Origin of the sequence: Paenalcaligenes sp. Me131 (assembly GCF_050487225.1) — a bacterium.
In the GTDB taxonomy this organism is placed as follows: domain Bacteria; phylum Pseudomonadota; class Gammaproteobacteria; order Burkholderiales; family Burkholderiaceae_B; genus Paenalcaligenes.
This window is the reverse complement of sequence record NZ_JBKQGY010000002.1, coordinates 288,358-403,700: the sequence shown is the minus strand read 5'-3', so window position 1 is coordinate 403,700 and position 115,343 is coordinate 288,358. Positions and strand designations below refer to the sequence as shown.

At 50.3% G+C, this 115,343-nt stretch carries 98 protein-coding genes, 2 tRNA genes and 1 pseudogene (2 of these 101 only partly in view); 57 read left to right on the top strand and 44 right to left on the bottom strand.

Annotation, left to right across the window (positions count from 1 at the left end; translation table 11 throughout):
- The 5 genes in view from ACLPHM_RS10000 to ACLPHM_RS09980 are tightly spaced (at most 21 nt apart) and all read left to right on the top strand, a layout consistent with a single transcriptional unit that may run on beyond the window.
- On the top strand, window positions 1-76 hold the end of the coding sequence (locus tag ACLPHM_RS10000) for an ABC transporter permease (protein ID WP_430221088.1). It extends 899 nt beyond the left edge of the window; 76 of the gene's 975 nt are visible here — the last part of the coding sequence; the start codon falls outside the window, past its left edge; its stop codon occupies window positions 74-76.
- Window positions 76-915, top strand: a complete 840-nt coding sequence (locus tag ACLPHM_RS09995) for an ABC transporter permease (RefSeq protein WP_135862568.1) — start codon at window positions 76-78, stop codon at window positions 913-915. The genes ACLPHM_RS10000 and ACLPHM_RS09995 overlap by 1 nt, the downstream gene beginning before the upstream one ends.
- Window positions 912-2,519, top strand: a complete 1,608-nt coding sequence (locus ACLPHM_RS09990) for an ABC transporter ATP-binding protein (protein ID WP_430221087.1) — start codon at window positions 912-914, stop codon at window positions 2,517-2,519. Before ACLPHM_RS09995 ends, ACLPHM_RS09990 begins: the two co-directional genes overlap by 4 nt.
- A 21-nt stretch (window positions 2,520-2,540) precedes the next feature.
- On the top strand, window positions 2,541-3,578 hold the full coding sequence (locus tag ACLPHM_RS09985; protein WP_430221086.1) for a histone deacetylase family protein: 1,038 nt from the start codon (window positions 2,541-2,543) through the stop codon (window positions 3,576-3,578).
- Entirely contained in the window at window positions 3,575-4,279 is a 705-nt protein-coding gene (locus ACLPHM_RS09980) for an SDR family NAD(P)-dependent oxidoreductase (protein WP_430221084.1), read from the top strand. The genes ACLPHM_RS09985 and ACLPHM_RS09980 overlap by 4 nt, the downstream gene beginning before the upstream one ends.
- On the opposite strand, the gene ACLPHM_RS09975 is transcribed toward ACLPHM_RS09980, so the two are convergent.
- Window positions 4,276-4,917, bottom strand: coding sequence for a TetR/AcrR family transcriptional regulator C-terminal domain-containing protein (locus ACLPHM_RS09975; RefSeq protein ID WP_135862575.1), 642 nt, complete (start codon window positions 4,915-4,917; stop codon window positions 4,276-4,278). The two genes, ACLPHM_RS09980 and ACLPHM_RS09975, sit on opposite strands and share 4 nt — an antisense overlap.
- 82 nt (window positions 4,918-4,999) lie before the next feature.
- Here ACLPHM_RS09975 and ACLPHM_RS09970 point away from each other — a divergent pair, with 82 nt between their 5' ends.
- From ACLPHM_RS09970 to ACLPHM_RS09960, 3 genes are read left to right on the top strand one after another with little or no spacing between them, the layout of a single operon-like run.
- The gene (locus ACLPHM_RS09970; protein WP_430221083.1) at window positions 5,000-6,436 is read left to right on the top strand and encodes an efflux transporter outer membrane subunit; all 1,437 of its coding nucleotides are present in this window, start codon (window positions 5,000-5,002) and stop codon (window positions 6,434-6,436) included.
- Window positions 6,437-6,438: 2 nt separating this feature from the next.
- Window positions 6,439-7,560: an HlyD family secretion protein gene (locus tag ACLPHM_RS09965; protein WP_430221082.1), complete on the top strand. Its 1,122-nt coding sequence runs from the start codon at window positions 6,439-6,441 to the stop codon at window positions 7,558-7,560.
- Between the two features lie 2 nt (window positions 7,561-7,562).
- Window positions 7,563-9,095 (top strand): MFS transporter, encoded by a 1,533-nt coding sequence (locus ACLPHM_RS09960; RefSeq protein WP_430221081.1) that lies wholly within the window; start codon window positions 7,563-7,565, stop codon window positions 9,093-9,095.
- A 60-nt stretch (window positions 9,096-9,155) separates the two neighbouring features.
- Here ACLPHM_RS09960 and ACLPHM_RS09955 read toward each other — a convergent pair whose 3' ends face one another.
- The 3 genes from ACLPHM_RS09955 to dkgB form a co-directional block, all read right to left on the bottom strand.
- Window positions 9,156-9,941 carry an SDR family oxidoreductase gene (locus ACLPHM_RS09955; RefSeq protein ID WP_430221080.1) on the bottom strand — a complete coding sequence of 262 codons (786 nt, stop codon included), beginning with the start codon at window positions 9,939-9,941 and terminating at the stop codon, window positions 9,156-9,158.
- Window positions 9,942-10,020: 79 nt separating this feature from the next.
- On the bottom strand, window positions 10,021-11,142 hold the full coding sequence (locus ACLPHM_RS09950; protein WP_430221079.1) for an alkene reductase: 1,122 nt from the start codon (window positions 11,140-11,142) through the stop codon (window positions 10,021-10,023).
- A 34-nt stretch (window positions 11,143-11,176) separates the two neighbouring features.
- Window positions 11,177-11,980, bottom strand: a complete 804-nt coding sequence (gene dkgB / locus ACLPHM_RS09945) for a 2,5-didehydrogluconate reductase DkgB (protein WP_430221078.1) — start codon at window positions 11,978-11,980, stop codon at window positions 11,177-11,179.
- 141 nt (window positions 11,981-12,121) lie between these two features.
- Between dkgB and ACLPHM_RS09940 the strand changes: the two genes are divergently transcribed.
- The 3 genes from ACLPHM_RS09940 (at window position 12,122) to ACLPHM_RS09930 (ending at window position 17,573) form a co-directional block, all read left to right on the top strand.
- Window positions 12,122-13,024: a LysR substrate-binding domain-containing protein gene (locus ACLPHM_RS09940; RefSeq protein WP_430221077.1), complete on the top strand. Its 903-nt coding sequence runs from the start codon at window positions 12,122-12,124 to the stop codon at window positions 13,022-13,024.
- Between the two features lie 435 nt (window positions 13,025-13,459).
- The gene (locus ACLPHM_RS09935) at window positions 13,460-14,014 is read left to right on the top strand and encodes a hypothetical protein (protein ID WP_430221076.1); all 555 of its coding nucleotides are present in this window, start codon (window positions 13,460-13,462) and stop codon (window positions 14,012-14,014) included.
- Window positions 14,015-14,249: 235 nt separating this feature from the next.
- Window positions 14,250-17,573 carry an autotransporter family protein gene (locus ACLPHM_RS09930; protein WP_430221075.1) on the top strand — a complete coding sequence of 1,108 codons (3,324 nt, stop codon included), beginning with the start codon at window positions 14,250-14,252 and terminating at the stop codon, window positions 17,571-17,573.
- Between the two features lie 49 nt (window positions 17,574-17,622).
- On the opposite strand, the gene ACLPHM_RS09925 is transcribed toward ACLPHM_RS09930, so the two are convergent.
- Both ACLPHM_RS09925 and ACLPHM_RS09920 read right to left on the bottom strand, forming a co-directional pair.
- Window positions 17,623-18,504: a PaaX family transcriptional regulator gene (locus ACLPHM_RS09925; protein ID WP_430221074.1), complete on the bottom strand. Its 882-nt coding sequence runs from the start codon at window positions 18,502-18,504 to the stop codon at window positions 17,623-17,625.
- Between the two features lie 169 nt (window positions 18,505-18,673).
- On the bottom strand, window positions 18,674-19,579 hold the full coding sequence (locus ACLPHM_RS09920) for an ABC transporter substrate-binding protein (protein ID WP_430221073.1): 906 nt from the start codon (window positions 19,577-19,579) through the stop codon (window positions 18,674-18,676).
- Between the two features lie 322 nt (window positions 19,580-19,901).
- Between ACLPHM_RS09920 and ACLPHM_RS09915 the strand changes: the two genes are divergently transcribed.
- From ACLPHM_RS09915 to ACLPHM_RS09885, 7 genes are all read left to right on the top strand, one after another.
- The gene (locus ACLPHM_RS09915; protein WP_430221072.1) at window positions 19,902-21,302 is read left to right on the top strand and encodes a GntP family permease; all 1,401 of its coding nucleotides are present in this window, start codon (window positions 19,902-19,904) and stop codon (window positions 21,300-21,302) included.
- A 187-nt stretch (window positions 21,303-21,489) separates the two neighbouring features.
- Window positions 21,490-21,990 (top strand): RNA polymerase sigma factor, encoded by a 501-nt coding sequence (locus tag ACLPHM_RS09910; RefSeq protein WP_430221071.1) that lies wholly within the window; start codon window positions 21,490-21,492, stop codon window positions 21,988-21,990.
- Window positions 21,991-22,075: 85 nt separating this feature from the next.
- Window positions 22,076-23,065 carry a FecR family protein gene (locus ACLPHM_RS09905; RefSeq protein WP_430221070.1) on the top strand — a complete coding sequence of 330 codons (990 nt, stop codon included), beginning with the start codon at window positions 22,076-22,078 and terminating at the stop codon, window positions 23,063-23,065.
- 261 nt (window positions 23,066-23,326) lie between these two features.
- On the top strand, window positions 23,327-25,720 hold the full coding sequence (locus ACLPHM_RS09900; RefSeq protein WP_430221069.1) for a TonB-dependent siderophore receptor: 2,394 nt from the start codon (window positions 23,327-23,329) through the stop codon (window positions 25,718-25,720).
- A 37-nt stretch (window positions 25,721-25,757) separates the two neighbouring features.
- Entirely contained in the window at window positions 25,758-27,506 is a 1,749-nt protein-coding gene (locus tag ACLPHM_RS09895; protein ID WP_430221068.1) for a PepSY-associated TM helix domain-containing protein, read from the top strand.
- Window positions 27,503-27,805, top strand: coding sequence for a DUF3649 domain-containing protein (locus ACLPHM_RS09890; RefSeq protein WP_430221067.1), 303 nt, complete (start codon window positions 27,503-27,505; stop codon window positions 27,803-27,805). The genes ACLPHM_RS09895 and ACLPHM_RS09890 overlap by 4 nt, the downstream gene beginning before the upstream one ends.
- Window positions 27,802-28,335, top strand: coding sequence for a DUF3325 domain-containing protein (locus ACLPHM_RS09885; protein WP_430221066.1), 534 nt, complete (start codon window positions 27,802-27,804; stop codon window positions 28,333-28,335). The genes ACLPHM_RS09890 and ACLPHM_RS09885 overlap by 4 nt, the downstream gene beginning before the upstream one ends.
- 550 nt (window positions 28,336-28,885) lie before the next feature.
- Here the strand turns inward: ACLPHM_RS09885 and ACLPHM_RS09880 are convergent.
- Window positions 28,886-29,836, bottom strand: a complete 951-nt coding sequence (locus ACLPHM_RS09880; RefSeq protein ID WP_026484850.1) for a hypothetical protein — start codon at window positions 29,834-29,836, stop codon at window positions 28,886-28,888.
- Between the two features lie 301 nt (window positions 29,837-30,137).
- On the opposite strand from ACLPHM_RS09880, the gene ACLPHM_RS09875 reads away from it, so the two are divergent.
- Both ACLPHM_RS09875 and ACLPHM_RS09870 read left to right on the top strand, forming a co-directional pair.
- Complete coding sequence (locus ACLPHM_RS09875; protein ID WP_430221065.1) at window positions 30,138-30,386, top strand: helix-turn-helix transcriptional regulator; 249 nt, start codon at window positions 30,138-30,140, stop codon at window positions 30,384-30,386.
- A 344-nt stretch (window positions 30,387-30,730) separates the two neighbouring features.
- Complete coding sequence (locus ACLPHM_RS09870; protein ID WP_430221064.1) at window positions 30,731-31,360, top strand: YagK/YfjJ domain-containing protein; 630 nt, start codon at window positions 30,731-30,733, stop codon at window positions 31,358-31,360.
- Window positions 31,361-31,580: 220 nt separating this feature from the next.
- Here ACLPHM_RS09870 and radC read toward each other — a convergent pair whose 3' ends face one another.
- The 7 genes from radC to ACLPHM_RS09835 form a co-directional block, all read right to left on the bottom strand.
- Window positions 31,581-32,081, bottom strand: a complete 501-nt coding sequence (gene radC, locus ACLPHM_RS09865; protein WP_430221063.1) for a RadC family protein — start codon at window positions 32,079-32,081, stop codon at window positions 31,581-31,583.
- A gap of 108 nt (window positions 32,082-32,189) precedes the next feature.
- Window positions 32,190-32,624 (bottom strand): JAB domain-containing protein, encoded by a 435-nt coding sequence (locus tag ACLPHM_RS09860; RefSeq protein WP_430221389.1) that lies wholly within the window; start codon window positions 32,622-32,624, stop codon window positions 32,190-32,192.
- A gap of 1,314 nt (window positions 32,625-33,938) precedes the next feature.
- A complete protein-coding gene (locus tag ACLPHM_RS09855) occupies window positions 33,939-34,874 on the bottom strand; it encodes an SMP-30/gluconolactonase/LRE family protein (protein ID WP_430221062.1) in 936 nt (311 codons plus the stop codon).
- A complete protein-coding gene (locus ACLPHM_RS09850) occupies window positions 34,871-35,710 on the bottom strand; it encodes a citryl-CoA lyase (protein ID WP_430221061.1) in 840 nt (279 codons plus the stop codon). Before ACLPHM_RS09850 ends, ACLPHM_RS09855 begins: the two co-directional genes overlap by 4 nt.
- Window positions 35,707-36,909 (bottom strand): CaiB/BaiF CoA transferase family protein, encoded by a 1,203-nt coding sequence (locus ACLPHM_RS09845; RefSeq protein WP_430221060.1) that lies wholly within the window; start codon window positions 36,907-36,909, stop codon window positions 35,707-35,709. The genes ACLPHM_RS09850 and ACLPHM_RS09845 overlap by 4 nt, the downstream gene beginning before the upstream one ends.
- A complete protein-coding gene (locus ACLPHM_RS09840; RefSeq protein WP_430221059.1) occupies window positions 36,902-38,767 on the bottom strand; it encodes a TRAP transporter permease in 1,866 nt (621 codons plus the stop codon). The genes ACLPHM_RS09845 and ACLPHM_RS09840 overlap by 8 nt, the downstream gene beginning before the upstream one ends.
- A gap of 66 nt (window positions 38,768-38,833) precedes the next feature.
- Window positions 38,834-39,814: a TAXI family TRAP transporter solute-binding subunit gene (locus ACLPHM_RS09835; RefSeq protein WP_430221058.1), complete on the bottom strand. Its 981-nt coding sequence runs from the start codon at window positions 39,812-39,814 to the stop codon at window positions 38,834-38,836.
- A gap of 165 nt (window positions 39,815-39,979) precedes the next feature.
- Here ACLPHM_RS09835 and ACLPHM_RS09830 point away from each other — a divergent pair, with 165 nt between their 5' ends.
- Entirely contained in the window at window positions 39,980-40,660 is a 681-nt protein-coding gene (locus ACLPHM_RS09830) for an IclR family transcriptional regulator (RefSeq protein ID WP_430221057.1), read from the top strand.
- A 75-nt stretch (window positions 40,661-40,735) separates the two neighbouring features.
- Here the strand turns inward: ACLPHM_RS09830 and ACLPHM_RS09825 are convergent, their stop codons facing one another.
- The 5 genes and pseudogenes from ACLPHM_RS09825 to ACLPHM_RS09805 form a co-directional block, all read right to left on the bottom strand.
- A complete protein-coding gene (locus ACLPHM_RS09825) occupies window positions 40,736-40,855 on the bottom strand; it encodes a JAB domain-containing protein (RefSeq protein WP_430221056.1) in 120 nt (39 codons plus the stop codon).
- Window positions 40,856-41,158: 303 nt separating this feature from the next.
- Window positions 41,159-42,131 (bottom strand): annotated as a pseudogene (locus tag ACLPHM_RS09820) (YqaJ viral recombinase family nuclease).
- A gap of 556 nt (window positions 42,132-42,687) precedes the next feature.
- The gene (locus ACLPHM_RS09815) at window positions 42,688-43,101 is read right to left on the bottom strand and encodes a hypothetical protein (protein WP_430221055.1); all 414 of its coding nucleotides are present in this window, start codon (window positions 43,099-43,101) and stop codon (window positions 42,688-42,690) included.
- 60 nt (window positions 43,102-43,161) lie between these two features.
- The gene (locus ACLPHM_RS09810) at window positions 43,162-43,518 is read right to left on the bottom strand and encodes a hypothetical protein (RefSeq protein ID WP_430221054.1); all 357 of its coding nucleotides are present in this window, start codon (window positions 43,516-43,518) and stop codon (window positions 43,162-43,164) included.
- Between the two features lie 12 nt (window positions 43,519-43,530).
- Window positions 43,531-43,890: a hypothetical protein gene (locus tag ACLPHM_RS09805; RefSeq protein ID WP_430221053.1), complete on the bottom strand. Its 360-nt coding sequence runs from the start codon at window positions 43,888-43,890 to the stop codon at window positions 43,531-43,533.
- A 158-nt stretch (window positions 43,891-44,048) separates the two neighbouring features.
- On the opposite strand from ACLPHM_RS09805, the gene ACLPHM_RS09800 reads away from it, so the two are divergent.
- Window positions 44,049-44,330, top strand: a complete 282-nt coding sequence (locus tag ACLPHM_RS09800) for a helix-turn-helix domain-containing protein (RefSeq protein WP_430221052.1) — start codon at window positions 44,049-44,051, stop codon at window positions 44,328-44,330.
- A 135-nt stretch (window positions 44,331-44,465) separates the two neighbouring features.
- Here the strand turns inward: ACLPHM_RS09800 and ACLPHM_RS09795 are convergent, their stop codons facing one another.
- On the bottom strand, window positions 44,466-45,425 hold the full coding sequence (locus ACLPHM_RS09795) for a DUF932 domain-containing protein (RefSeq protein ID WP_430221051.1): 960 nt from the start codon (window positions 45,423-45,425) through the stop codon (window positions 44,466-44,468).
- A gap of 19 nt (window positions 45,426-45,444) precedes the next feature.
- A complete protein-coding gene (locus ACLPHM_RS09790) occupies window positions 45,445-45,819 on the bottom strand; it encodes a hypothetical protein (protein WP_430221050.1) in 375 nt (124 codons plus the stop codon).
- Between the two features lie 286 nt (window positions 45,820-46,105).
- Between ACLPHM_RS09790 and ACLPHM_RS09785 the strand changes: the two genes are divergently transcribed.
- The 7 genes from ACLPHM_RS09785 to ACLPHM_RS09755 all read left to right on the top strand — a co-directional run bounded on the left by ACLPHM_RS09785 (window position 46,106) and on the right by ACLPHM_RS09755 (window position 58,251).
- On the top strand, window positions 46,106-46,711 hold the full coding sequence (locus tag ACLPHM_RS09785) for a recombinase family protein (RefSeq protein ID WP_430221049.1): 606 nt from the start codon (window positions 46,106-46,108) through the stop codon (window positions 46,709-46,711).
- Window positions 46,712-46,719: 8 nt separating this feature from the next.
- On the top strand, window positions 46,720-49,494 hold the full coding sequence (locus tag ACLPHM_RS09780; protein ID WP_430221048.1) for a class I SAM-dependent DNA methyltransferase: 2,775 nt from the start codon (window positions 46,720-46,722) through the stop codon (window positions 49,492-49,494).
- The gene (locus tag ACLPHM_RS09775) at window positions 49,491-50,840 is read left to right on the top strand and encodes a hypothetical protein (RefSeq protein ID WP_430221047.1); all 1,350 of its coding nucleotides are present in this window, start codon (window positions 49,491-49,493) and stop codon (window positions 50,838-50,840) included. Before ACLPHM_RS09780 ends, ACLPHM_RS09775 begins: the two co-directional genes overlap by 4 nt.
- Window positions 50,837-51,847, top strand: a complete 1,011-nt coding sequence (locus tag ACLPHM_RS09770; RefSeq protein WP_430221046.1) for a virulence RhuM family protein — start codon at window positions 50,837-50,839, stop codon at window positions 51,845-51,847. The genes ACLPHM_RS09775 and ACLPHM_RS09770 overlap by 4 nt, the downstream gene beginning before the upstream one ends.
- 13 nt (window positions 51,848-51,860) lie before the next feature.
- Window positions 51,861-53,924 carry a DEAD/DEAH box helicase gene (locus ACLPHM_RS09765; RefSeq protein WP_430221045.1) on the top strand — a complete coding sequence of 688 codons (2,064 nt, stop codon included), beginning with the start codon at window positions 51,861-51,863 and terminating at the stop codon, window positions 53,922-53,924.
- Entirely contained in the window at window positions 53,917-55,086 is a 1,170-nt protein-coding gene (locus tag ACLPHM_RS09760; protein ID WP_430221044.1) for a GIY-YIG nuclease family protein, read from the top strand. Before ACLPHM_RS09765 ends, ACLPHM_RS09760 begins: the two co-directional genes overlap by 8 nt.
- A 180-nt stretch (window positions 55,087-55,266) precedes the next feature.
- Entirely contained in the window at window positions 55,267-58,251 is a 2,985-nt protein-coding gene (locus tag ACLPHM_RS09755) for an RNA-directed DNA polymerase (protein WP_430221043.1), read from the top strand.
- A gap of 250 nt (window positions 58,252-58,501) precedes the next feature.
- Here ACLPHM_RS09755 and ACLPHM_RS09750 read toward each other — a convergent pair whose 3' ends face one another.
- Both ACLPHM_RS09750 and ACLPHM_RS09745 read right to left on the bottom strand, forming a co-directional pair.
- Complete coding sequence (locus ACLPHM_RS09750; RefSeq protein WP_430221042.1) at window positions 58,502-59,938, bottom strand: tyrosine-type recombinase/integrase; 1,437 nt, start codon at window positions 59,936-59,938, stop codon at window positions 58,502-58,504.
- 37 nt (window positions 59,939-59,975) lie between these two features.
- A tRNA-Leu gene (locus ACLPHM_RS09745) sits at window positions 59,976-60,060 on the bottom strand.
- 295 nt (window positions 60,061-60,355) lie between these two features.
- On the opposite strand from ACLPHM_RS09745, the gene ACLPHM_RS09740 reads away from it, so the two are divergent.
- Together ACLPHM_RS09740 and htpG are read left to right on the top strand one after the other, a co-directional pair.
- Complete coding sequence (locus ACLPHM_RS09740; RefSeq protein ID WP_430221041.1) at window positions 60,356-60,823, top strand: NUDIX hydrolase; 468 nt, start codon at window positions 60,356-60,358, stop codon at window positions 60,821-60,823.
- 106 nt (window positions 60,824-60,929) lie between these two features.
- Window positions 60,930-62,837, top strand: a complete 1,908-nt coding sequence (gene htpG, locus ACLPHM_RS09735) for a molecular chaperone HtpG (protein ID WP_430221040.1) — start codon at window positions 60,930-60,932, stop codon at window positions 62,835-62,837.
- Window positions 62,838-62,964: 127 nt separating this feature from the next.
- On the opposite strand, the gene ACLPHM_RS09730 is transcribed toward htpG, so the two are convergent.
- Complete coding sequence (locus ACLPHM_RS09730) at window positions 62,965-63,693, bottom strand: aspartate/glutamate racemase family protein (RefSeq protein WP_430221039.1); 729 nt, start codon at window positions 63,691-63,693, stop codon at window positions 62,965-62,967.
- Between the two features lie 143 nt (window positions 63,694-63,836).
- On the opposite strand from ACLPHM_RS09730, the gene ACLPHM_RS09725 reads away from it, so the two are divergent.
- A complete protein-coding gene (locus ACLPHM_RS09725; protein ID WP_430221038.1) occupies window positions 63,837-64,505 on the top strand; it encodes a helix-turn-helix domain-containing protein in 669 nt (222 codons plus the stop codon).
- A gap of 7 nt (window positions 64,506-64,512) precedes the next feature.
- Here ACLPHM_RS09725 and ampD read toward each other — a convergent pair whose 3' ends face one another.
- From ampD to ACLPHM_RS09710, 3 genes are read right to left on the bottom strand one after another with little or no spacing between them, the layout of a single operon-like run.
- Window positions 64,513-65,121, bottom strand: a complete 609-nt coding sequence (ampD, locus tag ACLPHM_RS09720) for a 1,6-anhydro-N-acetylmuramyl-L-alanine amidase AmpD (protein ID WP_430221037.1) — start codon at window positions 65,119-65,121, stop codon at window positions 64,513-64,515.
- A complete protein-coding gene (locus ACLPHM_RS09715) occupies window positions 65,105-65,362 on the bottom strand; it encodes a PP0621 family protein (RefSeq protein ID WP_430221036.1) in 258 nt (85 codons plus the stop codon). Before ACLPHM_RS09715 ends, ampD begins: the two co-directional genes overlap by 17 nt.
- On the bottom strand, window positions 65,355-66,206 hold the full coding sequence (locus ACLPHM_RS09710; RefSeq protein WP_430221035.1) for a cytochrome C assembly family protein: 852 nt from the start codon (window positions 66,204-66,206) through the stop codon (window positions 65,355-65,357). The genes ACLPHM_RS09715 and ACLPHM_RS09710 overlap by 8 nt, the downstream gene beginning before the upstream one ends.
- 94 nt (window positions 66,207-66,300) lie before the next feature.
- Here ACLPHM_RS09710 and ffh point away from each other — a divergent pair, with 94 nt between their 5' ends.
- A complete protein-coding gene (gene ffh / locus ACLPHM_RS09705; protein ID WP_430221034.1) occupies window positions 66,301-67,755 on the top strand; it encodes a signal recognition particle protein in 1,455 nt (484 codons plus the stop codon).
- A gap of 72 nt (window positions 67,756-67,827) precedes the next feature.
- On the opposite strand, the gene ACLPHM_RS09700 is transcribed toward ffh, so the two are convergent.
- A complete protein-coding gene (locus ACLPHM_RS09700) occupies window positions 67,828-69,438 on the bottom strand; it encodes an amidohydrolase family protein (RefSeq protein WP_430221033.1) in 1,611 nt (536 codons plus the stop codon).
- Between the two features lie 335 nt (window positions 69,439-69,773).
- Between ACLPHM_RS09700 and ACLPHM_RS09695 the strand changes: the two genes are divergently transcribed.
- Genes ACLPHM_RS09695 through ACLPHM_RS09680 form a run of 4 tightly spaced genes read left to right on the top strand, consistent with a single transcriptional unit; the run spans window position 69,774 to window position 73,504 of the window.
- A complete protein-coding gene (locus ACLPHM_RS09695; RefSeq protein ID WP_430221032.1) occupies window positions 69,774-70,772 on the top strand; it encodes a TRAP transporter substrate-binding protein in 999 nt (332 codons plus the stop codon).
- 42 nt (window positions 70,773-70,814) lie between these two features.
- Window positions 70,815-71,312, top strand: a complete 498-nt coding sequence (locus ACLPHM_RS09690) for a TRAP transporter small permease (RefSeq protein WP_430221031.1) — start codon at window positions 70,815-70,817, stop codon at window positions 71,310-71,312.
- The gene (locus ACLPHM_RS09685; RefSeq protein WP_430221030.1) at window positions 71,309-72,589 is read left to right on the top strand and encodes a TRAP transporter large permease; all 1,281 of its coding nucleotides are present in this window, start codon (window positions 71,309-71,311) and stop codon (window positions 72,587-72,589) included. Before ACLPHM_RS09690 ends, ACLPHM_RS09685 begins: the two co-directional genes overlap by 4 nt.
- A gap of 6 nt (window positions 72,590-72,595) precedes the next feature.
- Window positions 72,596-73,504, top strand: coding sequence for an amidohydrolase family protein (locus ACLPHM_RS09680; protein WP_430221029.1), 909 nt, complete (start codon window positions 72,596-72,598; stop codon window positions 73,502-73,504).
- A gap of 2 nt (window positions 73,505-73,506) precedes the next feature.
- On the opposite strand, the gene ACLPHM_RS09675 is transcribed toward ACLPHM_RS09680, so the two are convergent.
- The gene (locus ACLPHM_RS09675; protein ID WP_430221028.1) at window positions 73,507-74,412 is read right to left on the bottom strand and encodes a LysR substrate-binding domain-containing protein; all 906 of its coding nucleotides are present in this window, start codon (window positions 74,410-74,412) and stop codon (window positions 73,507-73,509) included.
- 127 nt (window positions 74,413-74,539) lie between these two features.
- On the opposite strand from ACLPHM_RS09675, the gene ydiJ reads away from it, so the two are divergent.
- Window positions 74,540-77,587 carry a D-2-hydroxyglutarate dehydrogenase YdiJ gene (ydiJ, locus tag ACLPHM_RS09670; protein WP_430221027.1) on the top strand — a complete coding sequence of 1,016 codons (3,048 nt, stop codon included), beginning with the start codon at window positions 74,540-74,542 and terminating at the stop codon, window positions 77,585-77,587.
- 148 nt (window positions 77,588-77,735) lie between these two features.
- On the opposite strand, the gene lysM is transcribed toward ydiJ, so the two are convergent.
- From lysM to trmB, 3 genes are all read right to left on the bottom strand, one after another.
- The gene (gene lysM, locus ACLPHM_RS09665; protein WP_430221026.1) at window positions 77,736-78,179 is read right to left on the bottom strand and encodes a peptidoglycan-binding protein LysM; all 444 of its coding nucleotides are present in this window, start codon (window positions 78,177-78,179) and stop codon (window positions 77,736-77,738) included.
- Window positions 78,180-78,277: 98 nt separating this feature from the next.
- A complete protein-coding gene (thiS, locus tag ACLPHM_RS09660) occupies window positions 78,278-78,478 on the bottom strand; it encodes a sulfur carrier protein ThiS (protein WP_430221025.1) in 201 nt (66 codons plus the stop codon).
- Between the two features lie 29 nt (window positions 78,479-78,507).
- Entirely contained in the window at window positions 78,508-79,212 is a 705-nt protein-coding gene (trmB, locus tag ACLPHM_RS09655; protein ID WP_135864189.1) for a tRNA (guanosine(46)-N7)-methyltransferase TrmB, read from the bottom strand.
- A gap of 121 nt (window positions 79,213-79,333) precedes the next feature.
- Between trmB and ACLPHM_RS09650 the strand changes: the two genes are divergently transcribed.
- Window positions 79,334-79,407 (top strand) — tRNA-Gly (locus tag ACLPHM_RS09650).
- A 216-nt stretch (window positions 79,408-79,623) separates the two neighbouring features.
- Here ACLPHM_RS09650 and ACLPHM_RS09645 read toward each other — a convergent pair.
- Entirely contained in the window at window positions 79,624-80,049 is a 426-nt protein-coding gene (locus ACLPHM_RS09645; RefSeq protein ID WP_430221024.1) for a hypothetical protein, read from the bottom strand.
- Window positions 80,050-80,554: 505 nt separating this feature from the next.
- Between ACLPHM_RS09645 and ACLPHM_RS09640 the strand changes: the two genes are divergently transcribed.
- A complete protein-coding gene (locus ACLPHM_RS09640) occupies window positions 80,555-81,610 on the top strand; it encodes a DUF72 domain-containing protein (RefSeq protein ID WP_430221023.1) in 1,056 nt (351 codons plus the stop codon).
- A 67-nt stretch (window positions 81,611-81,677) separates the two neighbouring features.
- Here ACLPHM_RS09640 and ACLPHM_RS09635 read toward each other — a convergent pair whose 3' ends face one another.
- The 5 genes from ACLPHM_RS09635 to ACLPHM_RS09615 form a co-directional block, all read right to left on the bottom strand.
- The gene (locus ACLPHM_RS09635) at window positions 81,678-82,106 is read right to left on the bottom strand and encodes a hypothetical protein (protein ID WP_430221022.1); all 429 of its coding nucleotides are present in this window, start codon (window positions 82,104-82,106) and stop codon (window positions 81,678-81,680) included.
- 40 nt (window positions 82,107-82,146) lie between these two features.
- Complete coding sequence (locus tag ACLPHM_RS09630; protein ID WP_430221020.1) at window positions 82,147-82,599, bottom strand: energy transducer TonB; 453 nt, start codon at window positions 82,597-82,599, stop codon at window positions 82,147-82,149.
- Window positions 82,600-82,768: 169 nt separating this feature from the next.
- The gene (locus ACLPHM_RS09625) at window positions 82,769-86,131 is read right to left on the bottom strand and encodes an autotransporter family protein (RefSeq protein ID WP_430221019.1); all 3,363 of its coding nucleotides are present in this window, start codon (window positions 86,129-86,131) and stop codon (window positions 82,769-82,771) included.
- Window positions 86,132-86,543: 412 nt separating this feature from the next.
- Complete coding sequence (locus tag ACLPHM_RS09620) at window positions 86,544-87,188, bottom strand: hypothetical protein (protein WP_430221018.1); 645 nt, start codon at window positions 87,186-87,188, stop codon at window positions 86,544-86,546.
- A 153-nt stretch (window positions 87,189-87,341) separates the two neighbouring features.
- Window positions 87,342-87,857, bottom strand: coding sequence for a MarR family winged helix-turn-helix transcriptional regulator (locus ACLPHM_RS09615; RefSeq protein WP_430221017.1), 516 nt, complete (start codon window positions 87,855-87,857; stop codon window positions 87,342-87,344).
- Window positions 87,858-88,019: 162 nt separating this feature from the next.
- On the opposite strand from ACLPHM_RS09615, the gene ACLPHM_RS09610 reads away from it, so the two are divergent.
- The 3 genes from ACLPHM_RS09610 to ACLPHM_RS09600 all read left to right on the top strand — a co-directional run bounded on the left by ACLPHM_RS09610 (window position 88,020) and on the right by ACLPHM_RS09600 (window position 92,309).
- A complete protein-coding gene (locus ACLPHM_RS09610; protein ID WP_430221016.1) occupies window positions 88,020-88,526 on the top strand; it encodes a sigma-70 family RNA polymerase sigma factor in 507 nt (168 codons plus the stop codon).
- Between the two features lie 84 nt (window positions 88,527-88,610).
- Window positions 88,611-89,603, top strand: a complete 993-nt coding sequence (locus ACLPHM_RS09605) for a FecR family protein (protein ID WP_430221015.1) — start codon at window positions 88,611-88,613, stop codon at window positions 89,601-89,603.
- Between the two features lie 270 nt (window positions 89,604-89,873).
- On the top strand, window positions 89,874-92,309 hold the full coding sequence (locus ACLPHM_RS09600; protein ID WP_430221014.1) for a TonB-dependent siderophore receptor: 2,436 nt from the start codon (window positions 89,874-89,876) through the stop codon (window positions 92,307-92,309).
- Between the two features lie 3 nt (window positions 92,310-92,312).
- Here the strand turns inward: ACLPHM_RS09600 and ACLPHM_RS09595 are convergent, their stop codons facing one another.
- A complete protein-coding gene (locus ACLPHM_RS09595; protein WP_430221013.1) occupies window positions 92,313-92,966 on the bottom strand; it encodes a hypothetical protein in 654 nt (217 codons plus the stop codon).
- Window positions 92,967-93,350: 384 nt separating this feature from the next.
- Here ACLPHM_RS09595 and ACLPHM_RS09590 point away from each other — a divergent pair, with 384 nt between their 5' ends.
- Window positions 93,351-94,595 (top strand): MFS transporter, encoded by a 1,245-nt coding sequence (locus ACLPHM_RS09590; protein WP_430221012.1) that lies wholly within the window; start codon window positions 93,351-93,353, stop codon window positions 94,593-94,595.
- A 75-nt stretch (window positions 94,596-94,670) separates the two neighbouring features.
- Here the strand turns inward: ACLPHM_RS09590 and ACLPHM_RS09585 are convergent, their stop codons facing one another.
- A complete protein-coding gene (locus ACLPHM_RS09585) occupies window positions 94,671-96,503 on the bottom strand; it encodes an ABC transporter ATP-binding protein (protein ID WP_430221011.1) in 1,833 nt (610 codons plus the stop codon).
- Window positions 96,504-96,833: 330 nt separating this feature from the next.
- Here ACLPHM_RS09585 and ACLPHM_RS09580 point away from each other — a divergent pair, with 330 nt between their 5' ends.
- The 4 genes from ACLPHM_RS09580 (at window position 96,834) to ACLPHM_RS09565 (ending at window position 102,006) form a co-directional block, all read left to right on the top strand.
- Window positions 96,834-98,003 (top strand): benzoate/H(+) symporter BenE family transporter, encoded by a 1,170-nt coding sequence (locus ACLPHM_RS09580; RefSeq protein ID WP_430221010.1) that lies wholly within the window; start codon window positions 96,834-96,836, stop codon window positions 98,001-98,003.
- Between the two features lie 164 nt (window positions 98,004-98,167).
- Window positions 98,168-98,965, top strand: coding sequence for an EamA family transporter (locus ACLPHM_RS09575; RefSeq protein WP_430221388.1), 798 nt, complete (start codon window positions 98,168-98,170; stop codon window positions 98,963-98,965).
- Window positions 98,966-99,440: 475 nt separating this feature from the next.
- Window positions 99,441-100,940 carry a nucleobase:cation symporter-2 family protein gene (locus ACLPHM_RS09570; RefSeq protein WP_430221009.1) on the top strand — a complete coding sequence of 500 codons (1,500 nt, stop codon included), beginning with the start codon at window positions 99,441-99,443 and terminating at the stop codon, window positions 100,938-100,940.
- A 190-nt stretch (window positions 100,941-101,130) separates the two neighbouring features.
- Complete coding sequence (locus tag ACLPHM_RS09565; protein ID WP_430221008.1) at window positions 101,131-102,006, top strand: hypothetical protein; 876 nt, start codon at window positions 101,131-101,133, stop codon at window positions 102,004-102,006.
- A 102-nt stretch (window positions 102,007-102,108) separates the two neighbouring features.
- Here the strand turns inward: ACLPHM_RS09565 and ACLPHM_RS09560 are convergent, their stop codons facing one another.
- Window positions 102,109-103,047, bottom strand: coding sequence for a LysR family transcriptional regulator (locus ACLPHM_RS09560; RefSeq protein ID WP_430221007.1), 939 nt, complete (start codon window positions 103,045-103,047; stop codon window positions 102,109-102,111).
- 329 nt (window positions 103,048-103,376) lie between these two features.
- Between ACLPHM_RS09560 and ACLPHM_RS09555 the strand changes: the two genes are divergently transcribed.
- The 6 genes from ACLPHM_RS09555 (at window position 103,377) to argE (ending at window position 108,801) form a co-directional block, all read left to right on the top strand.
- Window positions 103,377-103,583 carry a DUF3311 domain-containing protein gene (locus ACLPHM_RS09555; protein ID WP_430221006.1) on the top strand — a complete coding sequence of 69 codons (207 nt, stop codon included), beginning with the start codon at window positions 103,377-103,379 and terminating at the stop codon, window positions 103,581-103,583.
- A 22-nt stretch (window positions 103,584-103,605) separates the two neighbouring features.
- Window positions 103,606-105,012 (top strand): sodium:solute symporter family protein, encoded by a 1,407-nt coding sequence (locus tag ACLPHM_RS09550; RefSeq protein ID WP_430221005.1) that lies wholly within the window; start codon window positions 103,606-103,608, stop codon window positions 105,010-105,012.
- 183 nt (window positions 105,013-105,195) lie between these two features.
- Window positions 105,196-106,479: a flavin-containing monooxygenase gene (locus ACLPHM_RS09545; protein ID WP_430221004.1), complete on the top strand. Its 1,284-nt coding sequence runs from the start codon at window positions 105,196-105,198 to the stop codon at window positions 106,477-106,479.
- 38 nt (window positions 106,480-106,517) lie between these two features.
- Entirely contained in the window at window positions 106,518-106,949 is a 432-nt protein-coding gene (locus ACLPHM_RS09540) for a RidA family protein (protein WP_166407454.1), read from the top strand.
- Window positions 106,950-106,964: 15 nt separating this feature from the next.
- Entirely contained in the window at window positions 106,965-107,642 is a 678-nt protein-coding gene (locus tag ACLPHM_RS09535) for a DUF1028 domain-containing protein (protein WP_430221003.1), read from the top strand.
- Window positions 107,635-108,801 carry an acetylornithine deacetylase gene (gene argE, locus ACLPHM_RS09530; protein WP_430221002.1) on the top strand — a complete coding sequence of 389 codons (1,167 nt, stop codon included), beginning with the start codon at window positions 107,635-107,637 and terminating at the stop codon, window positions 108,799-108,801. Before ACLPHM_RS09535 ends, argE begins: the two co-directional genes overlap by 8 nt.
- 61 nt (window positions 108,802-108,862) lie before the next feature.
- Here argE and ACLPHM_RS09525 read toward each other — a convergent pair whose 3' ends face one another.
- The 3 genes from ACLPHM_RS09525 to ACLPHM_RS09515 all read right to left on the bottom strand — a co-directional run bounded on the left by ACLPHM_RS09525 (window position 108,863) and on the right by ACLPHM_RS09515 (window position 111,954).
- Window positions 108,863-109,786, bottom strand: coding sequence for a MurR/RpiR family transcriptional regulator (locus ACLPHM_RS09525; protein ID WP_430221001.1), 924 nt, complete (start codon window positions 109,784-109,786; stop codon window positions 108,863-108,865).
- Window positions 109,783-110,829, bottom strand: a complete 1,047-nt coding sequence (locus ACLPHM_RS09520) for a C45 family autoproteolytic acyltransferase/hydolase (RefSeq protein ID WP_430221000.1) — start codon at window positions 110,827-110,829, stop codon at window positions 109,783-109,785. The genes ACLPHM_RS09525 and ACLPHM_RS09520 overlap by 4 nt, the downstream gene beginning before the upstream one ends.
- Window positions 110,830-111,060: 231 nt before the next feature.
- Window positions 111,061-111,954 carry a MurR/RpiR family transcriptional regulator gene (locus ACLPHM_RS09515; protein ID WP_430220999.1) on the bottom strand — a complete coding sequence of 298 codons (894 nt, stop codon included), beginning with the start codon at window positions 111,952-111,954 and terminating at the stop codon, window positions 111,061-111,063.
- 164 nt (window positions 111,955-112,118) lie between these two features.
- On the opposite strand from ACLPHM_RS09515, the gene ACLPHM_RS09510 reads away from it, so the two are divergent.
- From ACLPHM_RS09510 to ACLPHM_RS09500, 3 genes are all read left to right on the top strand, one after another.
- Window positions 112,119-113,450 carry an aspartate aminotransferase family protein gene (locus tag ACLPHM_RS09510; RefSeq protein WP_430220998.1) on the top strand — a complete coding sequence of 444 codons (1,332 nt, stop codon included), beginning with the start codon at window positions 112,119-112,121 and terminating at the stop codon, window positions 113,448-113,450.
- A gap of 18 nt (window positions 113,451-113,468) precedes the next feature.
- The gene (locus tag ACLPHM_RS09505) at window positions 113,469-113,993 is read left to right on the top strand and encodes a carboxymuconolactone decarboxylase family protein (RefSeq protein ID WP_430220997.1); all 525 of its coding nucleotides are present in this window, start codon (window positions 113,469-113,471) and stop codon (window positions 113,991-113,993) included.
- 226 nt (window positions 113,994-114,219) lie between these two features.
- Window positions 114,220-115,343: the 5' portion of a porin gene (locus ACLPHM_RS09500; RefSeq protein WP_430220996.1), read on the top strand. 610 nt of this gene lie beyond the right edge of the window; only the first 1,124 of its 1,734 coding nucleotides appear in the window; it begins with the start codon at window positions 114,220-114,222; its stop codon lies off the right edge, out of view.

The window sequence follows — 115,343 nt, the reverse complement described above, 5'->3', positions numbered from 1 at the left end:
TGTCGTGGTGGTAGTGCTGAATTTGCTGACAGATTTGCTGTATGTCGTGGTTGATCCACGTATGCGAGGTGCCTGATGCGTGGATTATGTAAGCGTTTTACAAAAAACAGCGGGGCGGTAGCAGGGTTAGTTGTCTTGGCACTGGTGATTCTAGTGGCGCTGTTTGCACCATGGTTATTCCCTGGTAATCCGTGGGATGCGGATGCTGCTCCTTTTCTAAAACCGTTTGAAGAGCCGGGCCATTGGTTGGGTACGGACTCTATGGGGCGCGATATTGCCTCTGGTATTGCCCACGGTGCTCGTGCCTCATTGTTGGTGGGGTGTGCAGCAACGTTAGTGGCCGTATCCATAGGGTTGTTGGTAGGTGTGCCAGCAGGTTTTTTTGGTGGGCGTATGGATGAAGCGTTGATGCGCCTGACGGAGATTTTTCAAACCATACCTAGTTTCTTTCTAGCGATCTTGTTCGTCGCTATCTTCCAGCCATCGCTGTGGTCGGTGGTCGCTGCCGTGGGGTTAGTGAGTTGGCCACCTATTGCACGATTAGTGCGCGCTGAATTCATGCGATTGAAGTCTAGTGAATTCGTAGAAGCAGCATTGGTGCAAGGGCTCACCAAACTACGCATTGTGTTGGTGGAAATTTTGCCTAATTGCTTGTCACCGTTGATTGTGATGGCGTCGCTCATGGTGGCTAATGCCATCTTGCTAGAAAGTGCATTGAGCTTTCTAGGCTTGGGTGATCCTAACCTGATGAGCTGGGGTTACATGGTGGGGGCATCCCGTTCCTTGCTGCGCTTAGCGTGGTGGATGTGTTTATTCCCCGGTTTGGCAATTTTCATGACAGTGCTGGCGGTGAACCTAGTAGGTGAAGGGCTGAATGACGCCTTGAACCCCAAACTGCATCGTAAGGAAGGATGATGAGCGCAGAACTGATTATTGAAAACATCCGTATTGCCTTACCTAAAGGGGGCGATAGAGCCTTCGCAGTGGAAGATGTATCGCTACGCGTGCGTCCAGGTGAAGTGGTGTGTGTAGTGGGAGAATCAGGCTCAGGAAAATCCACGCTAGCACATGCGGTGTTGGGGTTATTACCGCGCGGGCTGTCAGTCACGCAAGGCGACATACAGCTGGGTGATCAACCTTTGCTAGGGCAGTCGCTGGCCGTGCTTCGGAAAATACGGGGTTGCCGTATTTCGATGATTTTCCAAGAACCACTGAGTGCGTTGAATCCGTTGATGCGCTGTGGTGAGCAGGTGCTAGAAACACTGCGTGAGCATACGCACATGTCGTCCGAGCAAATGCAGGCTAGGGTGGCCGAGCTATTACAGTCGGTAGGGCTAACTGATCATGCCCGTGTGGCGGGTTCGTACCCATTCCAGCTCTCTGGTGGGCAACGCCAGCGTGTGATGATTGCGATGGCCTTGGCGCTAGAGCCAGAAATTCTCATTGCGGATGAGCCTACTACCGCGTTGGATGTGACCACTCAAGCGCAGATTCTACGCGTGCTGATAGAAATACAGCAGCGTAAAGGATTGGGCGTACTGTTCATCACGCACGACTTTGGTGTAGTGTCGGAAATAGCTGATCGTGTTGTGGTGATGAAAGGCGGGCGCATTGTGGAGCAAGGCGATGCTGCTCAGGTATTGAGTCACCCACAAGAGGCTTATACACAGGCATTGTTAGATGCGGTGCCTTCTTCGGTTCCCCCGGAACTGCCTGACACGGCTTTGGCAGCAGACACCTTGTTGAAAGTAGAAGGTCTGCGAAAAACCTATATCAAACGAGGTAGTTTATTTAAACCAGAACAGCACTTTCAAGCGGTGAAAGGCGTGAGCTTCACCATACGTAAGGGAGAAACGGTAGGGCTGGTAGGCGAGTCAGGGTCGGGAAAATCTACCATTGGCCGTATTTTGGCAGGGTTGATCCCTGCTGATGCGGGCCATGCCGACATGCAAGGGGTAGATTTACTTAAGGCGCAGGCGTTTGAAGATAAGAGTTTGCGCCGACGAGTACAGATGATTTTCCAAGACCCGTATAGCTCGTTGAACCCCCGTCATCGTGTTTCATCCATTTTGACAGCGGGCATGATGGCGCAAGGTATTTCACGAGACAAGGCGCTGGCGCGTGCTAAAGAGCTATTGCGTATTGTGCGTTTGGATGAGGCAGCACTAGAACGCTTTCCACATGAGTTCTCGGGTGGGCAACGCCAGCGTTTGGGGTTTGCACGAGCGATTGCGGTGAATCCAGAACTCATTATTGCCGATGAGCCGGTATCAGCGCTGGATGTGTCGGTACAAGAACAAGTGTTGAAGCTGCTTAATGAGCTGAAAACCGAGCTGTCTTTATCCATGCTGTTCATTACTCATGACCTGCGAGTGGCGGCGCAGTTGTGTGAGCGCATTATTGTTTTGCAGCACGGAGAGATCGTAGAACAAGGCGATGCCATAGAGGTATTGCAGTCACCTCAACATCCTTACACGCGGGCATTGATTGATGCCATGCCGGGTAGGGATTGGAAATAAACGTTTGGATGGATCTACACAATGAAAGCTTATATATCGCCTTTTCATGATCACCATTGGACAGGTAACGCGTTAGTGCGAGGCAGACTGCAGCCACACCACGATGCACAGGGGCGTGGCGCCCAAGTTGAGGCTGCCTTGCAGGATTTGCAACTGCAATGCGTGTATGTGTCGCCCGGTAGCGTGATGATGCCGGAGCTACATCAGGTGCACGCAGAAGATTATCTGCATTATTTACAAACGGCTGCAGCAGAGTGGAGCCAACGAGCGGATGCCTCGTTTGAGGTGCGGCCTAATATTTGGCCTAACCGTTACTTCCCAGAAATGAAAGGTAGTTTGCCTGTGGCTAAAGCCGGTTATTACTTAGGCGATGGTGCCTCACCAGTAGTGGCAGATACGTGGAAGCATGTGCACTCTGGAGCAGAAACGGCAGTCAGTGGGGCGCAGGCTATGTTGGATGGTGAGCGCGAGGTGTATGTGTTGTCGCGTCCTAGTGGTCACCATGCCATGCGTGATATGGCTATGGGCGGCTCATTTATTGCGAATGCGGCTTTGGCTGTAGAGCGCTTACGTTCACGATTTGCTCGCGTGGCTGTCTTAGACATAGATGTGCACCACGGCAATGGCACCCAGCAGTTGTTCTACGACCGAGACGATGTACTGACGATTTCCATACACGGCGATCCAGACGTGATCTTTCCGTTTATCTGCGGCTATGCTGATGAAGTCGGTGTGGGGGCCGGTGAGGGGTTCAACCTGAATATTCCTATCGCCGCTGGTAGTGAAATTGCGCAATATAGGCCGCAGTTTGAACGTGCTTTACAGCGTATTGCTGACTTCCATCCTGAGGCATTAATTATCGCAGCAGGTTATGACACCTTCAGGGGTGATCCGTTTGGCAATCTCTGTTTAGATACGGTGGATTACTCTGTGCTGGGAGCGAGCTTGGCGCAATTGAATCTACCCACACTTTTTATTCAAGAGGGTGGCTATGTGATTGATGCACTGCGAGCCAATACCCGGTCGTTGTTGTCGGGCTTCTTGGATAAACGACCATGAACCAGCACACAAAAAAACGGGTGGCGTTGGTCAGTGGTGGCTCCCGCGGGCTAGGAAAAGCTATCGCCCTAGAGTTGTTGCACGCGGGCTGGTGTGTGAGTGTGGGCTCCAGAAGTCAGCCAGACTTAGGCGACTGGGGGGATGCATTGCATTGGAGCCCTTACGATGCGCGAGACCCTGAAAGTGAACAGGCATGGGTAGCGTCAGCGGCGGCACAATTAGGTGGTATTGATGCGGTGGTGCATAACGCAGGCATCTTGAGTAGTACGTCAGTGATTGATGCGACTGAGGCTGAGGTAGATGATCTACTCATGGTGAATGTGAAATCACCACGTCGGATCACACAATACGCATGGCCTTACCTGAAACAATCCGATCAGGCGCGCGTTGTTGTCGTGGCGTCACTAGCGGGTAAGCGGGTACGCACAGCAGAAGCATCTTTATATGCCTTGAGTAAGGCGGCTGCGCTCAGTCTGACACATGGTATACGGCATTGTGGTGAGAAAGAGGGCATACGAGCAACCGCCATATGCCCAGGGTTCATTGCAACGGATATGGCGGAGCATGTGCCGGCTGATATTCAGGCCAAAATCACACGCCCTGAGGATGTGGCAACAGTAGTGCAAACGGTACTCTCATTACCGTTCACCGCCAGCATTGCCGAAATCCCCATTAATTGGCAGGTGGAGTCAGAGTACTAAACAGCAGGCGGTAATCTATGCTGTATTCCGGTAAGCAGTAGGTCTAAACCAGTGATAAAGCGCGTATCGAAATCATCCGAGAAGATGGTTTCACGTGCGGCCCAATTATGTGGGTATTTATCGTGAGACAGGGCCATAAACTCTTGTTTTCTAGCGGTTAAGTCTAGGGTTCCGTTTGGTCCTACGGCTTGTTCTTCCATGACTAGGCCTAATACGTAATAGGTCACGCTGAAGCTGGAGGTGGCTGCTAACTCGGCGTCAGCGCCTGCTTTCATCAGGGCGGCTATCATAGCTTCGCTCGTACGCAGCACGTTGTCGGTGACGACATAAGTCCCTGCAAATACACGAGCACCATCACGGTATTGCAACAAGGCGTGGCGCAGTTCAGCAGCAATGTGCTGTACCTGTGTTTGCCAAGGTTGTGCCTCATCCATATTGCAGGCTACTTCTGCCACTAGTGCATCAGCCATGCCATCAATCAACGCTTGTTTGTTTTGAAAGTGCCAATACAGCGAGGGGGCTTGTATATGTAGTGCTTGGGCCAGTTTGCGCATGGTGAGCCCTTCTAACCCCTCTTGGTTGAGCAGTTGTAGAGCAGTTTGAATGACTAGCTCTCGCTGAATTTTTGGTGCTTTCATACGACGCCTCAGTACTTGCATGGGTTTCAATCTAACGGTGTTAGTGTATCATGGATAAAAAACTAACACCGTTAGGTTGGGTATGAAAATAGTAATCCTTTATATCGTCTTGATTGGCGTATTAACAGGGTGTGCCAACATGAATGGCATAGACCAAACAGAACGTGCGCCGTTGCTAACAGCGGCACAAGTAGGGGCGCAGAAGCAGAATATTGCGTGGCCGATAGAGCGTTGGTGGCAACGTTATCAAGATGAGGAATTAACGCAACTTATAGAGCAGGCGTTAGCGTCCAGTCCAGACGTCCGAGTAACGCAAGCGCGTTTAGCTCAAGCAATGGCCTGGGTAGATCAGCGTGAGGCAATGCAAGGCCCTGAGTTGGATGCGCAGTTCACGGCGCAACGTAAACGTTACGCCGAGCAATACGACGCCGGAGCACCTTTGGCCGGACATTATGGCTCTACCTTATTAGTAGGAACTGAGCTGCGGTATACCTTCGACTTTTGGGGTGAGCAGCGTGCTGCGTTGCAGGCGGCTCTTGGTGAGGCTGCTGCGCGTAGTGCAGAGGTACAAGAGGCCAGATTAGTGTTAAGTAGCCGACTTGCTGCGAATTGGTTTGAGCTAGGACGATTATTAGCAGCCAAGCGATTGATGCAAGAAGCACTAGCCGTACGCGTACATACGTTGAATCTAGTAGAAAAACGAGTCAGAGCTGGATTGGATACGGAAACCGAGCTGAAACAAGCGCAAGGGGATCTGCCTGCTACAGAACGCAATATTGCGAAGTTAGAGGCTCAAATACGTCTACAGCGTAATGCGTTAACCGCATTGGCGGGCTTACCTGTAGGTGCCTTGGGCGATGCGGCCCCTCAATCGTTATATGCACCAGCGCAAATTTTGCCTGCAATGGTCCCTGCGGAGCTGCTAGGGCGTAGACCTGATGTGGTGGCATCACGTTGGCGAGTAGAAGCAGCAGCACACGATGTGGAGGTCGCTAAAGCTGAGTTTTATCCCAATATTAGTTTGCGTGCTTTTTTTGGATTCGCGAAGCAAAGCACTTCAGTAGGCCTATCAGATTGGTTACACGCTGGCAGTCGTATGTATGGCATAGAGCCAGCGTTTAGTTTGCCCATATTTGACGCTGGTAGATTACGCGCTCGTTTACGAACCCGCCAAGCAGAGTTGGATGAGGCGGTAGAGCTATACAACCACACCTTGTTATCGGCAGTGCATGAGGTGGCTGAGCAGATGATTTCACTGGAGGCTTTAGTGCCGCAACGTGAAGCTCAGACGCAGACCTTAGCAGCCAGACAAGCCGCATATGAGGTGGCAACACGGCAATATCAAAGTGGCCTGACTGATTATCTGAATGTACTAAGCGCCCAAGATGCCCTGCTTTATGAAAAGCAGCAGCAACTGGATATTGCCGTGCAAGCACAAAGCCTGAGTGTGGCTCTGATTCGAGCGTTGGGTGGTGGTTTTGATGGCGCTGATATAGAGACTAATTTTGTAGGAATGTAGCAATGAGTACGGTAGAAAACAGCACACAGAAAAAAGCGTGGTTATTACGCGTAGCGCCGTGGTTGGGGTGTTTGGCTATAGTGATACTCGTGGTTTTAGCGACGACACAATGGCATAGTTGGACGAGCAACCGCACCATACAAACTACTCAAAACGCATTTGTAAAATCCGATTTTGCGGTGCTTAGTGCCAATGTGTCGGGTTATATCACGGCATTGCCGGTGGATGATTTTAAAAGGGTGAAAGCTGGCGATGTCATTGCTCAAATAGATGATAGCGACTACCAACTGAATGTTGCGGCCGCTCAAGCACGCTACGATAAAGCTAACGCGAGCCTTGCTAATTTAGATACAGAAATAGCTCAGCAACAGGCAGTGGTACATGAAGCGCGCGCTAATGTTGAGGCGGCAGAAGTACGTGTACGCCAGCACCGCACTAACCCGGCAAGGCAAGCGCAGTTGGTGCGTGAAGGAGCATTATCCAGGCAACAATACGAAAGTGCGCAGGCAGAACTTGAGTACGCCAGTAGTACGCGTGATGCCATGTTGGCCAAGGTTGATTTAGCGATGAAGTCGCTAGATGTGCTAGAGGGACAACGTCGATTACGCCAGGCAGAGTTAGCCGCAGCGCAGGCTTCTTTGGGGGTGGCCCATCGTGATATGTCATATACCCAAATTGTGGCGCCTTTTGATGGGGTACTGAATAAGCGACAGGTGCAGCAGGGCAGTTTGGTGGCAAAAGGTACGCATATTGTGTCTATTGTGCCTAGTGTGCAGCCACATATAGTCGCTAACTATAAAGAAACACAACTGGCCCGAGTTCAACCGGGGCAGCGAGTTAGCGTGTCGGTAGATGGCTTACCTGGGCAGTTGTTGCAAGGCAGAGTGAGTGATATTGCGCCGATGAGTGGTGCAGAGTCGGCCTTGTTACCAGCGGATAATGCTTCGGGCAATTTCACTAAAGTGGTGCAGCGCATTCCGGTGCGTATTGATCTGGAGCCTGAGCAAGAGGCGGTGCAGCAGTTACGCTCAGGTATGTCAGTAACGGTCAGTATTGATACGAGTAGTGAGCTGTTGTCGTCTACTCAAACGGCACACTATGTTGTGAAGCCTGACGAGGTATAACCATGAGGGGGCTTACTAAACTCTTTGCCAATGCCACACAGTCGCGTCCATTGTTGACGGTGGTTGCGATTTTTCTCGGTGCGGTTTTGACGACGGTACAAGGTAGGTTGTTTTCGTCCGCATTGCCTGATTTGCGTGGGCAGTTTGGATTGGACGTGCTAGAGGCAGCGTGGTTGGGCACGGCATTAAATGGGGCACAGCTCATCTCTATGCCGTTAGCTCCGTGGTTTGCAACGGTGGTAGGCGCGACAAGAGTGGTGGTGATACCCAGTGTGATACTTGGTGTCGCGGCTGTTAGCGTCCCGCTTTTTATGCATCACTACCCCATGTTGTTAGGGCTGCATGCTGTGATAGGGCTGTGCTTAGGAGTGTATTTGCCGCTGACTATTTCACTTGCATTGCGCAGCGTACAACCCCGGTTTTGGTTAATTGTGATGGCGGCTTACAGCTTACGCGTGTCCACCGGCATGGATGGCGGCATGGGGGTTTCTGCTTTCTTAGTAGAAGAGATCAGTTGGCATTGGGTGTACTGGGCTGCAGCGATAATGGCCCCCATGATTGCCTGGTTGGCATGGAAAGCCATGCCGTTAACGCCTGTGGATAAAGAAGGTTTGCGTCAGGCGGATTGGGCAGGAATGGCATTACTGTGCCTTGGTTTAGTCATGGTGTTTGTGGGGATGGAGTCAGCAGAGCGCTTAGGCTGGTGGGATTCTGGTTTGGTGGTCTCAACCATTGCAGGTGGTGCGTTGCTGTTTGGTTCAGCGGTGATTAGGGCTGTGGTCAAGAAAAACGCGTTTGGTCATTTGCTGGCCTTTGGTAATCGCAATATCTGCCTCTGCATGCTGCTGGCCTGCTTGTTTGGGATAGTAATGACACCCACCTCTTTGCTGGTTCCTAGTTTTTTGACACAGATGGGGGGCTTAAAACCCATGCAAACCAGTACGGCGACATGGATAGCCTTTCTGGCCTATTTCGCCTCTACGCCCTTTACCGTGTATCTGGCTAGACGTGTAGAACCAAGGCTGATGATTGTCAGTGGGTTGATCATCATTGCGGCTACGGCGTGGTTGGGGACTCATATCAGCCATGATTGGCGAGTGGATCAGTTCGTGAGCACATTGATTTTGCAATCACTAGGCGAAAACGTGATGCTAGTGGGTTTAATCGCCGCTTTTGTGACTAACCTGAACCCGGTGCATGGGGTGGCGTTAGGGGTTTATGTGCCAATAGCAAGGGTTATGACTCCTGTGGTGTCTGGCACCATTATGACAACATGGCTGCGTATGACGGGTGACAGCAGTTACACGGCTTTGCGCAGTGCTGTGCAAAATGGAGATCCGATTGTGATGGAGCGTGCTACGGCGGGAGTGTCACACATAGCCAGTGTTATAACGCGAGAGTCGCATGTGTTGGCCCATATTGCTGGTTATAACTTTGTGTTTTGGACGAGCATAGTCGCGTTGTTGTTGGCGGTGTTTTTACGCTCATCACCACCAAATCCTATCGCTCCGCCTTTTGCGGTAGCCGCAAAATAGTGAGGGAAAGTGGTCTGTAGGAGCCTCCTATGCATGAGGTTGTGCCTACAGACCATGCCGTTAAAACGTCCCCGGATACGCACCACCATCAATCAGTAGATTTTGCCCCGTGATGTAGCCGCCGTAGTGGCTACATAAAAAGGCGCAGTATGCCCCGAACTCTTCTGGTGTACCAAAGCGAGCAGCGGGAATAGATTGGCGTCTGGCTTGGGTCACACTTTCTAAGCTGCCTTGTGTTTGGCTTACAATTTGCAGGTTTTTTTGCAGTCTGGCGGTATCAAAAGCACCCGGTAGCAAATTGTTCACGGTGACGTTGTTGCCCGCTAAACGCTGTTGTCTGGCGACGCCCGCAACAAACCCTGTTAACCCGCTGCGTGCTCCGTTGGATAAGCCCAAAATATCAATGGGGGCTTTAACCGCGCCAGAGGTAATGTTCACCACACGACCAAAGCCGCGTTCAGCCATGCCATCCACCACAGCTTTCATCAGCGCGATGGGGGTGAGCATGTTGGCATCTAAGGCTTTAAGCCAGTCGTTGCGATCCCAGTCGCGGAAATCCCCAGGGGGCGGGCCACCAGCGTTATTCACCAAAATATCCACCTGTGGTGCGGCGGCAAGCAAGGCGGCTTGAACGGGCTCTTGTGATACATCACCGACAACAGTACGCACTTCTACAGCGGGAAAGCGGGTGCGTAGTTCAGTGGCGGTGTGTTCTAGGGTGTCAGCCGTACGGGCATTAATCACCAGATTCACGCCTTCGTTTGCCAGCGCCTCGGCGCAGCCTTTGCCCAAACCTTGGCTGGCAGCGCAGACAATGGCCCAGCGTCCGGAAATACCTAAATTCATGTGTGGTCTCCTTAAGTAAAAAGTCGTTCTATCAGGCCGTTTGATGCTGTGTAGCGACGGCCTGATGTCGTTATAGGGGTTACAGTGCAGCGACTTCCGCGAGTGTAGGGTAGTCGGTGAGACCAGTTGCATCGCCCCCAAAAAATGATTCACGCTTAGGCTCGTTTAGGGGAGCGCCAAGGCGCAAACGTTCGGGCAAATCAGGGTTGGCGATAAATGAGCGACCAAAGCCAATTAAGTCAGCCCAGCCTTGTTCTAATGCTGCATTGGCGCGTTCAGCGGTGTAGTTGCCGGCATAGATAAAGCAACCTTTGTAGGCGTCACGTAGGCGCTGTTTGAACTCTACAGGCATGTACGGCGCGTCTTCCCAATCGGCTTCGGCTATGTGTATGTAGCCCACGCCTATTTGGTCTAGTAGTGCAGCGGCAGCCACGTAGGTGGTTTCTGGGTCGGCATCGGAACACCCATTTAAGGTGGTCAAGGGTGCTAAGCGTATACCTACGCGATTAGCATCGCCCACCGCATCTACCAAAGTTTGGCTGACCTCTTTTAGAAAGCGCAGGCGGTTTTCTAATGAGCCACCATATTCATCGGTACGCATATTGGCGTTGGAATCAATAAATTGATTCACCAAATAACCGTTGGCAGCGTGCAGTTCCACACCATCAAAACCCGCTGCCATCGCATTGCGGGCTGCCTGATGGTATTGCCCTACGATGTCGTGAATTTCTTCAGCGCTTAAGGCGCGCGGTGCAGAGGCTTGAGCAAAACCCGGGGAACCATCGGCTTCTACGATGTAAACATTGACGCCAGTGGCTTGCAGCGTAGAGGACGACACAGCTTGTTGGCCACCCAATAAACTGCTGTGGCTTAAACGGCCTACGTGCCAAAGCTGTGCAAAGATGCGTCCGCCTGCGGCATGAACGGCATCGGTAACTTTGCGCCAGCCTGCAATTTGCTCATTGGTCACAATGCCCGGTGTCCAAGCATAGCCTTTGCCTAGCGGGGCAATCCATGTGCCCTCACTCACAATCAAGCCGGCACTAGCACGTTGCGCATAGTAAGTGGCCATCAGGTCGTTAGGCACATCGCCCGGCTGGCTTGAGCGAGACCGTGTCATAGGTGGCATGACAATACGGTTAGGTAGCGACAAATCACCCAACGAGTAGGGGGTGAATAGTGGAGCGGTTACAGCAGTCATAACAAAACATCCAGTGTGTGGTGTGAGAGTGTGATTAGTCCCATTCGGGGGCTAAGCTTTTAGGGCTCACTTCACGACCATTGCGTTCTAAAGTGGCAATACGTGCCATATCTTCAGCATCCAAAGCCAGCTCTTTAGCTAGCAGGTTGCTGCATAGGTTTTCGCGTTTGGTAGATGACGGGATCACGGCATAGCCCAGTTGCAAGGCCCATGCCAGAGCCACTTGGGCAACAGTAGCGCGGTGTTTGTTGGCGATTTCTGCCAATACGGGGTCTGTCAGCACTTTGCCGTAGGCTAACGTCATGTATGAGGTCACCGTAATGCCTTGCTCTTTCAAAAAGGCTGTCAGCGTTCGGTTTTGCAAATAGGGGCTAAGCTCGATTTGGTTGGTTGCGATTTGACCTTTACCTACTACGTCTATGGCCTGTTGGGTCAGTGCAATATTGAAGTTCGAGATACCAATCTGACGTGTTAGTCCCTGAGCCTTAGCCTCGGCCAAGGCCTCCATAAACTCAGGCAACGGTACACCGTTATTTGGGGCTGGCCAGTGAATTAAGGTGAGGTCTACATAGTCAGTGCGTAGCTTATTTAGGCTCTCGAGCAGGCTAGGGATTAGCTTGTCTTTAGCGTAGTTGTCGGTCCAGATTTTGGTGGTGACAAAGAGGTCAGCGCGCGCAATGCCGCTTTCCTCTATGGCTTGTCCTACCTCGGTTTCATTGCCGTAAATTTGCGCGGTATCAATGGCGCGGTAGCCCACATCTAAGGCATTGTGTACAGAATCTATAACGGTTTGGCCGCTTAATCTAAACGTGCCAACACCAAAAGAAGGGATAGTCATGCTCTAGCTCCTTAGTCTAGTAAGAGGATGAACCTGACGCTGTCGCAGCGTGTTTGGTCATCGTATGTAGAGCATTTTGCCAGCTTCATATTTGTAGATTAAGCTAGGTATCTGTAAATCTCTTTTGAATAAAAATCAAATATGAAAGTCACGCTGGACGAGCTTCAAGCTTTTGCGGCGGTGGTGGATGCGGGGTCTATTACTGCTGCTTCTGAGCGTTTGGGTCTGACGATTTCGGCAACCAGTCGATCGCTAGGGCGTTTAGAAGACAAACTGCAAACTACTTTGCTGCGCCGTACCACCAGACGCTTAGAACTCACAGAAGAAGGCGAAGCGTTTTTAAAGCACGCGCGCTCTATCTTGGCATCGGTAGTGGAAGCTGAAGAGCACGTCGCAGCGCGGCGTCGTCAGCCAGCAGGGCGGTTGCGCGTGGATGCGGCAACCCCCTTTATGCTGCATGTGATTGTGCCCTTGGTAAAAGGCTTTAGAGAGCGTTTTCCACAGGTGGAGCTAGAACTAAATAGTAACGATGGCATCACCGATTTGCTGGAAAAACGCACTGATGTGGCGTTTCGAATAGGGCAGTTGCGTGATTCCACCTTACACGCACGCCCTGTAGGCAGTAGTCGCCTACGTATGTTGGCAAGTCCTGCGTATTTGGCCGAGATGGGTAACCCACGACACCCCTCCGATTTACAATCACATCGACTGTTAGGCTTCTCTAGCCCGGAAACATTAAATCAATGGCCATTAAATGGTGCCGATGGCGAGCTGCTGCAAATCCGTCCCACCATGATGTCGTCTAGCGGTGAAACTCTGCGCCAGCTTGCTTTGGCTGGCGAAGGCATTGTTAGCCTATCGGACTTCATGACCAGTGAAGATGTTCAGCGTGGCAGGTTGGTCGTATTGTTTCCGGATGAGTCGTTAGATATGCGTCGAGCTATTAATGCGGTGTATTACCGTAATACCGCATTGGCTTCACGTATTGCGTGTTTTGTGGATTATGTGATCGAGGCTATTACGACCGGGAAAGGGAAGTTATAGCCTTAGCGCCAAGGCTTAATAACGTAGACACAAAAAGATTGAATGAGGCAGTGGGATTGATAGGGGATGGATTGGGTGTGCTGTAGTTAATCAGTAAAACTACCAATCAAAATACATCATAGTTTTTATGCGTCACATGATGGGTGTTATTCATGACATCAATAATGAGATAGTCATAGTTATTAAATCCGAAACCATAAGTTACTAGGGAGCGGGAGATTACCAATAAATGACTATAGCCGTATGTTAAATAACGGTTATGTTTCTCTGATTGTGCATCTGTATTGGGTCATGGCAGTCATGTTGATTGGAGTGGTTTTTATGATGGTTATTGTTGCTTTTGGTTGCAATGTTGTGATTAAGCGTGATTGTAATAGCTCTATCCTTAGCTAGGGCTGTTAAGGGCTCAAAGGAAATTTAAAAGCGGAGAGGGGAATGACGTTATTGAAAAAAAGTCTACTGGCTGTGGTAGCAAGTGTCATGCTGGCATCGTGTGGTTCGCTAACTTCACTGACATCATCTCTGGGCAGTGCGAATAACACAAAAGTCGCCGATGCAACGGTTGCAAAGAGCATTAAGACCAAGGATCTATACGGTGCTTGGGCGGTTGCCGATGATGATCCTATAGACTTTCTCTACGTAGTGGTGCTAACGCCTAATCATGTGGGGCTAAACTTTCTGACCATCGATGAAAAGGATGGAAAACCAGAGTCTAGGTACAGTGAATACTACTCGTGGGAATTTAACGAAAAAGACAATATCTTTACGTCACATGCTGTCAAACGAAAAACCATAGAGAAGGGGCAGCCTGAAGTAGAAGAAGATATACAGGAAACGGATCATTATGAGACCACCCTGTATATGGATGGCAACAAGCCCTTAGCCATTCGTTTTGTTAAACCAGGTGAAAAATACACATTTCTGAAAATGGATGACGAAATGTACCAAAGAATGGTAGAGGGAATACCTGATATACCAAGTTTAAAATAAGCAGGTGTACAAAAAATGGCCGCTGTAATAGCGGCCATTTTTCTATTGCGGAAAAGACGGCTGCTTAGCTTAAGGTAGTTATATAGGCAAGTTGTTTTCTCTAGCGCGTTAAAAGTTGTTGCTTTTTCTATTGTTTTTGAATTTCTGCATAAATATAAAACAGATGTTTTATATTGGTTTACGAATAAAAACAGAGCGATGTCATAAACAGTATGGTCAAGTCTGAGGAGGACTTATGAGGTTTGTACTTAACCCCATTATGGTCAGTTTGCTGGGTGGCGTGGTGTTGACCGCCGCTTCGGCTTCGGCGATGGCTGAGGTATACGAAAGCATTAACTTGACCTTAGGTGCAGCAGGTGGTCCAGCCAGTATAGGGGCCGATGATCAGGTGATCTTCAAAGGTACGAATACGGGTGGCGCGGTGACGTTAGGGGCTGGGCAGACTTTTACCGCTAACGGGTCGCGTATCAGTGCTGAGGGCGAACGTGTCTATGGCATAGGCAGTTCAGCGTCCAATGCCACGGTTGATTTGACCAACACGACGGTCAATGTCACGCAAACGAATGGTGTGGCCTCGCAAGGTGCGATTAACCTGACGGGTAGTAATAGCCAGTTGCGTATGAAAGATACGGATGTGGTGAGCCATGACGCCAAGGCACCGGCCATGCGTATAGGAAATGGTGGCAAGGCGGACATTCAGGGCGGAACTGTCTATGGCGAGGGTAATAGCCTTGTGACTGTGGACACGAATGCGCAGTTGGTGGTGACTGGTAGCACATTTACGCATAATCCGTCCCAGTCTAAAAATGCGCTGAATCTAGGTAGAGACAGCAGCTTGGCACTGACTGATGTCACGTTTACCACGGCAGGCGGGTTTGGTGGTGTGGGCTCTGGCAGTACGGTCACTATAGATAACTCCGTACTGCGCTCGTATTCAGGTGGCTTGTGGGGTGCTACAGGCGCTTCCGTGGCTATCAGCGATAGCGATATTTATATAGGTGATGAATCTATTAAAGGTAGCAACACCAGTGGGCCGGGCTCGATGGGGATACAGGTAGGTGGCAGTACGATGTCACTCACCAATAGCACCGTGCAGCTTGATGGTGCGAATGGCGGTCAGATTTTTAAAGTAGATAGAGCAGGCGACGATTTAACCCTTAAAAAGGTTAATGTGAAAGACGTAGGTGCTGCTAAGGGCAAGACGGCGATTGGCGTATGGGTTGTGGATAACGCGACAGTCCGACTAGAAGATGTGACTCTTGATGTGGGTAGAGCTGGTATAGACATGCGCCAAGGCGAGATTGTTGCTGAACGCCTCAACATCACTACGGCTAAAAATGGTGTGGCTGCACACGGGGTATACGTAGAAGGCAACCCTGCATGGGCGGGTACGCCTGGCGTAGATCAGGCGGCATTTCATGGTAAAGATATCACCATCCATACCCAAGCGGGTGGAGCGGTAGGGGTATATGTGCTGACGCGTGGTGGTGCGGTATTAGACGTGGCCGCCAACACAGAAAACGTGAACATCCTGACCGAAGGGGCGAGCTCCCACGGTGTGTATATGGTGGACGGTTTTGATATAGGTACGCCTAAGCTGGATATGAAAGGCACCACGAATATCGTCACCCAAGGCAATGGCGCAGTAGGGGTGTATTTGCGTGATGATCCCTTGTTCACCTTTGAAACGCTGAATATCCGTACCGAAGGTGAAAACGCTGATGGTATCCGACTAAGTAATGCCACCAACACGGGGGCAAACTGGGCGCGGACTATGGACGGTGTGTCTATACAGTCGGCCAAGGCAAGCGCGCTGCGAGCCACGAACGTAGGTGTAGACCTAACCATTACCGACAGTGATATTCGTGGTCGCCAGCTGTTTACGTTGGATGGTGCAGAAACTAGCCTGACGAGCTCGAGTTTGACCAGTAAAAACTCCACATTAGTGGGCAATGTGCAGTTGCGTGATGGTGCAGCAATCAGCTCGTTTGTGCTGGACGATAAAAGCCGATGGGTTGGTGGTGTAGACAACGATGACGCTAGCAGCGTAGGCACGATTGCGCTGCAAAATAACAGTACTTGGTTGATGACGCGTTCGTCTGAAGTAGACAAAGTGGTGAATAAAGATGGCTACCTATTGTTCCAACCCGATCTGACCGAGAACTTCAAAACCCTGCGTGTGAATGAGTATGAGGGTGGTGGCCACTTGGCCATGAGCGTGTATTTGGAAGGTGATGGCTCGGGTTCTGATCGTTTGCTGATTGGCGATAACGGTAGCGTGACGGGTACAACCGAGCTGCATATTCTGAACGTGCGTGGCCCTGGCGGTAAAACGACTCAAGGTATTCCACTGGTATTAGGTGGTGCAGGGGCCATTATCCCTGAGGATGCGTTCACACTGAGTGCGCAATCCAGTGGTTATAGACCCAGCACGGAAACCATTTCGGCCAATGGTTTTGAGTACAGCTTAGTGGGTGAAGATAAAGACGGCACGAACAAACACCAATGGTATTTGCGTTCAGCGGTAAACGTACCGCCTGATCCAGGTCCCGGTCCAGGGCCAGGGCCAGGGACGGATCCCGAACCAGAAGACGATCACGAGAACTTGTCCCCCGAGGGGCCAGCCTACTTGGCAGCGCATCGAGCATCGCTGAGTTTGTTTACGCACAGTTTCCACGAGCGTGAAATTAACCAGCAAGGCTTGGCCGCGGGTGAGCGCAAAGTCTGGGGGCGTGCCGTGGTGCGTACCGACAAGAAAATGGGCTTTAAGCATTACGACGAAGTGGACGCTAAAGTCACCAGCAGTATGTTCCAGTTTGGTGGCGATGTATGGGGCAAACACTTCGAAACTAGCGAGTTGCGTACCGGTTTGATGGCAGGTATGGGCCATATAGAGGCTAAATCCACCAGCGAGTTTATCAATCCTGGCGACATCTCTAAACGCGCTACCTTGCGTGCTAAAGACAAACGTACGGGCTACAACGTTGGTGCTTATGCGACGTACCAAGACAACGCGGTAACGCGCGAAGGTTGGTTTGTCGATGGCGTGCTGCAATTTACCCATTATCGTGGCAAGTTGTCGGGTGAGTTAGGCACTATGCGACACAATAATGAATTGTGGCAGGTGGTTGCTGAAGCGGGTTATGGCTTGAAGTATGCGCCAGAAAGTACTCTGCTGATTACACCTAAAGCACAGTTAATCTATAGCCGTTTGTCGGGTGATGATGGCGAAGTACAGGGTACTAACTATGGTGCACAGCATAAAAATACGGTGCAGTCCCGTTTAGGTGTGCGTTTTGAAGCGGTCCCTGGTAGCTTGGATTTGGCTGTAAGGCCATTCATGGAGCTGGCATGGATTCACCGTTTCAGAGATCCAGCCATTGCGGTAGGCGATAACCGTTTCCAAGCTAAAGATGCTCGTAATGCGGGTGAGATTCAGGTGGGGTTGGATGCTGAGCTAAGCAACAGCACAATGATGTCAGCACGCTTTATTCGTGAGCAGGGCTCCGGCGCGACTTACGGTATGAGCGGCATGGTGAACCTGAACTACAAATGGTAAGGCGGTAGCCAAAGAAAATGCCCCATGTGTGACAGCATGGGGCGTTTTTTTATGGGTTCTCAAACGCCATTAAGACGTATTGTTCAGACAGGGGTTTGAGCATACGATGCAAGTCGTTAAAGAGCTTGCTGGCTTTAATGCCTACCCAGTTTTCGGGCAGTAGCTCGGCGGGAAGGCCGGGGTCTAAAAATGGCAATCTACGCCATTGCGTGACCATGGGTACATAGTCAGCAAACGCACTTTGTGCGGTTTCTGTGCGGCCCTGTAAAAAGTGATGCTGCCATTTTTTTAGCACGGGCTCATACAATCCTACAAAATTGGCGTACTCCGTCGCTAAACTGTGCAAGTCCCACCATTGGCTGACTTTTTGCTGGGCATCCATGATGCCGCTGACCTCACAGACAAAGAAGTCTACGTAAGCCCAGAGTTGGTATTCCTGTATGTATTCCGAGGCCTCTTTTTGCAAGCGGGCAGGGCCAATATATAAGCCTGCTGACACTGAACCAAACCCCATTTTGGTTAGGCCTGAGCGGATAATATGGCGGTTTTTGCGCTCGCTTTCTGGCACAGAAAATGACACCAGCAACCATGGGTCACCAATGCTGGCCGAAACGGGGGAGAAAATCCTACTATCACCCGCTTGCATGTGCAGCTCAAGGCTTTCTGCCAAGGCGTAGCTGCTACCGGTTTTGCTGCGTTTGCTGGTGAGTACACCACGTTTTTTGAGCCTAGAAATCGAGGAGCGAATGCTAGATGGCTCAGAGCCTAACTCGGATAACAAACGCACAATGGCCGATACTGGAATGGGCTTTCCCGCTGGGCGACCATACAGCCCAAATAGGGTGAGGATGTAGTGGTGATGAGCTGCTTGGTCGCCGGGCCAGTATTCACGTGCGGCGATAAACTCATTGATGGCGGAAAAATTGCTCATTTTGTACTGTGGAGGAAGGTGAACTAGGCATGAAAAATGCCTGACTATAGTGGCCTAAGCCATGATTTTTATAGCCAATAGTGTACCTCAGAGCAATTGGTACTGTTTAGCTGAAGGGTAACCAACATAAGCCTTCCGCGGCTTATGTTGGTATATAGCGAGAGCGAATTTAGCCGAAGATTTCCGCAAAAGTGGGGGCATCTACAACATCAGAACCGTGGGTGCGCATGTAGTCCCAAATAGGCTGCCAACGTGCGGCATCGGCCTTAACGGGAGCGACAAAACGGGTTAGTGTGTCGTCTACCATTGCGTGCGTTAGGTCTGACGGTGCTTCGCCACTGGCGCTGTACCACAGCTCTAGTGCAGCTTTAGGGTCAGCTTTAAGGGCTACGACGGCTTTATCCAAATAATGAACTAGCGTTTGTAGGTTGTCTTTGGTGGTGGCGTTAGCATTACGATCCACAATGAGTTCCAACGCAGAAAACCCAGGTACATCACCATCGCTGGTGCGGCACAGATCAAGGGGTAGACCCAACAGCTTGGCATGCACGCCTTCAATGTTGGCAAAGGCTAGCCACGCGGCATCCGCGCCTTTTTGCAGATTATCGATGTGGTCAAAACCGGCTTCGTATACCGAGATTTGTTCTGGCTTAACGGTGATGGATTGCTTGCGCATCCAGCCTATCAAAATGTTCTGGCACAAGCCGTCAGTCACGGGGTTGGATACGGGCGAGGCAACGCGAATAGCACCGCCAGCTTTTAATGTAGCTTGAGCGGCATGGGTAATCAGCACACCACCATCAGTGTGGAAAAACGTACCTAGTGATTGCAGGGCAACCTCTTCTTCGTGCTTTTCAATCAGGTGTAGCGGCTCGTTGACTACCGCTTCTACCTCGCCCTCGGCCAGCGCAGCAAAACCATCGTAATGATCATCTGGCACGACTAGCTCAATATTCAGAGCGCCGTCGCGACGTGCTTCTGCTTGTGCGTGCAGCAGAGGTAGGTGGTCGGGGTTTAAATACCATTCCAGAGCAATGCGAACGGTGGGTAGAGGTGTAGATGCGGAAGCGGTCATGTGAAAAAGCCTTACGGATAAAAATAGCGAAGCGAGCCAAGCTTAGCTGATTTTGCTGAGGTAGTGCTGAGATCAGGTGCTAACGGAAGGGGAATGGTACGCGTGTCAGTAGGGCATTGGCATGAGCGCGGCAATGTATTGTGTGTTGGTGTTAGCTTGAGGGATGCCAATATTTAGGGACGACGACCCTGTATGGCTTCCATCGCCCACTATAAGGCCAGAAAAACGATAAGAGTTTGTCTCTAAGCAGGACAAAGGTAAACGCGATCTGATATACCTTGTGGGCACAACCTCTTTTACTCATTAGCTGGAGTTCACGTCTATGGGAAGTACCCTTGCTATTTTATTGTCGCTGCTTTTGCTGATGTACTTGGCTTACCGTGGCATAACAGTGTTGTTGCTTGCACCAGTGATGGCAGCTCTGGCTGTTTTGCTGTCGGGTGATGTAGGGTTCTTGTTGCCCATCTATACGAATACGTTTATGACAGCGCTGAGTCATTATGTGCTGTCATTTCTGCCGATTTTCTTACTCGGTGCATTATTTGGCCAGCTCATGGCGGACTCAGGTGCGGCAAATAGCATTGCTCAGTATCTAGTGCGTCGCTTGGGTCACAAACATGCTATTGCAACCGTGGTTGCGGCATGCGCGATACTTACCTATGGTGGGGTGTCATTATTTGTGGTCGCGTTTGCGATTTACCCTATTGCCAAAGACTTGTTCAGAGCGGCGGATATTCCTAAGAGACTGGTGCCTGCCAGTATCGCCCTAGGCTCTTTCACCTTCACGATGACCGCCTTGCCGGGCACGCCTTCTATTCAGAATGCACTGCCTATTCCTTATTATGGTACTAACGTTTTTGCTGCGCCTGGGCTAGGTATTATTGGCTCTATTATTATGGCTGCGGGTGGGTTGTGGTGGTTACAAAGCCGGGCGAGAAAAGCGGCGGCAGCACAAGAGGGGTACGGAGAGCATCCTGAAGATGCGGTAGATGCCGATGACGAGGAAAACGAGGGGCTAACCATCATGCCAATTGCCTTGGCCTTGCTACCCCTGTTTCTGGTGATTGGCGTGAATGCCTTGTTTACGTATGGCATATTCCCAGGGCATGACTTCAGTGCCATGATAGAAAAATTCCCTAGCGTTAACCCAAAAAATGCCGTGGGGTTGTGGGCGCTGATTATTGCATTAGTGGTTGCCAATGCCAGCCTTGTGTTGATGCGTCTAGGGCGTTGGCATAACTTGCGCGAAAGCGTAAACAAAGGTGTATTTGGCTTTATGTTGCCTTTGTTTAATACCGCCTCTGAGGTAGGGTATGGTGCGGTGATTGCCAGCCTGACAGGGTTTGTGATTATTCGCGATTTTGTTTTAAACGTTACCCCTGGCAATCCGCTGGTTTCTGAGGCGATTGCTATGACGACGCTTGCCGGTATTACGGGCTCGTCATCAGGCGGCTTAAGTATTGCATTGCAGACATTGGGGTCTACCTATCTAGAGATGGCGCATGCTGCAGGTATTAGTCCCGAGTTACTGCACCGTGTGGCGGTGATGTCGGCTGGTGGCTTAGACACCTTGCCGCATTGCGGTGCCATTATTACCTTGCTGTCTATTTGTAGATTGAATCATCGCCAGTCCTACGCCAATATTGCGATGGTGACGATGGTCTGGCCGATGATGGCCTTGGTAGTGGTTATTGCCCTAGGTACGATGTTTGGTAGTTTCTAAGGCTTTCTGAAATAGATAAACCCGCCTGTAGGGGGCGGGTGTCAGCACCAGTGGTAGTACAAGATTTTAGACGGAAAAAAGACCGCGTAATGAGTTGACGTGCAATCCTGGTCGGTAATCTACATCGAAATGAGAATTATTGTTAATATATGAGCGTTTCATACGCTGGACTATTCTACATTTCTCGATGTCACGCTCATCTGCTTCCAAAAAAGGTTGGCTCGCTCATTACAGCGAGCTAGTCGCGGCGTGGCGTAGGAAGAAGCAGGGTGATGGCGAGGATGCCGTTCAAGAGGCCATGCTCAGCATGCTGGAAAACGGTCTCGGAACCATCAAGGATTCGCGCAGGTATTTAGCGCGTAGTGCCTCTAACGCTTTGGTGGATATTTATCGCAAACGCAGTGTGCTGGATATGCGCTGCCTAGATGAATTAGACGACGATGAGCACCCTAAGGTGGACGATGCGCAATCGTCCGTCTATACAGGTGAACTCATGGATGCCTTGATGACCGCTCTTGAAGAGTTACCGCTGCAATGTCAAAAGGTCTATATCCGGCATCGCTTAGAAGGATGGACGCATGCCGAGATTGCCGCAGATATGGGTATATCGCGCAGCATGGTCGAAAAGCATATGAATAAGGCGCTTTTGCATATTCATGAAAATCTACAGAAATTCTCTCCCTATTGACTGAGGCAGACATTGTTGATGAACGTCTGTATAAATAAGAGGGTATAAAACGCTATATGCGAAATCGAGCCTCGTAGGGCAATATATGACTCCTGACAATCTGAATGCTTCTGAACTGCGTGAACGGGCGGTGCACTGGTTTACCAGGATACGCTCGGGAGACGCGACGCCGGACGAGGTCGAGGCCTGCCAGACGTGGCGTCAGGAAGATCCCGAACATGAGCGCCTGTATCGTAGCGTGGAGTTTTTCTGGGATGCGTCTAGTCAACTTCCGCAGGAGCGACTGCGAGCCATCTTAGCTAAGCCCGATCAGAAACCTTCAAAACGCCGTGTGTTTACTCGACGACAGTTTGGGCTGGGGTTGGCGACTGTCTGTGCGGCAGGTGTCGTAGCAGCGGTGGCGCTGCCAAACCTATTGCATGGAGAGGCGCTGTATCGTGCAAGCATCGCTACCAGTCAGGGGGAAAGACGTGAGGTCGCGCTGCCAGATGGCTCAAGGCTGATGTTAAATGTTAATACGCGTATCGATGTGGCGTTTTATGAGCGGCAGCGGGTGATCGAACTGATCTCCGGCGAAGTGTTCTCTGTGGTTGAGTCGGATGTGCAAAGGCCGTTCATCGTGCAAGCGGGCAATACCGAAGTGGAAGTAACAGGAACGCGGTTCGATGTTTTATATGAGCATGATGAGGTCAGTGTCAGTGTAGAGTCCGGATCGGTAGCCGTCACATCGGGCGAGTGGTGGTCTCGTGATAAACAGCAGCTTAAAGGTGGTCAATACGTCGCCATCGGACGAGATGGGGCCTCCAAGGTAGAGCAAGTTCAGGTCGAGAACATAACGGCTTGGCTCGAAGGCAAGATCGTTTTTGACAACGCACCTCTGGAGCGCGTTGTGGCCGAGATGAATCGCTATCTGCCGCAGTCAGCCCGGCTAGACGCACCGCAGTTGCGGGACTACCGCGTTGCGGGTGTTTTTAATGTCAATGATCCGGATGCCATGATCTCGGCTTTGCCCGCGATTGCGCCGGTACAGGTCTATAGATTGACAGACGGTCGCATCCGTATCGTGGCACGCTAAACGCGTCGTCCATAGCACTTTTTAGAAAGTAGAAATAGGCTTCTCTAGGCAGGTAGATGAGTGCCTGTGTCCACCTATTTACGATGCTATTAAAAAATAATTCTCATTTTCATTGTGGTGATTTGCTCTGACATCCGTCTGTCTTAGTAAGGGGACGGAGTCTTGCACTCGCAAGTACCGTATCCCGCACAGTTTTGGCTAACGACAGCAATGATGTGATGGCGGCTAGTCTCTTTTGAATGGGAATATCAGAACGTGAATATGAAGGCACAACGCAACGCAGCGCGACACACTCGTGTCCATACGCTGGGAGTATTGTCAGTCTCCATTGCTTTGGTTTTTGGCGTTGCGCCGCTTGATGTGAGGGCTCAGGATGCAGTGGAACAGATCAGCATTCCGGCGCAGGCTCTTGGGCAGGCGCTGCTGCAACTGGGAAAACAGACCTCATTGCAGATTTTTTATCCACAAGACTTGGTCAACGGTCTTTCGGCACCGGCTGTTTCAGGCAATGTGACACCGGAACAAGCCTTGCAGCAGTTGTTACGCGGCACAGGGATCGAGTATTCACTACAAGGTAATAGTGTGACGCTTTCGCGCCATGCTTCGGGTGACACAGCACAATTAGCACCAGTAACCGTAACCGGCTCCTCTGAGACTGCCACCGGGCCGTTGAGAGGCTACGCGGCCACACGATCGGTCACGGCCACAAAGACTGATACGCCCATTATTGAAACGCCGCAGTCGATCACAATCGTTGGCGCAGAGGAGATAGAAACGACCAAGGCACAAACGCTGGTCGAGGCGCTTGGGTATGTCGCGGGGGTAGGCAGCAAAGTTGGCCCGATTAAGGTCGCTGACGAGATGGTCGTTCGTGGTTTTGAGGCGAGTGCATATACCGGTAGCTTGTATCGAGACGGAACCAAATACACGGTGAACATATATAACGGTCAACAGGAGCCGTACGGCCTAGAGCGTATTGAGCTATTAAAAGGGGCGTCATCTGTACTTTATGGTGCTTCCGGGCCGGGTGGCATTATCAATACAGTGACGAAACGACCTACGACAGAAAGTCTGGGTGAGCTTAATGTTGAATATGGTTCATTCGACCGTAAGCAAGTATCAGGTGATTTCGGTGGGTCGTTGACAGAGGATGGCGAGTTTTCGTATCGAGCGACTTTTTTGCAGCGGGACAGCAAAACTTTTATCGACCATATCGATGATAACCGTACATTCCTTGCCGGTGGCCTGGCTTGGCGTCCAAGCGAAAGAACCTCACTCACCCTCTTGGCCGACTATCAGAAGGATAAGACAGCAGAAAATCTTGGTCTTCCAGCGCAGGCCACGGTCTATAGTTCAAAGTATGGTCGCATTCCAAGAAATCGCTACACGGGCACGCCTGGGTACGACAAATATGAGTCGGAGCGTTATACCGTCGGCTATTTATTTGAACATGCCTTTACTGACCAGATCACGCTGCGTCAGAACGTCCGATATTATGATTTTCACGGCGATATCCCGCAGACGTTGACCTATAACTTGAGCGCGGACGGACGCACCTCTGCCGTCCGCTACGCCTATGATAGGACGGACGATTCCCAAGCGATCGTTGCGGATACGTCGCTGCAGTTCAAACTAGGCGAAGGAATGATCAAACACACCGCCATCGTTGGTGTTGATTATTCGCGAATGAAGCATGTCACCACGCGCGATCGACGGAGTGCCCAACCATTTGACTACTTCACGCCCGATTACTCTATACCTGTAGGTGAAATCTTACGTACAGACGGCACAGATACAAACCGAACCCATCGTTTGGGTTTCTATGTTCAAGATCAGATGAAGATTGACGATAGGCTGGTCTTATTGCTTGGTGGTCGATACGACACGGTTGATCTTAAAAGTGAGTCAACGATTAGCACCACAAAGACTGATGAAACAGACAGCGCCTTTACCGGGCGGGCGGGCTTGGTCTATTTGTTTGACAACGGTGTAGCACCATTTTTCAGCTATAGCGAGTCTTTCGAGCCCCTGAACGGTGCGGATCGTACCGGCGATAGATTTAAGCCAGTTACCGGTGAGCAGTACGAAGTAGGTATTCGCTATCAACCCGACGATTACAATTTCACGTTGTCTGCTGCGGTGTATCAACTGAAGCGTCAAAATTTAGCCGTGACGGATCCTGTGGATTCTAGCTACGACGTACAACTTGGCGAAGTGCGTTCCAGAGGCATTGAGTTGGAGGCGCGAGGTGAGCTTAGCCGTAATATCAATGTGATCGTTGCTTATGCCTACACAGATGCGCGTACTACCAAAGCGAGTCCGCTCTATCCCGAAGAGGAAGGTGAGCGTATGGGGCAGGTGCCCTATCACCAGTTCTCACTGTGGGGTGATTACCGTTTTGGTGACTTGGGGTTACCTGGGCTGAAAGCAGGTCTAGGGATGCGTTACTTTGGCAGCACCAAGTTTCTGTACGGTGACGGAATGGTTCCCGCATTCACTATTTTCGACGCAATGATCAGCTATGAAAAAGGCCCTTGGCGCTTCGCATTGAACGCGAACAATATTGCCGATAAAAAATACGTAGCCGTGTGCCAGTCTGCCTGCTTCTACGGGGAAGGACGGCGGATTATCGGGTCTGTTTCATACCGGTGGTGAGTGAAGGCTCCGTTTCTGTTCACAGTTGTAGATACGAATGAAAGACTCTCTGCGTCAATGTAGCGCATGGCTGCATACCTGGACCGGTTTGATCACCGGTTGGGTTTTGTTCTTTGTTTTCGTAACCGGCACGGCAGGTTACGTTGATGATGAAATCACCCGCTGGATGCAGCCCGAACGGCCGCTATCTTCTAAAGTGGATCGGGATGATCAAAGAATGCTCAGTATGGCGTTGGAGCGATTGCAAGTGGTCGCTCCGGATGCCAAATCCTGGACGGTAACGCTGCCGCATTACGGGTTTGAGCCTCGGGGCGAGCTAGGCCTATCTATAGCCTGGGAAAGTATGCCGCCTGTGGGAGATGACTTTGGCGTAAGCGGCAGTGAGAAGCTTGATCCCGTTACTGGTGCATTTCAACAAGAGGCAGAACCGCGCGCTACGGCGGGGGGAAGGGGGCTGTACCGCATGCACTATGTACTGCGTTACATGCCTGCTAGTACTGGAGCCAAGATTGTTGGAATCTGCACCATGCTGATGCTCTTAGCCGTGGTAACAGGCGTGATTACCCACAAAAAAATCTTCACGGATTTCTTCACCTTTAGGCCCGGCAAAGGCCAGCGTTCATGGCTGGATGCACATAACGTAGTTAGCGTGATGTCTTTGCCGTTTTTCTTGATGATTACTTACTCAGGATTGGTGTTCTTTGCCTTTCATTATCTGCCGGCTGGACGCGATGTGCTCTATGGTAGCTCCGATATGCAGCGCCAGAGTTATGTAGATGAGCTGCATGGCAGCAGACCGGATTATGAGGCTGTGACTCTGCCGTCCGTACCTGTGTTTGAACTGGTGCAGCGGGTCGAGGCAGATGGGCGCTTGGGTAGGGTTGCGTCTTTACAGATCATGCACCCTAAAGGCAAGACTCCTTATATAGAGGTGCGGCGAGTTGGTGCTTTGGGCATCAATTACGACGATTCGAATGTGCAGCGTTTCAGCGCTATTGATGGAGCGTCGCTGCCGTTTGATGAGGGCAGTAATGCGACGCTGCGCACGCAGAACACGCTATTAGCTCTGCATGAGGGTAATTTCGCCAACTGGGGCTTGCGCTGGCTGTACTTTCTTTCGGGTCTGTTGGGGTGTGCTGTGATCGGTACAGGGCTGGTGATGTGGACGGTCAAGCGTCGCACCCAACACCAGAGGCATATAACCAAGCAAGGCGGGGATTCATTTACAGCGCGTCTGAATGCGAGTGGACTGCGTTTGGTGGAGGTGCTCAATGCGGGAACGCTGGTGGGCGTACCTCTGGGCGTGGCGGCTTGCTTCTGGGCTAACCGATTATTGCCGGTCAGTATGATGAATCGTGCGGCCTGGGAGTTGAATGCATTGTTTCTTGTTTGGTTTATGGCGCTGCTGTATGCCTGCATACGTCCGCTCAAACAGGCATGGTTGGAGTTGTTGTATGTCACGATTGCCGCCTATGCTTTGATTCCGCTGCTTAATCTGTTTACCACCGATAAGCATCTGGGTGTCACGGTGCCCTCTAGTGATTGGGGGTTGGCTGGCGTTGACTTGACCATGTTAGCGCTGGCAGCAGTGTTTGCGTACATCGCTTTCAAATTGCGGCACAAATGGCAGGTGGTAGAGATTGTGGCTCAAGCCACGTTAAAGGCAGAGGCCCCTGTGGCCAAGCCCTTATCGTTAGTGTCGGCTTCTGACGTAGCGGCCGAAGCTGCATCCAAGGGGCGACTACACATTGAAAAGCCCTACACAGAGCGAGGGGGACAGGCATGAGTGCTTCCGGTTTGTCCCGACGTTATCGTTGGGAGGTGGCTTCGCGTGTAGTGGCTGCTGCTATCGGCGGTTACGCGTTGGCCTCGGCTATCACGGTGTTGCTGGCACTGATCTGGCCGCTGCCTCGTGCCCAAGCGGTGCTGGCTTCCACCATGCTGGGCTTTGTCTGGTACACGGTGGCGGTGATTTGGGTGTTTACTACCCGCAGTCATGTGCGCGCTTGGTTGGGCATGGTGGTGCCTACTGCCGTGATTGCCTTATTGTGCTGGCTGCTACCGAATGCTGCGGGAGGAGTATGATGCAAGGCGATATTGTATGGCTGAGCGCGGCAGTATTCTCGGTCAGTCTAGCGGGCTTCGTGCTGCTGGCCTTAGCCAGCGAGCGCCCTGGAGAATTATTGCTGGGACGCATTCCGAGCAGGCGTGAGCGTTGGCTGTGGCGCAGTGCTGGTTGGTTGCTACTTGCTATGGCGTTGGCTCTATGCCAGTGGGGTTGGGGTTGGAGCATCGGTGTAGTAGCGTGGCTGGGCTGGCTGTGTGTGACCAGCACTGTTCTAGTTTTTGCGTTACCGCGTTGGGTGGAAAAGCACAAAAAGGCCAAACCTGATCCTGCTTCACCAGTTCAGCCACCTACGCGCTCACGTCTGGGACGCACACTGGTGATACTCCTTCTCGTGGTAGCACCGCTTATCTTTGCTTGGGGAATCTACAACAGCACACCGGTTAAACCAGTGCAGCGTGATTATGTGATCCAGAGGCAGGTGGGTCACTGGAGTGTCGCGTTAGTTGAAACCCATCGTGGCCCGCCAAGAGGCATACGACATTTTTAGGTGCGTTTTTGTGAAGCGTGCAATGCGGGGCTTCGTGCAGTTTACCTGAGAGGGTCTAGCGCTATGTTGTCTTTAGTGGGCTTTTGAAGCTGCCACAGAAACCTGAAAGATAATGCTACAGACGAAAAAAAAGACCGCTTAAAAAGCGGTCTTTTTTAGTATTCTTGGTGCCGGGGCCGGACTCAAATTTAATTATAAGTTTTTGATAATAAACATAAATATAATTTTTTTATAATTTATACCAACATATGTACCAACAGTGGTTTGTGCTTGTTAGAAGTGTCGTTTTTGTGTTGCGGCTTTATCGGCCTCTCTTAGGAGCACCACCCTTACCAAAAGTTCTCCCTCTATTTGGAGCTACTATTTGTATCAGATAATCAGCTCGTATTGCGCCTGAATGAGTATTGATGAATATAATCTATTTATAATCATAGGTTTGTATTGTTTTTGTCTGATTTTTTGGTGTTGTGCTCACCAATATACTCACCAGTTGGTTGGTGGTGTTGCTGATATCAGCGGGGTTATCCAATCTGTAGTCTCGTTGAGATGGTCACTTCCCGTATTTCTCCTCAATTGTCGATCGCTGTGCTTCATACTGATCTTCTATTAGTCTTTCGAGCATCTCACTCATATTGACGCGATTTAACTTTACAAGTCGATCCAGTTTCTCTTTTGTTATGCGATGAATGTACGTGTTGATTGCTTTCATGTGCTCTCGTGAGTGACGCGTTTTTCGCTGACTCCAAGCACGATTGACTCGTTGGAAGAAAAGCGTCTTACTATCCTTGGCTGCTCTCCAAAGATGTAATGAGGCCACAATGTTTAACTTCTTTTCAGGTAGTGTGCTAGAGGGGGAGGGAAGTGGGATCGAGTTGATGGACGGTGTGTCGAACGCCGCATTATATTCTTCAATGTAGTTCCAGAGCCAAGTGATTGGATCACCTTGTTTCTCGTCTAGAAACTTAATTTTGAGCGTTGTCTCTTGTGCTGCTATCCAGCTTTGCTTAATAGTATTCAATGCTTCTTGCTTTTTTGTGTACAAAGCAGAGGTGTTGATATATGTGTAATCGAAATAGTCAATGATGTTTTGAAGTCTTTCCTCGTGGGAGATTGGGGGGGTATAGGAGTAGCCACTCTGCCCGTATTGCCATGAGAGAAAGGAAAAACTTTTGTTCTGTAGATACAACCAGCAATATGCACAAGCCTGTGGGCTGTCCTTTAACCATAGGAACTGTTCATAAGGCAGGATGTTTTCGCGTGCTAAGTGTGTGAGTTTGTGGCTTAGTCTCTCTAGCTGCTCTTGTGGGGTGTTGAAAGGGATGGAAGTTGTGATTATCTTTTTAACTTCATCCCTGTCTGAGTAAGGTGTTTCTGGGTAATGGGGTCTGTCATAAAGAATAACATCATTAAAATCATACGCAACTACGGCACGTAGAAAAAAATTCAAAACCCTAAGATCTGAAGTATTAAGGCACTCAAGCTTGTGTTTTTTATATTTCATGATGAGTAACCACTACGTGGTATTTTGAGTAGATATCGAAAGTGTAGTGTACTAAACATGTCTCGTTATTGAATGAAAAATGATGTTTTTTTGTATGTTTATAAGGAACGTATTTTGAATAACACCAATTTAAAGCTGTGTCGTAGAGGTTGTAGCTATATTTTGTAAGCCCTTTCTCTTTGGAGAAGCGTGTGTGGGGAAGTGTTTGTTTTTTTTAACTGCGGCTGCTCATGATGTGGAAGTAGTGCAGACACCTCCGTTTGCATGAACTTCTGCCTTGCCAAAGACAGGAGCACATCACATGGCCACCACAACATTAGCCTATGCAACAGGCGCATCTAATACTCACGTAAAAGTAGAGCTACTCAGTGATCAGTTTGTAGATATGAAGTTCATGACGGCGTTAACGACCCTCTCAGACAAGTGGTTCTATAAGTTGATTCAAGAAGGACGGTTCCCAAAGCCCATCAAATTTGGGCGTAAGTCTCTATGGCTAAAAAGCGAAGTAGAACTGTGGTTACAACTGCGTATCGAGGAGTCTCGTCGCTAAGAGAAAAGCGTAACGGACAGGTTCTATTCAACACGACAAAGAGCTGTCTTCGGGCAGCTCTTTTTGCACGTGAAGCTCATGGTTGGTTTTTGGTGTTTTTTTACACGTGTTCATCAATGCTATAGGCCTAAGTGTGTAGCAAAAAAAATTTATGACTGTCAGGACGCGCTAGACCATTTTTGTATTTTTGACTGCCATGTATTGCTGCACTCGGGTCTATGATTTTAGGTTTTAGATGTTATTAAAGAGAAAAGTACGATGAGCAGTAAGGGTGTGCCCAACACACCCACCTTGACTCTCTTCATTTAAGACCTATTCCTAAATTTACACTTAAGGACATAGGCATGCATGTAACCACTATCAACCGTCGATTATCCGTTAATCGTTTCAACCAACGTAGACTTCATGGCCTGATCAACCAGCTCTTCAACGACTACTCAAAACTGTTAGTAGTCCGTGTGGACTTCTACCTAAAGAGTGAATACGCAGAGATTAATACATACGACTACATGAACCAAGCGTTTACGCGCTTGAGAAACAACTTACGATTCAATCGTTTGTTTGAGTACTACATCACCTACGCAGCGAAGCTGGAGTATGGTCAAGACAGAAAATGGCACTACCACGTGCTATTTTTCTTCAATGGACAAAAAATAAAAAACGACTATCTACTTGCACTGGCCATAGGTCGGTACTGGACAGAAACGATTGTGAAGGGGTTAGGTGACTTTTACAGCGCTAATATGAATAAAGGTAGGTATAGATGGGTTGGGGTTGGCATGATCGAGTACCACGATATTCATAAGCGAATGGCCTTAATGATGTGTGCTGACTACTTAGTAAAAGATGATAGTGGCACGCAGTTGGCGATCCATGACGTAGCAAGCAAGACCTACCGATCGTATAGGCAAGGACTATACAAACCTAGAGTAACCGGCCTGGGTAGGCCCAGGGAGTATCGTTTTAACAAGTAGGAAGCATTCTTGCTGATCTACACCTACTAACTGTTTATCTGAAAGACAGAGTAAGTCGCCATCAAAGGCAGTCCGTAAACAGGCTTTTGATGGCATGGATTACTTACGATCATGCTGGCCCGTTAACTGCGTCCACAGTGCTTGTATGCCCGCAGAAATAATAAAGCTGAACATCACGACGAAGAGGGGTATCAGTAGCATCCACATGATTCAATCTCACTTACAGATGTCCTTGTTCAGCTAATGAGATGCATCCTTTTGTGCCGACGACAATGTGGTCGAGCAATCTCACATCGACTAAATCCAAGGCATTACGCAAGTGTTTGGTTAGCGTAAGGTCAGATTGGCTGGGTAGTGGATCACCAGATGGGTGGTTGTGTGTGCAGATGATTGCAGCAGCGTTGTGCGCTAAAGCTAGTTTGACGATCTCTCTGGGGTAGACGGTTGCCTTGGCTAAGGAACCTCTGAATACTTCTTCAAAGCCAATGACCTTGTGTTTGATATCCAAGAGTAAGACTGCAAACACCTCATGTTCGTAATCTTGAAGTAGGTTTTGTAGATACGTTTTAACGGTGCTTGGGTCTTCAAGGGTACGTCCCTTACTCAGACGTTTGCGTGAGAGCTGATTAGCCATGGTTAAAATATCAGCTTCGGATAACAAGGTAGATTCCATTAGGTAGTGACCTGACTCAGGGCAGGCTTTCATTTTGTGGTAGCGCATGATTCGTTTCCTTAGAACATAAAAATGCCACCAATTACGGTGGCGTATGGAAGAGCAGGGAAGTGATGGATTAAGTGCTCATTTGCAAAGCCCTGTAGCTACTACGTTCTATAGCCACCCATTGTCTGTGAATGACACACAGCCAGAGCGTGTTACAGCAATGAGGTCGAGTATGTGTATGTCAATCAGTGCGAGAAGGTCTTTAAGGGCCTTAACGAGTTTGACCTCGGTACGGTTGTCGCGTGGCTCTTTGGAGGGAAAACCACGTGCTAGTACGACGCTATGTGCCTTGTGTCTCAGAGCGCGCTGAATGATTTCGCGGGGATAGATGGTGCTCAGAGTAGCGTTAGAGGTTTGATAAAAATGGACTACTCGATATGCTTTATCAAGTAGAAGGAGGGCGAGCGTCTCTTCTGTGACGTCTTGTAGCTCTGTACAGAGAAATGCCTTCACGTCTTCATGGGTAGGCAATTGACGGCCCAGTAGCGCACGCCGTTGTGGTGCGGTGTTTGTAATCGACGTAGCCTTGCTTGTAGGTTCCATCAGTACAAACTGTAGCGGTAAATGAATGGATGCTGTGTGACTCTGCAAAATGGCTCCAAGCATAAAAAAAACCGCCCAGTTCAGAGCGGCTTTAAGATGAAATGTGGGATTAGGCCTGTACGAAAAACGACGACTCCTTGTTCTGATTCGTGGATAGTGAGTAAGGAGTTATAGGAGCTCAGCGAGCAGAGCTTTAGCCTCTAAAACCGGGCAGGCTTGACAGCGTTTCTAACAGACAGGTCTTGTTTCAAGCTTTGCATGACTGGTTAACCTATACGGCCTTTAATACGCTGTTTGTATTGAGCCTCTGGCTGCTCAAGCTGCGTAGTGCTGTGGCGTATAACAACGGCTTTAGCCATTCGGGAAGCCTTACGCAGTAGTACTACTACATGTCATGAGGCAGTGTTGGGTACTGAAAAAGAGTGCTTGCAACGTAAGCAGTGGTAGTTGTTCAAAACGGTGTTATCGATAACCTGGCCCAGCGCCGCACCAGCCAAGCAGCCTATGGTTGCGCTACTAAAAAGACTTAGTACAGTGGTTCCTATGCCTGCCAAAGGAGAAGCAAGTGCTGCATAACGAACTAGCTTTGCACCCAGGCGGACGTTAGAGAAAATTACAGTTGCTCCTGAAATGGCCCCTATAGCGCCGCATATGCGTTGAGCCTGCTTGCGAGATTCAGTCTGTGCGGAGTGACACTTCGGGCAGGTAATGTTGAAATGATGAAGAGTGGGAGAGTGTTTTGATGCGAGGGGGAGGATAGACACATGAATTCCTTGATAAAGAGAAAAGAGAATGCATCCATACAGAGACAGCATTCATCAAGGTGATATGTGAGTGAGAAAAACTGAAATACAGCCAAATGTGAAAAGCATATCCATTGTGTTTGGTATAAGCCCTTTGTTTGTTCCACTCAAGATGACTGGTGAGTTATGGGGCTGGCAGTGGACGTAGATTGCTTTTGGTGTGATTCGTTGAAGTGCTCAGGTGGGGCGACTAAAACAGGGGGTAGAGACTATGCAATAGCTCTGAGGTGTTGAGACCTAGAGGAGCATGATGGTAAGTAGAGCTCCCCTGGTTTTGTTTATAGCTGAACCCGAAGTATGTGTGGGTAGTCTTTCAAAAAGATTGAGACTCTGTTAGAGAAAGATTGGTTGGCCATCTGGGCAGGAAATTAAGAGGCTATTTTCATGTCAGTAGGTATTGCTTACAGGATGCCACTCTCATTACGGAGTGAGGGTGCGTGGATGAAGGTAAATGTCACTATATGGATTCCTTTATAGTGACATTTTTATGTGCTAAAGCAGTGGTGCCTTATCAGGTATCACTATGTGAAAATAAAGGTAGGCCGGGATGCTCGGTTTGTGCCTTAAGGATTGCTCCTGAGAAGGAGTCAATCATGTACAAGGTGCGTAAGTCCTTACCCCCAAAAGCGAGATTAGTGACTGTGCGGCCTCCTGTGCAGGCTATATAGCGGTGTAAAGGTTCCCCGTATTGACTAAATGACCAGACGCAGCCATTACCAGCATCGGCTACGAATACATTTCCAGCCTGATCGACGGCAACACCGTCTGCACCACTAACACCTCCGGCCATTTGGACGAAAATCCCTACCTTGGATACAGAACCATCAGCAAGCAAGGGGAGTCGCCAGATGGCATTGCCCCGCGTCATGGCGACATATAAGGTCTTTTCATCAGGGCTGAGCGCTAGGCCGTTAGGACTAATGCCAGTATCGAGCAAGCAATCTAAGCGTCCACTATCTAGGTTGTAGCAAAACACTCTACCAGTGGGGTCGTGTAGACCGGTTTGGCCTTGATCAGTAAAGTATAAGTTTCCTTGCTGGTCAAAGATTAAATCATTGACTCCTTTAAAGCCCTCACTGCGGCGGTGTGTGAGTACCGGAGTGATCTTTCCATCGTTCGGGTCGAGCTGCAGAATGCCGTGCTGATAGTCTGCAAGAAAAATTCGGCCATCGGCATGAATTTTTAAGCCATTGGGCCAACCATCGTACTGGCTGATTAACTTCCACTCACCCTTTTGGCAAATACGGAATATTCGCCCGTAGGGGATATCAACGACGTATAACCGACCCTCTCGATCAAATGAAGGACCTTCTAAAAAAGAGTTGACGGCTTGGCCTGGCTTATTTGCCTGCACCCAGCCAGAAGGGGTACCAGCCAGAAAGAAGCACTCAGGAAGTCGACTGAAAACCTCAGTGCAGCGTTGAGCAGGTGGAGGATAAAGGCTCATGACTCCCTCTCCTTGAGTTCGCGTGGAGCGTGACCGCTGTAATTCCAAATATACTGCCGTGGTATGGGGCCTTTGTTACGGTCAGGCAACTGCATTTGCTCCCAAGCATGGGCCAGGATACCTACAGATCGAGAGAGGCAGAATAGGCCGCGAGCCAGAGGAGCAGGAAAGCCTAACTCGGCATAGATGACGGCAGTGGCACCATCTATGTTCATAGGAATAAGTCGACCTTTACTGTGGTGAATGGTGCGCTCTACTTCACGAGCAATAGAAGCAAATCGGCCGTCAACGACGCCTTCTGCTTTTGCTTGCTCTACTAGCTCTAGCAAGCGGGGAGCCCTGGGATCAACCGGGTGAAAACGATGGCCGAAACCAGGTACGAATTTTTTGCCATGGTTCCAGAAGGCATTTAAGGCTGTCTGGCTAGCAGCTTCTACCGTAGTACCTTGTTGTACCAATTGGTCAATGTGATGATAGAGTTCAACTGCTTGCTCTCCCGCACCACCATGTACGTCGCCCAATACGTTCAGGCCAGAGGCCATGGCATTATTCAGGCCCACACCGCATGTGGCGGCCATTCTGGCGATGGCAATTGAAGGCGCCTGAGGGCCGTGGTCCACCCCAGCCACCAGAGCTGCATTCAGCAAAGCGGCTTGTCCCGCATTGGGGAGCTCGCCGTGTAGCATTAACCAGATCATTTCGGTATAACTAACGTGTCCGATGAGATCTTGGATAGCGTATCCATGGTAGCGGATAGAGCCGGGTTGCATATCGATAATATCGGTGCGCCACCAGTCTTGCATGGCTTGTTGAACGTGAGAGTCATTGGTGCTCATATCACCGCCTCTTTTTTGAATGTGTCTATGGTTTGAGAGTCGTAGCCCAGAGAGTCGAGGAGCGTTAAGGTGTCCTGTCCCAATATTGGTGGTGGCGAGCTAGGGCGTGGATCGCCGCTAGCCAGCTTAAAGCCGGAACGTACGACTTGTACGTCCTTACCTACACCGGGTGCTTGCTCAAACGTGTGGACTAAACCTCGTTGTTGGATCTGCTCATGAGCGAGAGTAGCAGCCAAACTAAGTACTTCTCCAGCAGGCACATTGTGCGAATTTAATAGTTTGGCCCAGTGCCTAGCGGACTGTGTTTGTAGAGCCATTTCCAGTTCTTCACGTAAGGCTTTACGATTTTTTTTCCTACTTTCGCGTTCTGAGAAACGCTTGTCGGTAATGAGCTCAGGCTTAGAGAGTAGGTGACACAACTGTTCGAACTGAGTTTGCTTATTGGCTGCGATATTCAGTAGGCCATCAGCGGTTTTGAATGTTCCAGAGGGGGCGGCAGTCATGTTCTCATTGCCCATGGGTTGTGCGGGTACGCCAGCAATCAACCAGTTGGATACAGCCCAGCCCATGGCCACGACGGTGGATTCAAGCATAGAGACATCTATGAAGTCTCCTTCGCCAGTTCTTTCGCGTTTGAGTAAGGCTGCCGTCGTAGCAAAAGCAGCTGTAATTCCACCCATAGTATCGGCGACCGGGTAACCTACTCGTAATGGTGCAGTGTTTGAGTCGCCGGTGACACTCATGACTCCGGCCATACCTTGAACAATCTGGTCGTATGCAGGATTGTTCTTCAGCGGACCGTCACAACCAAAACCTGATATAGCACAGTAAATGAGATCGGGTTTAATGTTTTTTAAGGAGTTGTACCCAAGTCCTAAACGATCCATGACTCCTGGCCTGAAGTTTTCTATGAGCGCATCCGCTGTAGCGACAAGGCGTTTAAAAATCTCTTTTCCTGCCGCTGATTTTAGATTCAAGGTTAATGACTTCTTACCTGCATTTTGAGCTAAAAAAGAGGCTCCCATATAGGTTCGGTTTAACTCTGGGTCGGCTCCAAGCTGTCTAGCTAAGTCACCAGACGTGGGCATCTCTACTTTGATAACCTCAGCTCCTAGCAGAGCTAATTGATATGCGCAGAAAGGGCCGGCCAGAACATTCGTTAAATCTAGAATGCGTAAACCCTCAAGCTGTTTAGCCACGTTGCTTACTTCCTTTAAATATCCATAAAAAATAAACTATCAGCCCTATGGCTGCACCACCGTTCAACACATTTGAAGGCACAGCAATTAGTAGTGCTCCTGCGGCCAGAAATATACGCTCCACCACGAGTAATGGCCTGAATAGGAAACCGATCTGAGCGGCGGAAAAAGCCACTATCGCCGCTAGGGCTGCGGGTAGGTACAAAAACAGGGCATTAAGGTCGCTGCCTGGCTGCACTAAAAGTTCAGGGTGATAAATCCAAATTAAAGGGAGGAAAAAACCTACTGCAGCAATACGTACGGCGGTGACCGCTAATCCCATGGGATTGGTTTTAGCAATGGCTGCTGCTGCAAATACCGCTAAGGCCACAGGTGGAGTAATGGCTGATAGCACAGCGTAATAAAACACAAACATGTGTGCAGTGAGCTTATCGACACCTAAGTCCATTAGGGCTGGGCCTGCTACAAAAATGACCATCAAGTATGAGGCAGCAGTGGGGAGACCCATACCCAGTACGATGGCACAAATAGCAGCCATGAAAAGAGCAAGCAGTAATGAGCTATGCCCCAGAACCGTGATTTCTTGGTTCAGCTTAATGCCGAAACCAGTGGATGAAATGGCAGCAATTACAATGCCGATGGCAGCGCAGGAAAGCAACACGGATAGCGAGTCGCGCCCACTGTCTGTCAACATGGATAACCAGTTGGCAGGCTTTAAGCGAGTCTCAGGAAACATGCTAGCAGCTAAGAGCAAAACACCAGTTGCAACTAAGCCACTGAATGGCGCTGGATAACCGCTGATGAGTAGAGTGAGCAGGGTGCCAAAGCCGACAATGAGCAGACCAGCTCGCAGGGTCATGGTGCGGTTCCAAGGCGGTGTGTCTTCATCGCTTAAGGGGGGGATTTGCATGCGCCCCGCTTCTAAGGCTACCGTCACGGACAAAGATAGAATGTAAAGAAGAGCAGGCAATATTGCTGCTATCATAATGGTAACGTAAGGAATACCTGTGATGTCAGACATAATAAATGCCCCAACACCCATAACGGGGGGCATGATCTGTCCTACACAAGAAGCGGTGGCTTCTACTCCGCCAGCAAAGCGGGCGGAGAAACCCGAGCGTTTCATCATGGGTATGGTTAGCACGCCTGTTGCAGCAACGTTGGCTGGTGCAGAACCATTAATGGATCCAAAAAAAGCTGAGGCAATAATGGCTGTTTGTGCGGGACCTGAACGACGTCCGCGTGTTAACAGTAAGGCTAGGTCGTTAAATAAATCTCCGGCGCCCGTTAAGCGTAAGGCGGTACCGAGCACGACAAAGACTACGACAATATCTACCACAGAGGCCAGAGCAACACCGAAAATACCTCGATAGCTGTAGGAAACCTCTAGGATACGAGCGATGGAAAAGGGACGGTGGTGAAAAATTCCGGGTAGTAAATGCCCAAAGGCTAAGTAAGCGACAGCCAGCAGAACGACGCTGGTTAAAAACCAGCCCTCTGCACGGTGAGCTGCCCAAATGACAACCAAGGTGCCAATGGCATAGCACCATAAATCCATTGAGTTAGGCAGGCCTTCGCGATAGTTAGCGATCACATCATATTGGTGAGTAAAATACGCCCAGCTTAATACTGCACCTAAAATAAGCAGCATATTGGCTAACATGGTGCGGTGACTGGTAATAGCAGAGCTTTTCGGGTGTGATCGAGCAGTGATGGCTACAATCGCCAGCATTAACGCCGTGCCATACTGTACTTGGGACGGAAAGCGTCCGAATATTTGCGTTAATATGATGAATAAGATGAGCGTAGCACTGGCATATACGCCCAGAGTATGTATGGTTTTATCTAATTTTGGCATCTGAGGTCCTGCGTTTTTAAATAGGCAATGTGCTACGCGCGCGCACTGCCTGAATATGCTCAGTAGTTAATTAAGCATGCCTACTTCGCGATAATATTTTTCGGCTCCTGGGTGTAGATCAGCAGAAATTCCTTTCAAGGTAGTATCGCGTTGAATCAGAGATAAGGCAGCACTGCTGGCCTGCACTTTTTCTATGTTTTCCCACAAGGCCTTGGTAAGCTGATAAACCACTTCTTCGTCCACAGACTCATTCACCATAACTTGCCATGGGAACGTCCAGAAGTTGACGTGATCTCCCTCAACGAGTACACGCCCTTCATAAATTTTATCTATTGTGGTGGCTGGTACGGACTGCAAAATATAGAACTTACCGTTGGAGATTTTCTCCTGAAGTTGTGTAAACGAGTCTTCGTCCAGTGAGACAAGGCGCAGTTTATTACCGCGCGAAGCATTGTCGATTGAAGCGTTGGGGATACTTCCCCAGACTAGAGTGCCGTCCAGAGCTCCTGTTACTAGTTGTTCTAAAGCTGGACCATACTCCAGGTGTTGGCCACTGACTTTAATAGTGTGGAGGTCAAATAAATCATTGGACACCTTACCTGCGTTGCCGCCAGGTCGTCCTACACCTATTTTTTTACCATCAAAGTCAGAGATTTTTTTGATACTACTGTCTGCACTCACTACATATTGAGCCATGCCAGAAGGCAGGCCCAAGACGGCCTTCATAGTTTTGTATTTATCTCTGATGGACGCTGGGTCTTTGGCATAAGCGCCTTCACCAACTACAGCATCCAAGTAATGTGGTGAGCCCACTGCGACGAAGTCCACCTCTTCCTGAGCTGTTTTTCGCATTCCTGCGACGGTGCCATTCTCAACGACTGTCATAGCTAGGCCTGCGTCTTTAGCTATGCCTGACCACACTACGCCTAATGCGTAGTCGTCTGAGGTGGCAGATACGCCACTAAACACCACTTCTGCTTGAATGGTTGTTGTAAAAGCTGTGAAAGCAAGTAGCGCAAAAGCGCGCTGGTATGAGCGTATAGACATATTTCTCCTCGTTTATAGCGTAATATAGATTTTAGTACTATTCTGCGCAACTCCAGTTGCGTATAGTAGACCAAAGGGAGGGAAAGTCAACACCGAAAAACGGATGGGAGCAGTAACGTTATGTCCAATGCCATAATGAGAGCCTGTTAAAAAATGGAGAAATCGATGAGTCAACATCGTGTGGAAGCTGTCGAGCGAGCTTTAACGCTTCTGGAGTGTTTCAATCAGCAAAAACGCTGTTTAAGTTTGACTGAATTGGCTGAAGTGACCGGGATGTATAAAAGTACCGTGTTGCGTTTGGCTGCTTCATTAGAACGATTTCACTTTTTGGTGCGGGGACAAGATGGGCGGTATGGCGTGGGTCAGTCGTTGTGGCGATTGGGTCAGCTTTACCATAGCAAATTCAATATTGAGCAAAATGTCAGACCCGAGCTTATTCAGTTGATGGAGTTAACCGGGGAGACAGCTTCCTTGTATGTTCGTGAAGGCAATTTACGAGTTTGTTTGTATCGCGAGAACTCGCGTCGGGCCGCTCGCCATCATTTAGATGAGGGCGTTAGTCTCCCTTTGGCTAGTGGGGCGTCGGGGCATGTCTTGGCAGCGTTTAGCGAGCCCTCGGAGCAAAACGCAAAAACAGTTGCTGAGCAAGGCTACGCGGTTTCACTGGGGGAGCGAGACCCTGATCTGGCCGCTGTGGCGGTGCCGTTATTCAGTAGGTCAGGCATACTTATTGGCGCTCTAACATTGTCTGGCATTATTACGCGTTTTACCCCTGAAAATCAGGCCGTGATGTTGCAAGCACTGAAAGAGTCTGCTACGCGATTAAGCCAGAAGATTACAGAATAGGTATGCTGCAAACGTATGATAAAGCTGCTAGTTTTTCTGATGACGCCCAGTCGAGTCAGGGAGGGTTATAGAAGATCACAAAACTACTAAAATAGCAGCGGCAGTATTGTGTTTGAGTGTCATCTTAATGACTTCACGTGGATGCACCACAGTCGAATTGATCGTGCCACGAAAGAGTTCATGCAGTAATGGCACGGTATGTATTGTGGAGCTAGGATACTAAACATCTTATGCTCGTAATGCGCATACAGGGCTTGTAAATGGGCTTTGACATTGCTGGGGTTAGCAAGGCTTCGCTCTTGCAAAACGCTTACGTGAATTGTCTTGCCATGGTTAGAATATCGTGCTCAGTTACAATAGAGCTTTCCATGACGTAAGTGCCTGGCGCAGGGTCTGCTGTAAGTTTGTGGTAACGCATGGGGATTTCTTGATAATGCAAAACGCCGCTCCTAATGAGCGGCATCTATACGGATGAGAGTAATGGGGGCTAAGAGGCGACTAAGCATTGATTGTGAAACGTTTACTGCCTGGACGAGTTAGGCTGAACTGATGGAGTAGTTCAGGTTGCTCACTTAGCAAGCGTTTGCTATCGAACACAGTGCTGTCTTTGCTACTTTTCTAAGTCACCGAGCCCGTTTCAAAGACAGCCCTAGCTGCGTCGCCATAGACTTCTGAATTTTCAGCTTGTACTGTTCCTCTAAGGCTTTATATTTATCAGCATGGAACCGAGCCTCTTGCAAATCCGTAAACAGTGCAGACATCTGACTGTCTTGGCTAAAGCCCACCTGTTTGCCGCTATCTACGGCGGCAGAATTGGAGCCGTCTGTAGGTGGTGGCGTATCCGTTGTGACGTAGTGCCAAAACCGTGCTTTCAATGCAATGAGGCGCTCAATCAAACGTTCATCGCGATGAGTGCGATGTACTGGCCACACAACAAGACGGCTACATCCGCAGCTTGTTTACCCGTCACAGCGAGCTGGTGCTGTATCTATAACTGAACATATTCCAGCACACCATCACGCCACAGACGAGCACCAAACTCACCAGCGGTTTTACATTCCAAGATTTGCACGTCAGGCGCTCCGATTACCTCTCTATCAATGTTGGCGAGCATCCAGGCTTTGTCTGGATCAGGATGCTGTAGTACAGCATTTACTTTGCGCACGCGACGTCCTGTTTGTTTCGTATAGGAAGCCGCCACAATGGGCTCCAGTAAGCAGCCCCAATAAACAGGAGAGGTTGTATCGTCTGGGTTGGGTTTTATTAAGTCTTGATCACGTCCTGTTTTAATTAGCCAAAGCTCCAGTGGGGATTGATACGGGTTGAGTCCAACGGCTGCGGCAGCATCACTGCTTCCGATACCGTTTTTGCGGACAGATAACCACTCGGCGCGGTCAAGGTCTTTGGTGTTGATGAGTCGTAAGGCGGGACGGTTAGCGCGTTCGATGACGCGAGCGGTAGCGATATTCATCTGAAGAGCTCCTAGAAAGCATAAAGCCCAATGGTTTCCCATCGGGCTTATGGTTTGTAAACGTTGTGAAGTGTAGAGGTGGTACGTAAGTATTCATTACGCACTATTAAGGCACTGGCTTAGTCGTTCTGATGATTAAGCAGCGTAGTGCTATACATCACGCGACAGTAGTGTCGGTATCAAGTAAGCGTGGCTGAAACGTAGGCAAGGATCATTGTGTAAAGCTGTAGTGTTGAAACGAGACTGAGTGCAGCTCCACTACACATGCGTAAGGCAGGTTTGCTTTTATGCTTGCCAAGGCACAATCTAACGGAGCACTACTAGTTGCCCCTATAACAGCAGCGGCTATACGTTGCGTGCAATTGCACAAGGTTCGGTCAGTTTGGTGGGAATGAGGTGTGGAAGGTGGGAGAGAGAAGGTGGTTTTGGGGAGGAGGAAAGGGGCTGGGAGCGTTGAGAAATTGAACAAACAATGCGGCCAATGGTGAACAGTTATATTGTTAGTAGTGAGCCTACTCAAACACAATAGGCTCACTCACTATGTCGCAGCAAACCGTTACTCAATAAGGTCTACATTGAACACTTTCGGTGCACCACTTGGACCTTTAAAAGTTAGTACCGCTTTTTGACCATCCTCAATAGCAAAGCTGTAGCTTGGGAAGTAGCAGCCTTCAACACGGGAAACGTTGTACTTGGAGGTCCCAGCTTTTACAACGTAGATATTGTCTTCGCAAGAGGTGCCATGGGAGCCATTTACCACGTACACACCAACACCGTATTGTTGAAATTGGAACATGATGGTTGGGTAGTCAACTTGGTCGTTGATGTACACATCACCTTTGTCTGGGATTTTTAATACAGTACGGTTGTTTTGTTCATCGGTGTGAACGGTTGCTTGTTGTGCGAATGTGGAACTGGAAAACAGAGACAGACCGACAACAGCAATAGAGAGCAGAGAGCTTGTTTTCATGGGTTACCCCTAAAATGGAGATTAAGGTAGATAGAGAACCAGAGACCTATGGTAGTTTATTTAAAACTTATAAACATAATCTTGACCATCGACAGCCACCGTTGCTTCTAGTAAGCGATCACAACCGTTAATGTGATAAATCATTGACTGACCAGGGTCGATTGAAAAAGAGTTGTTAGCTCCCAAGATGCTGTGTATTTTGCACTCACTAGGTGTAACGCCTTTAAGTTTGAGGACAACAGGTTTTTCGCCAGTGTTTTTGATATCTAGAACATCTTGGTAGAAGCGGTAATAGCTGTTGTATATCTTTGATTGCTCAAGTTCAATCGCTGGACCATCTTCTGCAAAAGCACCAATTGTCATCAATGCAACAACAGCAGCTAAGATCCCGATAGCTATTTTCTTTGATTTTGTCATTTTAATTTCCCTTTATAAAAAGAATGAAATTACAAAGCTTGCTATCCAGGTCCAGAAATAGTTTTTATTTGGTGATAGCGCTTCAGCTCGTTTCCATAAGTAAACAGGGATAATAAAGAACAATTTACCGAACGTATCGGTATCTATACCACTGTTTTTGATTTTCTTCTCATCTATGTAGCTAATGAGAACGTTAAGTATTACCGTGATATACCAGTAATGGCTGTCTGTCATTGAGATCAGAAACTCTCTTTCGTTATCGGAAAACATAATTGCGGCGGCGTACTCTAAGAGTTTTCCTATTATTGGTGCAAATGCAAGAATCCAGATCCAGGTGTTGTTGACTTGTTTGATTTCTGTGGAAGTATTCATATTGAATAAGTGAGAGAAGTGATGGGTTTATAAGAGGATGATTGTGTGTGATTACTTCGACGTCCTGATAGGCTCTTTTTGGATATTAACCTAACTTATAAGTTCTTTACCTATAAGTGTGGTTTTGGTGGGATGGTGTTTTGTATGAGCAAGAGACCATGCGCCCTAAACACACGGACAGATCACTTGCCTCTTTCGGGCAGGCAGTGAAGGCTTATCGTATTGCTGCGGGCATGACGCAAGAAGAGCTCGCGGCAGCAGCGGAGCTGCATCCTGGCTATCTCGGTACGGTTGAAAGAGGTGAGAAGAATATTTCACTAATGAACATCATTGCTCTTAGTAAAGCGCTTGGAGTGCTACCTTCAGAGCTTATGATGGTTTTGGATGTGGTGGTTTCTAAGCCTATCGTTCAAAGAAAACCACAAAACTCTAAGCCTTAGAAAACGTCAACCAACTTTATAAGTGATTTTTCTGCTTGTTAGCTGAAAACACGACTTGATTTCATAAATAACATAAGACCCAGCGTAATGAAGTCGCTGGGCCTTATGCTGTAATCGTAGAAAAGGAGGATGGTGTTAAGCGAGCATGAGTAACGTTTGCTCTAAGGCACTTTGTTTAAGTATGGCGCCTTGTCCGAACCAGGCGGAATCCAAGCGGTAGTCACTGTTACGGGCTCGGCGTTCATGATCCACAAACTCTGTGACCGAGTTAAGTAACCCCAGTGCCGTACCTTTGGCCGATCCTAACTCTGCACCACGGCCTTGACCGTTATAGATACTAAGCGTCTTACGCATGGCATGTTCATTCGGTGCTTGTGTGATTGACTGCTTGCTACCCGAGAAGAGCAGCCTGAAGAATTGCTCTGCTTCAGCGTGTTTCACTTTGCGTTCACTCAATTGCTTCATGCGATACATAAAGCTATCCCAACTAGAGACAGAAATCCCTAATTGCTGTTTTACCGCTTGAGCATCAAAGGTGGTACTGTGCGGAACTTTAACGGCTCCTTGGCTATTATCTAATGCAACGGCTAACGTGTTGTTGCAGACTACCCGAATCGCTGTAAATTGTGCGGTGGTCGCCAGTGTGCCATCGCAGGCTGTGGCTAACAGCACGTAGGCGTTAGTAACGTCGTTGCCTTGCAAAGTGGCTGAGTGACCAGTACGAGCCAGTGCCCATACCTTACGGCCACCTTTTAATACACCGGCTGTTTCCAACTGAAAACCTGATACCTCGGTGAGATCTCGGTAAAACTCCAGAATCTCACGAGGCTGTACGACCTGATAACGTTGGCTAACCACCGATAATGGGGTATTGGTATCAGAACGGTACAAGACTTTATTCTGGGGAAAGGTAATCAAACGGCTTTGGGTGTCATCAACAGTATCTACAAACTGCACTGGTGCCTCTTTAATGCTCCAGTCCATACCAGCTTGCTGTTGCCAGACCTCAATAGGTTGATTGGCTGACAATTGATTGCCTAAGCCATGCCAAGGTGTTTGGCCTACATAGGCCATCTGTTCAACGTGATGTGACATTGTGACTTTCCTGTAGGTATTAGCTGGTTTGAAATGAGTGATGACAACGTAAACACTGGTGGTTGTTTAAAATGGTGTTATCAATTGCTTGTCCAAAAGCAGCACCGGTAGCGCAGCCTATTGCTCCACCGATGAGGGCTCCGAGTACGGCTGCTGAGATGCGAGTAAGAGGTTGTGTAGATGGGGTAAAGCGAAAAGCCAGTGTTGCACCACTACTGGCTCCCTGAGCTGCGCTAGATAAGCTACTTACTACTCCCATGCCTGCACCTAGCGTACCGCCGAGCTTTTGAGCATGGTTTTTAGTGTGAATAGAAGAAGAGCCGCAGGCTGGGCAGCGGATAGGCTGCTTGGCGCGATGAGCACACTGCTCATCATTAGTGAACTGATCAGACATAGAGATCCTTGATGTAGGTAAACGGCATATGAGCAAGCCTTTGCTCGCTCTCATCAAGGTGATATATGTCTGAAAATTTCTTGAATATAGTGTTCGTCTGTTGTTGTAAGGGGGGGGAGTGCAGGGAATAAATTGCTATGGCTTGCTAAAAACCGAAAGAGGGGTTTCTCTAGTGTTCAGAAAACGGTGGTTTTCTGAACACTAGAGAAATCTTGCCTAAGCACTGCCGCTCTGGCTATCAAACTGTTAAAATTCCCATCAATTTTTCATCGTCCGGAAACTGTTAATGAATCAACGGATCGGTTATGCCCGTGTTTCGACGGATGACCAGAACCTGGATTTGCAGCGCGACGCACTGCAATTGTCAGGGGTTCAGGCGATCTATGAAGAGATGGCGAGCGGCAAAGCCGCTGGCCGCCCGGAGCTGAACCATTGTCTGAAGGCGTTGCGAGCGGGTGATACTTTGGTTGTGTGGCGACTGGATCGGCTTGGGCGCAGCTTGCCTGACCTGGTGCGTATCGTTGCAGAGCTAGAAGACAAAGGTATTGGCTTCGAGAGCATCACCGAGAAGATCGAGACAGCGAGTGCTGCCGGAAAACTTGTGTTTCATGTTTTTGCCGCACTGGCAGAGTTCGAGCGCAACCTGATTCGCGAGCGAACGCAGGCGGGCCTGATTGCCGCCCGCGCGCGTGGGCGATCAGGAGGACGTAAACCGAAATTGGATGCCCGACAAATTAAGGAAATCAAGCGGCTCATGGCTGATCCGAGTATCCCGGTCACCCAAATTGCAGAACGCTACAAGGTTTCCCGAACAACCCTTTACAAAGTGGCGCCTCGCGGCGCGGCTGTCTCAGGCAGCGATCAAATGGACGCAAGCGCAACAACGCCATGAGAAGAAACATGAACGCAGTAGAAATCGAACAGGCCATTTCAGACTTAGCACTTCAGCCCTTTGACCCGGCTGAGTTTGCCTATGCTTTTCTGGAGGCCTTTGGTAATAAGGCCACCACCATCAAACGACTGCGTTCAGGCACCTCTAACAAATCTGACCTGGGTGGCGTTTTACAGACCAACAATATCCACATTGCCGTGGCTGAAGCGGGTAGCGTCGCGAAAATGCTGACGGCACTTAAAGCCAGCCCAGCCACCAGCCGAGCTAAAGCCCGCTTTATTCTGGCCACCGACGGCGAGAGTTTCGAAGCCGAGGATTTGGACACCGGAGAAACCGTCGCTTGTAGTTACCAGGCCTTTCCAGATCACTTTGGCTTCTTCCTGCCATTGGCGGGCATCACCACCGTCAAGCAGCTGCGCGATAGCTCGTTTGATATCCGCGCTACCAGCCGCCTGAATCGGTTGTATGTGGAGCTGCTGAAGGACAACCCCACTTGGGGAACAGAAGAACAGCGCCATGAAATGAACCACTTTATGGCGCGGCTGATTTTTTGCTTCTTTGCCGAAGATACTGACATCTTTAGCGGCAGCAGCCTGTTTACCGACACCGTGGCGCAAATGAGCGCGCGGGACTCAGTAAACACCCATGAGGTGATCAGCGAAATATTCCGCGCCATGAATACCAAACAAGCCGAACGTGCGGCTGTGACTATTCCACGTTGGGCGGATGAGTTTCCTTACGTGAATGGCGGGCTATTTTCTGGCAGCACGGCAGTACCGATGTTCAGCAGGATTGCCCGTTCCTATCTGCTGCACATTGGCGGCTTGGACTGGACGCAGATCAACCCGGATATTTTCGGCTCCATGATCCAGGCAGTAGCCGATGATGAAGAGCGCGGCGCACTGGGCATGCACTACACCAGCGTGCCCAATATTCTCAAGGTACTGAACCCGCTGTTCCTGGATGATCTCCGCGCAAAGTTGGAAGAAGCTGGGGAGAACTCCCGTAAGTTGCTCAACCTGCGTAACCGTATGGCGCGCATTCGGGTGTTCGACCCAGCCTGCGGCTCGGGCAACTTCCTGGTGATTGCCTATAAACAGATGCGGGAGATCGAAGCAGAAATCAATTATCGTCGGGGTGAGCGTGATCGGCCTACAGATATTCCGTTGACCAACTATCGGGGTATAGAGCTACGCAACTTTTCGGCTGAAATCGCCCGGCTGGCGCTCATTATTGCTGAGTACCAATGCAACGTGCAGTACCGGGGCAAACAGCTGGCGCTGAACGAGTTTCTACCGTTAAGTGCCGATAACTGGATTACCTGCGGTAATGCACTGCGGCTGGATTGGCTGGCTATCTGCCCTCCCACTGGAACGGGCGTTAAATTGTTGGCTGATGATTTGTTCGAAACGCCGCTCGATCAAGCGCAGATTGATTTTGAGAATGAGGGTGGGGAGACCTATATATGCAGCAATCCACCTTACATTGGTACCCGCGAACAAGAAAAAACGCATAAAGCGGATATGAAAGCTCTATTTGAGGGGCGCTTTGACTCTTGGAAAGCAATGGATTATGTCTGCGGCTGGTTTTTTAAAGCCGCAGACTATGGTCGTCATACTTCAGCCGCAGCAGCATTCGTGACCACCAACTCGATATGCCAAGGTCAACAGGTACCACTGATTTGGCCTGAACTGTTTAGCATGGGCGTTAAGATTCATTTTGCACACACGAGTTTCAAGTGGGCGAATCTTGCATCTCATAATGCTGGCGTAACAGTTGTCATTGTGGGTATTACTCAACATAAAATCCGATCATGCAAACTGTTCTCTATTGGGATAGACGGAGTATCGAGCGTTGCAGAAGTCAACGAAATAAATCCATATTTAATACCCGGTCCTTATCGCTCGCTAGTCCCTTCTAGAGTTTCACTGTGCCGACTTGCTGAAATGGTTAAAGGAAACTATCCGGTTGATGGAGGTCATTTACTGCTTTCATCTAATGAGCGTGAACATCTTCTCTCTGAGAGCCCGCACGCCGATCGCTTTATTCGCCCGTTTATCGGTTCAAATGAATCAATTAAAGGCTTGCAGCGCTATTGCTTATGGATTAACAGTCCTGATTTGGAGGAGGCGCGATCAATTCCTGGGATCAATAAGCGGATTAAAGCTGTTGAAGAAATGCGTCTTAACAGTAAAAAGGAAGCAACCAATAAGGCAGCGATGACGCCTCATAAATTCGATGAGATTCGTCAGACTGGGAACGAGAGTTATGCAATTGTGCTTCCTGTTCATTCTTCGGAGAATAGAGATTTTCTTCCCGTTTCACTGTATCCCAAACCTACGATTGTTTATGGGAGCGCCTTTGCTCTCTACGATGCCCCGCTGTGGAATATGGCGCTGATTGCGAGTCGTCTGCATCTGGTCTGGATCGCCACAGTCTGTGGCAAGCTGGAAACGCGCTACCGCTACTCCAACACCCTTGGTTGGAACACTTTCCCTGTTCCTACTTTGACTGAAAAGAATGAAGCTGATCTCACCCGCTGTGCCGAAGATATCCTGTTGGCCCGCGAAGCGCATTTTCCTGCCACCATCGCCGATCTCTACAACCCCGAAACCATGCCGGACAACCTCCGTGCCGCCCACGAACGCAATGATGAAGTGCTGGAGCGCATCTATATTGGTCGTCGTTTTAAAAATGATACCGAACGGTTGGAAAAATTGTTTGATCTCTACACCAAAATGACGACTGAGGAAACGAAAAAGGTTGCGAGGAAAAACGTATGAGCCGACCCCAACCTTTGATGTCGGTATACAATTTCACCTCTGCGCAAGAGCCCGTTATTTTGTCTAAAGGGACGGTAGAGGTAAGTTTGGATGGTACCGTATATCGTGGAACAGCTGACCTTCTGCTCCCATTAATACCCAGTCCTCGTCTGATTTTTCATGCAAGTCTTCAGGGTGGGGAAATATCTCCCCTTGTCTTTGCCTTTAAAGAAACCACCGAGTCATCGTTTTCGTTCAGTGGTTTGGGAATCGAAGGGTTCTGCGGAGCGCGCAAGGTTGGTGAAAATTTTGAAAACTGGGAACTGGATTGGCACCCAAAGTTCGAGCCTCTAGTGTTATGCGATATGCAGTCCAAGAATTCAGTTTCTGCAATTTTTCATCTTTTCAACTTTCCTGACTTCAATGGCGGGCAGTATCAGGATGCTGCACCCGCAGGTTGCGCTCAGCTTATTCTGACATCCGAAGAATGGACGTTTTCGCTACAAGCATTGCCTGATGGTGCAACGCGTGAGGCATGGAAGCGAATAAAGGCTGAAGGTGTTTGTTGTCTGACGCATATGGTGAAGCTGGAGCGCAACGATGGGAAGCCGTTCTCGGGGAAAGACGCCGGCGAGCAATGTCATCTGCTTGATAACTTCCTGGCGTTTGTCAAGGGTGGATGGTGTACAGCTGTATGCGGTGTAGGATTAGCTGGAAATGGTGAGAAAACTTGGACAACCTTTGCTTCACCTCGCACCAGCAACCCACCTTATTCGTGGTTCACCCCATTCAAAGCAAGTCAGGCTGAACGTCTGTTTCCGATGTTTGCAAATCGTTGGCAACAGTCGGATGAGTGGAGGGAGTGTTTGCAAACGGTTATATACTGGTATACGCAGGCCAATACGAGCGGCCGCTCGCTGAGTATCGATACGGCTATTATTCTGGCACAAGTCGCTTTGGAGCGGTTGGCACACCAATATATTGTTGTGGATCGCAAGATGGTTTCAGGTAAAGGCTTTGATGATTTGTGGGCATCGGATCGATTGAGGATGCTTTTTTCTCTTTGTGGTATACCAAGTGAAATAACACATGCTGTGCCAGATATCTCCAAAAAAAATGATGGCTTTAGTAATAGCTCCAAGTGGTTGGATGGGCCGCACGCGATTGCAGACATTCGGAACTCTCTGGTTCATCCGGTCAGTAAGAAAGATGTGCGCGGCTGCTATGTGGACGCTTGGAAACTGAGTCTCTGGTATCTGGAACTATCTGTACTGGCTTTATGCGGCTATGGTGGTACATATACCAATCGACTGACCGCAACATATACGTCCGACTCAGAGAGCGTGCCGTGGGGGCAGAAAGCATGAATGAACTTATCCTATATACCTCCGACGACGGCCAAACTCGTCTACACCTTCGAGTGGAGAGTGAGACGATCTGGCTGAGTCAGCTGGAAATTGCTGAGCTGCTCCAGACGACCAAGCAGAATGTATCGCTGCACGCAAAAAATATCTTTGAAGATAAGGAATTAGCCCCTGAGGCAACTGTCAAGGAATCCTTGACAGTTCAATCTGAGGGTAATCGACGGGTAAATCGGAAGATCAGTTACTACAATCTGGATCTGATCCTGGCCATCGGCTACCGCGTGCGTTCGCCACGGGGCGTGCAGTTCCGCCAATGGGCTAGTACCCATCTCAAGGAGTTTCTGCGCAAAGGTTTCGTGATGGATGACGAGCGCCTGAAAAACCCCGGCGGCTGGGATTACTTTGATGAGCTGCTGGAACGCATACGCGACATAAGGGCCTCGGAAAAGCGTTTTTATCAGAAGGTTCGAGATCTGTTTACCCTCAGTTCGGATTACCAGGCTCGTGAGCGGGATACGAACTTGTTTTTCGCAGAGGTACAGAACAAGCTACTTTATGCGACGACGGGTTACACAGCTGCCGAACTGATTCTGAAGCGCTCTGATCCCAGTCAACCCAATATGGCATTGAACAGTTGGAGTGGTTCGCGGGTGCGAAAGCACGATGTCATTGTTGCTAAGAACTATCTGACCGCCGACGAGATCGACACATTAAATAGGTTGGTGGTGATCTTCCTTGAGCAGGCCGAGTTGCGTGTTAAGCAGCAGAAAGAACTGACCCTGGACTTCTGGCGTAACAACGTAGACCGAATGCTGGCCTTTAATGATCAGGCAATCCTCGAAGGTGCTGGTTCAGTCAGCCGAGAGAGCATGGAGAGGGTTGCTCGTGAGCGTTATGAGGTCTTCGATCAGCAGCGACGCATAGCAGAGGCTGAAGCCGCAGATGCTGCGGATTTGAAGGAAATCGAACAATTGGAACAAGATCTTAAACATAAGGTTAGGAGGCCCTGACAGGTATCGCACTATGACAAAAATTGTACCCTCTGTGTCTGTCTCTTACGCCAGTAATGGCAGCTCCACCAAGTCCAATGCATTGGGTATGCGGCCCATGCAGGAACGTGCTTATGAGCGGCGGGGTGAACAGTACCTGTTGATCAAGTCGCCACCGGCGTCTGGTAAGAGCCGTGCTTTGATGTTTATAGCGCTGGACAAGCTGCACAATCAGGGGTTGAAGCAGGCCATTATCGTGGTGCCGGAAAAGTCTATCGGCGCGAGCTTTAATGACGAACCTCTGTCGAAGTATGGCTTTTGGGCCGACTGGCAGGTAGTGCCAAAATGGAACTTGTGTAATGCGCCGGGCACGGATAACGGCGGCAAAGTCAAAGCGCTCGGAGCCTTCCTCGACGGCGATGATCAGATACTGGTGTGTACGCATGCTACCTTCCGTTTTGCAGTGGATCAATTTGGTGTTGCGGCGTTTGATGACCGACTGATTGCGGTGGATGAGTTTCACCACGTATCTGCCAACCCGGACAACAAGCTGGGTGCACACTTGGGTGAGCTGATTGCTCGTGACAAGGTGCATATCGTGGCCATGACCGGTTCCTACTTCCGGGGTGATGCGGAAGCGGTGCTCGCTCCACAGGACGAGTCGCGCTTCGATACGGTAACTTATACCTATTACGAGCAGCTCAACGGCTATCAGTACCTCAAAAATCTAGATATCGGTTACTACTTCTATTCCGGCTCCTACGCTGACGATATTCTTAAGGTGCTTAATCCCGCCGAGAAAACTATCGTCCATATTCCCAGCGTAAATTCCCGCGAGAGTACCAAGGACAAGATTCGCGAGGTGGAGCACATCATCGAGGAGCTGGGCGAATGGCAGGGCACTGACCCGGTAACGGGCTTTCAGTTGGTCAAAACGCCAGAAGGCCGATTGCTGAAAATCGCCGACTTGGTGGACGACGATGCCGTGAAGCGGGATCGGGTGTCCGCTGCACTAAAAGACCCCGAGCAGAAACACAACCGCGATCACGTGGACATCATTATTGCCTTAGGGATGGCCAAGGAAGGTTTTGACTGGATTTGGTGCGAACATGCGCTGACGGTTGGCTATCGTTCCAGCCTGACAGAAATCGTTCAGATCATCGGTCGTGCGACGCGTGATGCTCCGGGCAAGGCCCGTGCGCGTTTCACTAACCTGATCGCAGAGCCGGATGCGGCGGAGCAGGCGGTGACAGAGGCCGTGAACGATACTTTGAAGGCCATTGCTGCCAGTCTGTTGATGGAGCAGGTGCTGGCTCCGCGCTTCGAGTTCACACCTAAGAACCCTACCAGTGGCCCGCAGGCAGGCTTTGATTATGGCGAAGGTGGGTATGATCCTGGCAAGTGCAACGTGGGCGTCAATGAAGAAACCGGAAAGTACCAAATCGAAATCAAGGGACTAGTGGAACCCAAAAGCGACGAAGCTACGCGCATTTGCCGGGAAGATTTGAACGAGGTGATTGCCAGTTTTGTACAGGACAAAAACACCATTGAGCGTGGCTTGTTCGATGAAGAACTGGTGCCGGAAGAGCTGACACAAGTGCGCATGGGCAAGATCATCAAGGATCGTTACCCCAACCTGGATGCGGAAGACCGGGAGGCGGTTCGCCAACACGCGATTGCTGCGCTGAATCTCACTCAGCAAGCCAAGCAGCTTCTGGTCGGTGGAGAAACGACAGATGTGGGTGGCACCGAGCCGAAACCTAATACCGCGTTGCTTGCTGGCGTGCGCAAGTTCGCCATGGACGTACGCGAACTGGATATCGACCTGATCGACCGCATCAACCCATTCAGCGAGGCCTACGCGATTTTGGCCAAATCCATGAGCGAGGACAGCCTGAAGCAAGTGGCCGCTGCCATTTCTGGCAAGCGCACCAGTCTGACGCCAGAGGAGGCCAAGGAGCTGGCTTTGAGGGCGGTCAAGTTCAAGAAGGAGCGGGGTCGGCTGCCATCGATGAGTTCAGTAGATCCTTGGGAGCAACGTATGGCTGAAGGTGCAGCGGCGTTTGTGCGTTTCAAAGACGAGGGGCGTTATGACTGATCTGGACGATTTGCGTGCTGAGCTGGATGAATTTGCCCAGCCGACAAAGAAAAAAAGCCTCTCAGCCCGTGAAGAGCGGATTATTGCTGGTTTTGAGGAAATTCAGCGTTTTGTCGAGCTGCATGGCCGTACTCCACAACACGGCGAAGAAAGAGACATTTTCGAGCGGCTCTATACCGTGCGCCTAGAGCGTCTGCGCACCCTTGAGGAGTGTCGCGATCTGCTGGCCCCCCTTGATCATCAGGGCTTGCTCAGTGGTGACGCCAGGGATGAGGACTCAGTGGAAACGATGGACGATGACGCTCTGCTTGCCGAGTTGGCCGGGGCAACTGGATCTGTTGATATCACTGAATTGCGTCACGTGCGTACCAGTGCTGAAAAACGGGCGGCAGAAGAAATTGCCAACCGAGATACATGCGAGGATTTCGAGGCATTCAAGCCGCTATTTGATCAGGTGCGCAGTGATCTGGAATCAGGTTTGAGAGTGACACGGCCTTTTGGGCAGTACGCCACGATTGAGGTGGGACACTGGTTCATCCTGGACGGTCAAACAGCCTATGTGGCGGAAGAAGGCGAAGAGTTCGACTCGCCACAAGGCAAGAAAGACGCTCGGCTGCGGGTCATTTTCTCGAATGGCACCGAAAGCAATCTGCTACGGTTGTCCTTGGTTCGCGCTTTGTATAAAGACGAAACAGCACGTCGAATTACTGATCCTGATATGGGGCCGTTGTTCAGTGATTTCCTAGAGGAGGGTGATCTGGAAAGCGGCACTATTTACGTGTTGCGCTCGCTGTCTGATAACCCCTATGTGGCCGAGCATCGTGATGTCATCCACAAGATTGGTGTCACCGGTGGCAAGGTAGAAACGCGCATTGCCAATGCCGAGAATGACTCCACCTACCTGTTGGCGAAGGTCGAAGTGGTAGCTACCTACAAATTAGCAGGCATTAACCGCACCGGGCTAGAGAGGTTGTTCCACAGACTGTTCGCGCCCGCACGGTTGAACATTACCATCAATGACCGCTTTGGCCATCCCGTGCAGCCAGAGGAATGGTTTCTTGTTCCTCTGTTTGTCATTGATGAGGCTGTTGCGAGGATCAAAGATGGGAGCATTACCGAGTATCTTTATGATCCGGAGATTGCGGTGTTGGTGAAGGTATAGACAACGAAATTTACGAATAACTCTGGCGCGGCTACCAGCTTGTCCCTACGAGCGACGGCAACGTGGCGGCTTGACCTGTGTAGTGTCAGGGGTTAAGAGAAATATAACAAAAGGGTCCGGCCACTGTTGCGCGGTCTGTGTACCTCAGAAAGGAAGCATATGCCAGTGTCGCAGTCAGAGATGTTCAGTCTAGGAAATTTATACGTCGCGTATCGGAAGGCGAAGGCAGAGGCGTTTTATGAGAATACGCACTTTCATGCGTTAGCCTTTACAAAGTACGAGCAGAGCTTAGATGTCAATCTCTGTCGGCTCCGATCGCGCCTGCTGGAGCGCTCTGTTACATGGCCGACAGACCTGAGTTTTATTGGTGATCATGCTTACTTGCCCAAGTCCGTAGATTGCAGCGCATGGGATGCGAATACTGATGGTCACTTCCGAGCACTTGACCCAAGGCAGGACTGGCAGCACCGCTTTGACGACTCAGGAGAAAGAGCCAACGCTGCGCTTAGGCTTGTCATTAGACCAACAGTCGATTTTCAGATTGTGTCCGCTTTATGGATCATTTTCGTAGGACACTTGTTTGACGCAACATTGGATAGAACAAACTCTTTCGGCAATCGGCTTAGGAGGTCGAGCGGTGGGATTCAAGACGAGAGGATCAGTGTTCCAGGGGTAAACCTCTCTACGCCAGGGTTGTTCGTTCCATACTTCTCTGCCTATCGTGATTGGCGTGAGCGCGGGCTGTCGTCCATGGAATGCTCCCTTGAGGCTGGCAAGAGCATCCTGGCCATTACGATGGATGTCGAGAAATTCTATCATCGTGTTTCACCGAAATTCTTGTTGAGGAAAGCCTTCTTGGAGTCCATCGGACTGGCGCTAGCGCCAGTGGAAAAGAAATTTACTGAGCAGCTGCTTGAGGCCATTACAACCTGGTATCAGAGCACACCGGATTACGACCACCGACCAGCAGGTGCAATCCCGGTCGGGTTGTCTGCCTCGAAAGTTATTGCGAATGTCTTGCTGGCTGATTTTGATCGGGCAGTTGTCGCCAACCTTGAGCCCGTTTACTACGGGCGATACGTTGATGACATCTTTTTAGTGTTGAATTCGGCAAGTGAAGATCACGGTGCTCAACGTGTAATCGAGCGCATTCGAGAAGTAATGGCTCCTCTTTTATCAGTCAAGAAGGGGGCTGGCTGTCCTGATTCGCTCACTTTAAAACTGCCATATGCGAAGGATTCTGAGCTTATTTTTGCGGCTTCAAAGCAGAAGGTTTTTGCTCTCTCTTCTGCGCATGGCTTGGACCTAGTTCATCACATTAGAGATCAAATTCGACAGCAGTCAAGCGAATACAGGTTATTGCCATCGGTACCTGAGTCGGGAATTGCCATGGCATCTAGGGCCTTGTTTGCGACTCCGAATGCTGCATTGCAGGCTGATGCCTTAAGAAAGGCGGATGTGGTTTCAGTGCGACGACTTGGCCTTTCTCTTCTTCTTAGCGACATTGAAACTTACGCAGTAGACTTGGCACCGAGTTCGTGGCAGGCGCTACGTGAGGAGTTCTATGGCCTCGTAACCCGACACGTGGTGACACCTGCAGGGTTCTTTGATTATTTCGGCTATATCCCGCGCGTTTTTGGCTTAATGTTGAGTTGCGGTGATAATCGGCAAGCCAAGTCATTAATCTCTGATCTCGTCGAGATTTCCGCTCTCCTTCAAGCGACTACTTCACTCGGCCTGCCGGATCAGGTAGACGACTTTCAACTCTGTCTTCAGCAGTACGCACATGCATTACTGCAGGCGGGGCTCCAGGCTGGCACTCTCAAATCTGGGAGTTTGAGTCTAGGGTATCTAAGTGTTTTCCGAAAGCTCAAACAGCTAAGCTGTAGCGTCAAGGTTCCAGCTACTGTTCGGTCACTTGAGTCTTTGGTGAATCAGGTACTGCTTTCGGACTGGGGGCGCCGACCATACAAGGAGCATTGGCTTCAGTATCAGAAGGTCGATGAGATGGGGCCGAAGGTTCCTCGCGCCATGGAAGTGCAACGGCAGCTAAGACTTGGCGCAATTCGACGGTTCTGGTTAGACGCTACGGATCTTAGGGTTCCGCATTGGCCTGCGCTAGCATTCCCTACACGGCCGCTTCGCATCGACGAGATAGGGCTTGTGGCACCAACTGTTCTATCTGATTCAGCACTTTTCCGGAACGTCATCCGTTTCCTGCGTGGTGCAGAGGTGGTCACTGCCCATTCGATAGGGTTCTTGCACGATGAAGATTCGCCGACTGCTCACTTCATTGCCCCCGGTCGCTCAAGGGAGCGTATTCGAGTCGCGGTGACAAGTTTGGAGACATCTGATGCCCAGTGGGCTGCCGCGGCGCGAGGAAAGCAGGATAGGTCTGTAGGTCGCTATGTTGCTTTCAATGGATTGATTAACCGAATATTGAAGGAGGAAAAGAGGCCTGATTACATTGTGATGCCAGAGCTCAGTGTTCCGTTGCGATGGGTTCTACGAGCCGCGCGCAAGCTCGCGACCAACGGTGTCTCGATGCTGGCAGGTGTCGAATACCACCGTGATCGGGTGACCAAGAAACTGAGAAACGATAGCCTCGTGTCATTGACTACCCATTGGCCCGGGTATGCAAGCAGCGTTGTGGTGCTGCAGCCCAAGTTCGAAGCAGCGCACGGTGAGCGGCAGGAACTGAGGAAATTGCTTGGAAAGAAAGGAGAGCTCTTTAAACCAACAGGCTCGAAGGCAAAACCGACGCTGTACGGGCACCGCAACTTCTATTTTTCATTGCTAATTTGCAGTGACCTTACAAACATCTCACATCGTAATTGGCTGCGAGGAGAGATAGACGCTTTATTCGCCTTGGAATGGAACCCAGACACAAAGACCTTTTCTGCCCTTGTTGAAGCCACTGCCAATGACTTGCATGCTTTCGTTGTACAGGCTAACAATCGCAGGTTTGGAGATAGTCGGATTAGGGCACCTGCGATTCAGGACTACGCCCGAGATGTAGTACAAGTTAAGGGAGGAGTCAGCGACTACTATGTGCTTGGTGAGATCGACTACAAACAACTTAGGGTTGAGCAACGCCGTAAGGTGAAGAATCGGCAATTCAAGCCCGTGCCGATCGGTTACGCGATGTCGCGCTACAGGAAATAGCTGAGAGCTCCTTTCAGGGCGTGGCCTAAAGAAATTTTATATTTAGTGGCGAATATGAAGCGGCTATGATGTCATGTCTGAGTTCTGGGCGTATTGGAGTTCTAAAAAAGACATTTTTTATGGTATCAATAGGCTCATGGTTTACAAGCTAAAGTTTTATAAGTTTTTTTCTTTATATTGATAATTAAGTGGGAATCATTAGTAATGAGCTTGCTACACCCAAGTCATTCCCTTATTTGTAGCAGCTAAGTTAGTGCTGTGATGGCCTTGTTTTGGTAGAGATCATAAGATCCTGCTGGGAAAATTCAAATGGATTAACGGCTTTTTCTCTGTTCGCATCTAAAAAATCAGCCCACCATTGCATCATCAGTCTGCGTTCATCCAAATGTTCGGCTTTATGAATATATGCGGCTCGGACAGAGTTTCTCTCTTGGTGGCTCATCTGCCGTTCTACGGCATCCCTAGACCACAGTTTTGATTCAATGAGTGCACTACAGGCCATGGTCCTAAAACCGTGGCCACAGACCTCTGTTTTCGTGTCATAACCCATTGTCCGTAACGCGCTATTAACCGTATTTTCACTCATGACCTTCTTAGAGTTATTGTCATTTGTGAAAATAAGCTCTTTATCACCAGTCCAATTGTAAATGCGTCTCAATATTGTTAATGATTGAGTGCTGAGTGGTACAAGGTGAGGGGTACGCATTTTAGAGCCGCGGTGGGAGAAGCGCATGCCTTCAATTGGTTCTCGTTCTGCGGGAATTGTCCAAAGAGCTCGCTCAAAATCTATCTCGCTCCAACGAGCAAATCGCATTTCACTTGACCGTACAAAAACACGTAGTGCGAGCTCAACAGCAAGGGTTGTAAGTACTCTACCTTTGTAGCTGCTAATTCTTTCTAAAAGCTCTGGTATGCGCTCAAAAGGTAAGGCTGGGCGGTGCTTTTCTTTACTGGTCGGAACTGCACCAGCGATATCTTGTGCTGGATTGAAGTCAATCAGGCCGCTTTGAACAGCAAAACGCATAATCGATGTGATGCGCTGCTGTAAGCGGGAGGCTACCTCTAAGCGGTCAGAGTCTACAACAGCACGAATGGGTACGAGTAGGTCACGTGTTTTAAGATTTTTAATGTCTGTTTTGCCGATAACTGGAAAAATATCGGCTACTAGGCTTTGTAGCACCCTATCTCGGTGAGATTCAGACCATGTTCTATTGTTGGCGTGCCACGCTCTGGCAACATCCTCAAAGGTAGTGCCATTGCACTCTTCAAATCGCTCTTGTTTTTTTTGCTCACTTGGATCTACGCCTTCAGCCAATAGTTGTTTGGCATCGGCGCGTTTAGTCCGAGCTGCTGCAAGTGTGGTGGCTGGATAGACTCCCAGCGCTAGGGTTTTTTGTTTGCCGTTAAATCTATAACTAAGTCGCCAATACTTGGAGCCGTTAGGATGAACAAGTAAGTGCATTCCTTCACCATCGGTTAGCTTATATGGTTTATCGGCAGACTTTGCTGCGCGTATCTGCGTATCACTGAGAGCCATGACTGTTGGTACATTCTTTGATGAGTAGATGTTGTACCAGCATATACCAACACTTATACCAACAACAAATGCTTGATGTGGGTAGACTTCAGTTGATCTGGGGAGGGTGTAAATGCCTGGAAAGCCTTGTAAAGGCTGGGTTTTAGGCAAAAAAATAGACCTCGGTTGAGGTCTATTGAGTATTCTGTGGTGCCCGGGGCCGGAATCGAACCGGCACACCTTTCGGTATCGGATTTTGAGTCCGACGCGTCTACCAATTCCACCACCCGGGCAACTTCTAGGCGTGGATGTTTCGTTTGAAACATGTGCTAGGAAAGAAAAGAATTATACCTCGAATTCGAAGATGATCAAGAGCTAAATGCAAAATATTTCATTTTTCTTTAAAAAGAGCCGGTTTGGGTCTGTGGATAGCCCGTTGTAGAGGGAATGCAGGTGTCCAGAGTGATAAAAGTAGCGATTTTGCGGAGTAGGCCATCACTAAGGTTCTAGGGGTAGAAAGCGCTTATGGGCGATACTGTTCTAGGTTTGGCGACTACGTCAGGCTGTAAGAGTAAGGATTAAAGGTAAATGAGCGTGACCCCTGCTGTAGAAACCCCTGCAATGCCAGTTCGTAGGCCTATACCCGCCACCTTGGGGGTGGTGTGTAAAGAGCATCAGGTGTTATTGATACGACGACGTAATGCACCCGATATAGGGAGGTGGAGTTTTCCGGGTGGCAAGATTGATTTTGGTGAGTCCATCGTAGAGGCAACGCAGCGTGAAATCATGGAAGAAGCGGCTGTACAGGCTGAAGCCTTGCAAGTGGTGACCGCCGTGGATGCACACGATATAGGTAGTGACGGCGAGCTGCGTCAGCACTATATTCTGATCGCTGTGGCGTGCAAATGGCTGGGTGGTGAAGCGTGTGCTGGTGACGATGCTTTAGAAGCTAAATGGTTTGATTTGAACGAGTTAGCGCATATAGAACTTGCCCGTAGTTTTGATGTGCAAGCTGTTGCTACACAGGCGTATCAACGCTATCTGGAATGCATGTAACAGTATGGCTCTTGATATTTACGTAGGCGTCCCCAACTAAGAGATTAATGCGCTGGCGGCGCAAGCCGCTATAGCTTGTTGATGACAACTGAGTAAATACGTAACCATGAGCCAAACCGAGAATAATGTTCAGGCAGCCGAAACCCTAGGTTTTCAGACCGAGGTCAAGCAGTTGCTGCAGTTGATGATTCACTCGCTGTATAGCAACAAAGAGATTTTTCTGCGCGAGTTGGTATCCAACGCGTCAGATGCTTGCGATAAGTTGCGCTTCGAAGCGATTGATCGCCAAGAGCTGTTGGAAGGCAACAGCGAACTACGCATACGTGTTACCTACGACAAAGAAGGTAAGACACTGACCATTAGCGATAATGGTATTGGTATGAACCGCGAAGAAGCGATTGCCAACTTAGGTACTATTGCACGCTCCGGCACCAAAGAATTCTTCACTCAACTGACTGGCGACAAACAAAAAGATGCACAGTTGATTGGTCAGTTTGGTGTGGGTTTCTACTCCTCCTTTATTGTGGCAAACAAAGTATCGGTATTGTCACGTCGTGCGGGTGATGTAGAAACTGAAGGCGTACTGTGGGAGTCCGAAGGTTTGGGCGAATTCACCGTGAGCCCCGCCGAGAAAGCAGACCACGGTACTTCCGTAACGTTGTACCTGCGCGATGACGCCGAAGAGTTCCTAGACGGCTGGCGTTTACGTGCAGTGTTGCGCCGTTATTCCGACCACATTTCTTTGCCCGTGCAAATGCTCAAAGAAGAGTGGGACGAGAAAGAATCCAAGCAAATTACGCTTAGTGATTGGGAAACCGTTAACCAAGCCAATGCGTTGTGGACGCGTTCGCGCTCAGAAATCTCTGACGAGCAGTACCAAGAGTTCTACAAACACATTGCTCACGATTACGAAAACCCGCTGGCATGGACACACAACCGTGTGGAAGGCCGCAGCGAGTACACGCAATTGTTGTATGTGCCTAAGCACGCCGCCTTTGATTTGTGGGATCGCGATGCCAAGCATGGCGTGAAGCTGTACGTAAAACGCGTATTCATCATGGATGACGCGGATCAATTGCTGCCAAACTACCTGCGCTTTGTACGCGGTGTGGTGGATTCAGCCGATTTGCCGCTGAACGTGTCACGTGAGATCTTGCAAGAAAGCCGTGATGTACGTGCGATCCGCGAAGGTAATACACGTAGATTGTTGGTGTTGCTGGAAGATTTGGCTGAAAACCGTAAAGAGGAATACGCCGAATTCTGGACTAACTTTGGTCAAGTATTGAAAGAAGGCGCTGGCGAAGATCAGGGCAACAAAGAGAAAATCGCTGCCTTGCTGCGCTTTGCTTCTACCCACAACAACAGCGCTGCGCAAGATGTATCCTTTGCCGATTACATCGCTCGCATGAAAGAAGGCCAAGACAAGATTTACTACGTTACAGCCGATTCTTACACTGCAGCGGCAAACAGCCCTCACTTGGAAGTATTCCGCAAAAAAGGCATCGAAGTATTGCTGATGTCCGATCGTGTAGACGAATGGATGTTGTCTTACCTGCACGAGTTTGAGGGTAAGGCGTTGGTATCGGTAGCTAAGGGCGGTTTGGACTTAGCAAGCTTGGAAGACGAAGCCGAGAAAAAACACCAGGAAGAAGTCGCTGAAAACTTCAAACCCTTGGTTGAGCGTCTGCAAACAGCGCTGGGCGACAAGGTGAAAGAAGTGCGTGTGACATCACGTTTGGTGGATTCCCCGGCGTGTGTGGTCGTGGATGAGAACGAACTTAGCCCACACCTGATCCGTATGCTGCAAGCTGCTGGTCAAGAAGTACCAACCGTCAGACCTATTTTGGAACTGAACCCTGAGCACGCTTTTGCAGCACGTCTGCAATCGGCGGATGACAGCCAGTTCGAAGATTTGGCGTTGGTATTGCTGGATCAAGCGTTGTTGGCTGAAGGCGCGCAGGTAGAAGATCCTGCCGCGTTCGTGAAGCGTGTGAACAAGCTGTTGCTGGGCTAAGCTCAAACGGCATAGCGCAGACAGTGGTCTGTGCAACAAAACACCCCAAGGGCTCAATGCTGTTGGGGTGTTTTGTATTGTGTATTGCAACTAGGTAAAGCGAGCGGTGTAAGCCCTGTGTACCCGTTTACATATGCCCGTGATACGGCTTACGCACTAACGACTGGTGCACGTAATCAATCATGGTGATGAAGTCGAAGACGGGTAGTTGGGTATCGCGTTGCACGGCGTGGGCGTAGGGTGGTAAGTCGCTGCATTCCAGCAAGATTGCCCCTAAGTCTGGGGTTTGCGTCAGCATGTGGCGAGCAACACTCGTGACTTCGTCTTCAATGGTGCTAGAACACAAGGTGCCTTTTTCTTGAAGGATAGCGCTGCTGAATTCAGGTTGATGCTCCATACCAGCCACGACGACGGGAATGCTGTCCGAAATACCGAGCGCTGAAAAATGCATAGGGCCTAGCTGGCAAGCGTTAGCCGTAATAATGCCTACGGGTTTGCGGGTCAGGGCGTGGATAAAGGGGATTTGCATCAGGCTGGATAAAAACACCGGAATATTGACCGCTGCGGCTACTTCCTGTTGAAACAGAGCCATAAACCCGCAGGCACCGGTAATGGCTTTTACGCCACGACGCTCTAGTTCTTGGGCGGCCTCAATAAAGGGCTTGATAAGCTCGGGGTCGCGCTGGTTGAGTAGCCTATCAATGGAGGCGCCCTTAACCTCTTGATAGCACACAGGATAGCTAAAGGTGGTCGCATTGCCCACGTTGCCAGGAATGCAGGGGTAAGCTGCGTCTAAAATTAGAATACCTATGCTTTGGCCATACCAAGATTGGCTGGCTTTTTGAACGTGATACATGAAGCGGTTGTCTCCGTAAATTATATGTTTCCAATGGGAAACTTTATGTTCGCAGCCTGCTATATGCCTAAATGCTAAGTAGCGCATTCTATATTAGCTACGTTATAGTGCTTATTATCTCTTAAAATTTGAAAAAATCTACGATGGTGGAATCTACAAGCGATGCCGTATTGTCTAGGGCGTCAAAACATACCTTGTTAACAGAGCCTGCTGCACCGATTAGCCGCAATGCTTTTGGTGAGCGTTTGCGACACTTACGTCGCGAGCTGGGCTGGACACTAGAGCAAGCCAGTGCCGAAACCGGGGTGGCCAAGTCAACGCTGTCTAAAATCGAAAACGGCGGCATGTCGCCTACCTTTGATCTCATACAGAAAATCGCTGCTGGTCTGCGGTTGGATCTCGTTGATCTAGTAGGGGCGGGTGGCAGCAATCAAGGTGCAGCAGCACGTCGTAGCCTGATGCAGGGCGAACAAGGCCCGTTACTGGAAGGTAAGGCTTACGTACACGAGCTGTTGGCGTCTGACTTGTCTCATAAGAAAATGCTGCCGTTTCGTACAGTGGTGCGGGCACGCAACTTACGCGACTTTAACGGCAAACTGATTCGTCACTTGGGCGAAGTGTTTTTGACCGTGCTAGAGGGCAGTGTGATGTTTATGTCCGAGTTCTACGGCCCCGTAGAACTGCACGAAGGACACTGTATTTACTTCGATGGTCAAATGGGCCACGCACTGATCTCTACCTCTGAAAAAGATGCGGTAGTGATGTGGGTGAGCGATAACCATAGCTCCGTGCCTAGCAATATTGGCGTGTAAGCGCTGGCTAGTCGGGGTCTGTTAAATCAGGAAAATGTGGGCGCGGCCACGGGCTGTTGCTGGCATAGGCTTCCCAATCAAAAAATGGGCCCGGGTCGGTTTTACGGCCCGGTGCTATATGCTCGTGCCCACGAATAGCGTGTAGGTCGTGGCGTTCAGCCAAAGCCTGTGAAAGCTGGTTTAGGCTGTCGTATTGCGCGGCCTCAAAGGGACAGAAGTCACTGCCTTCCATTTCTATACCAATAGAGAAATCATTACACACTTGGCGGCCATGATGGTTTGAAACGCCAGCGTGCCAGGCTCTATCCAGGGTAGACACAAACTGTACGATTTCACCATTACGGCGAATCAGAAAGTGCGCCGATACCGTCACACCACGTATGTTTTCAAACCACGGGTGGCTGTTGATATCCAGTTTGTTCTGAAAGAAATCAATAATCGCGTTGCCCTCAAAAACATTGGGCGGCAAGCTGATATTGTGAATCACCAGTAAATCTATAGGAGTGCCCTCAGGGCGCGTATCGAAATTAGGTGATGGGGCAAGCGTGACACCAGCGGCGGGGGTAAGCCAGCCGTCTGGTTGCAGATGCAAAGCGCTGTTATTTACGTGGGCCATGCTTGGCATGTTCCAGGCTACACCATGTGTGGCCATCGCTCATCAGGGCTTGTGAGCGAGGCAAGTGTACGCCGCAGTGTTCGCAGCGCACCATGGGCTCGGCTTTGCCTCGTTTGGTTTGTGCGCGGCCTTGTTGTGGATTGCGGGTCTGCTGGTTTTGTCTGAGCTTTTGCGCAGCCACTACGCGCATCACCAGAATAACGGCCAGAATAACGATGACCCAGAGTAAAACCTTAGCCAATAGCGCCTCGCTGCAAAATAACGTCTAAAACAAAGTGGGTACCGGAGTACGCCAAAATCAAGAAAGCAGAACCAGCTAGCATCCAACGCAGAGCGGTGCGACCGCGCCAGCCCCAGATACGGCGTCCCAAGAGCAGCCCACCAAAGGTAAACCAAGAGAGCAGCGTGAAGATGGTTTTATGATCCAGCGGTAACAGCGTACCTGCTAGATGCATGTTGACAGCACTACCCGACAAAATGGTAAGCGTCAGCATCACAAAGCCTATGCGTACCAAGCGGAATAACAGCTCTTCTTGCACCAGCAGCGGTGGCATGGTGTCTAAGGCACGGTGCAATAGGCTAGGCATTTCAGGGTGCGAAGCTGGACGGTGCAGTTGCCTATCGAGCGCCGTCATTAAGATGGCATGCAGCGCGGCAACCGTCATCAGCCCGTAGGCAGAAATGGCGATCAATAAGTGTATGCGCAGCCATTCGTTATCGCCGTGCAAAATAATGGCCCCACCGGGTACCAAGGCGGCGAGTAAGCTCACGATGGTGGCGGCAGGCAGCAAAATAAGCAGTAGGCTGTCTAAACGCAGGAAAAGGCTTTCAAACCAGAACACCACCATACCCAGCCAGATTGCGGCTGAAAGTGCCAGAGCCCACCCTAAGTGCAGGCCTTGTGGCAATATAATGGTAAGCAATAGCCCGGCGCCATGTAGTACGATGGCAGCAAGCAGGGCTATACGGCATGCTCCGCTGAGTACGGGTTGCTGGCTGCCTCGAGTAATAGGACGCCATAAGACAATCGCTAATACAATATAAGCCAGAGCGGCCAGCAAGTGAAATACAATGCTTGCAGACATAAATATCCGACAGACGATTAAAGCTTTACAGGGCGCTTGGCCCTGAACCGGGTAGTAACCCCGACGAATCACTAGTTTAAGCGAAACCAGCCATATGTTCGAAAATCTTACTCAGCGCATGGCCCGTGTTGTAAAAACAATGCGTGGTCAGGCGCGACTTACCGAAGCCAACACACAGGATATGCTGCGCGAAGTGCGCATGGCATTACTTGAGGCTGACGTCGCGTTGCCCGTGGTGCGGGAGTTCATTGCAAAGGTCAAAGAAGAGTCTTTGGGCAGTGACGTTGCCGACTCCTTGAACCCAGGTCAGGCATTGGTGGGGGTAGTGCATAAGCAGTTGACCTCGCTGATGGGAGCCGATCTGGGTGACGAAGCCAGTGAACTGTCTTTAGCCACACAACCTCCTGCCGTCATTTTGATGGCGGGTTTGCAAGGTGCGGGTAAAACCACTACCACGGCAAAACTGGCGAAATGGCTGCACGAGGGTGGTCACACCCAGCATGGCCGCAAAACCGGTAAGAAAAAAGTATTGGTGGTCAGTGCCGACGTGTACCGACCCGCTGCTATTGAGCAGTTGAAAACCGTTGCCGCACAAGTGGGCGTCGATTTCCTGCCTAGCGACACTTCTGAAAAACCAGTAGATATCGCCGTGCGCGCGGTAGATCACGCAAAGCGTCATCACTACGATGTGCTGATTCTGGATACGGCCGGTCGTCTAGGTGTGGACGAAGCCATGATGCTGGAAATCCAGCAACTGCACCAAGCAGTGAAGCCAGTGGAAACGCTGTTCGTTGTGGATGCCATGCAGGGGCAGGATGCGGTGAACGTCGCCAAGGCCTTTGGTGAAGCGTTGCCACTGACTGGTGTGGTCTTGACCAAGCTGGACGGTGACTCCCGAGGCGGTGCGGCATTGTCCGTGCGTCACATCACTGGCAAGCCCCTGAAATTTGTTGGGGTGTCCGAAAAAGTTGATGGTCTAGAGCCTTTCCACCCCGAGCGCATGGCGCAACGTATTTTGGGGATGGGCGATATTGTTTCGTTGGTTGAGCAAGCTCAGCGCAACATCGACATCGCTGAAGCCGAGAAAATGGCGCAGAAGATCAAATCGGGCGACCGCTTTGATCTGAACGATTTCCGCGACCAACTGCAACAAGTGAAAAAAATGGGCGACATGGGCTCATTGCTGAAAAAACTGCCTGCGCAATTTGCGCAAGCGGCTGAGCAGTTGCAGGGTGGTGAAGCTGAAAAGCAATTGCGTCGTACTGAAGGTATTTTGAACTCCATGACACCACAAGAGCGCGCTAAGCCCGAGTTGCTAAAAGCCTCTCGCAAGCGCCGTATTGCAGCGGGCTCTGGTGTGCCTGTGCAAGAGGTAAACCGTTTGCTGAATCAGTACGATCAGATGAGCGGCATGATGAAGAAAATGAAAGGCGGCGGTATGGCCAAAATGATGCGCGCTATGAGTGGTATGGGCGGCATGGCCAACGGCATGCGCAATATGATGGGCGGCTTTGGTGGCGGTAAGAAAGGCGGTTCTAAGCGCCGTTAATCTACCATCGCAAAAAAGCCCTGCTTGTATTTCCGTTGTGGCAACAAGCAGGGCTTTTTTTATGTGTGGAGGTTAGAACCCGTACAGACGCGCGGGGTTATCTACCAAGATTTGGTGGATGATTTTTTCGTCGTGGTTCGCCCAGCTAAAGAAATCTTCCAATAGCGTGGTGTCGTTAGGCATAGGTACGCGTATGCAGACATGTGGCCAGTCAGTAGCCCACAGCATACGAGAGGCATTGGCTTCAATCAACGCGGTGGCATAAGGGGCGACGTCTTGGTAGGGTGTAGCGTCTTGATTGGTGAAGCGGTAAGGGCCAGAGAGCTTTACCCACACTTTGTTTTCTTGCAGCAGGCGCAGCAGTGCTTGGAAACCATGATGCGCCGTGCCTATACTGGCTGGCATGTGGCCCATGTGGTCAATCACCACTTCTACCGGTAGGTAGGCTAGGGTGTCGTACAGGTCGGCGAACTCTGAAATGTCCACCAGCAGTTGTAAGTGCCAACCTAGTGGCGCAATGCGGTACGCCAAGCTAGTGACGTCGGATACCTCTACGCCACTCTTGTACAACAAGTTAATACGTACGCCACGCACCCCTAACGCATGCATGCGCCAGAGTTCTTCGTCGCTGGTTTGCTGGCTGATCACGACTACACCACGGTAGTTGTCACCGCCTTCTTTTAAGGCTTCTAGTAGTACGCTGTTGTCATAACCGTACACGCTAGGTTGCACGATGACGCCGCGACTCAGCCCCAATGTGTGTTGCAAGGCTTTGTAGCTTTCTAGGGTGGCCAGTGGTGGCGTATAGGAACGGTGAGCGGTGAAGGGGTGTACGGACGAGTCACCAATAATGTGGAAGTGACAGTCGCACGCGCCTTCAGGCAGCGTAATGGATGGCGGTGTAGAAACTGGTAACGGTGCGGGGCAGGGTGGTGCGTAGGTCTCACCCAGGGAAGTCATACGGGTGATTTCCCAGCCCTGTAAGCCTTGTAAACCATTGCGTTCAGCCGAGTTGATCACTTGTTGCCAAGTTGCGCGTCGTGCCAAGTCTGGGTCGCCCAACAAGATGGCGTCAAAGATGGCTTGATACTCTTGCAGCAGTGTGCGCTTTAAGGTGCTGGAGTGTTCCACGCGTCGTTCCAGCGCGGCTACCTCAAAGATATGCGCTGTCAGGAACAAGATGAAATTCTTGAAATATTCGTTGGCCGTGGCTTCAGCAATAGCGCGTTTAAACGCCAAGCTTTTTTCAATCAACTCTTGATTAAGGTGCAAGGCTTCGCGCAGCTCTAAGAAGGCATTTTGTATGGCTTCTAACTGGCTGCGGGTGCGCCTTCTGGCGGCCATGCCGGCTGCGGAAACTTCTAGGTCTAACCGCATCTCGTAGAGCTGACGCAGCTTAGAGAGGGTTTTGAGTTCTTCGTGGTCAATCTTGAAGCTGTTGTGTAGCCCACGCTCAGAAACGAATGCCCCAAGCCCTTGGTGGCTCTCTACTAGACCATCGGATTTCAGGCGTGCCACGGCTTCGCGTACCACGTTACGGCTGACTTCAAACATGGCAGTCAGTTGCGATTCTGTGGGAATGCGATCGCCAGGTTTAAGGCGGCCTTGAGCAATCTCGGTTTCTAAATAACGCGAGATGTCTTCCGATAGCTGACGTCTAGAGGGTGCAGGGCTTTTTTTCATGGAAGCTATCATACCATCGGAGCTTGTCACTTGATAACAAGTTGCTGTTACTTGTTTATTTAGCCCTGAAAAGTGCCTGATTTAGGTCTGTTTCATAGAAGTTGCTGCGCTTCTTGTTGGTCAAGTTGCCTATTTTTTGAGTTGTTTTTCCTTGTTTTTACTACTTGGTAAACAGGTTTTTTTATTGGGGTTGTTGCTTTTTTTTGGTATGTGGCAAGGCTTTTGGTTGCAAAGCTCTATGTTTTAAATGTTATGATAAAAAAACTTGTAGTACAAGTGGTGTGTGCAAAGAGGAATAAAACCAGCACACGACATGAATATTTAGGAGCGATGCAATGATTGGAAGCAAACAAGGTAAATGGCGCGTAGCGCTGGCGTGTGCCTTAACACTGGGAGTGGTTGGTGCAGCACAAGCAGTCACCAATATTCGTTTGGGTTGGACAACATCGGATAGCGCCGTTGATCCGTACGCGATTACTGCACATTACTTTCAAGAAGAGCTGGAAGCAGCGGCACCTGGCCAATTCAGCGTGAAGTTCTTCCCTAGCAACCAGTTGGGTAACGACACTGAAATGCTGCAAGGCATGCAGATGGGTACCTTGGACGCTGGTGTGATCACCGGTACACAGGTAGGCACGATTGAGCCCGCCTTTCAATTGACTGACTTGCCTTTCTTGTTTGCTAACAAGCAACAAGCGCACGACGTGTTGGATGGTGAAGTAGGTCAAGACCTGCTGCAGCGTTTGGATGCTAAAGGGATTGTGGGGTTGGGTTTTGCTGAAGCGGGTTTCCGTCACGCAATTAACAACCAACGTCCTATTACTGAGCCTGCCGAGTTCAAAGGTTTGAAACTGCGCGTACAGCCTAGTAGCTTGTTTTTGACTAGCTTTAAAGCCTTGGGTGCTAACCCTGTAGCGCTGCCATGGAGCGATGCATTTACGGCGGTACAACAAGGTACGGTAGACGGCTTAGAAATCCCATTGGCCGTGATTTACGCCAACAAATACGCTGGCGAAGTGAAATACCTGTCCTTGACTAACCACACGTACAACGCGCTGCCACTGTTGATGTCCAAACGAGCATTCAACCGCATGAGCGAAGAAGAGCAAGCCATTGTTCAGGCGGCTGCTCGCAAAGCGATTGAGCGTCAACGTGTTGCCGTAGCTCAGAACGAGCTGGACTTGTTGGAGCGTATTGCGGCTGAAGGTATGCAAGTGAACGAAGTGACGGATGCTGCAGCGTTCCGTGAGGCTGTGAAGCCTGTGTACGACGAGTACCGCGACAGTATTGGTGCTGACGTATTTGATCGTGCGTTGGGGCAAGTGACTCAATAAGTCGAGAGCCTAGTGTGATGTCTTTTTCTCGTGAGCAGTGACATGAGCAAGTATCTTGAGAATGTCAGCAAGTGGATAAGCAGAGGAACGGCCGTTCTGGCCGCTCTTTGCTTGTTGGTTATGGTGTTTTCCTTGCTGGACGGTGTGTTCTTCCGCTATGTGCTAAATGCTTCTCTGACGTGGTCAGATGAAGTGGCTGTATTGGCATTTAGCTGGAGCATCTTTTTGTTTTCTAGTGTGATGGTGCAAGAGCAGGGGCACGTGCGTATCACGTTACTGCTGGCTGCACTGCCGCGTCCGCTAGAGGTTAGCTTGGAAAAAATCAGCTGCATTTTAGTGTTGTTGTTCGGCGCGCTGATGGTGTGGGCAGGGTGGCAATTTGTAGGCTTCACGGCAACTCAGGTGTCGCCCGCTTTGCGTTACCCATTGTGGTTGCAAACGGCTGCGATTCCTGTGAGTGGCGCTCTGATTGTGCTGCATTCGTTGGTGCTGTTGTTTCAGCCCGTACCTGCTAAAGCTTCCGAGGAGAAGGCATCATGAGTGAAGTCGGCATCGTACTGATTTCAGGGCTGTTCATCTTGCTACTGATGGGTGTGCCCATTGCATTTACGCTGGGCATTCTGACCGCAGTAGGGTTGTGGATGGCCGATTTTGACCAGATGATTCTGGTGCAGCGTTTGTTGGCCGGTAGTGCCGTCACCAGTTTGATTGCTATTCCTGGCTTCATTCTGGCGGGTGATTTGATGACTGCTGGTGGGTTGTCACGACGTTTGGTGCGTATTGCGTCCTCGTTGTTTGGCCACTTTACGGGTGGGCTGTCCATGTCCACCGTGGCAGCTGGTACGTTTTTTGGTGCGATCTCGGGTTCTGCTCCAGCGACGACGGCTGCTGTAGGTTCTATCATGATTAACGAGCTGGAGCAGCGTGGTTACTCACGCGGTTACGGCGCAGCGCTGGCGACATCCATCGGGCCGTTGGGCCAGATGATTCCTCCTTCCATTCCTATGATTATTTGGGGTGTGTTGGCTGAGGAGTCCATCTCCAAACTGTTCTTGGCTGGTGTAGTACCTGGCTTGTTGGCGGCAGGTGGTTTCTGCGTGGTCAGCGTGTTGTACGCACGTAAGCACAAGATTCAACCAGAAAAACGCCCTAGTGGTCGCGACGTGCTGAAGGCATTGCGTGAAGGCTTCTGGGCCATCATGGCGCCAGTGGTGATTCTGGGTGGTATTTACGGTGGTGTGTTTACACCTACCGAAGCCTCAATGGTTGGCGCGTTGTACAGCTTGGTGATTGGTTTGTACGTCTACAAAGACTTGCAGTGGAAAGCGCTACCCGGAATTTTGATGGGTTCGTTGCGTACTACTACCGTGATCATGTTCATCATTGTGGTGGCCTACGGTTTTGCGTGGGTGATTGCAAGTGAGCAAATCCCATCACAAATCAGCGATGTATTGCTGAGCCTGACCTCCAACCCATTTGTCTTGCTGCTGTTGATTAACCTGATGCTGTTAGTGTTGGGCGCGATCATGGATACCGTATCTGCCATGGTGATCCTGAGTGGTGTGCTGATTTCTGTTGGTTTGCAAATTGGTTTGGATCCTATCCAATTGGGTGCGATGGTGGTGATCAACTTTGCCGTGGGTATGGTGACTCCACCGTTGGGGTACTCCTTGTTCGTGGCATCCAGTATTAGTGGCTTGAAAGTAGAACAAGTAGCGCGCCATTTGTGGCCGTTCCTGGTAGTGCTGTTGGCCGTGGTGGCGCTGGTGGCATACGTGCCTGCCGTAACGCTGTGGTTGCCAGGTTTGGTAGGTTGAACATAGATGGTTAGTTTGGTTGTAGAACAGGCAGCAATTGCTGCCCCAACAATCCCCGGTCCATTGGCGGTAAGCCCCTTATATAAGGCGGCTTTACCTGCTGGGGCGTGTGATTGCCATGCTCATTTGTTTGGACCGCAGCAGAAATATCCGTATCAGGCGAATCGTAGCTATACGCCACCTGATGCTAGTGAAGCATCGTACAGAACGCTGTTGCGCACGTTGGGTTTCCAGCGTGCAGTGCTGGTACAGCCTAGTGTGTACGGTACTGATAACAGCCTCATGCTGGATACCTTGGCTGGATTGCCGCAAAACGATGATATGCAATGGCGTGGCGTTGCCGTGGTAGATGCCTCGGTGACCGACGCTGAGCTAGAGCGTATGCATGCATTGGGTATACGCGGTGTGCGTATTAACTTGGTGTTCCCCGGTGGTATCACCTTTGATGATGTACGCAGTCTGGCCAACCGTTTGCAGGGATTGGGATGGCACATTCAATTCTTGGTAGATGTGTCCCGTTTTGAGCATCTGGTAGATAGATTGTCAGCGTTGCCTACGCCGTGTGTGATTGATCACATGGGGCATGTGTCTACCGCTAAAGGTACACAAGAAGCAGGCTTCCAAGGTTTGTTGGAACTGATGAAAGCGGGCAATACGTGGGTGAAATTAACTGGCCCTAATCGTATTTCCACATTGGATGCTGCACCGTTTACCGATGTAGACCCATTTTTCGAAGCCCTAGTGCAGCAACGTGCTGATCGCTGTGTGTTTGGTACTGACTGGCCGCATGTGCAGTTGTCTACCTCTATGCCACGCGATGAGGACTTGGTTAATGAAGTGCTGCGCTTGTTGCCAGACCCCGTACTACGCCAGAGGATCCTGACGGATAATCCGGCGCAATTATACGGTTTCTAAGTTTACGCAGTGGTCGCCGCGTGATGCGGCGATTGCTGTAATAGCCACTCCCTAAACGCGATCAGTGAAGGCAGAGAGGCGTTACGGTTGGGGTACACCAAGTAGTAGCTACGTGGGCTAATCAGGGTGGGGCCTACGGTTTGCAATTCGCCGCGTTGCAGCTCATCCAGAATTAATGCTTGCGGCACCAAACCCGCACCAATGCCAGCGCGTACTGCTTGAATCAAATGCGAGGTCAGCTCAAAGCTTGGCCCCATGCGCATTTGAGTATGCGGTAAATTGAAATGTGAGAACCAGTCGCCCCACGCTTGTGGGTTGCTGTTGATGGTGAGCAGGGTTTGTTTGCCTAGCCATTCGGCAGTGACATCATTTTGCTTGGCAACGTCGGGGTTGATGATGGCAATCAATTGTTCGTTTTGCAGTTGATGTGCCGTGCAATCAGGCCAATATCCCGTACCAACTGTGATGGCGGCATCCAAGTCGCCTTGCTCAAAATTCAGATCGCCAATGCGTGAATGCAGGTGGATGGTAATACCGGAATTGGCGGTATAAAACTCATGAATACGCGGTAATAGCCACTTTGACCCAAAGGTGGGTAAGGTGGCAAGGCGTAGGGTGCTACTGCCGCTTTGGTGCGACATGGCTTGCAGGGTAGCACTACGTATAGAACCCAGGGCGTGTGTAAGCTCTAGGTAGTAACGGCGGCCAGCATCCGTCAAACGTACCGAACGGCCTTCGCGTCTGAAAAGCTGTAGCCCCAAATGGCTTTCTAGCGCCTGTACCTGTTTGCTGATGGCGCTTTGGCTAAGGGATAAGTCTTCAGCTGCACGAGTGTAGCTTTCATGGCGTGCGGCGGATTCAAACACCAATAGCAACGACATGGAGGGAGTGAGATGTCTAGCGTTCATGAATTTTGTTCACCATCCGACGGTGAAGATTTCGTTTGTGGTCTAGCGTGTAATCACTGAAACTATAGACTAGCCCTTTCTTATTAGTTTACATGAGTAAAACTCAGGAATCTGTGGTTTTGTTTTTATGAATATTGCTTCCGTCCAGACCCTCGATCCAGTAGCTCCCCGTTATGCCGAATTTTTGAAGGCGCTGGCGCAGCGTGGCTTCACGGGTGAGATCCAAACCGACTACGCGCACCGCACGGTGTTGGCTACAGATAACTCCATTTATCAGCGTTTGCCACAAGCGGCGGTGTTTCCTCGCTCTATAGAAGACGTGCGCTGTCTGGCGAGCCTGATGGGCGAGAAGGCATATAGCAATATCACCCTGACGCCGCGTGGTGGTGGTACCGGTACCAATGGTCAGTCGCTGACCGACGGTATTGTGGTGGATCTGTCACGTCACCTAAACCAGATACTGGAAATCAACGTAGAAGAGCGTTGGGTTCGCGTGCGTGCCGGTGTGGTGAAAGACCAATTGAACGCCGCCCTAAAACCTCACGGTCTATTTTTTGCGCCAGAGTTGTCCACCTCGAATCGGGCAACCTTAGGCGGCATGATTAATACCGACGCCAGCGGGCAGGGTAGCTGTAAGTACGGTAAAACACGTGACCACGTCTTAGAACTAGACATGGTGCTGCTGGGCGGCGAAGCCCTGCACGGTGAACCGCTGAACAAAGACCAGCTAGACGCAGCCTGTGCGCAGCCCGGTAAAGTGGGTGAAGTGTTCCGTACAGCACGCCAAATCAGCGAAGAGCGTGCTGAGCAAATTGAAAAAGGTTTCCCTAAGCTCAACCGTTGTTTGACGGGCTACGACTTGGCTCACCTGTGGGAGCAAGACGGCCGCTTTAACCTGAACAGCGTGTTGTGCGGTGCCGAAGGTACGCTGGGTTTTGTGGTTGAGGCCAAGCTCAATGTGCTGCCTATTCCTAAGTTTTCTACCCTCATTAATGTGCGTTACGGCAGTTTTATGGATGCGCTGCGTGATGCGCATGCCTTGCAAGCACAAAACCCCTTGTCCATTGAAACGGTGGATTCCAAGGTGTTGATGCTGGCGATGAAAGATTTCGTCTGGAACAGCGTATCGGAATACTTCCCGCAAGATGAGCGCCCAACCTTGGGTATTAACTTGGTGGAATTTAGCGGCGACAGTGAAGACGAGGTAGCAGCGCAGGTACGCACCTTTATTGAGCACTTGCAGCAAGACCAGACTGTTACTCGTTTGGGGCATACCATTGCACAAGGCTCTGACGCCGTCACACGCGTGTATGGCATGCGTAAACGTGCAGTAGGTTTACTGGGTAACGTAGAGGGCGAAGCGCGTCCACAGCCGTTTGTGGAAGATGCCGCTGTGCCCCCTGAGAATTTGGCCGACTTTATTGCCGAGTTCCGTGCGGTGCTGGATAGCCATAATCTGGAATACGGTATGTTTGGTCATGTGGATGCTGGTGTGTTGCACGTGCGTCCGGCCTTAGACATGAAAGACCCAGCGCAAGCCGCGATGATTCGTCCTATTTCGGATGCAGTGGCTGAGCTTGCCCAGCGTTACGGCGGCTTGTTGTGGGGTGAGCACGGTAAAGGCGTGCGCTCTGAATACGCACCTGCTTTCTTTGGTGATTTGTACCCAGCCTTGCAGCAGCTTAAAGCGGCGTTTGACCCGCATAACCAGCTGAACCCCGGCAAGATTGCGACGCCCGCCACACAGCCTGAAGCGGCTTTGCTCAAGATCGACAAAGTGACACTACGTGGTGAGTACGACCGACAAATGCCGCTGCGTACATGGCAAAGTTTTGGCACGCCCATGCACTGTAACGGTAATGGCGCCTGCTTTAACTACGATCTAAACGACGCCATGTGCCCATCGTGGAAAGCCACGCGTGAGCGCACCCATTCTCCTAAAGGGCGTGCATCGTTAATGCGCGAATGGCTGCGCTTGCAAGAGCAGTCTGGTGTGGATGTGCTCGCCGTAGAGCAAGAGCCACAATCGTTCTGGAAAGGGCTGTGGAAAAAGCGTGCGTCTAAACAAGACCCACAAGCAACACCCGATTTCTCGCACGAAGTGTATGAAGCTATGTCGGGGTGTTTAGCCTGTAAATCATGTGTAGGCCAATGCCCAATTAAAGTGAACATCCCCGAGCTGCGTTCTAGATTCTTGGGTTTGTACCACCGTCGCTATGCCCGCCCTGTGCGCGATTACTTGATTGCCTCGTTGGAATACAGCATGCCAACGTTAAGCAAAATGCCGTGGCTGTATAACGGCATGCTGCGTCAGAAGTGGGTGAAAAGTATTCTGGAAAAACGCATAGGCATGGTGGATAGCCCCATGTTCAGTTCTATGGATTTTGGCGAGGTGCTAAAAGCGTGGAATGTGCGTCCTGCTACGCCCTTAGCATTAACGGCGTTGACGGCTGAAGAGCGCGCACGTAGCGTGATCCTCGTGCAAGACGTGTTCACCCGCTATTTTGAAACTCCTGTGTTGGCAGCGTTAATCGAGCTGGCTTCGCGCTTGGGTTATCAAGTGTGGTTGGCACCGTTGAACCCCAACGGTAAACCGTTGCACGTACAGGGTTTCCGCAAAGCCTTTGCTAAAGCAGCCATACACAATACGCGTCAATTGCAGACCGTCGCGGGCTTTGATATTCCGTTGGTGGGCTTAGACCCTGCCATGACGCTGGTGTACCGTCAGGAATACACCTCGGTGCCTGACATTGGCATCGTGCCGCAAGTGCAGTTGCCACAAGAGTGGTTATTGAACGCGTTGCCTGAAGATGTGGCAGTAGCGTCTACCGAGCAGCTATACCGACTGCTGCCGCACTGTACTGAAAAAACCAATGCTCCAAATAGTATTCAGCCGTGGGCGCAGTTATTCAAACGTTGTGGCTTGTCGCTGAACATTCCGCCAGCAGGGTGCTGCGGTATGTCGGGTACTTACGGACATGAAAGCCGTAACCAAGAAACGTCCAAGACTATCTTTAGTCAGTCATGGGCTAAGCACTTGGACGCACCTGCTGAAAAAGGCGAAGCCTTGGCTACAGGGTATTCGTGCCGCAGTCAGGTGAAACGCATGAACGAACAAACGTTACGTCACCCGCTGCAAGTATTGTTGGCGCACGTAAGCCAGCACGTCAAATAAGAAACCGCCTCTGGTACTAAGGCCAGAGGCGGCTTACTTATGCACAGGCCGTTTATGCGAGGTTCGCGTAAACGGCCTTGTTTATAACGAGTAGCAGGCGTCAATAACGTACGTATTCGTGCGACTATTTAGAGCCGACTGTCTGAACTTAGAGTTCAGGAATACGCAGCACTTGGCCTGGATAGATTTTGTCTGGGTGGCTCAGCATAGGTTTGTTGGCTTCAAAAATACGGTTGTATTCGTTGCCTTTACCTTTACCGTAAGCAGTTTCGGCAATTTTCCACAGCGTATCGCCTTTTTGTACGGTAACCATACGAGCAGCCGTAGCGGGGGCAGTAACGGTCAGTTTGTTATCCACACCTGCAACGCCCAAGGTGTTACCCAGTGCTAATACGATTTTTTCAGCGGCTTCAGTTGTTGCAGCAGTACCGGAAACAGTGACGGTGTCGCCGTTCACACTAATATCCAGCCCGTCGGCATCCAGTTGGTGCTTGGCGAGTTCTTTATGTAATTCATCAGGGGTAGCGGCTTTGGCATCGCTAGCACCCAACAGTTTCTCGCCTACACTTTTCAGAAAGCTTAGTACGCTCATGGTGTCTGTCCTTGTGGTGAATAAAGCAAAGAGCCTTCATTATTCACCACAAATGTGTAACAGACATGGCGCTGATTGTTAACGATTGTGAGACCGGCTTAACCGCCGCCCACAGCCACCACAATTTCCAGTTGATCGCCGTCGTTCAGTTGGTGTGTCGCATGCTGACTTTTGGGAACAATGTCGCCGTTGATCTCAACAGCAATGCGTTTGCCTACGTAATCCAGTTCCTGCAACAACTCCAGCACAGTGCAGGGAGTCTGTAACGGGCGGGTTTCACCATTTAACGTAATATTCATCGGTGTAGCTCGTCAAAAAGGATGCGCAATTAAATGCGGCGGAAAATCAGATCCCACACGCCATGTCCTAAGCGCAAGCCACGGGCTTCGAACTTGGTGAGGGGGCGGTAATCAGGCCTTTCAGCAAAACCGTCGCTAGTATTTTGCAGCAGCGGCTCGGCAGACAATACTTCCAGCATCTGGTGAGCGTAGTGTTCCCAGTCAGTTGCACAGTGGATGTAGCCACCTTTGGCCAGACGGGTGCTCAGCAGATTGATAAAAGGCGATTGAACTAGCCTGCGCTTGTGGTGACGCTTTTTGGGCCAAGGGTCAGGGAAATAAATATGTACCCCAGCGAGGCTATCGGGTTCGATCATATCACGCACCACTTCCACAGCATCATGCTGGATGATACGGATATTCGAGACTTTATTGTCATCAATACGGCGTAGCAACGAGCACACACCCGCATCGTAAACCTCAACACCCAAGAAGTCGTCTTGAGGGCGTTGTTGGGCAATGCTAAGTGTGGTTTCACCCATCCCGAAACCGATTTCTAGAATCAGAGGCGCTTCGCGTTTGTAGACGGTAGCCGGTTGCAGGATGTTGTTGCGGTAGTCTATAGACCAAAGCGGCTTCAGGCGTTCCAACGCCAATTGCTGATTTGGAGTGATATGAGAGCGGTGGTGTACAAAGCTCTTGATGTGGCCGTGAGGCGACTCAGGGCTATCGTTGTCTTGGGTGTCGTGTGTCATGGTGTTCGGTATAGGGGGGTAAGCCAGCACTAAAAAAATCTTGGTACTTTGTCAGTGCGGCGGTATACTTTGCTGCTTAGACAAAGTCTCTATTTTACGCAGCATTGCGTCATATCACCATGCGGGTGTAGTTCAATGGTAGAACGGCAGCTTCCCAAGCTGCATACGAGGGTTCGATTCCCTTCACCCGCTCCAGAATTCTGAAAAGGCCCAAACTTCGGTTTGGGCCTTTTTGTTAGCTTCTTTGCTGCGTTCCTTCTGTACACCCTTTTGGGGTTACCGACCCTGCTCTGATCTCAATAAGACTATACCGAATTAATCATCATGCTATGAGAGTGGTGTGCGGTTTAATTTTTATCTATATTTAAGATTGTTTTTTAAATGAAATAGATTTTATTTGGTTGTTTTGTGTTATCTGTTTTTGTATAAATAATATAATTCACACATTGGGTTTATTTCATCTATTTTTTTGTACTTAAAGCTTAGGCTGTAATCTCCAGTTGATTGTCTTAAGGTCATGGAGTTTTCGTTTATTTCAACTATCTCTAGTGTTTGAGCATTTTCTCCACTCCCTATTTCTATATATTTTTCATCTTTAATTGAGTATGTGGATGATTCGGGTTTTTCATTTGATCTTGTTTCGCAATTGAAAGGATGCAAGATTGTCTCACCGTTTTCTCTTATATCAACCACATTGGCAATTCCATTTTTTAATGGATGCATTGCCCAAATTCCGACTATTTCCTCTGATATATTTGTTGTTTTAGCGTTGGCTTTTATGGTTGCGAAAGATGATAAAAGGATAGATGTAATAAGTATTGTGATGGTTTTTTTCATTGTGCTTGACTTGTTATGTGTTGGGTGTTGAGGTTTTGGTTTTTTATTCTACTAGGGTTTGTAGTGGTATGCGATGAATCTGGTGTTTTTTAAAAAAATATAGACTAAAGTATATGAGGTATTTTGTGGTTTAATTGTGTTGGTAAATTTTTGTGATGTTTATGTTTTATTTATTAATAAATTTTCAATTAAATAGTGAAATTTGTTTTTCTTTGTAAAGTCTTACTATTGATGTCTAGGAATGTATGATGGTTTTTGCGCTATGAAAAAATAAGAAGAAAAGCTCTTCCTATTAGGTATTCGTTATCTTTCGTTGACATTGTGGGAGTATGGAAGAAATTATTGTGCAAACGAGGGGGGTAACTCTGATGAACCTACGTACAGCACATGTTTGAGATGTAATAATGTGACTTATCCCGGATACCCCTTTTAGTGCACTTCTTGCTGTGATAGCACAGCTTTGGTACGGTGGTATTCACGCTTAATTCAGTACCCGTAGACCAGTATGCAAGACGACCTTTTCGGCAATGCGCTGCCGTTGCCCGAGACCACCGCCGCTACGCCGGCGACTTCACGTAAGAAACCTACAACTGCCGCACGCAAAGGCACAGCCAAAGTGCTGCCTGCTCCGGCAGCACAAGAGTGGGAATCGCTTGCGCAGCAACTTCCTGAACAACTGCGCTTCGGTGTTTCTACCTGGTCATACCCTGGCTGGGATGGACTGATATGGGATGGCGATTACGACCCTAGTGTGCTGTCTAAGCATGGCCTAGGGGCCTATCATCAGCATCCGCTGTTACGTACGGTATGTATTGATCGCACGTTTTGGCGTCCGTTAACGGCCAGTCAGTATGCGGCGTATGCCGGGCAGGTGAGTGATGATTTTCGCTTTGTGGTGAAATGCCCCGCCAGTATTACCGATGCTCAGGTGCGTAGTGAAGAGGGTAGGTCGCGCGAGCTGAATCCTAGTTTTCTTGATCCGTCATTGGCCATACGAGATTTTGTGCGGCCAGCGCTTGAAGGGTTACGGGACAAGTTGGGTGTGCTGGTGTTTCAGTTAAGCCCTTTGCCTTTGAGTTGGTTGACCAGCACCGCTGAACTGTTTGAAAAAATGGGTCATATGTTGACGGCGGTTCGAGAAGAGTTATCTGGGTGTGACTACGTGGTTGTCGCCGTCGAAGTACGCGACCCCGAACTGCTAGGGCAAGCCTTGGTAGACACGCTAAAAGCGAATGGAGCCACGTTCTGTCTAGGTCTGCACGGGAAAATGCCACCTATAGAAGCGCAACTACCTATACTGCGCGCATTATGGCCGGGGCCGTTGGTGTGCCGGTGGAGTTTGAACCGTATTTTTGGTGCGTATGGCTATGCGGATGCGCAGAAAAAGCACGATCCTTTTGATGCCATTCTCAGCGAGGATGAGCCTACACGAGCAGTATTAGCGCGTACGATTCGTGGGATTACTGGGGCAGGGCAGCCTGCTTACGTGACCATCAGCAACGATGCCGAGGGCAGTGCGCCGTTGTCCATTCAGAAGTTGGCGCAGGCGATTACAACGTAGTGCCTGTTTGCTTCATCATCATTGAGGACTTCTGTGCCAGCATGATTGAGTGGTGTCTTGCTAGGCGCTATGCAGTCGCGATGCGCTGAATCTTTAAATGGTGCGACAGCTCCCTAACGATCAGCAGATAACTAAAAAAGTTCGTATCGTCGGGAAACTCACCGTCTTTCATGGGGCTACCCGACACCACATCGGCCATCCGGTTAAAGAGGCGTTCTAGCTCAAGTTGGCTAAGTGTCTGCTCGTCACCCGTCCTACGCGCTATGTCTTGCAGATAAGCATCGGCACAGACTTGCTGCGAAGCCGTTTGCAGTAGTTCAGGCATGGACTCAATGTGATCTTCTACCGTGGCGATCGCCATCTCTACTTCGTAGGGCGTTGGGGGCGTGTGGTGGAAGCATTGTTGCGCAAGCGTGCGATAACCAATGCCTAAAGAGAGCGCTGGCTGTGTGAACCGGATCTGGTCTGCATCAATGGTAAAAGTCGCATTGCTCATGGCCGCTTCCATCGCAAAAGTAGGGGTGAAGATACAGTGGTTATCGTTTTTCCGCTGGTTTTGACAGCGACTTCAGGAACTCAGCAAACTCATCAGCAGCAGGCGACGGTTTGACCTTGGGTCGGGCAGTAGGTGGGGTATAGGGGTTAGGGGATGGGGTGTCGAGGTGGAAATCAATAGGTACTGCAAAGGCTACGCTGTCTTGAGCAGCCATTTCCTCAGGGAAGGGAGGAAATTGTCTAACCCGTCTAATAGCGTTAAGTACAGCACTGTCTAAGTCTCGATTTCCTGCGGATTCAGCGAGTTCAAGTGACTCTATAGAGCCATCACGCTTTACCGTTAGATGTACCACTACTTTACCCGAGGCACCTGCGGTGCGGGCGTTAGCGGGGTAGCTTACATTTCTGGAAATGAGTGAACGAACCTGATGTTGCCATCTCTGCTCTGCTGCAGGGGATTGTGGAGCAGAGGCGTGTGCTGCAAGCGGAAGCATGCAGAGCGAGAGGAAGCAGGCGTATAGCCAATGTCTGATTCGTGTGGAAGCGTTGCCCATGACTACCTTCAGAATAAAAACAGGGAGAAAGTACGATAGCTTACTTTCTCCCTGATTAAAAATATAGCGTGTGGGTGTCTTCCGCAACCTGAAATTAGGCTGTATTTGCTTACCAGCGATACCCCACTTTCAGCATGCCGCCGTAACCGCGTTGGCTATGGCTGCCTGTCTGACCGAAAAGGTGGCCAGAAATGTCTACGCGTTGGCTAAGTTGGCCTTGTACCCCAAGTTTTAATTCCAGAGCATTGCGGGACGGTTGTGCGTCCAGCGTGTTGTTACCCATGCGTACGGATGCGGTATCACCGCTGTACAGCCAGTTGGCTTCTATAAAAGGCAAGAGCGTAGCGTGGCTGGCGTCTGGCTTGGCATGTGGGTAGAGTCTGACACCCACACGGGTGTTCCAGTTGTCGTTGTTACCGCTACGCATTCTGGTGCCTTGTAGGGTGACATCGTTGGCATCGTAGTTGCTGTAGGTGACTTGGGCATGAGGTTCTACCACCATATTGCCTAGTGCAGAGTCAGCAGAAAAAGGCTGGAAGGCATAGCCAGACTCTACCGAGGCAGTCCAGATGTTTGAGTGATAACTGGCTGAACCTAACTCACTGTTTAGGCGGTTAGAGTAGCGACCATATTGCAGCCAAACATCCCCATACGCACCTAAGCGCGTGCTGTCGTTTTGGTAAATAGTGCCGTACATACCTACTGAATAACCCGAGACTTTACCCTTGGCACGTACCCGTGAGGTTTTGCCGGTTTTGGGCGCGCGCATGGTAGAGGTGGAGTGGGTTTGGGTGTCGCCGTAACCCGCCATGACGCCTACGTACAGCGCGCCATCGGTGCTCACAGAGTGACGTAGCAGGTCGCCGCCTAGTTGCAACATTGTGCTGTCGGTTTTGATGCGCACGTTGCCTTCAGACATGCGCAAACCGCTGTCGTGACGAGCTTGTGCGCGTGCCCACATGCGACGGCCATCACTCAGGTCCACCGAGTCATTACTGACGGATGATCTGTCGTGCAGTGAGTGCATGAACAGACGCGTAGCGGCTAGTTGGTTGCCTATGTAAGCACCACTTTCCGGTGATACGTTCTTAGCGCCTGGGCCTACCGGTGGAATGACTGGTGGCTTAATAGGAGGCTCCGGCTTTATGGGAGGTTCAGGTTTTACTGGTGGTTCAGGGTCCACCGGCGGCTCTGGGTCTACAGGTGGTTCGGGGTCTACGGGTGGTGTGTATTCCGATGTCAGATACCAGTCGTTTTCCGTGCCGCCATTACCGCCTCGTATTAGGCTGTAGTCATAGCCATTGACCGCTACCGTGGTAGTGCTGGAGCGATAGCCGGTAGAGCCGCTGTCCAAGTGAAAGGCGTCGGTAGTGGTAGTGCCGCCATTGATGGTTTCTACGAGTCGTATACCTTCAAGGGTTTGGCCACCAGAACCGCCCGCATTGCGTACGCGCAAAGCGGTGTTGCCAGAAGTGGTTCCGCCATCAATGATGAGTTTATCGGTAGGGGAGTTATCATCGCCCAGCTTGGTGTTCATCACCAGTGTGCCGCCACCTACATAGTTTTTAACCGTCAGTGTTTTGAAGTTGCCGCTGGCACCGGGGGAAACAAAAGCTACTACGCCGGTATTGTTGAGGGAGTCCAGAGTGGAGTTGCCGCGTACATTCCACGTGCTAGATTGATCCACGCTTAGGCTATTAATACGGCCAGTCCCGCGCTCTCGTAGTGCGCCTGTGAGAGTGGAGTGGTCTTTGAGGGAAATGTCGATGACACCGCTATCCATCAGCACATCACCAGTGAGGGTGGCTTTGGTAGCGTCTAGGTCTACTTGGCCAGTTTCTAGGTCAGTAGATACACCACCGCTGGTGACGGTCAGGGCGCGAGCGTGCAACAGTATGCCATCATCTTCCACGCCACCGGTGCGGGCAGTGATGCTGGCATTATCTAGAGTGATGTTGTGATTACCACCTGTAAGCAATAAGCCAGCGCCATCTTGCGTGCTGATACTAGAGCCATTGGTTAGAGAGAAAGCATTTGTGAAATCAGCGACGGTGACGTAGCTCCATATACCGCGTGCGTCTACGCCAGATACATCAATTTTGGTGTTGTCCAAATTGATGATGGTGCGGTTGCTCATGGCCAGACCGCTCGCGCCATCGCCAGAGGTTGTGACGGTGGTGTTGCGGGTGGTAAGTTTTGAGTTGGTGCCACTGGCAAATAAGCCGTATGCGCCATCACCGTGTGTGGTGATAGAGCTATCTTCTAAATGAATTTCAGCACCAGAAATACGAGTGAGAGCTCCCACGGCGCTATTGCCAAAGGTTTCTATCTGCACGTTTTTGGTTTTAATGGTGGCAGAAGAACCGTACTCTCTAGACACATACAACCCATAGCCGTTGGTTGCTTGGGTGGTAATTTTTCCATCTTCTAAGGTGACGTGACCGGCTCGGTTGTCAATGCCCATATGAGAGACGTTAATCTCAAAATTCTTGGCTTTTAACGAAGTCCCAACTGATGGTAGCCATACACCGGTTCCTTCTACTGTTCCGAAGGCTGAAATAGAAACGTTTTCAAGCGTAGCAGAGGCATTTTTGGCATTTATATCAATGCCATAGAGGAAACCACCGTTGGAGACTAGCTTTGTGTTCTTTAGTGTGGCGGAGGCTCCTTGGTTTCCGGAAAGTGAACCTAGATACAGTGCAGTACTGGCTGATGTAATAGAGCCGCCATCCATGTCGAATTTGCCGCTTTGTAGTTGTACACCGAGGCCATTTTGGGCTTCTAGGTGAGTGTCGCGTAGTGATAAGAGAGCATTCGCGCCATAAACAAGTATGGCTTGTGTAGAGTTTCCGCTAACCTTCACGTTGACGTTTTCTAATGTGGCTTTGCCTGAGTCTGTAATATAAACGCCATGGGCTGAGTAAGCGCTAGTAGTAATGTCTAGATTCTTGGCTATTACGTTTGAGTTCGTGCCCTCAACTCTGATGCCGCTGGATTGGTTGTCGGCGGTAGTTATATGGCCGCCATTGAGTTCAATGCGCCCCCCTTTTTGGGCAAGAACACCATATGAGAATGAGCCTTGGGTGGAAATATCGGTGTTGGTTGCTGTGATCAGGCTGTCTGTGCCTGTGGCGAGCAAACCATGCATACCTTGGTTCGAGCCTGCCGTTTTGATGGTGCTATTGGCTAGTGATATTTTGCCGCCCATTTTTGCCTGTGCACCAATACCTTGATTGCTGGTGTTGATGGTGATTTGATCGGCGGTCAGGCTATTACCTGCAACAGAAACATCAATAGCAGCGCCATAACCTGCAAAGGTTACGGTGTCGCCAGGGTCTAAGGTGCGGTGTGTGCTGCCGGTGGGGTCGTCCACAATAATCTGGCCAAGGTCGGCAGCCCACGCTATGGATGCTACCGAGGGCAGAGATGCGGCAAGCAGGCCCATCATGATGGGGCTTAATCGTATTGGCATAGGGTTCTCTGTCTGGTCGAGCCGTATCCTGATCAGGATTGGAGACCTTGCAATAAAGCAGTGCGGATAAAAGGCTCTAGGGTGAATAAATACCCATGATCTAAAAATCTTTAGGGCTGAAACATGAGCCTGATCTCAAATATCCATCAGAGCTTTCGCAAAGAGAGTTTGAGCGCACCGTAAAGGTACGTAGAGCACAGCTGTGTTGGCTGCGTGAGTGATGATGTTATTGACGTGTGGTGTTGTAGTGATGGTGCTGATGCGAAATAGCATGTGGCTCCTGTGTTATGAGCTGCATAGCGCTAATAGGTCTGGGCGTTAAGCTAAGGTAGCTCGCAGCTCTAGGGGGCGAAAAAGACCCAGAGCTTGAGCTGGGTCTTGATCGTTAAAAACAGAGGGCACGAGTGACTGTTTAGTTGGTTTGCTGTGCTAGCCACGCATCATGTAGCCACTTTTCCGTTTGGCGTTTACCGGGAAAGCTAATCCAGACGATGTCGCGCTCAAAGACCATAGGTTGTTCATCGGCTCCTACGATGACCCAAAACCAGCGCCCATCTGCTAAGTTGCGTGCCTTCACTTTCATGCCAGTTAAGGTCAGCGTTTGTGGTGTTCCGTTTTGTTCTACAGTGAGCGGCTCATCATGGGGATCAATCCAGCTAATTTCCATGCGCGGCAGTAAATCTGGCGCATGCTCTTGTAAAAAAGCGCGCGCGATTTGTTCGCTTTTTTCGCGGGAGGGCAGGGGCTGGTTGACTAATTCCAGTGACATATTGCTAAAGCCTTTAAGCGTACCGTCGGCAGCGATCACGGTACTGAAGTGTTCGCCGCCTAGCTCACTGTTACGGCCATCTGTACGGCTATAGCGAGTAAGTACCGCCGTTTCACCATCTACCTGAACCGTTTGCTGTAGGGTTTGGGTGTGCGTGGAGGGGATGGTGAATGTAGAGTGTGGTGTGGTCATGGTGTGTTCCTGAATAAAAGGGGTAGTGGCAAAACTAGGGCTGCTGAGTAGTAAGTAGGCCAGGGCTAGAGGCAATAACGGTTTAGATAGGGTCATAGAGGCTCCGGTTGCGAAGAACAGCAAAGATCATTTATGTGTTGTGCTACCTATCTCCAGGTGAGTTATTTAATATAAGTAGCTAGCTTTGTAGCTTGCTACATAAGTGGGAAATAAAAAATAAACAGTCATAATGCCTAGGGCTACGAACGCTTAGTGTGCTGCGGTGAGTTTCATGCGCTTTAGTGCAGGGCCAACTTTAAGCATCATTTTGTTGAGTAGTGCCAGTTCGTCTGCCGTAAAGTCGCTCATGAAGTTGGCTACCCATTCATAGTGTTTGGGTAGGGCAGCGTTTAAGGCGTCTTCCCCCTGTGTGGTTAGGCGCACGACAGAGATTCGGCCATCTTTGGGGTCGGGGTGTTTGCTGCACAAGCCCGAGGCTTCCATTTTGTTAATGGCACGTGTCATGGTTTGAGAAGCCACCGCTACACCACTGGCAAGCTCCCCAATAGTCAGACCTTCAGGATTACGCTTGAGCAGTAACAGTACAAAAAAAGGCGTTTGCGATAAACCGTGTGTAGCCAGATTAGCTTCGAAGGCTGCCAACATTTCGTCGGTGGCAGATGCCCAGACTAACCATGTATGCAGGCTTTCCACACTGGGGTTGCCGTACTGTTTCCCGAATTGCTCTAGGGTTTCACGAGAGGGAAGGTCTTTAAGTTCAAACATGATGTCAATAAATAGGTAGCTTGCTACATATTATTGGTGGTGTGGTGTGTGTAGTCAAGTAGCACAGAGGGTGGCTGACTGTTGTAAAACCGTTCTTCTTAAAACAATAATGAGAATCATTGCTAATATATCGGCTTTTGCATTGCTCAGATTCGGTTTCCTATGTCACGTTCATCCGCGCCTAAGAAAGGTTGGCTCGCTCACTATGGTGAGCTGGTGGCGGTATGGACGCGCTGGTCGGGTAATAGGCAAGATGCAGAAGATGCCGCACAAGATGCGGTAGTGCGGGTGTTGGAAAACGATCCCAGTACTCTGGTGAATGCACGCGCTTACTTGCATCGTAGTGTGCATAATCGTTTGGTGGATGGCTATAGGCGTTCGGGTGTGTTGGATGTGGTGCCCTTACACGAGTTGGACGAGGCCGAGCACCCCTTACTCACCGACCCTGATGCGCAAGCCAGAACTTCAGAGCTATTGGCTTCTTTGAAAGTGGCACTGGCGCAGTTACCGTTGAAATGCCGCCAAGTGTTTTTACTGCACCGATTAGAGGGCTATACCCAAGAGGAAATTGCCGCCAAGCTCGGTATTTCCGTCAGTATGGTAGAAAAATATATGATTCGGGCTAGCAGGCATCTTAGGAAAGAGTTACAAAATCATGCGCCACATTAAGTCAGGTTTTTTAGTCACTCGTACGTCTTACTTAATGAAGGGCTGAAATCCTACTGATGGTTATCCATCGGCATCCTGCTTGTTATGCATACAGAAAACACTACTACTCCTGACGATATTCAAGACGCTGCTGCTTACTGGTTTGCTCGCGTGCATTCCGGTAATTTCACGGTGGCTGAACGTGAGCGTTTTATGGCGTGGCGTAGCGCGAATCCCAAGCATGAACAGGAATATAGAGCGTTAGATCAGATTTGGCAGGCCACTGGCATGCTGCCAGAGGATGAGTTGCGTGCGTTGCTGGAAGTGCCAGAGTCTTCAGCACAGAAACGAGTAGGTAGACGTCAGTGGTTGGTAGGGGCTGGAGCCGTCTGTGCTGCGGCGGTAGTGGGGGGCGTTGCCGTGCATCACTACGGTGTGTTGGACGCCACTACCGATGTTTTGCAGTATGCGACGGCGCAAGGTGAACAGCGCAAAGTCCAGCTGCCGGATAGTTCCGTCATCGAAATGAACGTGAACACCGAGCTGACGGTGCAGTATTACGCCAGCCGTCGCGTGATAGCGCTCGCACAAGGCGAGGCGACTTTCGAGGTAGTGTCTAATTCAGAACGGCCTTTTATTGTGGATGCGGGCGATACCAGTGTGCGGGTTACGGGCACCGTGTTTAATGTGAGGCGAGAACCGGATCGTGTAGCGGTTGCGGTGCAGTCGGGTTCTGTAGAGGTAACAACAGGGCGGTGGTGGAGTAGGGATGAGGCCATGTTAACGGCCGATATGGTGGCAGAAGTGCAGGCCAATCGTTCCCTCTATGTAGAGCGTGCCGATGTGGGCGTACTGACAGCATGGCGTCAGGGCAAAGTGGTGTTTAGAGACCAGCCTTTAGACGATGTGGTGCGAGAAATGAACCGTTATTTACGCCACCCCATTCATCTGACGGATAGCCGGTTAAAGCCCCTGCGTATGGCAGGCGTGTTTAATATTCAGGATGCCGAAGGGTTTTTGCAGGCCTTGCAAACCCATCTGCCGGTCGTGGTGGTGCAGCGACCAGACGGCAGTGTGAACCTCGCGTTACTGCGTTAACGCCACAACGTTGTTGAGCGGTCAGCGTGACCGCATCATGGTTGCACGAGCAAGGGCATCAGTTATCTTTTTTGTTCATACACCATTAATTCTTAATAAGAATCGTTGTTGTTACAACTTTTTTTAAGAATTAGGTGAGGGTTTAGCAAGGTTCATCCGTCTCACAGAGTGAAGAGGGTGTTCTTGTGTGTTGAGCCACCTCTTCCAGGATCCTTTGGCCAAAGGGATAGAGCGTCTACACGCTAGGCATATGTACCAGGAACAATTCTCGTGATTGATAGGAAGACCACCGCTGCTCGTTTAACGGGAAGCTCAAACCACTCAGCAGTAATTTTTTCTGCAACGCTACGTCGTTTGACGGTTGCTGTTTCTTTGGCGGTATGTGGTGTTGCACCACAGGCGTATGCACAGACTGCGGCAACACAAATTCATATTCAGCAGCAATCGTTAAGTGATGCGTTGCTGCAATTAGGGCAGCAAACGTCGCTGCAGTTTATTTATGCCTCGGATTTGGTGCGCGGCTATTCGGCGCAGCCCATCAACGGCACCATGTCGCCGGAAGAGGCGCTGCGACGTTTGTTAGCAGGCACGGGGATTGAGTATTCGCGTGAAGGCAATACCATTAATTTGTGGCGACCTACTGACTCCACCACGCAGCTTAAATCCATCACCGTGACAGGCCGTTCATTGGCAACCACGGAAGACACGGGCTCGTATGCGGCGCGTGACGTCACCATAGGTAAGTCGGCACAGTCGTTGCGTGAGATTCCGCAATCGGTGTCGGTGATGACCAGAACGCAGATGGATGACCAAGGTTTTACCCGTGTGGCCGATGCGCTGAACTATGTCACGGGTATACGCAGTAGCAGCTATTCCGACACAGAGCTGTTTACCAGCCGCGGTTTCAATACCAATATTCAGTACGACGGCGTACCTACACAGCAAGGGGCTTTAGGCCCAGGGGTGCCGCATCAAGATTTGGCCATTTATGATCGCTTGGAAGTGCTACGTGGCCCTTCTGGTTTGCTGACGGGGTCAGGCGAACCAGGTGGTGCTATCAATATGGTGCGTAAACGCCCAACCGATGAGTTCAGGCTAGAGGGCGCAGTGGGTGTAGGCTCGTGGGATAACTACCGTGCCGAAGCGGATATATCAGGGCCTATGAACGAAAATGGCACCTTACGCGGTAGGTTGGTGGGTGTTTACCAAGACAAAAGCCAGTATTACACCTACGGTAAAAACAATCCGCAACTGCTGTATGGGGTGCTGGAATATGACCTAGGGCAGAACACTACCGTGGGCATCACGGGCTTATATAGCAAGATGAATTTCCGTGTGTTTAACGGTTTGCCTTTGTATGACGATGGCAGCCTGCCTGGCTATGACACATTTTTGGGCACCACCAAACTATCAGGTCACGAGACCTTTGAGCTAGGGGCTGATCTTAAGCATAGCTTTGGTGAGGGGTGGGAATTCAAGGCCAACTACAGCCATAAAGAAAACACCTACAAAGGCTATAGTGCGATGGCACTAACGCCAGTTTCGTTGGAAACGGGGCTAACCAGTGGTTGGGCTGGACGCATTAATAACACCTTTACGTGGGATCAACTGGATGCCAACGTGACAGGGCCATTCCAGTTGTTAGGGCGTGAGCACTTCGTGACCGTCGGCTATAACTGGGCGCGTTACGACACAACTAGCAGTTCTAGATTTAGTGCCTTCCCCGATTGGGATGCGTATAACGATTTTGACTATGGTGCTTTGGACTTGCCTTTGCTAAATAAGAGCCAAGACATCACCACGCAGTCTGGGTTGTATGCCTCTACACGTTTGTCCTTAACGGACAATCTGACAGCAGTAGTGGGTGGTCGTTGGAGTAATTACGACCTTAAAAGCAGAGACCTAAAACCAACGACGTCCCCTTGGGAAAAAAGTGATGCCAAAGCGGATAACAAGTTCACACCGTTTGCGGGTTTGGTCTTTGACGTGAACGAACAAATTTCGGTGTACGGTAGCTACGCTGAAACCTTTGTTCCGCAGTCGGATAGCGATTACAGCGGTAAAACGTTGGAACCCCGTAAAGGCTGGCAGATGGAAGCAGGGGTAAAAGGAGAATTTCTGGATGGTCGCTTAAATACTTCATTGGCTGTGTACCGATTACGCGATACCAACCGTGCCGTGGTGGACACCGATCACATAGGTTGCGGCAACTCGCCTACGGGTACGTGTTACCGGGGTTCAGGTTTGGTGCAGAGCCAAGGCTGGGAGTTTGAGGTTGTAGGTAGTCCACTGGCAGGGTGGGATTTAGGGGCTGGCTATACCTATACCGATGTGCGTGTGCGTGAAGACAGCGACCACGAAGTCGAAGGCCAGCGTTTTAACTCTAACCTGATTCCTAAACATCTGTTCCGTATGTGGACGCAGTATAAGTTTGCACCAGACGATTTTGGTGGTAGCTTACGTGGCTGGTCTGTAGGGGCTGGTGTGCAATCACAAAGCAACTTGTATACCAACTCGGTATATCAAGGCGGCTATACAACGGTATCAGCAAAGCTGGGCTACCAACCTAACAAGCACTGGGAAGCGCTGCTGGTTATTAATAACCTCTTCGACAAGCGCTACTTGGAAAGCGTAGGTCACGGTACGTTCTTGAACCTGTATGGCGCACCGCGTAATGCGATGCTGACGGTGAAGTACCGCTACTAAAACCTAAGTTGGTGCGTAGCGTAAGGCTTGGATGCTACGCACCGCTTTGGCACCCATACTAGACACTTGGCTGTGCGCATGCGCCGCACATAATTGTGCAATGGGTAGTAGATGTGCGGCAGGGCGTTTGATGATTTCATGTGCCAGCGCTTCACTTAGGTAAAAGTTCTCACTGGTGGCTAGGCGTTGCAGCAAAGCAAGGTCGTGTAAGTCTACAGACGGCAATAGCGAGGGCAGCAGGTCTTCTGCCTCATCATCGTCCGAATCCAATAACTCCGTGATCAGCTCGCTTAGCGCGCTTTGGTCGTTTGCCAAAGGGCTAAGTGCAGGGTGCAGATCGCTACTTTCTTGCTCGGTGTGCAGTGCCTGTAAAACGGCAGCCAGAAAGTCGCTAGAGCTCGCAAATACCACGCGTGAATCATCGTCGTGCGACAAGTAATACACGCTGCCAGCCAGAGGGCCGGTGGTAATCAACAAATGGTGATTGCTGGTACCTAGGTCGTCCAGTACGTACCCGCCAAACAGTTGAACGGCTGGGTGAAAAGAAAACTCTTCACTGTATTCTTGCACCGCAATGGGCGATAGCAATGTCGTATGGCGGTAGTCGCCGTCGCTAAGAAGGTGGAAGTAGGCACTAAGTAGAGGGGGGTACGACATAGACTGTGCAGTGTTCGCATATGCAAAAGACGTCTATGAATTATACGGTGGGCGGGTGGGCGAATCAGGCTTTTGCGCGCTTAGGTTTACCCCTTGAAACGAAAGAGAGGCTACGCGCAGTAGATAGGTGGTTGCTAGGCGCGTATAGTGAAACCTCTAGACTCAACGCTACACCTCTACCGTTATGCGACATGGGCACTGTGTTATTGGCCCACTATTCAACATCGAATATCCCTTTTTATCGTTAGTTATCGCTACTTTTGAGTAATGCGATAGGTTTTGCTATGGCTACGTCAATGCAGGGGGAGGTCTGACTATATGGATATCGGCTAGAGGCAGCGCCATGAAAACGAGACGAACAGAGACGTAGACAGGAGGACGCCAATGCAGGATAAAAGTACGGCAAGGGCAATCAGCTATACGTTATTGGCAACGGCATTTTTTATTGGATTCTTTAATCGCTTTGCTCCCGCCACATTTGCCGCTCCTATAGGTAATAGCTTAGGGCTAGAGGCTACCGCCTTGGGTGGTTTGGCAGCTATGCATTTCTGGGTGTACACCGTGATGCAGGTACCAGCGGGTTTGGTGATAGACCGCTTTGGGATACGTTTACCGGCTGCGCTAGGTACATTGCTCACAGGCGTGGGGGCGGTCATTTTGAGCCTGGCACAAAGCTATAGCGTGGCATTGTTAGGCCCGTTACTCGTAGGGTTGGGGATGTCGCTGGTGTTTGTCGCGGTGATGAAAAGCAATGCGATCTGGTTTGACGGACGCCAGTTTGGCTTGGTCACAGGGGTAACACTATTAATAGGTACCTTGGGTTCTATCGTGTCGGAAGCGCCAGCCAGGCTCTTGTTAGCGTTTACGGATTGGCGTGTGATCTTCATGGCGCTGGGCGTGTTGACGCTGATTGTGGCGGTACTAATCGTGCTGAGCTGGCGCGCCCCTGCTGGGTATAGCGATAGCATGCAGCCTGCGGGGCCAGCCGGGCAAAACGTATTACGTCGTGAGCTATGGTTAGATGTACTAAAAAGCCGCCAGCTATGGCTGCTCTTAGTGGCTATTGCGGGTACGAATGGCACGTTTTATGCGTTTGCTGGCTTATGGGGTACCCATTTATTAAGCGATGGCTATGGTTTGTCTGGGGCGTCGGCATCGTTGGTGTTAACGCTGGCGCTAGTGCCATACGGGCTATGTTCTCCATTGGTGGGTAAGCTCTCTGACAGTTGGCGCACACGTAAGCACTTTATTTGGCTGTCGTCATTATTGAATGTCGCCGCGTGGCTATGGCTGCTGTGTGGGCCAGATGTGGGTTTTGCTGCGAGCCTAGTGTGTTTTTTAGTCTTGGGATTATCCAGTGGTGCACAGGTAACGGTAGCGTTTGCAGCAGCCAAAGAGAGTGTGCCTGCGGCTGTGGCTGGCTCGGCTATCGCGTTGGTGAATATGGGTGTGTTTTTAGTGACCGCTATTGTGCAAACCGTATATGGCTGGTTAATAGCGTCGGCCGCTACCGACGGCACATCGGTCTACGTCATGGCGTTATGGTTGCCTGCGGGGATCAGTGTGTTAGGTTTTGTGGCGGCGTTAGGGGTAAGGGAAACCTATCCTGAGCCAGAGGCAAAACACTAAGCCACGTTGTTTATCATGATGATGGCTATGGCTATAAAAAAGGCCCCAACGATGGGGCCTTTTTAGTCACGCTACTTACTCGTCTTGCGCTAAGAAACCACCGCTTTGGTGATGCCACAGTCGGGCGTATACACCGTTTAGTTTCAGCAATTCGGCATGACTGCCTTGCTCGATGATGTGACCTTGATCCATCACTATCAGTCTGTCCATCGCTGCAATGGTAGATAAACGGTGCGCAATAGCGATTACCGTTTTGCCTGCCATAACTTCATTCAAGCTGTCTTGAATGGCGATTTCTACTTCTGAGTCCAGCGCACTGGTGGCCTCATCCAACAGTAGGATAGGGGCGTTTTTCAGCATCACACGAGCAATGGCAATACGCTGACGTTGGCCACCAGACAGTTTTACACCGCGCTCACCCACCATGGTGTCGTAGCCGGTTTTACCGTGTTGATCACTAAGCTGTTGGATGAACTCATCGGCTTGAGCACGAATAGCTGCTGCGCGAATGTCTTCGTCCGTGGCATCAGGGTGACCGTAGGCAATGTTGTCGCGAATAGAACGGTGCAGCAACGACGTATCTTGCGTCACCATACCAATCGCACTACGCAAACTGTCTTGGGTAACGGTAGCGATGTTTTGGTTATCAATGCGTATTTGACCGCTGTCCACATCGTAAAAACGTAGCAGCAGATTAATCAGCGTTGATTTACCCGCACCAGATCGTCCCACCAAGCCGATTTTTTCACCGGGTTTGATGTCTAGGCTAAGGTTATCTAATACTTGGCGTTCGCCGTTGTAGTTGAAGCTGACTTGATCAAAGACGACTTCACCACGTTTCACGTTGAGCGCAGGCGCATTAGGCGCATCTTGTACGGCAGCCGCACGGGTCAGCGTCGCTAAACCGTCTTGCACCGTACCGATGTTTTCAAACAGCGATGCCATTTGCCACATAATCCAGTGCGACATACCGTTCACACGTACCGCCATAGCGGTAACAGCGGCCACTGCACCTGTACCGATTTCACCGTGATGCCAGAGCAGCAAGGCATAACCCCCCGCGCTAGCAATCAGGGAGGCGACCAAAATTTGGTTCACGATTTCAAACATACTGATCAGGCGCATTTGCCTATAGCCAGTTTCTTGAAAGTCCTCCATTGCCGAGCGTGCAAACAGAGCTTCACGTTTGGTGTGCGAGAACAGTTTGACGGTGGTGATGTTGGAGTACGCATCGGTGATACGGCCAGTCATGGACGAGCGCGCATGTGCTTGCTCAGCGCCGACTTTGCCTAAGCGCGGCACGAAATACCACATGGTTAGGCCAAAGGCGACTATCCACGCCACAAACGGAATCATCAGGCGTACATCAAACCCAGCTGTTAGTGCCAGAATGGTTAAGAAATACACCCCTATGCCCAGCACGATTTCGCTGAAGGTAAAGAGCACCTCACGTACAGCCAAAGCGGTTTGCATGACTTTAGTGGTCACGCGGCCCGCAAACTCGTCCGAGAAAAAGGACATGCTTTGGCGCAACATCAGGCGGTGGAAGTTCCAACGCAACCGTAAGGGGAAGTTAATCGCCAAGGTTTGATGCTGTATGAAGGTGTGTAGGGCAACCAGTATGACGCTACCTGCCAGCACAGCACCTATGCTCCACAGCACGGTTTGTTCATGGCTAGAAAGCGGCTCGCCAGCCTGCCACACCGATAGCAAATCGACGACTTGGCCTAAAAAGGCAAATAGCCATGCCTCAAAAATAGAGACGCTGGCGCTAAAAAGGGCCAATAAGGCGAGGTATTTGCGCGAACCCTGCGTGCAATACCAAAGGAACGGAACTAAGCCCTTAGGTGGGACTTGGCTTTCCGTAGGGGGGAAAGGGTCAACTAGACCCTCAAAGCGACGTAACACAATAACGCTCCGAAAGGGTAAGACGGAATTTTCAACAGTGGTCATCACCCAGATAAGGCGAGGACGTAAGGGGTTGGTTTCAGCCTGGCTGGTTAGCGAGGTTGGTGAGGTAAATGATAAAAGGAATGGCGGCCTAGTCACGTACCACGAAGGGGCACAAGCCGCAGGGACTCAGCAGGCCCCTAAAAAGTATTTTTGGAATTAGACCAAGTAGTCTATATCCAGATGCATGAAACGCGCAAAAGAAATCCGCAAAATGTCGTGTTTTCGCTAAGGCTAAAAGATAGGTGTACAGTACTGACGACGAAGAATAAAAGAGAGAGACTGTAGATGAAGAATTGGTCGTTGTCGGCATGGGTAGCCGGCTTTTTGGCTGTGTTGATTTCCTATTGCGGGCCGTTGGTAATTTTTATTCAGGCAGCGCACGTAGGTGGCTTTTCATCAGAAATGTTGAGCTCGTGGATTTGGGCAATTTCCATTGGGTCGGGCGTGAGTGGTTTGGCGCTGAGTTTATGGTTGCGTATGCCCGTGATTACGGCATGGACGGCACCCGGTACGGCACTGCTGATTAATCTATTCCCAGAAATTTCCATGGCAGAAGTAGTGGGGGCGTATTTCAGTGCGGCGGTGATTACGGCTGTGATTGGCGTCACCGGCTATTTTGAGCGCATTGTGCAGTACATCCCCAAGGGGATTGCGGCAGCCATGATGGCGGGGATTTTGTTCCAGTTCGGTGTACAAGCCTTTCAGGCCAGTATGGATTTGCCGTCGGTCGTATTTGCGATGCTGGGTGTGTATTTGATTAGCAAACGTTTGTGGCCTAGCTACACGGTGATTTTGGTCGCCATTACTGGGTTTTTGCTGGCGTATCTGCAAGGCCATACGCAGTTAGATACCTTAAGGCTGGAGTGGGGCACACCTATTTTCACCATGCCTGAATTCTCGTTAAAAGTGTTCTTTAGCTTCACCATACCGTTGGTGGTGGTAAGCCTCACAGGGCAGTTTTTACCCGGAATGGTGGTGATGCGCTTGGCGGGTTACAACGCGCCGTCACGTGCCGTGGTAACGGGTGCTGGGCTAGCGTCTATGGTGGTGGCGTTTTTTGGTGGTATTACCATTGTGTTGGCGGCAATCACTGCGGCATTATGTACTGGCAAAGAAAGCCATGCGGATCCAGAAAAGCGCTACGTGGCGGGTATTGCTAGCGGGGTGGTCTACCTGATTGGTGGCACGCTGGCAGGCAGTATTGTGCTGATTTTTTCGGCTATACCGGCGGCGTTAGTGTCTGCCTTGGCTGGTCTGGCCTTAATCGGTGCGATTGTGGCCAATATTCGGTTGTTAGCCGATGACCTGACGTATATAGAACCCTCCGTCATTACTTTCTTGGTGACGACATCTGGCATGTCGCTGGGCGGTTTAGGGTCGGCGTTTTGGGGCGTAGTGATAGGATTAATCGCGTATTGGGTACTCAGAATGGGCCGAGTCACCAAACGGTCGTGAAATACCGCCTAAAACTGTTGTTCTACCGTTCTGTCGCTGGCATGAGTCTTGTGCGCTCATGCACAATGGTTATTTAGTTTTCTTTGATGGTTGTTGTGTTGAATAAACCTACTGCATCGCCTGTGTCGGTGCCATTATTTGCGATTGGTGTGTTATTGGTGGCGATGGCCTCGCTACAGTTTGGGGCAACGCTCGCAAAGAGTATGTTTCCGACCGTGGGGGCGTTGGGCACAACGACGTTACGTCTAGCCGTGGGTGCGATGCTGATGATGCTAGTGCTGCGACCATGGCGTACACCCGTGTCAGGCCGTGGGCAATTCAAAGCTTTGTTAGCGTATGGCGTGTCGCTGGGCATGATGAATATGCTGTTCTATACCTCGCTGTCTACGATCCCGCTGGGTATTGCCGTGTCGTTGGAGTTCTTAGGGCCATTGATTGTGGCCTTGGCAGGCTCTAGACGAGTGCGCGATATTGTGTGGGTGGTGATAGCTGCCAGTGGTTTGATTTTGCTATTGCCCAGCGTAAGCGGGGTAGACCTAGACCCTGTAGGTATGTTGTTCGCGTTGGCGGCAGGTGGCTGCTGGGCGCTGTATATTGTGTTTGGTAAGAAGGCGGGGTCTGCCTACGGCACGTCTACCGCTGCATGGGGCACGTTAATTGCGACCTTGGTGGTGCTACCAGTAGGTGTGTGGACGGCAGGCTCAACGCTGTTAAATGCCTCGTTAATCCCTGTGGCCTTAGCGGTGGGGGTGCTGTCTACAGCTATCCCCTTTACCTTAGAGGTAATGGCCTTAACACGTATGCCTGCTAGTGTGTTTGGCATGATGCTGAGTTTAGAGCCTGCTTTTGCGGCGTTGTTTGGCCTGCTCTTTTTGCACGAGCAGTTGCAAGGCTTGCAGTGGTTGGGTATCGCTGCAGTGATTGTGGCCTCTGCCGGAGCCGCCATGAGTTCTAGGCGCTAAACTAGTATCTGGAAAAGGAAGGGCGATAGCTTGATAAGGAGGTCAGGCTAGAGTGGTAACAAGGCAGTCTGGCGGGCAATAACATATTTTTTTTACGTCTACTAGATGGGCAATACCCCTAAGGGCTAAAAAAAGCAGAAAAACGTGGTGTATTCATCACGGTCTATAGACGCTAAGCCCCATTTCATCGGGTCTATCAGCAAATGCAAGAAAACGCGTCGAGGCTATAAGCGTTTGCATATTCCACTTATCAAACCGTACCACCTTTCGGTGATATCACCCTTCCTTTAACTTTATGCGTGTGCTGCTAGACATCGCAGCATGTGCAGGCTGTGGTTGTGTAGGTCGCAACCTAATAAGGGACAACACAACAAGCCCAACAGCCTGACCGACTCTCTAAACCTGTTTGACTGCAATAGGCCATTTCTGGGGATATGTAGGGAGTCTGAAACGTATATTAAAAAGGAGACCCTAGATGTCAGCTCAAACAGAGAAAAGTCAGCCTGTTGATTGTGGTGGTGTAGATGAGCGATTGCCGCTAGGTAGTCTGGCTACGCTGGGCATTCAACACGTGATGGTCATGTACGCAGGAGCAGTGGCAGTGCCGTTGATTATCGGTGCTGCGCTGGGTCTGACCAAAGAGCAGATTGCTTTGTTGATTAATGCAGATTTGTTGTGCTGTGGTCTGATCACCATTATCCAAGCGCGTGGGGTTGGCGTGTTTGGTATTAAGTTACCTGTGATGATGGGTGTGTCGTTCGCGGCAGTGAGCCCCATGATTGCGATTGGTCTGGATCCAAGTCTAGGGTTGACGGGGATTTTCGGGGCCACCATTTTGGCCGGTATTTTCAGCATTCTGATTGCGCCTATATTTAGCCGCATGATGGGGCTATTCCCGCCAGTTGTCACTGGCATCATCATTACCGTGATTGGTATTACCTTGATGCGTGTGGGTTTGGAGTGGGTAGGGGGCGGTAAGCCGCAAATCCTAGACCAAGTCACCGGTCAAATGATTGCCAACCCAGAATACGGTTCTATGCAGAACTTGGGTACGGCACTGATCGTGTTGTTGATCATCTTGGGGATCACCAAATTCGCTAAAGGCTTCTTGTCTAACGTGGCCGTATTGATCGGGTTGCTGGCAGGTTTCTTTATCGCACTGGCTCAAGGTCGCATTAACTTTGATGGGTTGGGCGATGCAAGCTGGGTAGCCATTGTGAAGCCGTTTGCTTTCGGTGTGCCTACATTGAGCTGGAGCTTGTTGGGTGCAGCAGCAATCTTGTCCTTGATCATGGTGGTAATCATGGTGGAATCGCTGGGCATGTTCTTGGCACTGGGTTCTATTTGTGGTCGTCCTCCTAGCCGTGAAGACTTGGTACGTGGCTTGTCTACGGACGGTCTGGGTACGCTGATTGGTGGTGTGATGAACACCTTCCCACACAGCTCGTTCTCGCAAAATGTGGGTTTGGTGAGTGTGACCGGTGTGCGTAGTCGTTGGGTATGTGTGATGGGTGGTGTGTTCCTGATTGCCCTAGGCTTGTTCCCGAAAATGGCATTCATTGTGGCCTCTATCCCTAACTACGTGTTGGGTGGTGCCGGGATCGTGATGTTCGGTATGGTGGCATCCACAGGGATCAAAATCCTGATGTCTGCCGATCTGAACAGCAACCGCTACAACCCTTACATCGTAGCGATCAGCTTGGGTATGGGCATGATTCCTCTGGTGGCTGAGCACTTGCTGGACAAAATGCCTAGCGTACTGGCTCCGTTGCTGCACAGTGGTATTTTGTTGGCTGCGGTATCGGCGATCTCATTGAACCTGTTCTTCAATGGCATTAACCGCCTAGAGCGTCGCAAAGAAGAAAACAGTGCACCCGCAGCGATTGCTGCACCGACTACTGAAGTAGGGCAGGCTGGGCCTAGACTGGTCACGCAAGAGCCGTCCTCTACACAGCAGCTGGCTTCACAGCACTAAACGAAAACACATAGAAGGCTGTCCGGTGGGCAGCCTTCTTGCTTTGGTGGCTAGCCCATCTAAGGGTTAACGCCCAGCCACCACTGTTTTGGTAATCAAAGGAAAGTAAACACGACGATTTTTTACACCAAAGGTGCGTCTACAACGGACAAAGATCTACGGCGCACTCTATAACGAAGGGGAGACAATAATGACAAAACTAAGTACTACGCTGCTGGGAGCATCGGTAGTGGCGATGGCAGCGTTCAGCACGTCAGCACAAGCGATTACATGGAGCGACAACTTCTTTAGTTATCGCTATGGCACACAGTTTCACGAGCCTATGAATGATAAGGATGTGACTAAGAACATCCTTAGCTTCACGCACGTCAGTGGCTACAACTACGGGCAAAACTTCTTTAACGTAGACATGCTGCAATCCAGCAAGGCCGACCCCTCTAGTGGGAGTGGCAACAACGGGGCGACGGAGTTCTATGCGACCTACCGCCATCAGTTGTCTATGGGGAAGGTGTTTGATACAGACTTAAGCTTTGGGCCAGTGAAAGATGTGGCCTTAACCGCAGGGTTTGATCTGAACACGAAAAACACAGCCTTTGGCCCGCGTAAGCGGTTGTTGGTGGTAGGGCCTACCTTTAAGTTTGATGTGCCGCGTGGGTTCTTGGATTTGAGCCTGATGTACGGTAAAGAGTGGAACCACTGCGGGTTGGGTGCGCCGGCCTGCCCAGACAGCAATATCTCGTTTGACCCACAATTTATGGCTAACCTCACATGGAATCTACCCTTTGATGTGGGCGCTGTACCGTTTAAGTTCCAGGGTTTTGCCAACTACAACAGCCCCAAAGGCCGCGACTATGCGGGTATCAGCACTAAATCGGAAGTGCTAGTACGTGCCTCGCTGATGATGGACGTGGGTAAGGTGATGTTCGACACCAAAAACACCTTCTGGTTAGGCATAGGCTATGAGTACTGGCATAACAAGTTTGGTAATCGCTACATGGCCAATGGCAACGTGAAACCAGGCATTAAAACGACTGCGCCAATGTTGCAGGCAGAGTGGCACTTTTAAGCGGTAATCACTGCACAAACGTGGATGATGCAATGAGTTCGCCCCACAATCAGGAGACTTCCTTGTTGTGGGGCGTTTTTTATGGTGACTCGTTTGCTGTGCTTATTCTACGGGTGGGGGCAGTCTGCCCGCAGAGTCCAGTTGTGCCAAACGGGTGCGACAAAAATCTAAAAACAGTTGAGCAGGTTTGGTGAGTTGAGTACGTTTTAAACGCGCACAGACTAGACCTGAACGGGCAACAGGTTCTTTGATATCCACACACACTATGCGTTTGCCATCGTAGGTGCGATCAATCACCGGGCGCGTCACCAGTAGTGAGAAACCAAAGCCTTGGGCCACCATGCCGCGCACCATTTCAATGGAGGGTGAGCCAAATACGATGTTGGGGGTGAGCCCTAGGTCGTGAAACAGGCTCACAAAGAAAGTACGGCTAGGCTGTATGTCTAGCAAGATCATGGGCTCGGCGCACAGATCAAACATGGAAATGCTTTCTTGCTGCGCAAAAGGGTGGTTTTCGGGCAGCAATACATAGGGTTTTTGCGGCGGCATCAAGGGTTCGGTTTCGATAGTGCCGTCTAGCTCGTGCTCGTAGAGAAACACAAGATCGAACGTACCAGCCGTAAGCCCTTGCACCAAGTCTTGTTGATCGCCATCGCGCAGACGCAAATTGAGCCCAGGGTGTCGCTCGCGAAACTCAGCCAACAGCATGGGCAAATACAGCGGTGCCACGGTTTCAAAACAGCCAATGTCTATTTTTCCGGTGACCACATCGTTATCGGCCAGCGCGTTTTGCTCAAACTCGTAAGACAGTCGCAGCAGCTCTTCTGCTTTGCGGTAGAAACGTTCGCCACTCGAGGTGAGGGTGACGCCTTGCGCATGGTGGCGAATAAATAATTGCACCCCAAAACTGTCTTCCAAGTTCTTGATGGCGTTGGAAATAGAGGGTTGTGCAATATGCAGTTGGCGTGAGGCACCAGCGACACTACCGGCTTGTACGGTGGTCACGAAGTATTTGAGTTGTCGTAATGTGTAGAAAGCCATGCGGCCCTCCTGCTTGGGGTGCTTGTCCTAGCACCGGTGTACGTGTCGCTATTGTAGGGGCTGAAAATCGATACGTGAGGGATTTTTACGTTAAATACCGGCAATTGAGAGCTCATAACGCAATGTTGAGGGCGGTTGTTGGTGCTGGGGTTTTCCCTAGAAGCTTAAAACATAGGATTTTTTTCATACCCCTGAAGCCCAATCGTGGCGCGGCTTAGCCTGACTAGTGATATTTAGCTTATGGCTTGACAAGCTTTTTAGTAGTTAAGGATTCAAGCACCCGTGAGCTAGCATCACTACCTCATCAAGTCATCACACGAGGAGGGGTCATGACAAGACGTTTCTTGAGCCTATTAATTGGGCTGATCATTCCCTACGCCAGCGTCATGCTGGGTATTTACCATTTTCGCTTCAGTACCGAGTTCATCTTAGGTTTTCCGCCTTTGTATTTCTGGGTGTTCTTGTGGTTTTTCCTGACCACCATCTGTATTTCCACAGCGTGGTTATTGGATAAAAAAGACTACCAAGACGAATAACAACAATCGCTAAGGAATACTCATGGCAGCTTTTATTTTCATTGCAATCATCCTGTTCTCGTTGCTGTTGGCGTTGATGGTCAACCGCAATGCCAAGAAAGGGGACGTGGCTGATTTTCTGGTGGGTGGCCGCTCGTTTGGCGTGATCATCCTGTTTTTCTTGGCCGTAGGTGAAATCTACAGTGTGGCAACCGTGATTGGTTTGCCCGGCAGTATTTATGCCAAGGGCGTGAACTACGGTATTTGGTTCATGGCGTTCTTGCTGTTGATCTACCCTGTGGGCTACTTTTTGGCCCCCAAAATCTGGAAAGCCGGTAAGCATTACGATGCGATGACCGCACCCGATTTGTTTAAGAGCCATTTCAAAAACCGTACTTTGGAACTGGTAGTGGCACTGTGCTACTTGATGTTCTTGATCCCTTGGGCGCAAATGCAATTCCAAGGTTTGATCGTGGCATTGAATGCGTTGGGCTACGAAATTGACCCTGTAGTCGCCGTGATTATTGCGGGTGCAATTGCCTTTATCTACATCTCTATTTCTGGTGTGAAAGCACCCGCCATGATTGCGGTGTTGAAAGACATCCTGTTGTTTGGCGCGATTGTGGGTGTGGGTTGGGCGGCGTTCCACAAAATGGGTGGTGTGGAAGAACTGTTTACGGCAGCACGTGATCAAGGTGCGTCCATTGCGTACGCCAACCAAGATGAAGTGGTGTTCTCTATGTCCACCATTGTGTTCCAGTCTATGGCGTTCTACTGCTTGCCATTCATGATCACGATCTTGTTCACCAGTAAGTCCGAAGGCGGTATTAAACGTGCCAAACGTTTCATGCCTTTGTACATGCTGATGTTCCCGTTCCTGATTGCAGCGGCTTACTACGCCATGGTTCGTATCCCTGATCTCACTAGCCCTAACCATGCGTTCATTGCAACGGCTATTGATGTGTTGCCAAGCTGGGCAGTTGGTTTTGTGGCCGCTGGTGCCGCGTTGTCTGGGTTGATCTTGATTTCGGTGATTTCGTTGTCTGTAGGTGGGATTTTCACCCGCAACATCGTGAGCAACGTGCCTCTGCAATCACAGAAGCGTTTGTCGCAGATCGTGATTCTGGTGTACCTGATCATTTCTATGATTTTGACCGTGGTCTTGCCAAGCTTGATGCTGAACTTGATGAACACCGCTTACGCCGGTTTTGGCCAGATGTTGCCAGGTTTGTTGTCCGTCATATTCTTCAAACGAGCGACTGCTGCCGGTGTATTAAGTGGTTTGCTGGTAGGTATTGCTGCCGTGTTCGCCATGTACTTCAGCGAATTCAACCTGTACGCCCTCAACATTGGTTTGATCGCCTTAGTCTTGAACTCCATCACTGTATTCGTGGTGAGTGCGTTGACACAGCGTAGTGTTGTGCCAGGTCTGAGCACCAAAACAGCGTAATTTCCCTCGTCAGTCGGGCCATAGCATGGCGTTGGCCCGACAGCGAGCACTGATAGAGCAGTGCTTACACAACTCTAATTTTGATATTTAACGCAGCGCAAACATATACCGGGCAGGTGTGGTGGCAGCTGTAGCAGCGAGATAACGCTGCCGGACTCTATCCGTTCAGAAGGAAACCGAAAAATGACTATTGAATCCATTGATACGCTGGTGATTGGTGCCGGTCAAGCTGGTGTTGCGGCCAGCGAGCATTTGAGCAAATTGGGTGTGCCACACGTGGTGCTAGAGCGTGAGCGTATTGCCGAGCGTTGGCGTACAGGCCGCTGGGATTCCCTAGTGGCTAACGGCCCAGCATGGCACGATCGCTTTCCTGGCATGACATTCCAAGGCATTAGCCCTGATGCATTTGCCAGCAAAGACCAAGTGGCTGATTACTTCGAAGCCTATGCCAAACAAATTAATGCGCCTATTCGTACCGGCGTAGAAGTGAAAAAAGCGGTGCGCAACGAAGGTCGCCCAGGTTTCCGCGTTGAAACTTCCGATGGCGTGTTCGATGCGTTGAACTTGGTTGTGGCAACTGGCCCTTTCCAATGCCCAGTGATTCCTGCCATTGCGCCTAAAGATGAGCGCTTGCACCAGATTCACTCGGCGGCATATATGAACCCTGCGCAGTTGCCTGAGGGTGGTGTGTTGGTGGTCGGTGCGGGTTCATCTGGTGTGCAGATCGCAGAAGAACTGCTGCGCTCTGGCCGTGATGTCTACCTGTCAGTAGGCCCGCACGACCGTCCACCACGTAGCTACCGTAACCGTGATTTCTGCTGGTGGTTGGGTGTGTTGGGCTTGTGGGATGCCGAGAAAGTCACCCCCGGTCGTGAGCACGTCACCATTGCCGTGAGCGGTGCTAACGGTGGTTACACCATCGACTTCCGCAAACTGGCTGCCCAAGGCATGAAACTGGTGGGCCTGACTAAGTCGTTTGCAGACGGCAAAGTGTCTTTCCAAAACGATTTGGGCGACAACATTCGTGCCGGTGATGCCAACTTGATGGCCTTGTTGGATGCAGCGGATGAGTACGTCACCCGTAATGGCTTGGATTTACCTGAAGACCCAGAAGCACGTGCGCTACTAGCTGACCCAGATTGCATGGTGAACCCTGTGCTGGAGCTAGACCTGATCAACGCTGGTGTACGCACCATTATCTGGGCAACCGGTTACGCCACTGACTACAGCTGGTTGGAAGTGGATACCTTTGATGAAAAAGGCAAACCATTGCACCAGCGCGGTGTGTCTACTGAAGAGCGTGGCGTGTATTTCTTGGGCTTGCCATGGCAGTCCCGTCGTGGTTCCTCCTTTATCTGGGGTGTATGGCACGACGCTAAACACGTAGCCGGTCACATTGCTACACAGCAAACCTACCGTGCGTACCACGAAGAAAACCCTACAGCCCAAGCAGTAACTGCTGAGTAATTACCTAATAGTGCATTCCATTGATGAGGAATAACGCAATGCCTACACATACTCGTATCCGTATGTTCAACACCAAAGACACGTACCCTAACCAGACGTTGGATAACGATCTGTGCCAAGCCGTACGTGCGGGCAACACTGTTTATGTTCGTGGCCAAGTAGGTACGGACTTTGACGGTAATTTGGTGGGTTTGGGCGATCCTGCTGCACAAGCAGAACAAGCCATGAAAAACGTGAAGCAACTGTTGGAAGAAGCCGGCAGTGACCTGTCACACATTGTGAAAACAACTACCTACATCATCGACCCGCGCTACCGCGAGCCGGTGTACCAAGCCGTGGGCAAATGGCTGAAAGGCGTATACCCCATTTCTACCGGTTTGGTAGTTGTAGCACTGGGGCAGCCCCAGTGGTTGATGGAAATTGATGTAATCGCTGTGATCCCTGAAGGTTGGGAAGCCAGCAAAGCCTAAGTAAGGAGTCAGACCATGACCTTCTCTATTATTGGACGTTGTGCAGAAACCGGTCAGTTGGGTGTGGCCATTAGTTCCTCCAGTATTGCCGTGGGTGCGCGATGCCCATGGGTACGTGCTGGGGTGGGCGTGGTAGCCACTCAGAATGTGACCTTGCCAGCGTTGGGGCATCGTGTGTTGGATCAGTTGCAGCAGCATAAGCTGGGTGCAGCCGAGGCATTGAAACAGGCGCTATCCACAGACGACTGGAACGACTACCGCCAAGTAACGGTAGTGGATGCACAAGGGCGTACTGCTTTGTTCAGTGGTAGTGAAGCATTGGGGATTTATCACGCCGTTGAAGGGCAGCAATGTGTTGCGGCCGGCAACCTGCTGTCCAGCAAGGCGGTGATTGAAGCCATGACCAAGGCGTTTGAAACCACCACCGGCATGTTGGCTGATCGATTGCTTGCTGCCATGCAAGCAGCGATGGCCGCTGGTGGTGAAGCAGGCCCTGTGCACTCTGCTGCAATGAAAATCGCGGGCGACGTGAGTTGGCCTATGGTGGATCTGCGTGTGGATTGGGCAGACGAAGCGCCTATAGATAAGCTAGAAGCGCTGTGGCACGACTACAAACCGCAAATGCAAGATTACCTAACCCGCGCGTTGAACCCGACGGCAGCACCTAGCTACGGGGTGCCTGGGGATGAGTAATCTCTCTAGCCGTGACATCTTGGAAAAACTGATCTCCTTTGCGACGGTCAGTAGAGATTCCAACTTGCAGCTCATCACTTTTGTGCGTGACTACTTGGCGAGTCACGGCGTAGAGAGTGAGTTGTTCCATAACGAAGAGGGCACCAAAGCCAGCTTGTTTGCCACCATCGGCCCTAAAGACAGGGGCGGGGTGGTGCTGTCTGGGCACACAGATGTCGTGCCTGTAGATGGTCAAAACTGGACGGTAGACCCTTTTCAGTTAAGCGAACACGACAGCAAGTTATACGGACGCGGTACGGCTGACATGAAAGGCTTTATTGCCTCCGTATTGGCAGCGGTACCGTTGTTTGTCAAAACTGAATTAAAAACACCCATCCATTTGGCATTTTCCTATGACGAGGAAATAGGCTGTTTGGGTGTGCGCCCGATGTTGGCTGAGCTGGCTAAGCGTCCATTGAAATACAGTCTGTGCTTGATTGGTGAACCTACCGAAATGAAGCCGGTACTGGGTCACAAAGGCAAGCTGGCTATGCGTTGCTGCATCAAAGGGGCGGCCTGCCATTCGGCGTACGCGCCTTATGGCGTGAACGCCATTGAATACGCCGCGCAACTGATCACCCGTTTGGGCGAAATGGGTAAACGCCAGGCGCAACCTGAGCTGCATGATGCCCGTTTTGATCCGCCGTATTCCACCATTCAGACCGGTGTGATTAAGGGTGGTAGAGCCTTAAACATCGTTCCTGCCGAGTGCGAGTTCGATTTTGAAGTGCGCGCCTTGCCTGACTTCGATGCGCAAACCGTGGCCGATGAGTTGCAGCAGTACGCACAGAATGAGTTGGTGCCCGCTATGCAAGCCGTGCAGCCAGATACGGGTATTGAAATGCAGCCACTCAGTGCGTACCCAGGGTTGGTCACACCACCAGATAGCACAGCGGCACAATTGCTGGCACTGATCAGTGGTTCAGATGATTTTGGTACGGTGGCATTTGGTACCGAAGGTGGGTTGTTTGAGCAAGCCGGTATTCCCACCGTGGTCTGCGGTCCGGGCAGTATGGACCAAGGTCATAAGCCAGACGAATTCATCCACGTACAGCAGTTAGCGGCGTGTGATGCGATGCTGGTGAAACTGGCGAATCACCTTGCCCACCATAGCCTATAAAAAATAAGTAGGTGTTGTTGTGAAGAAGAGGGCCCTGAGGTGCTGGTGATGCGGCAATACCTCAGGACTGCTCTATTTGTAGCGCGGCAATGTACTGCTCACGTTTCTCTAATGCGGTAATTGCAGTGTCTTCTAGCTCACGGGCGACTTGGTTGAGCAAAGCCTCAGCAAGCAGGAAATACGCGCTGATGCTGTTAGTAAAAAAGTTGCTGCGATACGGTACGATAAAGCTATGTGTAGCAGCGCGGGCAAGCGGTGATAACTCTTGGTCGGTGAGCGCAATCACGATAATGCCTGCTTTGGCTGCCAGTTCAGCAACGGCGATCACTTCACGGGTGTACGGGTAGACACAGGCGGTGATCAGCACGTCACCGGCCTCTAGCTGTGCCAACCCCTCGGCCACACCTAAGCTAGTAGGGTCTAACAACCCTACGTCACTGCGGATGAGGCCCAACCCATAACAAAGAAACTGTGCCAACGCACTGTATTGGCGTTTGCCATGAATGCGTACACGCGATGCGTGCGCAAGCGTCTGTGCGGCCGAGCTAATAGCGTCGGCAGACAATAGTTGCAGGCTGTGCTGAATAGTGTGACAGGCTTCTGTGGCTAAGGTGGTTGCATGTGCCAGCGCATCATTGTCAGCCTGTAAAGGAGACTGTGGCTGCGATGCTTTGAGTAGTTGTGTGGCCTGCACACTGTAAAACGACGAGGTTTGTGATGCTAAGTGGTCCCGCAACAAACGTTGAAAATCGGCAAACCCGCTAAACCCTAATTTTTTGACCAAGCGGGTGAGGGAAGAAGGGTTGATCTGCAGTCGCTCGGCCAACTCGGTAATGGACAGTAAAGCGGCTTCTTGAGGGTGAGCCAAAATGCTGCCCAATGCGGTCAGTGTCTTGTCACCTAAACGCACAGCGCTACTCTGGTCACTAATATTGTGAGCCAGTTGGCGCAGTGCTTCTAGGTTGGCGGGGCGAGGAGTGCTCATATTTGTAAGTTACGTTGTAGGCCAATAAACGAAAATAAGGGTACGCGACTAGGGCTGTCATACACCGACCAACGCAGGTTTTGACCTTCAAACAAGAAGTCGGCAGTAGCCATGGTGTTCTCGTTGTCGGGGTCGTGAGGCGTGCGTCTATAAATAGGGTAAGTGTCGTGTTCGTGACTGCCTAATATAGCGAGAGCATCTACCGTGCTATTAGGCTGTGTACGGGCGTGTTGCAGCAAATATTCGCCTTGTACTTGTCGGTAACCTGACGAGCCGGTGATGATTTGTGGGTAGTCGCGTTGTGCCGTATGAATAGCATGGTTAGCGTGAAAACCCAAATGTTCTATGGTCTGCACCGAGACATCGGCTCTATTAAATTCCACACTATGTATAGCACTGTGGGCGTCACACAAGCTGAGGTGGAACGCACCAGAACGAGCCTGATGACGTAACAAACGAATGGCGGCTTCAACGGAGGGCTGGCTAAGAATCGCGCGGCATAACACCATGCGAGGAATACCAGGTTTGGCATCCAATGAGCGTATGTTGTTCACGGTCATAACCAACTGATGGGCATTGGTAGCAAAAGTATGTCCGGGTATAGAGCCTGGATACGCAAACGACACAAAGGCAGTATCGTCCTTAGGCGTAACGTGCACGATGGCGCAGTGACCATAAAAGCTAGGGTCGCCATCCTCGTTGTGTGTGATGCGTCGGTGTCGGGGTGTGGCCTGCTGTACGGTGGTGCAGCCATCTGGCGCCATGGCCCACAGGTCACCCCTACAGTTCCACATAAATGTTTCTTCTACCGACAGTTGTAACCCTACGGATAAGCCTTCAATTTCCTGCCAAATAGTAGGAAAGAGGCTTTGTACCTGGGCTTTCATGTGCTGTAGCTCGGTAGACCCTAGCCATTGGCGTAACTGCATCCATGTATCGCTTTTCAGCAGTTTTTGGTGGACGACAGACGCGCCGAATTGACCAAGTTGAACACCTATTTCATAGTGTGAGCCATTGATCGGTAAATAGTGGAGACTGGACATTGCTCTAGGACCTGCAAAAAAGATACATATGCGCATCCGTAAGATGGGCATTATTTTCTACAGTATGCAAGAAGTAACCAAATTGCGCAAATTTATTTGCGTATTTATATTTGAGCAAATTTATTTGCGAATATGGGCAGCATGACACGCTGCAGGTGATGTGCAGAAAGTCATGGTGTTGTCTGAGGGGCGTACGGGGTGATTACCGGTCTCTGTTGCCCGGCTGCTTTGCTACGAGCGTTTAGCCCAATAGGCACCAGTGTGGTGTAACTGTTGTTCTGCCTTAGCAATGTCGTTAACAGCACGCATGCCTGTACGAGCCAGCAACTGCTCAGCCAACACTTCTACCAGTGCAGAGGCTGCCGTGATAGAGGGGAAGAACGACGAGGTCTCTGTGTTGAACAGCAGCAGACCATTGGCTTCTAGTGCAATGGGGGCAACCGCGCTATCGCATAAGGCCACGATCTGGCTACCTGCTGCTTTAGCCGCTTTGTATACCTGTACGATTTCTTGAGAATAGGGCGCAAAGCCTATTAATAGCACCACGTCTTGCGGGCCTAGGCTGCGCAGTTCCATTTCTAATGTGCCCGCATCGCTGCGCAGCATGTAGACAGAAGGGCGAAACAGTCTATAGAGATAGTGAAAACCAAATGCGGGCGGATACGAGGCTCTGAAGCCTGCCACATACACGCGCTTGGCTTTGTGAATCATATCGGTAACGGCGGGCAGCTTTTCGGTATTCAGATTTTCCAACGCTTGGATGTTCAGCATTTGTGCATCCAGCATTTTTTGCTGCTTGTTTGGCGAACGTTTGCTGCGCACCACGCGTTGCGCTTGTTCGGCATAGCCTTTCACTACGGTTTGCGGCAGTGAGTGCACAAACACGGTTTTTAACCCTGCCCAGCCGCTATAGCCCAACGATTGGGCCAGACGTACTAGGGTTGCCGGTTGTACACCAGCTTGGCTAGCAACCGTGCGCATGGACACCACCGGCACTTCTGCAGGGTGATCCAGCAAATAGCGAACAGCGACCTGAAACTGAGGCGGCAGGCTAGAAAACTCGGCCTGTAAGCGCTGGATCAGATCATCAAAAGTCGTAGGAGGGGCTAGGTGTGGACGCGTCATTCGCAAAGTATATCTCAACTAGGCTGCTGCAAAGAGGCCACAGAAAAAAGGCTTTTGCTGGATTATGCACTAGGGTTGATTTATTTGTTGTATTGTTATTATTATATTCAACAAATGTTGTTTATATTAGTGCTGTTTCTGACAGAAATTTAAAGGTAGCCGCTATGACTCATGTGTTTCATCGCAACCCCAAAACAGAGCTGCCACGTGCTGTGCGCGGTGAGGGGATACATCTTATTGATGCAGAAGGTAAACGTTATATTGATGCGTCGGGCGGGGCGGCGGTATCGTGCCTAGGCCATAGCCACCCTGATGTGGTCGCGGCGATCAAAACACAGTTGGATGCATTACCGTATGCTCACTCAGCTTTTTTTACCAACGATGCGGTAGAGGACTTGGCTGATTTCTTGGTTGAGCGTGCACCGGGCGATTTGAATCATGTGTATTTTGTGTCAGGTGGTTCTGAAGCCGTAGAAGCAGCACTGAAACTGGCCAGACAATATTTTGTAGATACAAATCAGCCTTCACGCCGTATCTTTATTGCCCGCAAGCAAAGCTATCACGGCAATACCTTGGGCGCGTTAGGGATTGGTGGTAACGCATGGCGTCGTGCGCCGTTCTTGCCGTTGCTAACCGAGTCACACCACGTCTCACCGTGCTATGCCTATCGTGACCAACAGGCAGGTGAAAGCGAAGCAGCTTACGCACAGCGCTTGGCCGATGAGCTAGATAGCATGATCAAAGACCTAGGCCCTGAAAACGTCGCGGCCTTTGTGGCTGAGCCCGTAGTGGGGGCGACGGCTGGTGTGCTGCCCCCCGTTAATGGTTATTTGAAAAAAATCCGCGAAGTCTGTGACCGCCATGGTGTGTTGCTGATTTTTGATGAAGTCATGTGCGGTATGGGGCGTACAGGGCATTTGTTTGCGTGTGCCGAAGATGGCGTTGCCCCTGATATTTTGACTATCGCTAAAGGCTTGGGGGCTGGGTATCAGCCTATAGGTGCGATGTTGGCAAGTGAAAAGCTCTACCGCGCTATTTTGGCGGGTACGGGGTATTTTCAACACGGTCATACGTATATGAGTCATGCCACTGCGTGTGCCGGGGCATTGGCCGTACAGAAGGTCATCGAGCGCGATAACTTACTAGAAAACGTGCGGGTCCGTGGCGAACAGCTACGCAGTGAGTTGCATGCAGCGTTAGGTTTGCATCCTAATGTGGGGGATATTCGTGGCCGTGGCTTGTTCACCGGTATTGAACTGGTAGCCGACAAACAAAGCAAAACGCCTTTGGAGCCCGCGTTAAAAACGCATGCAAAAATGAAGTCCGCAGCACAGGCGCTAGGGCTGTTGATGTACCCCGGTGGTGGCACGATTGATGGCGTGCGCGGCGACCATATTTTGTTGGCCCCCCCATTTATTTGCACGGCTGAAGATATCAGTCGTATTGTTGAACTGTTGACGCAGACCATTCATCAGGTGTTGCCTGTCCAATCTTGATTAACGGAGGAATTCTGGATGGCCCGTATTGATTACGCCAATTTACAAGACCCCGAGGTAAGCCCGCTGGTTGAGCAGATCATTGCAGAACGCGGCAGCGTGCTGCATTTGTATCAAATGCTGTTAAATAGCCCACCTATTGCTAAAGGTTGGTTGAATCATTTGACGGGTATTCGCTTGAATAGCAGTTTGCCGGGTGATTTGCGCGAGCTGATTATCATGCGGGTAGCCGTGCTGAATAACGCGCCTTACGAGGCCGACCAGCATGCGCCTATTGCCCTGAAAGAAGGGGTAAGCCAAGCGCAGTTAGATGAGTTGCAAACGTGGCAAAGCTCTACCTTGTTCGATGAGCGTACCCGTGCCGTACTAGCGTATACCGATGCGATGACGCGTGACATACAAGTGAATGACACGGTGTTTGCCGCTATTAAGTCGCATTTCGATAAGCGTGAAATCGTTGAGCTTACCGCCACTATTGCTACCTACAACATGGTGTCGCGTTTCTTAGAAGCCCTGCAAATCCATAGTGATGACCATCGCTAAAACCTAATTATCATGGCGTGTTGCCAGGGTAATGAGGGCGTTATGTACACGTTATGCGCAGGCACTATACCTGTGTATAACGAAGTGATGCTTTTAGATGCCAGTACTATGCCAAGGCAGGCTGGCTGCGGGTGTGGGGCGGTGCGAAAATACTGGGAGTTCGCGTTATCTGATGATTACGTCGTCAAATAACCCCGTATTTTCGCATCACTTGCAGGACAGACCCATGCAACATGTATACCAATCCCCCGCATTTTTTGATGGCTCCGCCGCTACGCCACTGCGTACTGTGCGTAGAGCCAACTGCCAACTATCCCAATACGCCCATTTGCCTTTAGCAACCGTGCTACGCAAGTTGGGTACGCAACATCAAGGGCTGTCTTTTACCGACGTGCTCAATAGACTGATGAAGCAAGGTCTAAACCGTATTGCGGTAAAAAAAGGCAGTGCGCCAGATTTGGCAGCCTATGCAAAATTGATGTCACAACAAAGCTGTATGGTGCGTAGACAAAACCCTGTGGCAGGTCATGAAGGCAGTTACCAAGGTAAAGTCTCTGCAAGCTTGTTGGTGCCTGGCGATATGGTGTTGTTGGGCGCGGGTGATTGGGTTCCAGCCGATGTACGTTTGATTAGCCAAGACAACTTGGTCTTAGAGCGTATGGTCTTGCAAGCATGGCCTGATAGTTGTGCAATGGGTGACAAAGTCATCGCTGGTACAGCGCAAGCGGTAGTGGTGGCAACCGGAGAACACACCTTGTTGAGTTTATTACTGCACATGCCACAACAACAGCAGCGCACCGCACAAGAACACCATTCATTAGTGGCCAGTTGGCGTCACAGCTTGCTGCGTGTGCTGGGGAGCTGTGCTGCCATGTTGGTAGCAGGCGGTCTGGCCCTGCATTCAGCGGCTAGTCATGCTGAAACTGAATTGTCCTTGTACGGTACGTTGGATACAGGCATGAGCTGGACACGTATATCTGGGGCTGGTCATCGCACTGGTCTAGAAGAAGGCGGACAAACCGATTCTCTATGGGGGCTACGTGGTCAGGAAGACATAGGTGGCGGCACCTACGTGAACTTCAAACTAGAGGGTGGTTTGAACTTGCTGACAGGTTCGGCAGAAGAGCCTGACCGTTTATTCAATTACCAATCGTGGTTGGGGTTGAGTAACGAGCAGTGGGGCGAGTTGCGCTTTGGTCGGCAGTACACCGTGGGCCAAGAGTTTGTGTCTGAGCTAGAAATCGCCGGCTGGAAAGACTTTGGCATGGGTGCCTTGATGCGTGCGTCCGATAATTATCAGGTCTCTAGTGCGGCAACATGGATTAGCCCCGAGTGGTCTGGTTTTCAGTT

Bases quoted from the DNA above. Each gene is read 5' to 3' on its own strand.
- ACLPHM_RS09995 (WP_135862568.1), top strand. From the start codon at position 76: ATGCGTGGATTATGTAAGCGTTTTACAAAAAACAGCGGGGCGGTAGCA.
- ACLPHM_RS09990 (WP_430221087.1), top strand. From the start codon at position 912: ATGATGAGCGCAGAACTGATTATTGAAAACATCCGTATTGCCTTACCT.
- ACLPHM_RS09985 (WP_430221086.1), top strand. From the start codon at position 2,541: ATGAAAGCTTATATATCGCCTTTTCATGATCACCATTGGACAGGTAAC.
- ACLPHM_RS09980 (WP_430221084.1), top strand. From the start codon at position 3,575: ATGAACCAGCACACAAAAAAACGGGTGGCGTTGGTCAGTGGTGGCTCC.
- ACLPHM_RS09975 (WP_135862575.1), bottom strand. From the start codon at position 4,917: ATGAAAGCACCAAAAATTCAGCGAGAGCTAGTCATTCAAACTGCTCTA.
- ACLPHM_RS09970 (WP_430221083.1), top strand. From the start codon at position 5,000: ATGAAAATAGTAATCCTTTATATCGTCTTGATTGGCGTATTAACAGGG.
- ACLPHM_RS09965 (WP_430221082.1), top strand. From the start codon at position 6,439: ATGAGTACGGTAGAAAACAGCACACAGAAAAAAGCGTGGTTATTACGC.
- ACLPHM_RS09960 (WP_430221081.1), top strand. From the start codon at position 7,563: ATGAGGGGGCTTACTAAACTCTTTGCCAATGCCACACAGTCGCGTCCA.
- ACLPHM_RS09955 (WP_430221080.1), bottom strand. From the start codon at position 9,941: ATGAATTTAGGTATTTCCGGACGCTGGGCCATTGTCTGCGCTGCCAGC.
- ACLPHM_RS09950 (WP_430221079.1), bottom strand. From the start codon at position 11,142: ATGACTGCTGTAACCGCTCCACTATTCACCCCCTACTCGTTGGGTGAT.
- dkgB (WP_430221078.1), bottom strand. From the start codon at position 11,980: ATGACTATCCCTTCTTTTGGTGTTGGCACGTTTAGATTAAGCGGCCAA.
- ACLPHM_RS09940 (WP_430221077.1), top strand. From the start codon at position 12,122: ATGAAAGTCACGCTGGACGAGCTTCAAGCTTTTGCGGCGGTGGTGGAT.
- ACLPHM_RS09935 (WP_430221076.1), top strand. From the start codon at position 13,460: ATGACGTTATTGAAAAAAAGTCTACTGGCTGTGGTAGCAAGTGTCATG.
- ACLPHM_RS09930 (WP_430221075.1), top strand. From the start codon at position 14,250: ATGAGGTTTGTACTTAACCCCATTATGGTCAGTTTGCTGGGTGGCGTG.
- ACLPHM_RS09925 (WP_430221074.1), bottom strand. From the start codon at position 18,504: ATGAGCAATTTTTCCGCCATCAATGAGTTTATCGCCGCACGTGAATAC.
- ACLPHM_RS09920 (WP_430221073.1), bottom strand. From the start codon at position 19,579: ATGACCGCTTCCGCATCTACACCTCTACCCACCGTTCGCATTGCTCTG.
- ACLPHM_RS09915 (WP_430221072.1), top strand. From the start codon at position 19,902: ATGGGAAGTACCCTTGCTATTTTATTGTCGCTGCTTTTGCTGATGTAC.
- ACLPHM_RS09910 (WP_430221071.1), top strand. From the start codon at position 21,490: ATGTCACGCTCATCTGCTTCCAAAAAAGGTTGGCTCGCTCATTACAGC.
- ACLPHM_RS09905 (WP_430221070.1), top strand. From the start codon at position 22,076: ATGACTCCTGACAATCTGAATGCTTCTGAACTGCGTGAACGGGCGGTG.
- ACLPHM_RS09900 (WP_430221069.1), top strand. From the start codon at position 23,327: ATGAAGGCACAACGCAACGCAGCGCGACACACTCGTGTCCATACGCTG.
- ACLPHM_RS09895 (WP_430221068.1), top strand. From the start codon at position 25,758: ATGAAAGACTCTCTGCGTCAATGTAGCGCATGGCTGCATACCTGGACC.
- ACLPHM_RS09890 (WP_430221067.1), top strand. From the start codon at position 27,503: ATGAGTGCTTCCGGTTTGTCCCGACGTTATCGTTGGGAGGTGGCTTCG.
- ACLPHM_RS09885 (WP_430221066.1), top strand. From the start codon at position 27,802: ATGATGCAAGGCGATATTGTATGGCTGAGCGCGGCAGTATTCTCGGTC.
- ACLPHM_RS09880 (WP_026484850.1), bottom strand. From the start codon at position 29,836: ATGAAATATAAAAAACACAAGCTTGAGTGCCTTAATACTTCAGATCTT.
- ACLPHM_RS09875 (WP_430221065.1), top strand. From the start codon at position 30,138: ATGGCCACCACAACATTAGCCTATGCAACAGGCGCATCTAATACTCAC.
- ACLPHM_RS09870 (WP_430221064.1), top strand. From the start codon at position 30,731: ATGCATGTAACCACTATCAACCGTCGATTATCCGTTAATCGTTTCAAC.
- radC (WP_430221063.1), bottom strand. From the start codon at position 32,081: ATGCGCTACCACAAAATGAAAGCCTGCCCTGAGTCAGGTCACTACCTA.
- ACLPHM_RS09860 (WP_430221389.1), bottom strand. From the start codon at position 32,624: ATGGAACCTACAAGCAAGGCTACGTCGATTACAAACACCGCACCACAA.
- ACLPHM_RS09855 (WP_430221062.1), bottom strand. From the start codon at position 34,874: ATGAGCCTTTATCCTCCACCTGCTCAACGCTGCACTGAGGTTTTCAGT.
- ACLPHM_RS09850 (WP_430221061.1), bottom strand. From the start codon at position 35,710: ATGAGCACCAATGACTCTCACGTTCAACAAGCCATGCAAGACTGGTGG.
- ACLPHM_RS09840 (WP_430221059.1), bottom strand. From the start codon at position 38,767: ATGCCAAAATTAGATAAAACCATACATACTCTGGGCGTATATGCCAGT.
- ACLPHM_RS09835 (WP_430221058.1), bottom strand. From the start codon at position 39,814: ATGTCTATACGCTCATACCAGCGCGCTTTTGCGCTACTTGCTTTCACA.
- ACLPHM_RS09830 (WP_430221057.1), top strand. From the start codon at position 39,980: ATGAGTCAACATCGTGTGGAAGCTGTCGAGCGAGCTTTAACGCTTCTG.
- ACLPHM_RS09815 (WP_430221055.1), bottom strand. From the start codon at position 43,101: ATGAAAACAAGCTCTCTGCTCTCTATTGCTGTTGTCGGTCTGTCTCTG.
- ACLPHM_RS09810 (WP_430221054.1), bottom strand. From the start codon at position 43,518: ATGACAAAATCAAAGAAAATAGCTATCGGGATCTTAGCTGCTGTTGTT.
- ACLPHM_RS09805 (WP_430221053.1), bottom strand. From the start codon at position 43,890: ATGAATACTTCCACAGAAATCAAACAAGTCAACAACACCTGGATCTGG.
- ACLPHM_RS09800 (WP_430221052.1), top strand. From the start codon at position 44,049: ATGCGCCCTAAACACACGGACAGATCACTTGCCTCTTTCGGGCAGGCA.
- ACLPHM_RS09795 (WP_430221051.1), bottom strand. From the start codon at position 45,425: ATGTCACATCACGTTGAACAGATGGCCTATGTAGGCCAAACACCTTGG.
- ACLPHM_RS09790 (WP_430221050.1), bottom strand. From the start codon at position 45,819: ATGTCTGATCAGTTCACTAATGATGAGCAGTGTGCTCATCGCGCCAAG.
- ACLPHM_RS09785 (WP_430221049.1), top strand. From the start codon at position 46,106: ATGAATCAACGGATCGGTTATGCCCGTGTTTCGACGGATGACCAGAAC.
- ACLPHM_RS09780 (WP_430221048.1), top strand. From the start codon at position 46,720: ATGAACGCAGTAGAAATCGAACAGGCCATTTCAGACTTAGCACTTCAG.
- ACLPHM_RS09775 (WP_430221047.1), top strand. From the start codon at position 49,491: ATGAGCCGACCCCAACCTTTGATGTCGGTATACAATTTCACCTCTGCG.
- ACLPHM_RS09770 (WP_430221046.1), top strand. From the start codon at position 50,837: ATGAATGAACTTATCCTATATACCTCCGACGACGGCCAAACTCGTCTA.
- ACLPHM_RS09765 (WP_430221045.1), top strand. From the start codon at position 51,861: ATGACAAAAATTGTACCCTCTGTGTCTGTCTCTTACGCCAGTAATGGC.
- ACLPHM_RS09760 (WP_430221044.1), top strand. From the start codon at position 53,917: ATGACTGATCTGGACGATTTGCGTGCTGAGCTGGATGAATTTGCCCAG.
- ACLPHM_RS09755 (WP_430221043.1), top strand. From the start codon at position 55,267: ATGTTCAGTCTAGGAAATTTATACGTCGCGTATCGGAAGGCGAAGGCA.
- ACLPHM_RS09740 (WP_430221041.1), top strand. From the start codon at position 60,356: ATGAGCGTGACCCCTGCTGTAGAAACCCCTGCAATGCCAGTTCGTAGG.
- htpG (WP_430221040.1), top strand. From the start codon at position 60,930: ATGAGCCAAACCGAGAATAATGTTCAGGCAGCCGAAACCCTAGGTTTT.
- ACLPHM_RS09730 (WP_430221039.1), bottom strand. From the start codon at position 63,693: ATGTATCACGTTCAAAAAGCCAGCCAATCTTGGTATGGCCAAAGCATA.
- ACLPHM_RS09725 (WP_430221038.1), top strand. From the start codon at position 63,837: ATGGTGGAATCTACAAGCGATGCCGTATTGTCTAGGGCGTCAAAACAT.
- ampD (WP_430221037.1), bottom strand. From the start codon at position 65,121: ATGGCCCACGTAAATAACAGCGCTTTGCATCTGCAACCAGACGGCTGG.
- ACLPHM_RS09710 (WP_430221035.1), bottom strand. From the start codon at position 66,206: ATGTCTGCAAGCATTGTATTTCACTTGCTGGCCGCTCTGGCTTATATT.
- ffh (WP_430221034.1), top strand. From the start codon at position 66,301: ATGTTCGAAAATCTTACTCAGCGCATGGCCCGTGTTGTAAAAACAATG.
- ACLPHM_RS09700 (WP_430221033.1), bottom strand. From the start codon at position 69,438: ATGAAAAAAAGCCCTGCACCCTCTAGACGTCAGCTATCGGAAGACATC.
- ACLPHM_RS09695 (WP_430221032.1), top strand. From the start codon at position 69,774: ATGATTGGAAGCAAACAAGGTAAATGGCGCGTAGCGCTGGCGTGTGCC.
- ACLPHM_RS09690 (WP_430221031.1), top strand. From the start codon at position 70,815: ATGAGCAAGTATCTTGAGAATGTCAGCAAGTGGATAAGCAGAGGAACG.
- ACLPHM_RS09685 (WP_430221030.1), top strand. From the start codon at position 71,309: ATGAGTGAAGTCGGCATCGTACTGATTTCAGGGCTGTTCATCTTGCTA.
- ACLPHM_RS09680 (WP_430221029.1), top strand. From the start codon at position 72,596: ATGGTTAGTTTGGTTGTAGAACAGGCAGCAATTGCTGCCCCAACAATC.
- ACLPHM_RS09675 (WP_430221028.1), bottom strand. From the start codon at position 74,412: ATGAACGCTAGACATCTCACTCCCTCCATGTCGTTGCTATTGGTGTTT.
- ydiJ (WP_430221027.1), top strand. From the start codon at position 74,540: ATGAATATTGCTTCCGTCCAGACCCTCGATCCAGTAGCTCCCCGTTAT.
- lysM (WP_430221026.1), bottom strand. From the start codon at position 78,179: ATGAGCGTACTAAGCTTTCTGAAAAGTGTAGGCGAGAAACTGTTGGGT.
- thiS (WP_430221025.1), bottom strand. From the start codon at position 78,478: ATGAATATTACGTTAAATGGTGAAACCCGCCCGTTACAGACTCCCTGC.
- trmB (WP_135864189.1), bottom strand. From the start codon at position 79,212: ATGACACACGACACCCAAGACAACGATAGCCCTGAGTCGCCTCACGGC.
- ACLPHM_RS09645 (WP_430221024.1), bottom strand. From the start codon at position 80,049: ATGAAAAAAACCATCACAATACTTATTACATCTATCCTTTTATCATCT.
- ACLPHM_RS09640 (WP_430221023.1), top strand. From the start codon at position 80,555: ATGCAAGACGACCTTTTCGGCAATGCGCTGCCGTTGCCCGAGACCACC.
- ACLPHM_RS09635 (WP_430221022.1), bottom strand. From the start codon at position 82,106: ATGAGCAATGCGACTTTTACCATTGATGCAGACCAGATCCGGTTCACA.
- ACLPHM_RS09630 (WP_430221020.1), bottom strand. From the start codon at position 82,599: ATGCTTCCGCTTGCAGCACACGCCTCTGCTCCACAATCCCCTGCAGCA.
- ACLPHM_RS09625 (WP_430221019.1), bottom strand. From the start codon at position 86,131: ATGCCAATACGATTAAGCCCCATCATGATGGGCCTGCTTGCCGCATCT.
- ACLPHM_RS09620 (WP_430221018.1), bottom strand. From the start codon at position 87,188: ATGACCCTATCTAAACCGTTATTGCCTCTAGCCCTGGCCTACTTACTA.
- ACLPHM_RS09615 (WP_430221017.1), bottom strand. From the start codon at position 87,857: ATGTTTGAACTTAAAGACCTTCCCTCTCGTGAAACCCTAGAGCAATTC.
- ACLPHM_RS09610 (WP_430221016.1), top strand. From the start codon at position 88,020: ATGTCACGTTCATCCGCGCCTAAGAAAGGTTGGCTCGCTCACTATGGT.
- ACLPHM_RS09605 (WP_430221015.1), top strand. From the start codon at position 88,611: ATGCATACAGAAAACACTACTACTCCTGACGATATTCAAGACGCTGCT.
- ACLPHM_RS09595 (WP_430221013.1), bottom strand. From the start codon at position 92,966: ATGTCGTACCCCCCTCTACTTAGTGCCTACTTCCACCTTCTTAGCGAC.
- ACLPHM_RS09590 (WP_430221012.1), top strand. From the start codon at position 93,351: ATGCAGGATAAAAGTACGGCAAGGGCAATCAGCTATACGTTATTGGCA.
- ACLPHM_RS09580 (WP_430221010.1), top strand. From the start codon at position 96,834: ATGAAGAATTGGTCGTTGTCGGCATGGGTAGCCGGCTTTTTGGCTGTG.
- ACLPHM_RS09575 (WP_430221388.1), top strand. From the start codon at position 98,168: ATGGCCTCGCTACAGTTTGGGGCAACGCTCGCAAAGAGTATGTTTCCG.
- ACLPHM_RS09570 (WP_430221009.1), top strand. From the start codon at position 99,441: ATGTCAGCTCAAACAGAGAAAAGTCAGCCTGTTGATTGTGGTGGTGTA.
- ACLPHM_RS09565 (WP_430221008.1), top strand. From the start codon at position 101,131: ATGACAAAACTAAGTACTACGCTGCTGGGAGCATCGGTAGTGGCGATG.
- ACLPHM_RS09560 (WP_430221007.1), bottom strand. From the start codon at position 103,047: ATGGCTTTCTACACATTACGACAACTCAAATACTTCGTGACCACCGTA.
- ACLPHM_RS09555 (WP_430221006.1), top strand. From the start codon at position 103,377: ATGACAAGACGTTTCTTGAGCCTATTAATTGGGCTGATCATTCCCTAC.
- ACLPHM_RS09550 (WP_430221005.1), top strand. From the start codon at position 103,606: ATGGCAGCTTTTATTTTCATTGCAATCATCCTGTTCTCGTTGCTGTTG.
- ACLPHM_RS09545 (WP_430221004.1), top strand. From the start codon at position 105,196: ATGACTATTGAATCCATTGATACGCTGGTGATTGGTGCCGGTCAAGCT.
- ACLPHM_RS09540 (WP_166407454.1), top strand. From the start codon at position 106,518: ATGCCTACACATACTCGTATCCGTATGTTCAACACCAAAGACACGTAC.
- ACLPHM_RS09535 (WP_430221003.1), top strand. From the start codon at position 106,965: ATGACCTTCTCTATTATTGGACGTTGTGCAGAAACCGGTCAGTTGGGT.
- argE (WP_430221002.1), top strand. From the start codon at position 107,635: ATGAGTAATCTCTCTAGCCGTGACATCTTGGAAAAACTGATCTCCTTT.
- ACLPHM_RS09525 (WP_430221001.1), bottom strand. From the start codon at position 109,786: ATGAGCACTCCTCGCCCCGCCAACCTAGAAGCACTGCGCCAACTGGCT.
- ACLPHM_RS09520 (WP_430221000.1), bottom strand. From the start codon at position 110,829: ATGTCCAGTCTCCACTATTTACCGATCAATGGCTCACACTATGAAATA.
- ACLPHM_RS09515 (WP_430220999.1), bottom strand. From the start codon at position 111,954: ATGACGCGTCCACACCTAGCCCCTCCTACGACTTTTGATGATCTGATC.
- ACLPHM_RS09510 (WP_430220998.1), top strand. From the start codon at position 112,119: ATGACTCATGTGTTTCATCGCAACCCCAAAACAGAGCTGCCACGTGCT.
- ACLPHM_RS09505 (WP_430220997.1), top strand. From the start codon at position 113,469: ATGGCCCGTATTGATTACGCCAATTTACAAGACCCCGAGGTAAGCCCG.